Raw genomic sequence first — 112,508 nt, forward strand, 5'->3', positions numbered from 1 at the left:
GCCGCAGGCCGCGCACGCGGCGCCGAAGTCCCCGGCCCCCGCCACGAAGAAGGCCGAGCCGCCGAGCCCCACCAAGGTGCCGGGCCCCCGGCAGTCGTACACCGTCGTGCACGGCGACTCGCTGTCCACGATCGCCGAGCACGAGCGCGTCCAGGGCGGCTGGCCGAAGCTGTACGCCGACAACCGCACGGTCGTCGGCGCGAACCCGGATCTCATCCGGCCCGGGCAGCGGCTGACACTGCCCGGCGCCGCTCCGGCGAGACCCACGGCGCCGCCGAAGAGCGCGCCGAAGCCCCCGGCCGCCAAGCCGCCCGCGGCGAAGGTCGTCACGAGGTCCGCCGGGTTCACCGCCCCGGTCGATGCCCACCCCAGCACCCCGTACCACCGGGCCGGCTCGTCCTGGGCGAGCGGCTACCACACCGGCGTCGACTTCCCCGTGCCCACCGGCACCGCGGTGAAGGCGGTCACCACGGGCACCGTCGTGGAGGCGGGCTGGGGCGGAGCGTACGGATACCAGGTGGTGATCCGGCACCCCGACGGCAGGTACAGCCAGTACGCCCATCTCTCGGCGCTCAACGTGAAGGCGGGCCAGAAGGTCAACACCGGCCAGCGGATCGGCCGTTCGGGCGCCACCGGCAACGCGACGGGGCCGCATCTGCACTTCGAGATACGGACCGGACCGGCCTACGGATCCGACGTGGATCCCCTGGCCTACCTGAGAGCGGGCGGCGTCGCGGTCTGATCCGGGCTGTCCCCCTGGCGCCGGGCGGCGGTCAGGACCGGCTGGTCTTGGCGTGTCGCGCCCAGCCGTTCCGTGGTGAGCAGGATCAGGCCGCCCGCCGCCACGACGCCGCAGCCGAGCGCGATCGCGGTGCCCGCGGACCCGTACCGGAAGGACTCGCCGAACAGGGTCAGCCCGATGGCCGCGGCGACCACCGGATTGACGACGGTGACCGTCGCCAGCGGCGCCGCGAGGCCCGCTCCGCGGTAGGAGGCCTGCGAGAGCAGCAGCCCGGACACGGCGAACCCGGCTGTCGCGCAGAGGATCGGCACCTCGCCGAGCGCGAGGCCCGACTGCCAGTCCTCGGCCACGGACTTGGTGAACACCGACGCCAGGCCGAAGGCACCGCCCGCCGCCGCGGCGAGCAGGACGCTGCGGGTGGCCGCCCGGTGCAGCGCACGGGACGCCACGAACAGCGCGGTCACCGCGCCGAATCCGGCCGCGGCGAGCACGAGCCGCGAACCCATGGCGAGGGCGTCCGCGTCCGCCCCGTCGGTCAGCACGAGCAGGCCCGCCAGGCCCGCGGTCGCCATGACGGCTCCGCGCCAGGCGGCCGCCCCGGCCCGGCGGCGGACGAACACCGCCGCCATCGGCAGCGCGAACACGATGGTGAGCGCGCCCATCGGCTGCACCAGCGTGAGCGGACCGCAGGCCAGGGCCGCCACGTGCAGCGCCGCGCCGAGGCCGTTGAGGCTCACCGAGCCCCACCACGCCGGACGGCGCACGGGGGCGTACGCACTGCTCGGCGTGGACGCGGCGACGCGCTCCTGAACGATCGCCGCCGCCGCGTACGCGACGGCGGAGACCAACGACAGCAGCACGGCCAGGACAAGGGCGCTCATGGCTCCACGATGTCTCGTTGCGGACCCCGTGTCGTCGTCCCTGAGCACCGATTGCCACGTACTCCAGGAGGAGTAGGGACGTACGACCAAAGTCGTCCCAGATATCGGACTTTCAGTAAAACCGCAGCTCAAAAAGGGCGTCAAGGGAATCGGAGTATCACCTTCCGTAGCCGGGGCGCGGTCGGCCGGTGAGGGTCGTGCGCCCCTGGCCGCCGGGCCGGAACCGGCTACCGACCAGTCCGTGTCAGAGTGGCACGCACTGACACTCGGGCCCGCCCAGGGGTGGGGCCGTGCGACGGGATGTGACCTACGAAGACACAAGGGCAGGGGAGTGCGGGTTGAGTCCGGAGGAACTGGCGGAGGTCTCATCGGTCGGGGGCTTCTTCGCGCTCCGCGTCGGGCGCGGCGGTGCCTCGTACGTCCCGCTGGCCTCGCTGTACGCGGGAAGGACGGAGCCCCTGACCGCCCGCATCGACACGGTCACCGCGCGCCTGCGCGCCCCCGAGCGCCGGGCCGCCGCGTCCATCGCGCATCTGGGGCTCGCCGCCCGGCTCTGGTCGATCGCGCTCGGCCCGGCCGTGCTGCACGGCGCGGTGGCGGATCTCGCTCCGGAGCGGCTGCACTGGGATGGCGGCCGCACCTCGCCCGACGACCTGCTCCTCGCACCCGGCGGCACGCCCCGGCAAGCCACCGCCGACCACCTCCTGGCCGCCGTCCTGGACGCCCACCTCGTCCCGCTCGCCGAGGCGATCCGGCGCGACACCCCCGTGTCGGCCGGACTGCTGCGCGGCAACGCCGCCTCGGCCCTGGCCGGCGCGGTGCGTGAACTCCACGGCTGGGCAAGGAAGTCGGGCCGCCCCGAGGCGGCGGAGCGGGCCCTGGCCCTGGGCGCCGACCTGTTCGCGCACCCCGGCCTCGCGGGCACCGGCACCCTGCTGCCCGGCCCGGCGTTCCGCAGGCGCAGCTGCTGCCTCTACTACCGCTGCCCCGGCGGCGGGCTCTGCGGTGACTGCGTCTTCGAGCACCCGCCGCGGCCGTCAGCGCTCTGAACCGCGCGGCGACTACTTCTCCCTCCACCCTTGTCAGGATTCCTTGACAGCGCCCCAGCTGTCAGGGCAACCTGACATGCATGGGAGCTGAGGACACACCGGCCTCGCTGGCCGGACAGGTCACCAACAAGGACCCCGCCGTCGGACTGGCGGCCGTCGTCGCACTGCGCCGCCTCCTGGAGGAACTGGAGCGCGTCCACGTCGACAACGCCCGCGAGCAGGGCTGGTCCTGGCAGAGCATCGCGACCTCGCTGCAGGTCAGCAGGCAGTCGGTGCACGAGAAGCATGCGAGCAGGCGCAAAGCCACGGGCAAGGAGGACTGAAGGTGTTCGAGTTTTTCACCGAGCGTGCCAAGCAGGCGATCGTGGCGTCACAGGACGAAGCGCTCGCCCTGGGCCACGACTTCATCGGCACCGAGCACATCCTGCTGGGGCTCGCGGGAACCGAGGACAGCACGGCCCACGACGCGCTGACCGCGCGCGGCGTCGCGGTGGACCGGGTCCGCGCGGAGACCGTACGGATCCTGGAAGCGGCCGGGGTGCCGAGCAGTGGCGGCCAGCCCGCGAAGGACGCGCTGGCCTCGATCGGCATCGACGTGGAGGAGATCAAGCGGCAGGCCGACAGCGCGTTCGGGCCGGGAGCCTTCCAGTACCCGCGGCCCGCGTACACGCCGCGCGCGAAGCAGGTCCTGGAGGCCACGCTCCGCGAGGCCAAGGCCCTCGGGCACGAACGCTTCGGCACGGAGCACATGCTGCTCGGCCTGCTGTCGGCAGGTGACGGAGGCCGGGGTCTTGAAGTCCTCGCGGCGCTGGGCGCCGACCCGGCCGGGCTGCGCGCGGAGGTGCTGTCCCGCGTCGCACCGGAGGAGGCGTAGGGGCAGGAGCGGCAAGGGAGTCGGGGCCCGGCCGGAACTCCGGCCGGGCCCCGACCCGTGGGCCCGCCGCCGACCTCGACCCCCTGCCCGACCCTTGACGTGTACACGCACGAGGCCAATGAAAGATCGCGGCCTGACAACGCTGTCCACGCTGTCCAAGGAGGCGCTCCACCCTCCCAATCCAGCCCGGCACGGACACCTGGGGCCTGTCCACGCCCGTCTTCGACCGCGTCGACCCCTCGCTCGACCGCCACTCCTACCCGCGCGGGCGATTCACGGTGACGGCCCCGGGCACGTCCGGCAGCACCCGCTACATCCAGGGCGCGCGGCTGGACGGTCGCGCCCAGGACCGCACCTACCTCACCGGGGCCGATCTCCGGGCGGGCCGGAACCTGGCGTTCACCGTCGGGTCCGCCCCTTCCCCCTGGGGCACCGCGCCGTCGGCCGCGCCGCCCGTGGTGCGCTGACCCGCCCCTGGCCCCCCGTCCACCGCCCGCCCCCGCTTCCCCGGGGCGGGCGGTTTGGTGGGGACCGGTATCGCTCCGTACCATGGCGCTTTTGGATACTTGATTTTCACGACTGATCGAGGAACGCGACGGCGATGACGGTGACAGAGGACTTCCAGGACCGGGAGCAGGGCCTGGGTGTCGACGAGCGGGCCGACCAGGACTTCGGCCCCGGCATCGACCCCGAGCGGCTCGCGCTCTGCCTGAGCGTGCTGGCGGAACTCGACCAGATCGACGTCGACCACCCCGACGCCATCGCGGTGCGCCGGGCCACCGCCGGTGTCTACCGGACCGTGAAGCAGCGCCGCCGCCAGGAGCGCCGCGCCGCCAAGACCGCCCACGACCGGGCCGTCACCGAGGCGACCGCCACCGGCTCCGCCGAGCGCATCGATGACGAGACCGAGGGCCTGCTGCCCAGCTCGTCGGTCACCGGCGAGATCGCGGGCATACTCCGGCGCCCCCGGTCCTGCTACATCTGCAAGACCCGGTACGTCGAGGTGGACGCGTTCTACCACCAGCTGTGCCAGGAGTGCGCGGCCAAGAACCGGGCCCGCCGCGACGCCCGCACCGACCTCACCGGCAAGCGCGCCCTGCTCACCGGCGGCCGCGCCAAGATCGGCATGTACATCGCGCTGCGACTGCTGCGCGACGGCGCGCACACCACCGTGACCACCCGCTTCCCCAAGGACGCGATCCGCCGCTTCAAGGCGATGGAGGACTCCGCGGACTGGATGCACCGCCTCGAAGTCGTCGGCATCGACCTCCGCGACCCCGCGCAGGTGGTCGCCCTGGCCGAGCAGACGGCCGAGCAGGGCCCGCTGGACATCCTGATCAACAACGCCACGCAGACCGTGCGCCGGCTGCCCTCCGCCTACGCGGCCCTGGTCGACGGCGAGAGCGCGCCGCTGCCCGCCGGTGAGCTGCCCGCCCACCACGTCATCGGAGCCTTCAACTCCGGCGCGGTCGACGGCCTGGCCGCGCTCCCCGTCGGCACCTCGGGCCTCGACGCTCAGCGGGTCGCCGACCTCGCCCTGGTCGCGGGCAACGCCAGCGTCGCCAAGTACCAGGACGGCACCGCGCTCGACGCGGGCGGCCTGCTCCCGGACGTCGTCGACACCAACACCTGGGTGCAGTCCATCGACCAGATCTCGCCGGTCGAGCTCCTCGAAACCCAGCTGTGCAACTACACCGCGCCGTTCATCCTGATCAGCAGGCTGCGCCCGGTGATGGCCGAGGCCGCCCGCAAGGCGCCGAACGGCCGCGCGTACGTGGTGAACGTCTCCGCGATGGAGGGCGTCTTCAGCCGCGGCTACAAGGGCGCGGGACACCCCAACACCAACGCCGCCAAGGCCGCCATGAACATGGTCACCCGCACCAGCGGCCAGGAGATGTTCCAGACCGACAAGATCCTCATGACCTCGGTCGACACCGGCTGGATCACCGACGAGCGGCCGCACCACGACAAGCTGCGGCTCGCCGAGGAGGGCTTCCACGCCCCGCTCGACCTCGTCGACGGCGCCGCCCGCGTCTACGACCCGATCGTCCGCGGCGAGCTGGGCGAGGATCTGCACAGCGTCTTCCTCAAGGACTACGCGCCCGCCAACTGGTAGACCCTCGGGTCGCCGACGGCCGGGAGGGCGGCACGCGTGCGTGCCGCCCTCCGCCGTCAACAGGCGTACCGCCCCCTCAACAAGGGCCGCCCGACGGCTGCTTGGCGTACCGCGCGACCAGCTCCAGGACCGGCCGCCAGTCCTCCATGACGCCCGCGTCGAGCCCCACGGTCTTGCCCGCGTCGTCGGCCTGGCGCAGGATCACCGCGTCCTCGGCCCACGGATCCCGTGCGAAGGCCGCCGCCTCCTCGGGCCCCATCACCCCGCCCTGCGCCCGCAGGGTCAGCGCGCTCTGCGGCGAGAGCGTACGGTCCGGCTCGACCGCCGCCAGATAGCGCTTCGCGGGGACGTGCAGCTCCACGAGGCGGGCCACCCGGGCGCCGAGCAGCGGCCGCACCGCCCGGGCCGCGGTGTCCGCGTGCCCGGCGTCGTCACCGGGATGGAGCAGGTGCCCCAGATCGTGGACGAGCCCCGCCAACTGGAGTTCCTTGTCGGCCGGATGGGACCGTCGCAGCAGGTGGGCGGTCTGGAGGGCGTGGTCGTGCAGATCGACCGGATCACCGCTGCGGTCCGGGGTGTCCCAGGCGCCCCGGCAGGCGTGCAGCAGCTCCATCAGCTCCTCCACCGAGCGCACGGGACGGTCCGGAACGGGTCTGCTCGACAGCTCCATGTGGTCTCCTCCCCGCGAGCGGCAGCCGACAGGGTCAGCAGATCATGGCGGGATGAACACCGGGCTGAACGCCCGGCGAAGGAAAGTTGACGCAAAGGAAGTGGCCCTATCGAGCGCGACCGCGCTCATTTGGTTACTCTGGTGCGAACGGTAGCCACAGCGGGTCCACCAACCCTCGAGGCCCGTTCCGGATCCCTCCCACAACCTGTGGCCGTGATGCGGACAGAGTGCCGGCGCCACCGCGTCAGAACTGCCCCAACCCTGCCCTGTGGGCGGACGACCGGGTCGGAGACCGACGCGTGCCGGGACGCCCAGGGTTACGCGACACAGAGGAGTGCGCGGTGACACCAGAGATGACAGAGCGCGAACGTCGGACGCCCGAACGCGGCGGCGAGCGGACCGGGCGGCCCGAGAAGCTCCGCAACATCGAGGTCTGGGCCCGCTCGGCCCCGATCCGCCTCGCGGGGTACGAAGAGGACCTCGCGGAGCCGCACATCCTGCCCGGCGTCGACTGACGCGCGCCGCACCACCGGTCCGTGCCCCCGCCCGCCGGGGGCACGGACCGTGTGCCACCGCCGGTTCGCGCGGCCGAGCCCGGACACGGGTGCCGCCCGGGATGTGACGGTGCGTCAGGCTCTCGTACGGCTTCCCGGCGCCCTGTCGTCGCGGGGCCGGGCGGGGCAGGATGACCGGATGTCCGAGACACCCGGTGGCACGACCGCCTTCCACGACCTGTCCGCCTTCCTCGCGATCCCGCGCGTCAACGGCCTCGCGCTCTCACCCGACGGGAAGCGGCTGGTGGCCGCCGTGCAGAGCCTCAACGCCGAGGGGCACGGATACGTCAGCGCCCTGTGGGACATCGATCCCGCCGGGGTGCGCGAGCCGCGCCGGCTGACCCGTTCCCGTTCGGGGGAGTCCGCGCCCGCGTTCGCGTCGGACGGAACGCTGTACTTCCTCTCCCGGCGCGAGGACGGCGACCCCGGCACGGCCACGGACGCCGATGAGGGCGCCGCCGTGTGGGCGCTGCCCGAGCACGGCGAGGCCGCGCTCGTGGCCCGCCACCCCGGCGGCATAGCCGGGTTCACGCTCGCCCGCGACACCGCCACCCTCGCCTACACGGCGGGACTGCTGCCCGGCGCGGCCGACGCCGAGGCCCACGGCAAGCTGCGCAAGGACCGGGCCGACGCCAAGGTCGGCGCGATCCTGTACGAGTCCGGGCTCACCCGCTTCTGGGACCGCGACCTCGGCCCGGACGAGCCGCACACCTTCGTCCGCCGCTGCCACGACGAGCACGGCTCACCCGTCGACGCGGGCGGCCAGGGATACGTCAGCGAGGACGAGACCGCGCTCTCGCCGGACGGCACCCGCGTCGCCCACACCCGCTTCGTCCACGGCCCGGTGCCGGACCGCAACCGCACCGTCGTCGTGATCGCGGACGCCGCGACCGGCGACCGGCTGCGCGTGGTCGACCGGGACGGACACCAGTACTCCACCCCGCGGTTCACCTCCGACGGCACCGGCCTGATCTGCACCCGCCAGTGGATCGAGACGTACGAGACGCCCTACGCCTACACCCTCGTGCGCATCGACCTGGCGAGCGGGGCCGAGCGCGAACTCGTGCCCGGCTTCGGGAACTGGCCCATCGGCGCGGTGGTCTCGCCCCACCCCGGCGACGCGACCGTCTTCTTCGCCGCCGACGAACTCGGCCACTCACCCGTCTTCCGGCTCGACCCCGACGGCACCGTCACCCGGCTCACCGCCTCCGGCACGTACACCTCGCTCCGCGTCGCGCCGGACGGGCGCACCCTGTACGCGCTGCGCAGCGGCGTCGACCGCCCGGCGGCCCCCGTCCGCCTCGACGCCTCCCGGGCCGACCAGGAGCCCGTCGCGCTGGTGGCGCCCGGCGGCGTGGGCCGACTGCCGGGCACACTGACCGAAGTGCACGCGACGGGCGACGACGGCTTTCCGCTGCGCTCCTGGCTCGTCCTGCCCGAAGGCGCCTGTGCCGAGCGGCCCGCGCCGCTGCTGGTCTTCCCGCACGGCGGCCCCGAGACCTCCTGGAACGCCTGGACCTGGCGCTGGAACCCGTGGCCCTTCGCGGCGCGCGGCTACGCGGTCCTGCTGCCCGACCCGGCGCTCTCGGCCGGCTACGGCCCGCGGATGCACGAGCGCGGCTGGGGCCAGTGGGGCGGCCGGCCCTACCGGGACCTGATGGCCATGACCGACGCCGCCGAGGCCCGCCCCGACATCGACGCCACCCGCACCGGCCTCGCGGGCGCCTCGTACGGCGGCTACATGGCCAACCGCATCGCCACGCTGACGGACCGGTTCAAGGCGATCGTCTCGCACGCCTCGATCTGGGACCTGCGGTCCTTCCAGTCGGACACGGACGCCTCGGCCTACTTCCGGCGCATCTTCGGCGATCCGCTGACCCGGCCGGAACGCTACGACGAGAACTCGCCGTCCCTCGCCGTCGACCGCATCCGCACGCCCCTCCTGGTGGTCCACGGCGCGAAGGACTACCGGGTGCCCGTCGGCCAGGGCATCGCGCTGTTCCAGGAACTCCAGCGCTGCGAAGTGCCCACGAAGTTCCTGTACTTCCCCGACGAGAGCCACTGGATCCTCGCCCCGAACAACGCCCGCCTGTGGTACGCGACCCTGCTCAACTTCCTCGACCACCACGTCCTCGGCCAGGAGTGGCAGCGGCCCGAACTGGTCTGACGTGCGGGCGGATTGACGATCAGTCAGTGTCGTCGGGAACGAACAGGCTGAGCTGGTAGCCGGTGGGGGTGCGCAGGCGCCCGCACGCGATGTCCACGCGCATCATGGCGGGATCGGTCACCTCGCCCTCCAGGCGTAGCCGTTGGACATGGGCGCGCAGCTCCGCGGCGTCATGGGTGGAGAACACCGGCTCCCAGTGGCCCGCCTCCGGGGAGTACGCCCGGGTGGCGCGCTCCAGCTGCCGCTCCCGCTCTCGTCTTCGTCTCCGCTGGCCAGGCATGCCCACAGCATGACGGGCGGCCCATCGGGCGGCAAGGCGTCCGAGGAGGTCGGCGGGAGCCGGTGTGACTCGGGCGGACCCCGTCCGTTTGCGTGCGGCGTGGGCCTGCGGCACACAATGAGGGGCAACTCGGGGCGTACAGGTGGGAGATCCACGTGCCCTCGACCCTGCGCAGAATCGCCGCTGCCGCCGCCGTGCTGTCCGTCGGCGCCTTCGCCGCCGGATGCGGCGGCGGCGCCAACGGTGCCGACAGCCAGCAGGACCTCAACCTCCAGCCGATCGCGGCCGCGGGACCGGACCCGTTCACCGGGTCCACGGCCCGGTCCACGGCGACGCCCACCCCGGCCACGCCCCCCGGCAGCGACACCCCCACGCCGGGCTTCCGGTCGGCGCGTACCGTGTCGGGCTCCACACCGGGCCTGTACGGCGGTACGCAGTCGGTGGCCAGCTGCGACGTGGAGAAGCAGATCCGCTTCCTCGGCGGCGACCGGGCCAAGAACCGGGCCTTCGCCGACGCGGCCGGAATCGACCCGGGCTCCGTGGCCGGCTTCCTGCGCGGGCTCACGCCCGTCGTGCTGCGCGCGGACACCCGGGTCACCAACCACGGTTTCAGAAACGGCGCGGCGACCAGTTTCCAGTCGGTGCTCCAGGCGGGCACCGCGGTCCTGATCGACGATCACGGGGCGCCGCGGGTGCGGTGCGCCTGCGGGAACCCGCTGAAGCCGCCCAACACCCACCAGGGCGGCTGGAACGACAAGGGCAAGCCCTGGCCGGGCTTCCGGGGCGACCGCGTCGTCGAGGTACGGCCCACCACGGTGGTCGTCAACAACTTCATCATCGTCAACATCACCAACAACACCTGGATCGAGCGGAAGAGCGGGGACGACGGCCGGCACGACCGGGAGCGCCCCGACATCCACATCGACCCGGACAAGCCGCTGGTCACCGAGCCGCCCACCACCCCTCCGGCGAGCCCGAGCACCTCGCCGCCCATCAGCTCGCCCCCGCCGAGCTCTGCGTGCCCCACCCCCACGCCGACCGTGACGGTCACCGAGACGCCGACCGCGACGCCGCCGGAGTCCGCGCCATCGGCCCCGCCGACGGGCTCGCCCGCCCCGAGCGGCTGCCCGACGGCCACCACGACGGTGACGGCGACGCCGTCCGTGCCGGTTCCGGGGCCATCGACTCCCTCGCCGTCGACGCCGCCCGACACGAGCGTGCCCAGCACGCCCGCGTCGCCGCCGACGAGCCTGCCGAGCGGTTCGGAGTCCGATGTGTTCGGCCCGTCGCCGGAGTCGGAGAACGTCTGAGACGCGGCACCCCGCGGTCATCGGCAGGGTGCGCCGCTGACCGCGGGGTCCGACACGGGGGAGGGACGGAAAGACGGACCAAGAGGTGCATATAGGCTGCGTTCTTCGTTCCGTGCCCCCATCCGTTCCTCCCGCAGCCAGGAGAGCTCTCCGTGACCGTCGCGATCGACCTGCCGAACCCCACCCCCGCCGCCGACGTGCACGACAGCGTGGCGCGCGACGCCCGCGAGTTCGGGGCCTACGCCCGGACCGGCGGCTGGGCGTTCGCCCTGAAGGTGGCGCGCAGCGTACGCCCCGGCGGACAGGCGGCGGGTGAGACGCCGAAGGTCTCCGCGAAGGAGTTCGCCGAGCTCGCGGGCTGCTCGGCCGAGCGCGTCATGCGTTACTACAAGGCGTGGGACAAGGCCTCCGACGACGGTCTGGTCCCGCTCTTCGAGGCGCTCGTCCCGGGCGAGGACGTCGACCTGCCCGACGCCGACGTGTGGCTCACCTACTACGCCTCCCGCTCCAGCGCGACCTCCGAACGCGGCACCGCCATCACGGCCGCCGCCGAGGCCGAGGGCATCCGGCCGACCAAGGCCCTGGAGGTCGCCGAGAACCCCACCGCGCTGCGTGCCGCCATCCTCGCCGACCCCGGCACCGCCCAGGCGGCCCGTTCCGCCCTCCTGGACCGGCTCAAGGACGACCCTGCGCTCCAGACCGAGCTGGCCCGCGACATCGCCCGCACCGACGGGCTGAAGAAGGCGGTGGCCACCGAGACCCGGGCGGCCGACCGCATCGGCTACGTCCGCCAGATCGTCGAGAACGGCCAGATCCGCACGCCCGCGGGCCAGACCGTCGACGCCCCCGCCGAGCTGCGCGCGGAGGCCGAGCGACACCTCTCGCTGCTCGACGAGCTCGACGACGCCGAAGAGGCCGGCGAGTGGGCGTCCGAGGCGTACGACACCGTCAAGGGCCTGGTCGTCCAGGCCGTCGAGGCCGACCCCGAGCTGCGCGTGCAGGAACGCCGCACGAAGTTCTACAGCAGCCTGCAGAAGGCGACGAAGGTCTTCGAGGAGCTCACGCTCGACGACGCCGACGACATCTACGAGGACGACATGGTCCAGCGCCTCGAAGAGCTCCAGGCGGCCATCGGCACCTGCATCACCGCGCTGCGCAAGGCCTCCCCGGGCCACTGAGCCGCTCCGGGCCGGACGTCCGCCGCCTCCCTGATGCGCGTGCTGCGGGCTGCGCCTAGCGTGGCCCCATGGACGCGGGTGCAGGGGGCGGAGGGGCGGCCGAGCTGTGCCATTGCGGCGAGCCGGCCGGCGGTGCGGAGTGCCGCTTCCTCCACTCGTACGGCCGAGGCCTGCGGATGGGCAGTTTCGACTGGGACCTGGGCACCGGTCTGATGCACATGGACGAGCCCGCGCTCGACGTGTTCGACCTGCGGCCCGAGGAGTACGACAACCGGCCGGAGTCGCTGGCCGCCCGGGTGCCGCCCGCCGAGGCCCTCAGGCTCGACGCGCTCGTCTCGCAGGCGCTGAAGAACGGCAGCGTCAACTACGGCGTCTACTTCCGCATCCGCCGCCGTGACGGCCTGCTGCGCTGGACGCACACCCAGGGCTTTGTACGCCGCGACGAGACCGGCCGTCCGCTGCGCATCATCGGCATCGTCCGGGACGCCACCCAGGAGCTCGCCGAGTCCACCGCCCGGGTCGGCCTCGACGACGAGCGCCGCCGCACGACCAGCGTCGTGGAGGCGACCACCGCCGCCCTCGCGCACGCCAGGACGGTCAAGGACGTCATCGACGTCATGAAGGACTCGCGGGGGCCCGAGTACCTCGGCGCCACCAGCCTGGTGATGGGCCTGCTGGAAGCGGGCCGCATCCATCTGATCGCCGAGGGCCCCGAGGGCAGCTTCGTGCCCGGCACCCGGTGGACCCGGGTCGACGAGCAGTACCCGATGAGCGAGGTCGTCCGGACGCTCGCACCCCGCTTCATCGAGTCCCCGGAGGACTTCGCCGAGTCCTATCCGGTCCTGTGGCCGAACATCAGCGGCCTCGGCATCACCTCCGCCGCCTATCTGCCGCTGATCGCCCAGGCCCGCCCCATCGGCGCGATCGGCCTGCTCTACAGCGACAAGTGGGGCTTCACCAGCGACGAGCGCAACCTCCTTGTGGCGCTGGGCAGTTCGATCGCCCAGTCGCTCCAGCGCGCCATGCTGTACGAGCAGGAGCACGACCTCGCCGAGGGGCTCCAGCAGGCGATGCTGCCGCGCCGCATCCCCGAGGTGCCCGGCGCCCAGCTCGCCGTCCGCTACCGCTCGGCACGGTTCGGCCGGGACATCGGCGGCGACTGGTACGACGTGATCCCGCTGCCCGGTGGCCGCGTCGGGGTGGCCATCGGCGACGTACAGGGGCACGACACGCACGCCGCCGCGGTGATGGGGCAACTGCGCATCGTGCTGCGCGCGTACGCCGCCGAGGGCCACACACCGGCCACCGTGATGGCGCGGGCCTCGGTGTTCCTGCACGAGCTCGACACCGACCGGTTCGCCACCTGCACGTACGCGGAGGCCGACCTGAGCACCGGCGTCGTGCAGGTCGTGCGCGCCGGGCACGTCGACCCGCTGGTGCGGCTCCCCGACGGCAGCTGCCGCAGACTGCCCGTCGAGGGAGGCCTGCCGCTCGGCCTCTCCGCCGAGTTCGGGCGGCTCGAATACCCGGTGTCGACGGTCGAACTGGATCCCCTCCAGACCCTGTTGCTCTACACCGACGGCCTGGTGGAACAGCCCGGCGCCGACCTGGACGACGGCATGGAGCTCCTCGCGTCCCTGGTTCGATCGGGGCCCGAGGACCTCGAAGCGCTGGCCGACCGGCTCTGCGACGTGGTCGACGAGCGGGGCGGCGACGACGACGTGGCGCTGCTGCTCCTGCGCCGGCGCGCCATGGAGGTGCCGCAGGGCGGCGGGCGGCTGCGCCAGCACGTCGCGCAGAACGACCCGGAGGCGCTCAGCTCCTCGCGGCACATGATCCGTGCGGCGGTCCGGGCCTGGGGCGCGCGCGAGCGGTCGGACGAGATCGAGCTCGCGGCCGACGAGCTGATCACCAACGCGCTGATGCACACCGACGGCGGGGCGATCGTCACCATCCGGGTGCTCTCGGGGCCCGAACGCCGGCTGCGCATCGAGGTGGAGGACCGCTCCAGCGCCCTGCCGCGCCGCCGGGAGGCCGGCTCCTCCGGGGTGTCGGGGCGCGGTCTGATGCTGGTGGACCGGCTCGCGGACGTGTGGGGCGTGGAGTCGCGCGGCGGCGGAAAGTGCGTGTGGTGCGAGTTCGTCGTCCCCGAACGCGGGGCGCGCTGACCGCGACCGCCGCCCCAGGTGGTGGTCCGTCGGCCGATGACGGGCCGGAAAACGACGCTTGATCGAGATCTGATCAATACTTGACGGTAACTATACGTAACAGCTCATTACTTGACCGTAACCGTCCGTGCGGGTTTGACTGCTCACTCTGCCGGGCGGCGCCGTCGCCGCCCGGCCGGCCTCCGACTGACACGAGGACCCCCTTGAGCAGTGAGCTGCTGGCACCTCTTGATCTGGCGTTCTGGCACCTCGAATCGGCGGAGCACCCCATGCACCTGGGTGCGCTCGCACACTTCGAACCGCTCCCCGGCACCGACGGCGGCCAGATCCTCGAACTCCTCGCGCGGCGCGCCGCGGCCATCCCCCGGCTGCGGATGTGCGTACGCGGTGTGTGGCTGCCCGTCGGCGGCGCGGCCTGGGTCGCCGACAAGGACTTCGACGTCCGCCGCCACGTCCGCCGGGTGCGCCTGCCCGACGGGGACTTCCACGCCGAAGCCGCCCGGGCGGCGGGGGAGTTGATGGAACGGCCCCTGGAGCGGGGCCTGCCGCCCTGGCGGATGTACGTCCTGACGAGCGAGGACGACCGGGCGTTCGCCGTCCTGGTGAAGCTGCACCACGCGCTCGCCGACGGAATGCGCGCGGTCGCCATCGGCGCGGGCATCCTCGACCAGCTCGCCGGGCCGAGCACGAGGCGCCGCCGCCCCGTCCCGCCCCGCTCCTGGCTGCCGGGACCGCGCCAGGTCGCCGGATTCGCCCGCGACCGGGTCCACGAGCTCACCCGGGCCGTCGGCATCGGTGCCTCCGTGATGCGTGCCAGCCGACTGGAACTCGGCGCCGGATCCGCCCTGGCCGCCGACTCCAGCGGTACGCGCCGCCTGGCCACCGCCGTCCTCGACCTCGACGACGTCCAGCGGGTGCGCAGGGCCGAGGGGGGCACCGCCAACGACGTGCTCCTCGCCGTCGTCGCGGGCGGCCTGCGCCGCTGGCTCCTGGAGCGGGACTCGGCCCTGCCCGGCCTCCAGCCGCGCGCCCTGGTCCCCGTCTCGCGGCGCCGCCCGGGCGCCCCGCCCGGCTCCGGCAACAAGCTCTCGGCCTATCTGCTCGGCCTCCCGGTCGCCGAGCCCGACCCGCTGACCCGGCTCGCCCTGGTGCGTACCGCCATGGACCGCAACAAGGCGGCGGGGCCGGGGCGCGGCGCCGGAGCCGTCGCCCTGCTCGCCGATCAACTGCCGCCGCTGGCCCACCGGTTCGGGGCACCGCTGGCCGGGAACGCGGCCCGCCTCCTCTTCGATCTGCTCGTCACCAGCGTGCCGCTGCCCCGCTCCCAGCTCTCGCTCGGCGGCTGCCCGCTGCGCGCGATCTACCCGATGGCGCCGCTCGCCCGGGGCCAGTCCCTGGCGATCGCCCTGTCCCCCTACGGCGGGCGCGTGCACATCGGTCTGGTGGCCGACGGCAAGGCCGTCCCCGACCTGGACCGGCTCGCCGCGTGCTTCGGGCAGGACCTGGCGGAACTCCTGAAGGCGAGCGCGGCTCGCTGAGCCCGCCCGGGCGGGGCACCCTGGTACGTATGCCGGAACTGCCCGAAGTCGAGGCCCTGCGGGACTTCCTCTCCGACCACCTGGTCGGACAGGAGATCGCGGGTGCCCTGCCCGTCGCGATCAGCGTCCTGAAGACGTACGACCCGCCCTGGACCGCCCTGGCCGGGCGCACCGTCACCGGTGTCGCCCGGCACGGCAAGTTCCTCGACATCGACGCCGACGGGCTGCACCTGTGCGTCCACCTCGCCCGCGCGGGCTGGCTGCGCTGGTACGACACGCTGCCCGAGACGCCGCCGAAACCCGGCAAGGGCCCGCTCGCGCTGCGCGTGGCGCTGGCGGGCGGCGCGGGCTTCGACCTCACCGAGGCGGGCACCCGCAAGAGCCTCGCCGCCCACCTCGTCCACGACCCGTCCGAAGTCCCCGGCATCGCCCGGCTCGGCCCCGACCCGCTCGCCCCGGGCTTCGGCCGCGACGACCTGGCCGCCCTGCTCGCGGGCGAGCGGCGCCAACTCAAGGGCGCGCTGCGTGAACAGTCCCTCATCGCGGGCATCGGGAACGCCTACAGCGACGAGATCCTGCACGTGGCGCGCATGTCCCCGTTCAAGCCCGTCGCCCACCTCACCGACGACGAGATCACCGCCCTGTACGAGGCGATGCGCGGCACCCTCACCGAAGCGGTCGAGCGTTCGCGCGGCCTCGCGGCGGGCCGGCTGAAGGCCGAGAAGAAGAGCGGGCTCCGGGTGCACGGGCGCACCGGGCAGCCCTGCCCGGTCTGCGGCGACACCGTCCGCGAGGTCTCGTTCGCCGACTCCTCCCTCCAGTACTGCGCCACCTGCCAGACGGGTGGCAAGGTCCTCGCCGACCGGCGCCTGTCCAAGCTGCTCAAGTAGCGGGCCGGGCGGGGGTGAGGGTGGCGAGCCGGGTTCCGTCGGCGGCCCGCACCTCGAACCGGGCGATGGCGTCCTGCGCCAGCGCCGCCGCGCCCCGCATCCGCACCGGCCGCCCGCCCCGGTCCACCCAGGACGCCACCGTCTGCTCCGTGCCGTCCCGGCCCACCGCGACCAGGGTGCACGAGACGGGCGCCGCGCCCGCCAGGCCGAGTTCCACGTCCGTGCCCCACTCCATGGGCGCGGTCACCAGCGTCGCCGTCACGCCGGGCGCGTGCGAGGCCACCCGCCATCGCGGCGCCGCCGTGGGCTCCACGACGACACCGATCCCGCCCACCACCAGCACGCCGGACGCGGCCACCAGCGCGATCCGCAGCGTGCGGCCGTGCCGCCGCCGCCGAGCCACCGCGCCCAGCATCCGGTGCGGCACCTCGGGCGGGACGGGACCGGGCGGCACCGCACCGCCCGCGGCATACGCGGCGAGCAGCGCCGTGACGCTCCCGAATCCGGCCAACAGCCCTCTGCACGGGGCGCACCCGGTGAGGTGCTCCTCGTAGCGGAAGGCGTCGGCGGCATCGAGCACGCCGAGGGCATAGGCCCCGGCGTCCTCGTGGATCTGCGGCGAACTCATGCCGTCAGGTACGCAGAATCCGGCCCGAGCACTCAAGACACACCGCCACCGCGCGCCTAAACTCCGGCCCCATGCTGCGCGTACTGGCGGTCGACGACGAGGCCCCCGCCCTCGAAGAACTCCTCTACCTGCTGCGCTCCGACCCGCGGGTCCGCTCGGCCACCGGCGCCACCGGCGCCACCGAGGCGCTGCGGCTCATCGGCGCCGCCCTCGAAGCGGGCGAGGACCATGAGCGGGGCGTCGACGTGGTGTTCCTCGACATCCACATGGCCGGGCTCACCGGACTCGACATCGCGCGGCTGCTCGCCGGGTTCGCCCGGCCGCCGCTGATCGTCTTCGTCACCGCCCACGAGGGCTTCGCCGTCCAGGCCTTCGACCTGAAGGCCGTCGACTACGTCCTCAAGCCCGTCCGCGGGGAGCGGCTCGCCGAGGCGGTCCGCCGGGTCGCCGAGCTCGTCGGCGGCCGCGCCGCGAGCGTCCAGGAACCCGACCAGATACCCGTCGAACTGGGCGGCGTCACCCGCTTCCTGCCCGTCGGCGACATCGCGTACGCCGAGGCCCAGGGCGACTACGCCCGGCTGCACACCGCCCGCGGCAGCCACCTGGTCCGCATCCCGCTGTCCACCCTGGAGGAGCGCTGGCGCGCCCGCGGGTTCGTGCGGATCCACCGCAGCCACCTCGTCGCGCTGGACCGGATCGACGAACTCCGCCTCGACGCGGGCAGCATGAGCGTGCGGGTCGGCGACGCCGAACTCCCCGTGAGCCGACGCCACGCCCGCACGGTACGGGACCGCCTGCTGCGGCGCACCAGCCGCTGACCTGGCCTTCCCCGAGCCGGGATGTGCTGCGTACACTCCGCGCCATGTCCGCAGAGCAGGCCGCGCGGCGGGAGACGGTCACGGGGGAGCCGAGGAGGGTCCGCCCGCTGCCGCGCCACCGCGCCCAGTCCGAGATCGACGAGCAGACCGCGCTCGGCGGCGCCTACGTGCGCTCCCTGATGCGCGGCCAACTCCGGGCGGCGCTCAGCGGGTTCGCCGTCCTCGCCCTGACCGTGGCCACCCTGCCGCTGGCCTTCCGCGCCCTGGACGACGACGCCGTCACCTGGTGCGTGCTCGGCTTCGCCCTCTACCCGCCGCTCGGCCTCATCGCCTGGTGGTACGTGCGCACCGCCGAGCGCAACGAGCGCGACTTCGCCCGCCTGGTGGCCGACCGCCCCCCGGAAGGCCGCCGCGCCCTGTGAGCCAGACGTACGCCGTGGTGGCGGTGACCGCCGTCGTGCTCGCCACCGTCCTCGTCGGCGGGTTCGGCCTGCGCATCTCGCGCACGACCTCCGACTTCTACGTCGCCTCGCGCACGGTCGGCCCCGGCCTCAACGCGGCGGCCATCAGCGGCGAATACCTCTCCGCCGCCTCCTTCCTAGGCATCGCGGGACTCGTCCTGGTCCAGGGCCCCGACATGCTCTGGTATCCGGTCGGCTACACCGCGGGCTACCTCGTGCTGCTGCTGTTCGTCGCGGCCCCGCTGCGCCGCTCGGGCGCCTACACCCTGCCCGACTTCGCCGAGGGCAGGCTCGAATCGCGGGCCGTGCGCCGGCTGGTCAGCGTGTTCGTGGTCGGCGCGGGCTGGCTCTATCTGGTGCCCCAACTCCAGGGCGCCGGGCTGACGTTGAAGATCCTCACCGGGGCCCCGGGCTGGCTCGGGCCGGTGCTCGTCGCGGCCGTCGTGGTCCTCGCGGTCGCCGCCGGCGGCATGCGCTCCATCACCTTCGTGCAGGCCTTCCAGTACTGGCTCAAGCTGACCGCGCTGCTCATACCCGTCTTCTTCCTGGTCCTGGCCTGGCGGGGCGACGGGGCGCCGCGCCCCGTCTACGACGAACCGGCCGCGCTGCGCCACCAGCAGAGCGTCCGCTTCGCCGACACCCTGACCCTGCGCCTGACCGAGCCGCTGCCCGTCCGCGCCACCGGCATCCTCGACGGCCGCCGCCACGACGGCGACGAGCTGACGCTCCCGGCGGGCGAGCATCGCGTCGAGGCGGGCACCCGGCTCGCCCTCGCCGCCGGGACCCGCGTCCCCGGCAGCACCGCCCGCACCGAACACCCGCTGTACGCCACCTACGGGCTCATCGTGGCGACCTTCCTCGGCACCATGGGCCTGCCCCACGTCGTCGTGCGCTTCTACACCAGCCCGGGCGGCCGCGAGGCCCGCCGCGCCACCGTCGTCGTCCTCGCCCTGATCGGCGCGTTCTATCTCTTGCCGCCCGTCTACGGCGCACTGGGCCGCCTGTACGCCCCCGAACTCGCCCTCACCGGCGACGCGGACGCGGCCGTGCTGCTGCTCCCGGAGCGGCTGGTCGGCGGCGCCGGGGGCGACCTGCTGGGCGCGCTGGTCGCGGGCGGCGCGTTCGCCGCGTTCCTGTCCACCGCCTCCGGGCTCACCATGGCGGTGGCGGGCGTCCTCACCCAGGACGTGCTGCCCTCGCGCGGAGTGCGCCACTTCCGCCTCGCCACCCCGCTTGCCATCGCCGTACCGCTGCTCGGCGCGCTGCTTGTGAGCGGGGTGCCGGTGGCCGACGCGGTGGGGATGGCGTTCGCGGTGTCGGCCTCCTCCTTCTGCCCGCTGCTGGTCCTCGGCATCTGGTGGCGGGGGCTGACCCCGCCGGGCGCGGCCGCCGGGCTGCTGCTCGGGGGCGGCTCGGCGCTGCTCGCCGTCGGCGCCACCGTCCTCGGGGCGGTGCCGCCCGGCCTCGCGCACGCGCTGCTCGCCTGGCCCGCCCTCTGGTCGGTCCCGGTCGGCTTCCTCGCCATGATCGGGGTCTCGCTCGCGACGCCGGGCCGGATCCCGCCCGGCACCAACGCCGCGATGACCCGCTTCCACCTGCCCGAGGCCCTGGCCCGCGAGGGAGGCGCCCGCCGATGACCCTGGCCGCCCTGCTCTTCCTCGGCCCGCTGCTCGCGGCCGCCGGGTACCTGCTCGGCCGGCGCGCCGCGCGCCGCAAAGGCACCAGCGACGTCGGCACGCCCGTCGAGCACGCCACCTTCGAGACGCTGCACACCGCGTCGCTCGCCGCGCCCCCGCTGCGCGCCGGGCTCACCGCCGAGGCCGCCCGCCGCGCGGCCCGCGGGCTGCGCTCGCTGCTCGGCACCGACGCGCTCTGCCTCACCGACCGTGAGGCGATCCTGACCTGGGACGGCGCGGGGGAGCAGCACCACGGCGCCCAAGTGATGGACCTGCTGCGGGGGTTGCTCGACACCGGCCGCGACAAGGCTTTCGCGCTGTCCTGCGACGACCTGGACTGTCCGCTGCGCTGGGCGGTGGCCGTACCGCTCACCGTGGACCACCGGGTGCTCGGCGCGCTGGTCGCCTACGCGCCCCGCGAGTCCGCCGTCCTCGCGCGCGCGGCGGGGGAGGTCGGGCGCTGGGTCTCGGTCCAGCTGGAACTCGCCGAACTCGACCGCTCCCGCACCCGGTTGATCGAGGCCGAGATCAAGGCCCTGCGCGCCCAGATCTCCCCGCACTTCATCTTCAACTCCCTGGCCGCCATCGCCTCCTTCGTGCGGACCGACCCGGAGCGCGCCCGCGAACTCCTGCTGGAGTTCGCCGACTTCACGCGTTACTCGTTCCGCAGGCACGGCGACTTCACCACGCTCGCCGACGAACTCCACTCCATCGACCAGTACCTGGCGCTGGTGCGGGCACGCTTCGGCGACCGGCTCTCCGTCACCCTCCAGGTCGCCCCCGAGGTCCTGCCGGTCGCCCTGCCGTTCCTGTGCCTCCAGCCGCTCGTCGAGAACGCCGTCAAGCACGGCATCGAGGGCGCCGTCACCGCGGGGCGCATCACCATCAGCGCCCTGGACGCGGGCAGCGAGGCCGAGGTCGTCATCGAGGACGACGGCGCGGGCATGGACCCCGAGCGCCTGCGCCGCATCCTGCGCGGCGACGGCGGCCCCTCGGGCGGCATCGGCCTGCTCAACGTCGACGAACGGCTGCGGCAGGTGTACGGCGACGCGTACGGCCTGGTCATCGAGACGGGCCTCGGGGCGGGCATGAAGGTGACGGCGCGCATCCCCAAGTACCGGGCCTGTGTCCACAGCTGACGTAAAGTCAGAAGAGGTGGATCGCCAAGTGCCCGAGCGGCAGGCCGAGTTCCCAGGCCGGCGTCCACACCCGGGGTTCGTCCTCCTGGTCCTCGCGCAGGTCGATGCCGCCCGGCACCACCGCGTCCAGATCCGCCGCGAGCAGCTCGGTCTCCTCCAGCCACCGCCACGCGGCCCGCGCCATCTCCACGTCGGGGCCCGCGTCCTGATCGGCCAGTCGGCGCAGCCGCGAGCAGACCCAGCGCCGCCACGGCCGCCCGGCCGCGGTGAGCGAGCTCCACTCGTCGAGCCGGGCCACCACCCGGGCCCCGCCGACCGCCCCGTCGGACAGGAAGATCGTCAGGGCGAGGGCATTGCGCCCGGCCCGGAACTCCAGCGTCGTCGGCGGCATCAGATCGCCGGTACGCAGTAATTCATCCGCGATGTACTCCGCGTACATCCATGCCATCGGTACCACCAGCTCGCCACCACTGGTCCCGCTACTTCCCTCCGGACGCATCCTGTCTCGCCTCTTTCATCGACCGTCCCGGCGCTCCCGGGGAGCTCCAGGGAGCATTGAACCGGGGGCGCGTGCCCGCCGTGGCCAGAAGGGCAGGATCCGTCACAAGACACGAGGTGCTCATGCATGTGCGGCAGCTCCTGGGCGCGTACGTACTCGGCGCCCTCGCGCCGGACGAGGACCGCACCGTCGCCGCGCACCTGCGCCGGTGCGCGCCGTGCCGTACCGCCTACCTGGAGGTCGCCGACGCGCCCTCGCTGCTCGCCCTGCTCCGCGAGGCGGACCTGGCGCCCACCGAGGAGGGTCCTTCGGGGCCTGACGCAGAATAGCCGGGCAGCACCCGGGCCAGCGCACGCAGGGCGTAGTACGAACGGGACTTGACGGTCCCAGGAGGAACGCCGAGCACATCGGCCGCTTCCGCAACGCTCAGGCCGCGGAAGTACAACTGCACAAGGACCGCCCGGTGTTCGGGTGTGAGCGACCTCACGGCCGTGCGGACGTCGAGCGCGACGGCGCAGCGCTCGGTGTGGTCGCCGGATTCCGCGGTGGCGAGCAGGGCCTCGTCGCCGACCTCGGCGGGGCGGGCGAGGCGGCTGCGGCGGGCGTCGATGGCGAGGCGCCGCGCGACGGTGAACAGCCAGGGCCGCATCGAGCAGTACGGCGCCTCGAAGGCCTCGGGGTGCTGCCAGGCCCGCACCAGGGTCTCCTGCACGAGGTCCTCGGCGCGCTGGCGGTCGCCGTAGGTCAGCCCGAGCAGGAAGTGCAGCAGGGCCGGCCCGTGCGCGCGTTGCAGCTCGGCCAGATCCCGCTCCCGGGCGTACCGCCGGATGTCCGCGCCCGCCGTCGTCACGCTGCACGCCCTTTCCCCGGATCGCCTTGCTCGCAGCCGTATCCGAGCGCATCCGGGCGGGCGGGGACAGGCGCCGCACCGCTCGGTGCGACGAGCGGTCGAACCGAGCGGTGAATGGTGCGCCGAGCGCGCCCCGACCGGCGCCGACGCCGGTCGGGGCGGCTCGACTGCGTCCGTTTCAGCGATTTTGATGGAGATAAGCGGCTTTTCGTCTTGACTGACCGGTTCTTGGACGGTGGATTTCGGACAGACACCGGCACTCGATCAACGGAGCCCGATGCACCAGCCGACCCAGCGCACACGACGAAGGACGGCGGCCGTCGCGGCCCTCCTGCTCGCGGCCACCGCGGGATGCGGCAGCGGGCCTACTCCCGGCGCCCAGCCGCCGCACCACCAGGACACCCGGCGCTCCCCGGCCTCCGGAGCCGGCGCCGCCCAGCACCCCTTCACCCTGGTCGCCACCGGTGACGTGCTCCCGCACGACTCGACCATCGAGCGCGCCAACTCCGATGCCGGGGGCGTCGGTTACGACTTCCGGCCGATGCTCGCAGGCGTCAAGCCGATCATCTCCCGGGCCGATCTGGCGATCTGTCACATGGAGACGGTGTACGGCGGCGACGAGGGGCCCTTCACCGGCTACCCCGCCTTCACCTCGCCGCCGCAGGTGGCCGCCGCGCTCAAGGACGCCGGGTACGACTCCTGCTCCACCGCCTCCAACCACACCCTGGACGACGGCGCCGACGGGATCGCCCACACCCTGACGGCCTTCGACAAGGCGGGCCTGCGGCACACCGGGTCCGGCCGCACCGCGAAGGAGTCGGCGTCGCCCGCGCTGCTGACGGCGGGCGGTGCCAGGGTCGCCCAGCTCGCCTACACCTACGACACCAACGGCTACCCGATGCCGGACGGGCAGCCCTGGGCGGTCCACCTCATCGACCAGAAGAAGATCATCGCGGATGCCCGGGCGGCCCGCGCCGCGGGTGCCGACATCGTGGTCGTCAGCCTCCACTGGGGCACCGAGTGGCAGACCGAGCCCGACGAGCAGCAGCTCACCCTCGGCAAGGCGCTCACCGCCTCGAAGACGAACGGCCGCCCCGACATCGACCTGATCCTCGGCACCCACGCGCACATCCCGCAGGCGTACGAGAAGGTCAACGGGACCTGGATCGTCTACGGCGAGGGCGACCAGATCGCGGGCGAGATGTTCAACGAGACGGGCGCGCGCGACGACCGGGGCAACATGAGCTCCATCGCCCGCTTCACCTTCGCTCCGCCGGTCAGGGCCGGGGCGCGGTGGGAGGTCAGCAAGGCCGAGTTCGTCCCGCAGTGGATCGACGTGGAGCGCGGCCGCGTGCTGAGCCTGCCCGAGGCGCTCGCGAAGTCGCCCGGCCGCGAGGACTACACCGAGGCCCAGGACCACATTCGTGAGGCGGTCCTCGGCCGGGGCGCCGCGAAGGACGGGCTGACGATGTCGCGCTGAGCGGGACGGCGCCCGGGCCGCGCGGCCCGCGGCCGGAGCGGGCCGGGGGCTACGGCACCACGGTGACCGGCCAGCGGCCCGCCTTCACCAGCCGCACGGCCACCGAGCCCACGATCCGGTGGCCCGCGGACTCCGACGCGCCCACCACGACCGCGTCCGCCGTGAGCTCGTCGGCCGCGGTCACCAGTCCGGAGTAGGGGTCGCCGCGGAAGGTGTGGAACTCCCAGCGGACGTCCCAGATCCCCCGGACCCGCTCGGCGGCCGCTCTGATCTCCGCGACCAGGCCCTCGGCGATCTCCCCGGTGGTGTCGGCGACGGGCGCGCCGAGCGCGGCGCCGGCCGGCATCACGGGCTGGACGTACACGAGGGCGAGCAGGGCGTTCTGCCGCCGGGCCAGACCGCTGGCGTACGCCGCGGCCCGGAGCGAGGAGTCCGAGCCGTCGACGCCGGCGACGATCACCTTCGGACCGTCGGTACCGCGTTCGAATCGCTGGGACTCAGGGTGGGACTGGGGCTGCTGCTCTGTCACGTTCGAAGGCTAACCGGCCGGGTGCCGCCTCCGACAGGCGGCCCGGCGCCCGCCTCCCTAGAGTGCTGAGCATGACTGTCAGCGAGACGGCTCCGATACCGTCCCGGACCGGCTTCCTCGGGCGGGCGCCCGAAGCGTTCGCGATGTTCTTCGGCGTGCTCGGGCTGTTCTGCGGCGTCATCGCGCTCGTCCCGCCGCTGCGCAGGCTGCTCTACCCGGTCTCCTGGTTCCTCGACCGGGTCACGGTGCCGGTCAGCGCCAACCTCGCGTACGCCGTCTTCCTGCTGCTGCTCGCGGCCGCGATCGGCGCCCGCAAGAAGGTCGCCTGGTGGCTGGTCGTCGTCTACCTGGGGCTGCTGTTCCTCCTCGACGTGCTGCTGATCGTCGTCGCCGAGTGGGCGTGGATCCCCAACGGGGTGTTCTGCGGCGCCTCGTTGGTGGTGCTGATCCTGGCCCGCAAGCAGTTCTACGCTCAGACGCGCCGGGGCGCCTTCCGCCGCGCGGTCGGGGTGCTCTGCCTCGGGCTCGCGGCGGGCGTCCTGGTCGGCTGGGGGCTCGTCGAGCTGTTCCCGGACACCCTGCCGCGCGGCCAGCGCCTGCTGTGGGCCACCAACCGGGTCTTCGGCGGGCTGGTCTCCAACGGCCAGTTCGACGGGCGGCCGCCCAAGCCCCTCTACTTCTTCCTCGGCCTCTTCGGCGCGGTCGCCCTGCTGACCGCCGCCTCCACGCTGTTCCGCTCGCAGCGCATGGAGGCAGCCCTGCACGGCGACGAGGAGCCGCGCATCCGGGCCCTGCTCGGGGCGTACGGCCACCAGGACTCGCTGGGCTACTTCGCCACCCGCCGCGACAAGGCGGTGGTCTTCTCGCCGAACGGCAAGGCCGCCGTCACCTACCGCGTCGAGGCGGGCGTGGCGCTCGCCAGCGGCGACCCCGTGGGCGACAGCGGGGCGTGGGGCCCGGCCATCGACGCCTGGCTCGACATCGCGCGCCAGTACGCCTGGGCGCCCGCCGTGATGGGCGCCTCCGAAGAGGGCGCCACCGTGTACGCGCGGCACGGCCTCGGCGCCATCCAGCTCGGCGACGAGGCGATCCTGCACGTCGCCAGGTTCGACCTCGACGGGCGCGACATGCGCGTCACCCGCCAGGCCGTCCGCCGGGTCGCGCGCACCGGGGCCACCACCCGGATCCGGCGCCACTCGGCGCTGACCGACGAGGAGATGCAGCAGATCATCGACCGGGCCGACGCCTGGCGCGACACCGAGACCGAGCGCGGCTTCTCGATGGCGCTCGACCGGCTCGGCGACCCGGCCGACGGCGACTGCCTGCTGGTGGAGGCCTTCGACGCCGACGGCAAGCTGATCGCGCTGCTGTCCTTCGTGCCCTGGGGCCCGGACGGCATCTCGCTCGACCTGATGCGGCGCGACCGCAGCGCGCCCAACGGCGTGATGGAGTTCATGGTGGCCGAACTGTGCGCCACCGCGCCGAAGTTGGGGGTGCGCCGGATCTCCCTCAACTTCGCGGTGTTCCGTTCGGCCTTCGAGGAGGGCGCCCGCATCGGCGCGGGCCCGGTGCTGCGGCTGTGGCGCAAACTGCTGCTCTTCTTCTCCAAGTGGTGGCAGCTGGAAGCCCTCTACCGCTCCAACGTGAAGTACCAGCCGCAGTGGTACCCCCGCTTCCTCTGCTACGGCGACGCCGGCTCGCTGGCCCGGGTCGGCCTCGCGTCCGGCATCGCCGAGGGCTTCGTCTCCGTACCCAGCCTGCGCAAGCTCTGGGGCAAGGGCCGGTCCCCGAAGGGCGTGACCAAGCCCGTCACGACCGCCGGGCTGCCCTCCATCGAGGCCCTCGGCCTCAGCGGACCCGGCGCCACCGAGGCGACGGAGCGTCAACTCCCGGAGCAGGTAAGGGTCCGCCACCGGAAACTGGACCGGCTGCGCGCGGACGGCACCGAGCCCTACCCCGTCGTCATCCCGGCCCGCACGCACACCCTGGCGCAGCTCAGGGCGGCGGGCGAGGGGGCGGGGGCCACGGTGGCCGGCCGCGTCATGGCCGTGCGCGACTTCGGCGGCGTCGTCTTCGCCGTCCTGCGCGACTGGTCCGGAGACCTGCAACTGGCCCTCACGCGCGAGAACGCGGGCGAGGCCGTCCTCGACCGGTTCGCCCGCGACGTCGACCTCGGCGACCACGTCAGTGCCACCGGCACGACCGGCACCAGCGACAAGGGGGAGTTCTCGCTCTTCGCCACCGCGTGGCAGATGACCGCCAAGTGCCTGCGCCCGCTGCCCGACAAGCGGCGCGGACTCGCCGACCCCGAGGCCCGGGTCCGACGGCGCTACCTCGACCTGGTGGCGAGCCCCGAGGCCCGCGACGTCGTCCGGGCCCGCTCCACCGCCGTCCAGGCGCTGCGCCAGGGCCTCCTGGACCGGGGCTATCTGGAGGTCGAGACGCCGATGCTCCAGCAGATCCACGGCGGCGCCAACGCCCGCCCCTTCACCACCCACATCAACGCCTACGACCTCGACCTGTATCTGCGCATCGCCCCCGAGCTGTATCTGAAACGGCTCTGCGTCGGCGGCGTGGAGAAGGTCTTCGAGATGGGCCGCACCTTCCGCAACGAGGGCGTCTCCTACAAGCACAACCCCGAGTTCACGATGCTGGAGGCCTACCAGGCGTACGCCGACTACGACGTGATGCTCGACCTCACCCGCGAACTGATCCAGAGCGCGGCCACCGCCGCCTTCGGCGCCCCCGTCGCCCGCAAGGCCGGGCCGGACGGCAGGGTCGTGGAGCACGACATCTCCGGGCCCTGGCCGGTCAAGACGCTGTACGGAGCGGTGTCGGAGGCGCTCGGCGAGGAGATCGGCGCCGACACCGACGAGCAGCGGCTGCGCCGCCTCTGCGACCGCGCCGGGGTGCCGCACACCCCGGACAACACGCGGGGCGACGTGGTCCTCGAAATGTACGAGCGGCTCGTCGAGGAGCGGACGACGCTGCCCACCTTCTACAAGGACTTCCCGACCGAGGTCTCCCCGCTGACCCGCCAGCACCGCACCGACGCGCGGCTCGCCGAACGCTGGGACCTCGTCGCGTTCGGCACCGAACTGGGCACCGCCTACTCGGAGTTGACCGACCCCATCGAGCAGCGCCGCAGGCTCACCGCGCAGTCGCTGCTCGCGGCGGGCGGCGATCCGGAGGCGATGGAGATCGACGAGGACTTCCTCGACGCGCTCGAATACGCGATGCCGCCCACCGGCGGCCTCGGCATCGGCGTGGACCGGCTCGTCATGTTCCTCACCGGCCTCACCATCCGCGAGACCCTGCCCTTCCCGCTGGTCCGCCGCGGCTGAGGGCGCTCGGACCGGTTCCGCCGGGTGGCTCCATTCGTGCTCGTGTCGCGCGGGTGCTGACGTTTCGTCGGCCTCGTGGCGATCCGGGGTCCTAATCTTCCGCCATGACGAACAAAAGCCGCATGTCATGAAAAGGGATCAGATGGTCCCCAGTCGGCGGACGCTGCTGCGCGTCACCGCCTGCCTCGGCGCCGCCGCCGCGGTACGCATGCTCACCACCGAGGACAGTGTCGCCCCGGCGACCGCGCCCCGGGCGGCACCGGCCGCCGGACCCCGCGCCGCCGCGCCGCCGCTGAGGCCCAGCGCGTACCGGCTGGAACCCATGACCGCCTACACCCCGCCGCGCTATCACACCGCGCTGCCCCCGGTACGGACCAGACCGTTCCTGAGCATGCCGGAGCTGGGGGAGCGCTCCATGGTGCTCACCTTCGACGACGGGCCCGACCCGCGCTACACCCCGGGCATCCTGAAGACCCTGCGCGAGCACGACGTACGCGCCGTGTTCTTCCTGTGCGGCGAGATGGCCACCGACAACCGGGACCTGCTGCGCGAGATGCAGGACGACGGGCACGTCGTCGGCAACCACACCTGGACCCACCCGCAGCTCAACAAGACGGCCCCCGCCATGATCCGCTCGGAGATCGGCCGCACCAGCGAGGTCATCGAGCAGACCATCGGCGAGGCGCCGCAGTGGTTCCGGGCGCCGTACGGGGCGTGGAACCGCAATGTCTTCGAGATCCAGGCCGAGATGGGCATGGAGCCGCTCGCCTGGACCGTCGACACCCTCGACTGGACGACGCCCGGCACCCCGACCATCATCCGCCGGGTCCTGGACGGGGCCGCGCCCGGCGTCGTGGTGCTCTCGCACGACGCGGGCGGCGACCGCTCGCAGAGCGTCGCGGCCCTGCGCACCTATCTGCCCCAACTCCTAGCCGAGGGCTACCAGTTGAAGGTGCCGCCCCGGCGCAGATGAACCCCGGGGCGCTTCTTTTGGCGGCCGCGCGGCCGCCCCGGTCCTACTTGACGGACACGAGGCGCGCGAAGGCCACCACGTTCCCGTCGTAGCCGCGGCCCCTGGAGAAGCCTCCGCCGCACGTGATCACCCGGAGTTCCGGGTGCCCGGTGTCGCCGTACACCCGGGCACCCGGGAAGGTGGCCTTGTCGAAGACCTCGACGCCGTACACCTCGAACACCGCGGTGCGGCCGTCGAAGCGGTCCACCTCGATGTGGTTGCCCTTCTGGAGCGAGCCGAGCCCGTAGAAGACGGCCGGCCCCTTCATGTTGTCCACGTGGCCCACGACCACCGCCGTGCCGCGCATGCCCGGGGCCACGCCGTTCTGGTACCAGCCGGCCAGGTTCGGGTCCTGGGGCGGCGGCGCCTGCACCCAGCCCTGGGCATCGGTGCCGACGTCCATGATCGGCGCGTTCACGTTGATCGATTCGATCCGCACCCGGGAGGCCGGGGCGAAGGGCAGCGGCTCGACCTCGGCGGCGGGCGACGGCGCGGCCCCGGCCTGCGAGGTGCTGGCCGGCGCCGCCGCCGCGGCGGGCTGCGGCGGCCCCATCGTCGCGTCCGCGCCGTTGCGCATCAGCGCGACGCCGGTCAGCATCACCAGGGCCAGGGCCCCCCACGGGGAGCGCCTGCGCCGCCCCATGCCGCTCTCTTCGTGCGCCATGTCTCTTCGTCAACTCCTTCGCCGTCCACCCTCAGCGCGCCTTCGAGCACCGTACGGTCGGCGCGCCCGCCGGGCGATCGCAGAGCGGCGAACGGGTGCCGGGTCCAGCGGGCCTGGGCCATCCGGGTACCGCCGCGGCGGAAAAGATCTGACGGTCTGTGACCTGCGGGTCCGTCAGATTTCGGGCCGCGCCGGAGGCCCGCGGTTCACCAGGGTGGATGAGTACCGAAATGCGGCTTGTATGAGTGGCGGTGAGGGTTCGTGTGGGAGGCGTACTCGTCGATCATCCCGGGGCACGGCTCCGGGGCGTCCTCCCATGGAGGTTCAACGATGCGTGCTTCACGCGCTCTATCGGTGGCGCTGGCCGTCGGCGCCGCGGTCGGATTCGCCGCGCCGGCCGCCCTCGCGGGGGGTCCGCCGTCCGGCGGCGGGCCGACCAGCGTCGACGTCGACCCCTCCCGGGTCCACCAAGGCGCCACCCTGAGCATCACCGCCCGGGGCTGCCGCAGCGGCGGCAGAGTCAGCTCGAACGCCTTCGACGAGGTCCACCTGTCGTCGGGCGACATCAACTTCGCGACCGCGCGGATCCACGACCACGCGACGCCGGGCGAGTACAGCCTGGCGGTCAAGTGCAACGACAACGACCGCGTGGCGACGCGCAGCTTCCGGGTCCTCGAGGGCCTGGGCGCCGACGGCGGCCTCGGCGGCGCCGCGGGCCCGAGCGACACCGAGATGACGGTCGGCGGCGCCCTCGCCGGTACGGCCGCGATCGGCGGTGCGCTGTTCGTCGCCCGCCGCCGGCGCCAGAGCGTGCGGGTCTGACCGGACGAACCTCCCGGAACGACCCCATCGGCCTCTCGCCCCCGAGTCCCGGCCAGGACTCGGGGGCGACGGGTGCGGGCGCCACGGCCACGTCCCGGCCCCCGCGCGAAGCCCTGCGCTCGCGCAGGGTGATCAGCGCGGTCGGAGCCCCGCGTCCCGTCCCACGGGGTGCTCAGTGCCGGCCGTCGGCCCGGCGCCGCCACAGGAAGTAGATCGTGCCGCCGCCGGCCACCGCGACGAGCACTGCGCCCGCCGCGAGCTCGATCGGGTCCAGACCGTCGCTCACGCTGCCGCCGAGGCCGCCGCGGACGCCGAGCGGGGCGGTGGTCGGTGGGACGGTGGGGCGGACGGTGGGGCGCACGGTGGAACTGGTGGTCGGCACACCGCCGGTGATGGTCAGCTGCGAGGTGCCCCGCTCGCCGCCGCAGGCGAACGTCACGGTGTAGGAGGCGCCGCGTTTGGCGTCCAGGTCGACGGTGGCGTTCCGGGAGCTGTCGCGGGGGATCGTGACGGTGTCGAAGACACCGGAGGACGCCGTGGCATCGCGGTCGCAGCCCGTAACGTTCAGCGTGACCTGACCGCCGGGCGCGATCACCGAGGGAGTCACGCTGAAACCGAACGACGTGATGTTGCTTCCGTTGGCGCCGGCCTCGGCCGCCGTCGCAGCGGGCGCGGCGAGCGAGAGGGCGGCAGCGCCGAGCAGCGCGGTGGAGGCGATGCGTATCGCGCCCATGGTCAATCCTCCGGTCCCCGAGGGGCAGCTGCGGAACCGATTCCACATATGGGGGGAGATGCACCTCGATGCCCGAAACGCTAGGAGGTGACTCGGCGTGTCGCGATCGGTGTCCGGCGAATGGGGCATCGTGGTCCCCCGCCCGGACGAGCGAAGGCCCCGCCGGTGCGGACGGCGGGGCCTGGGGATGCGGCGCGCGGGGCCGGGAGGGCGTCAGCCGATGCTGGGGAACAGGTCCAGGAATGGGCCCGCCGTCGCGGAGATGCCCCGGCCGAAGGGGGCGTCGAAGTCCCAGATCAGGAAGAGCAGGAAGGCGATGAGGGCGCTGAAGAGCCCGGCGAGCAGCAACTCCCGCCAGGTGCGCCTGATCTGCAACGTGAAGATCAGGCCGACCGTGACCAGGGCGCCGATGATCAGCCCGAACCAGACCACCCCGGGCATGGTGGCGCCCGCTCCCTGCCCGCGGGCGGTCCGGGCGGCGTCGACGGCGCCCACCTGGTCGATCAGCGGCTGGTAGGCCTGCTGCTCGAAGTCGTTCGCCGGGTGGTAGTCCGTCACGTCGCGGCGGATCTTCTCCAGTTTCTGGGCGCTCTCGTCGGTGAGGTCGCCGTGCTTGGCCATGTGGCTCCACTCGGTGTGCACCACGTAGGAGGCGTACGCCTCGACGTCGGACCGGGTGCGGTCGCGGACCTCCGCCGGGTACACCTGGACGCGCTGGGAGATCTCGTGCAGGGCCTGCGCCTCCTGCTGGACGTCCGCCTGGGCGGCCCCGCGGCCCTCCCAGACGCCCGCGATGGCGAGGCCGAGCACGATGGCGTACACCACGCCGATCATCATCGTCATGTACTCGATGACGTCCGGGGTCCCCGAGGGATCGTCGTCGGGGGCGATCCGGCGGTTGCTGAACAAGGTGATGGTGAGGACGACGGCGCATGCGGCGGCCATCGCGATGAGCAGGACGAACCAGTCGGACAACGGGACCTCTCAGGGGAGCGGGGCTCAGCGGGAACGGGAGCCCGAGCGGGAGCGCAGCAGCGCCGCGCCGAGTACGGCGGGCGCGGTGATGAGCAGGGTGAGGGTGACGGGCGAGAGCTGCGGCGCGGGCTTCATGCGCGGCGGCATCCGGTAGGCGTGCAGGGTCATCGGCCGGGCGGCCGGAGGCCCGGGACGCGCGGGAACCCCGGGCGCCGGCGGCACGGCGGGGGGCGCGGGGGGCACGGCGGGCGCGGGCGGAGTGGCGGGCCGCTGCCCCGGCGGTGGCGGGAGCGGCGGCGAGGGCGGCGGAGCCGGGCGGGGCGGCGCCGGTCGGGGTGGCGGCATGGGCGGCGGCGCGGGACGCGACGGCGGCGGGGGAGGAGGCGCCGGCACGGTCGGCGGCGGGGGCGGTGGCATCCGGGTGGGCGGGGGCGTGGGGCTCGGCCGGGGCGGCCAGGGGCACCGGACGTGCCCCGTGCCCGCGACCGCCCAGAGCGAGCCGGTACTGCCCTGGGAGACGGAGGCGTACGCACAGGCGTCGGCCCGGGCGGGCGCCGGTACGGCCAGCAGCACGGTGAAGGCCGCGGCGGCGAGCAGTCGCCCGGCTAGGTGTCGTCCTTGCACGGAGTGATCATCGAGTGTGCGGGCCGCCGCCGCGGAGGGCGTCGAACCGATTCGCCTGAACGAAGGAGTTCCCGTGGGGTTTGCGTTCGACGCGTTGACCAGCTGTTCGGGGCCGTTCGGGAAAATTCCCCGGCTCGCGTTGAACGAACCACCGCTCCCCGCCCGTACATAGGGCCATCACCGGCGCATCCGGCGCCTCAACCACCTTACGGACAACAGGAGTTGACATGGGTACCTGGCGCAGCGCGGCGCTCGCGGCAGCGGCGGCAGCGGTACTGGCACTGACCGCGACGGGCTGCGGTCAGGACGAGGGCAGCGCGTACGCGGGCGGCAACGGGCAGCCGGTCGGCAACGCCGGCAGCGCCCAGCCCGCCGACAGCGGCTACGGGTCGAGCGGCGGCTACGGTCAGGCGGGCGGCGCCCAGGCGTCCGCCAAGCAGGCCGGGCAACTGGCGGTGAGCGACAGCAAGGACCTCGGCAAGGTCGTCACCGACAGCGCCGGGTTCACGCTCTACCGCTTCGACAAGGACACCGCGAGTCCGCCCAGGTCGACCTGCGAGGGCGACTGCGCGAAGGCGTGGCCCGCGGTGCCCGCCGACGGCGCCATGGCGGCCGCGGGCACCGAACAGTCGGCGCTCGGCTCGGTCACCCGCGCCGACGGCACCAAGCAGCTCACCATCGGCGGCTGGCCGATGTACCGCTACGCCAAGGACACCAACCCGGGCGACACCAACGGGCAGAACGTGGGCGGCACTTGGCACGCGGCCGCCCCCGACGGCAAGAAGGCCTCGGCCGCCTCCGCCCCCGCGCCGGCCATGCCGGGCCTGTCGGTCCGCAAGGACGCCAAGCTCGGCGACGTGATCGTGGACGCCCGCGGCATGACCGTCTACCGGTTCAAGAAGGACTCGGCCTGGCCCATGAAGTCCGCCTGCACCGGCGCCTGCCTCCAGAAGTGGCCGGTGGTGGCGCCGGTCGACAAGGCCAACACCCAGGGCATCGCCCTCAAGGGCTTCGTGACCTTCGACCGGCCCGACGGCGTGAAGCAGCAGTCCATCACCTGCTGGCCGGTCTACACGTTCTCCGGCGACACCAAGCCCGGCGACAGCAACGGCCAGGGCGTGGGCGGCACCTGGTACGCCGTGTCCCCCGAGGGGAAGCTCATCGGCGCACCCAAGTAGCCCAGGGCCCCACCCCGTCGGCCCGTCACCGCGACCCCCCGCGCGGCGACGGGCCGACGCGCGTGTCCAGCCACCGATACGATGGCGCGCGCTCCCGCTCGGGCCCGTACGATCCGGCGCACATGCCTTGGCGTGTGACCAATAACGGACGAGCATTTTCCGTTTTTACTCGCTCTCCCGGCGGACGATCAGTAGCCTCAGGCGCAAACAATGGTCATGGTCATGGCCGTCCTGCGGCGACTTGTTGGAGACATTGATGGAGCGTCCCGCCTGGGCCCCTCAGGGCATCGACATCTCGGTGCCGAGCGTGTCCCGCATCTACGACTACTACCTGGGCGGTTCGCACAATTTCGAGGTCGACCGGGAAGCGGCCCGCGAGGCCATGCGGTTCATGCCGGGGCTTCCCAAGATCATGCAGGCGAACCGGGCGTTCATGCGCCGCGCCGTGCGATTCGCCGTCTCCGAGGGCATCACGCAATTCCTGGACATCGGATCCGGGATTCCGACGTTCGGAAACGTGCACGAGGTCGCCCAGGCGGCGAGCCCCGAGGCCCGCGTCCTGTACGTCGACCACGACCCGGTCGCCGTCGCGCACAGCCGCGCCGTCCTGGAGGGCGACGCCCGCGCCGGGATAGCCGCGGCCGACCTGCGCAAGCCGCAGGACATCCTGGGCGCGCCCGAGGCCGCCCAACTCCTCGACCTGTCCCGCCCGGTGGCGCTCCTGCTCATCGCGGTGCTGCACTTCGTCGAGGACCAGGACGATCCGTACCGGGCGGTCGCCGAGCTGCGCGACGCCCTCGCCCCGGGCAGCCTCCTCGTCCTCACCCACGCCTCCTACGAAGGCATCCCGCTCAGCGAGGAAGAGGCAGGAGGCACCGTGGGCGTCTACCGCAACATCAGGAACCCGCTGGTCATGCGCTCCCGCGAGGAGATCGCCGGGTTCTTCGAGGGATTCACCCTGGTCGACCCCGGACTGGTCTCCATGCCGCTGTGGCGGCCGGAGAACGACGCCGACCAGGAGGATCCGTACGCCTTCTCCGGCTTCGCCGGTGTGGGGCGCACAGCGTGAGCAACCCGCCCCAGGCGCCCGCTCCGGACCTCGCGCCGGACAGCCCCGAGGACCGGCTCAGACGCTTCGCGACGATCTGGAGCCGGGCCATCTTCCCGGTGACGGCGACCTCGCTGACCCGTCCCGAGTTCGAGCAGCACCTCGTGCCCCTCGCCCGCCGTCTCATCGACGCCCTGCACGGACGCCACTTCGACCCGTCGCCCGCGCACGACGTCGGCGCCGCCCTGGTCGCCGTGCACTGCACCGACCCGGACGCCCTCAGCCGCACCCTCGGCGTGGTCGAGTCCTACCTCGTCCTGTACTGCGGCGCGGTCGACGAGCTGCCCGCCGACGAGGCGCGGGCCCGCTGCGCCCGGCTCCAGCACGCGCTCGCGGCCGGTTTCGCGACCGCCCTGCGCGAACGCACCCGCTCCGAGCAGGAGGCCATCGCCCGCTCCGCCATGTCGGCGCGCAGCGCGGCCCTGGACGCGCTGCACGCCACCGAGACCCGGTTCCGCGCGGTCTTCGAGGGCGCCGCCGTCGGCATCGGCATCGCCGACCTCGAAGGCCGGGTCCTGGAGGTCAACGAGACCCTCACCCGGATGTTCGGCGGCATAGAGGGCCAGATCCGCAGCCGCAACGTCAGCGAGTGGGTGCATCCCGAGGACGCCCCGCAGGTCTGGCGGCTGTACGAGGAGCTCGTCCGCGGCGAGCGCGACCACTACCGGGTCGAGAAGCCCTACTACCGCGGCGACGGCACCGTCCTGTGGACCAACCTCACCGTCTCGCTCCTGCGCGACGCCGAGGGCAGGCCGCAGTACCAGCTCGCGCTGATGGAGGACACCACCGAACGCCGGCTGCTCAACCTGCGGCTGCGCTACGAGGCCACCCACGACGCGCTCACCGGGCTGCCCAACCGGACCCTGTTCTTCGAGCGCCTGGAGAAGGCGCTCGCACCGGGCGACGGCAAGCGCTTCGGGCTCTGCTACCTGGACCTCGACGGCTTCAAGGCGGTCAACGACAGCCTGGGCCACTCGGCGGGCGACCGGCTCCTGGTGGAGGTCGCCGACCGGCTGCAGAGCTGCGCCACCGGACCGGGCGAGATGGTGGCCCGGCTCGGCGGCGACGAGTTCGTAGCGCTCACCACCGGACCGGACACCGAGTTCGAGGCGGACGAGCTCGCCTCCCGCATCCTGAGCACCCTCGCCACCCCGATCCGCATCGAGGGCCGCGAGCTGACCGTGCGCGGCTCGATCGGCGTCGTCGAGGGCCCGGCGGGCGAGCGCAGCCCCGCCGAGGTGCTGCGCAGCGCCGACATCACGATGTACCGGGCCAAGTCGGCGGGCGGCAACCGCTTCGAGTTCGCCGACGCCGAGGCCGACGCCCGGGCGATCACCCGGCACGGGCTCACCAACGCGCTGCCCGCCGCCCTGGAGCGGGGCGAGTTCTTCATCGAGTACCAGCCGCTCGTGCACCTCGGTGACGGCAGCGTGCACGGTGCCGAGGCCCTGGTCCGCTGGTCGCACCCGCAGCACGGGGTGCTCGGGCCCGACCGGTTCATCCCGCTCGCCGAGCACACCGGCCTCATCGTGCCGCTGGGCCGCTGGGTGATGCAGGAGTCGGTACGCCAGGCACGCGCCTGGCAGGAGGCCCACCCCGGCGCCACCGACGGCGGGCCGCTGCGCATCAACGTGAACCTGTCGCCGACCCAGCTGCACCACCCGGGTCTGGTCGCCGACACCGTCGAGATGCTGGAGCGCACCGGGCTCGCCCCGGGCGCGCTCTGCCTGGAGGTCACCGAGTCCGCGCTGATCGGCGCCGACGACGACCTCCTCAAGCCGCTGCGCCAGCTCGCCGAGATGGGCGTCGACATAGCCCTCGACGACTTCGGCACGGGCTACTCCAACCTCGCCAACCTCCGCAGGCTCCCGGTGAGCGTGCTCAAGCTGGACCGGTCCTTCACCCAGTCCATGCAGCAGCTGCCCGCCGACCCCGTGGACATCAAGATCGTCGAGGGGATCGTGTCGCTCGCGCACAGCCTGTCCCTCGCGGTCACGGTCGAGGGCGTGGAGACGGGCGCCCAGGCCGAGCAGCTGAAGGAACTGGGCTGCGACACGGCCCAGGGCTGGTACTACGCCCGCCCCGGCGCCCCGGACCGGATCCACACGCTGGCCCTCGTGGACGCGGTGTAGGGAGAGAGCGAGCCGCGCTGCCGCGCCCGGACGACGCCGGGCCAGGACAACCGCGCCATGCCTGCGAAAGCCCCGTCCGACGCCGTGAGAACGGCGGCGGGCGGGGCTTTCGGGCCGTCACCCCAGGCTGCCTGGATGCCCACGCGACGAATCGATGCGGCTGCGCCGGGAGTTGACGCGGCCGCCGTAGCTCACCCGCCCCAGCCCTGTCAGTCCGTAAGGTTCCGGGTACTCCGCGCCCGCGCGCCTCGCTACCTTCCGAAGCGCCTCGCCCGACGGTCGCACGAGCCGTCACCGCGCTTCCCAGGAGGTCACGTTGACCGCGCGCCAACCCGCCCACGACGCCGGGACACCGCACGAGCCGCCCGGCGGCACCAGTCGGGCGGGCGTCGACCACGAGTGCCGGACCGGCTTTTGGGCCTGGCCCGAACGGGCCCGGCCCAACATCCCGTCCGGCCCCCCTGTGAACCGAGGAGACAGCAGGTGAGAACGGTGCAACGCGCTCACAGAGCGACCCATCGCGTCATCCTGGCGGCGCTCGCCTCCCTGCTGCTCGCGGCAGGCATCCTGGCGTCCGCCTCTCCGGCGTCCGCCGCGCCCAGCGATCTGTGCGCCCAGGTCGGCTACAACGCGGGCTTCCGGGGCGACAGTCTGGTGACGGCCGTCGCCGTCGCCCTCGCCGAGTCCAGCTGCAACCCCACGGCGACCAACGTCCAGAACAACACCCCGCCCTCCACGGACCGCGGTCTGTGGCAGATCAACAACTACTGGCATCCCGAGATCGACGACAACTGCGCGTTCGACCCGCAGTGCAACGCGAACGGTGCCTTCACCATCTCCTCCGGCGGCACCAACTGGCAGCCGTGGTCGACCTACAACGTGGGCGCGCACCTGCGGCACATGGACGAGGCGCGGGCCGCGGTGGACCGGCTCGGGCACCACGAGCCCGGGCCCAAACCGCTGGTGTTCCCGTCCGAGTCGGGACGGGTGGTGTCGGCGCGGTCGGCGGACGGTCGTCTCGAAGTCTTCGCGGCCGGCGCCGACGGCGTCCATCACGCGTGGCAGGTGGGGGTGAACGGCGGCTGGTCGGAGTGGGAGCCACTGGGCGGCCCCGGCGGTGCGGAGCTGGCGATCAGTCCCAACGCGGACGGGCGTCTTGAGGTGTTCGCGATCAATGGGTCGGTGTTCCAGCACCGGTACCAGCTGTCGCCTTCGGGTGGCTGGTCGGGCTGGGAGGACTTCGGTGGCGGCGGCCGGGACATCGCGGTGGGTGCGAACGGTGACGGCCGCATGGAGGTCTTCGCCTCGGGCCCTGCCGGGGTCTTCCACCGCTATCAGTCGGCGGCGAACGGCGGTTGGTCGCAGTGGGAGTCGGCGGGCGGTGGTCCGGCGAACAGCCAGATCGAGATGGAGAAGTCGTCCGACGGCCGTCTTGAGGTGTTCGCGCTGAACGGTGACGTGTTCCAGCACCAGTACCAGACGGTTGTCAACGGGGGCTGGTCCGCGTGGGAGGACTTCGGCGGCGGGGGCCACGGCCTGACGGTGGATCACAACCAGGACGGTCGTCTTGAGGTCTTCGCCTCCGGGTCGTCCGGCGTCTTCCACAAGTACCAGACGAACGCGACCAGTTGGTCCGGATGGGAGCCCACCGGAGGCCCCGCCGACTCACAACTCGCGAGTGAGCGTTCGCCCGACGGCCGGGTGGAGGTGTTCGCGATCAACGGCACGGTGGCGCAGCACCTGTGGCAGACCGGTGTGAACGCTCCGTACGGCAAGTGGGAGACCTTCGGGGCCGGCGGGTCCGAGGTCACCGCCGCGACCAACGCCGACGGCCGCATCGAGGTCTTCGGCACCAGTCAGACGGGTGTCCACCACAGGTGGCAGACGGGCTTCTCGACCTGGTCCGAATGGGCCTGGCTCAACACCACCTCCGGTCCTCCCGTCAACTGACCCCGGCCGGTTCCGTCCAGAGAAGAGTCATGCAGCCGATCAGCAGGCGAGGCCTGCTGCGGGCGGCCGGAGCGGGAGCACTCGTGCTCCCGCTCCCGGCCCGTGCCGCGGCCGCGGCCACCCCCACCGACGTCCCGCCCCACCTCTGGGTGGACGCGGGCCCCTTCACCCCCGTCCACGACCCGTCCACCTCGGGCCGGCGCCGCTACTTCAACGACCACACCCTGGTGCGCGCGGACGCGCGCTGGCACCTGTTCAGCATCGTCGGCGACAGCGCCGCTCCCGGCGAGGCCCCGGACAGCGGGGCGGAGACCGCCTTCGCGCACGCCTCCGCCACCGATCCGCACGGCCCGTGGACCCCCCACGCCGACGCCCTGACCGTCGACCCCGCCTACTACGGCGAGCAGCACCTGTGGGCGCCGCACGTGATCGAGGCCGACGGCACGTTCTTCATGTTCTACGCGGCGGGCGGCGGCGACGGGGCCGCGATCAACCTGGCGACCTCCACCGACCTGTTCACCTGGACCCGGGTGCCGTCCGGCCCGCTGTTCAGGGGCACCGCGGCGCGTGACCCGATGGTCGTGCGGATCGGCGCCGAGTGGGTCATGTACTACACGGAGCTCGGCGCCGACGGGCACCACCTCGTGTGCTGGCGCCGCTCCGCCGACCTGCTGCACTGGAGCGCGCCCGGCACCGCGTTCGCCGACGACAGCACCGCCGCCATGGGCGTCTCGGTCACCGAGTCGCCGTACGTCGTCGAACGGGACGGCTGGTACTACCTGTTCATCGGGCCGCGCGGCGGTTATGAGGGCACCGATGTGCTCGCCTCGCGCGACCCCTTCCGCTTCACGCTCGACGGGTACGCGGGCCACGTCCCGGGCCACGCCGTCGAGGCGGTCGTCGACGGGCAGGACTGGTACGCGAGTGCGGCGGGCTGGTTCCGGCACGGGCTCTCCCTCGCGCCGCTGCGCTGGCAGGACACTCCGCCGGTGTGGCAGAGCCCGGACCGTGCCGTGGCGGCCCTGGACGTCCAGGGCCGCCTGACCGTGTTCGCCCTCGACGCCGCCGACCGCTCGATGCTGGTCCGCGTCCAGCTCGACGCGGACGGCGACACCTGGGCGCCCTGGGAGCCGTTCGGGGGACCGGCCGGTGCGGTCCCCACCCTCGGCCGCGACACCGACGGCCGTCTCGAGGTCTTCTCGCTCGCCCCCGGTGGCGCCCACCTGCACCACCGGGTGCAGCGGCCGGACGGCGGCTGGTACGACTGGGAGGTGTTCGGCGGCCCGGCCGGGGCCGCGCCCGCCGTCGCCCGCAACGCCGACGGCCGGCTTGAGGTATTCGCCCTGAGCCCCGGCGGCACCCTGGTCGCCCGCCGTCGTCAGCAGTCGCCCGGCGCGCTCGCCTGGGAGGCGTGGGACGCGGGGTTCGGCGGGGCGGCGGGGGCGCCGCCGGTCGTCGGGGTCAACGCGGACGGCCGGCTCGAGGTGTTCGTCCTGACGCGCGGCGGCACGGCGCTCCTGCACCGCTGGCAGCAGACGCCGGGCGGGGCCTGGTCGGCGTGGGACCGCTTCGGCACCGCGGCCGGCGCGGCCCCGCGGGTGGCCCGGGACGGGAGCGGCCGGCTCACCGTCGCGGCGATGGCCCCTTCCGGGGTCGCCGCCTTCCACCGGCGGCAGTCGGTGCCGAGCGGCGGATGGGCCGACTGGCAGCCGCTGTTCGGCTGGTCGACCGCGGCTCCGCTGCTGGTGCCGGGAGCCGACGGCCGCCTGGAGGGCTTCACGCTCGCGCCCGGCGGCGAACGGCTCACCCACCGCTGGCAGCTCTCCCCGGGCGGGTCCTGGGACCCGGGCGAGGACTTCACCGAGCCCGGCGTCGCACTGGCCGCCACCCCGTCGGCCGCGGCCGACGCCACCGGCCGCCTGCACCTCTTCGCGGTCACCGCCGACGGCCGGGTGCGCACCCGCGTCCAGGAACGGCCCAGTGGAGGCTGGCTCCCGTGGGCGCCCTTCGGCACCCGCGCCGTCGCCGTCTGATCCGGCCCGGGCGGGGCCGGATCAGACGGCGGTACGCTGCCCGGCCCCGATGCCGAGCAGGACCCGCTGCAACTCCCGTGCCGCGCGCGGCGGGTCCACGTCGCTGCGGTGCGCCATGGCGATGGTGCGGCGCAGCCCCGGGCGCGCCAGCGGGGTCACCCGCAGGTCCCTGGAGCGCGCCGCCACCATGCTCGGCACCACGGCCACCCCGAGCCCGGCCCGCACGAAGCCGAGCACCGCGTCCATCTCGCCGCCCTCCACCGTGAACGCGGGCTCGAACCCCTCGGCGCGGCACGCGGCCACGGTCAGCTCCCGCAGGTCGTAGCCGTGCCGGAACATCACCAGGGGCGCGTCCCGCAGATCGGCGACGCGGACCGAGGAGCCGGAGCCGGGTGCCTCCTCTGTGGCCGACGACACCACCACCAGGTCCTCCTGGAGCAGCTCGATCGTGGTGAGGGCGGGGGACCCGGCCGGCAGCGGCAGCACGATGAGCGCCAAGTCCAGCGCGCCGCGCGCCAGTTCGCGTACGAGATCGTGCGAGCCGCCCTCCTCGATGAGGAGCTGGATGCCCCGGTGGCGGTCGTGGAAGGCACGCAGCACGTCCGGCAGGAGCCCCGTGCACAGGCTCGGGGTGGCGCCCAGGCGCACCCGGCCGCGCCGCAGCTGGGCGAGCTCCTGGACCTCGATGCGCGCGGTGTCCGCGTCGGCCAGGATGCGCCGGGCCAGCGGATGCAGGGCCTCGCCCGCGTCGGTGAGCGCGATGTTGCCCCGGGCGCGGCTGAAGAGCTCGGCGCCGAGCTCGTTCTCCAGCGCCTTGATCTGCTGGGAGAGCGAGGGCTGCGAGACGTGGACACGCTCGGCGGCCCGGGTGAAGTGCCGGGTCTCGGCGACCGCCACGAAGTAGAGGAGCTGCTGGAACTGCATACCCCTACGATAGGCCATCTCTATGGAGATGAGCCCGATCATGTCTTGGACCTCTCGGGCCCTTCGCCTCTAGCGTCTATGACATGGCTCTGGCAACGCGGACGGACAAACGACCGTCCATGACGCGCACACTCTGGGACTCGACCGTCGGCAAGAAGACGGTCATGGCCGTGAGTGGTCTGATCATGCTGCTCTACCTGGTCGCGCACATGATGGGCAACCTGAAGATCTTCTTCGGGGCCGGCCAGTTCGACGCCTACGCGCACTGGCTGCGCACCATCGGCGAGCCCTTCCTGCACTACGAGTGGGCGCTGTGGCTCATCCGCGTCGTCCTCGTGGCCGCCGTGGTGGGCCACGCGGTCTCCGCGTACCAGCTCAGCCGCCGCGACCTCAGGGCCCGGCCGAGCAAGTACGTGCACAAGCGGGCCCGCGCCAGCTATGCGACCCGCACGATGCGCTGGGGCGGCATCATCCTCGCCCTGTTCATCGTCTGGCACATCCTGGACCTCACGACCGGCACCGTGCACTCCGGCTTCCGGCCGGGCCACCCCTACCAGAACGTGGTGGACACCTTCTCCACCTGGTACGGGAACGCCATCTACATCGTGGCCGTGGCCGCGCTCGCCCTGCACGTCCGGCACGGCTTCTGGAGCGCCGCCCAGACCCTCGGCGTGGGCAACGCCACCCGCGACCGGGTGCTCAAGACGCTCGCCAACGTCCTCGCCGTGCTGCTCTTCGCCGGATTCGTCTCCGTACCCGTCGCCGTCATGACCAAAGTGGTGAGCTGACATGACCTCGTACACCGACTACACGCTGGGGGAGCCGGTCGCCGACGGCCGTGCTCCGCAGGGGCCGATCGCCGAACGCTGGGACACCCGCCGCTTCGAGGCCAAGCTGGTCAACCCGGCCAACCGCCGCAAGCACACCGTCATCGTGGTCGGCACGGGCCTCGCGGGCGGATCGGCCGGGGCCACGCTCGCCGAACAGGGCTACCACGTCGTCCAGTTCTGCTTCCAGGACTCCCCGCGCCGCGCCCACTCCATCGCCGCCCAGGGCGGCATCAACGCGGCGAAGAACTACCGCAACGACGGCGACTCCATCCACCGGCTCTTCTACGACACCGTCAAGGGCGGCGACTTCCGCGCCCGCGAGTCCAACGTCCACCGGCTCGCCCAGATCTCCGTCGAGATCATCGACCAGTGCGTGGCGCAGGGCGTGCCGTTCGCCCGTGAGTACGGCGGGCTGCTCGACACCCGCTCCTTCGGCGGCGTCCAGGTCTCGCGCACGTTCTACGCCCGCGGCCAGACGGGCCAGCAGCTGCTGCTCGGCGCCTACCAGGCGCTGTCCCGCCAGATCGCGGCGGGCAACGTCGAGTTGCACGCCCGCACCGAGATGCTCGACCTGATCGTGGTGGACGGCAGGGCCCGCGGCATCGTGGCCCGCGACCTCGTCACCGGCAGGATCGACACGTACTTCGCGGACGCGGTGGTCCTCGCGAGCGGCGGTTACGGCAACGTCTTCTACCTGTCGACCAACGCCATGAACTCCAACGCCACCGCCATCTGGCGGGCGCACCGGCGCGGCGCGTACTTCGCCAACCCGTGCTTCACGCAGATCCACCCCACCTGCATCCCGCGCACCGGGGACCACCAGTCCAAGCTCACCCTGATGAGCGAGTCGCTGCGCAACGACGGACGCATCTGGGTGCCGAAGGCCAAGGGCGACACCCGCCCCGCGGCCGAGATCCCCGAGGACGAGCGCGACTACTACCTGGAGCGGATCTACCCCTCCTTCGGCAATCTGGTCCCGCGCGACATCGCCTCGCGCGCCGCCAAGAACGTGTGCGACGAAGGGCGCGGGGTGGGGCCCGGCGGGCAGGGCGTGTACCTCGACTTCGCCGACGCCATCGCACGGATGGGCCGGGCGGCCGTGGAGGCCAAGTACGGCAACCTCTTCGACATGTACGCGCGGATCACCGCCGAGGACCCGTACGAGACCCCGATGCGGATCTACCCGGCCGTGCATTACACGATGGGCGGGCTCTGGGTCGACTACGACCTCCAGACCACGGTGCCCGGCCTCTTCGCGATCGGCGAGGCCAACTTCTCCGACCACGGCGCCAACCGCCTCGGTGCCTCCGCGCTGATGCAGGGTCTCGCCGACGGCTACTTCGTGCTCCCCTCGACCATCAACGACTACCTGGCCCGCAACCCGCACCAGGAGCCGGTCACCGCCGCCCACCCGGCGGTCGCCGATGCGGTCGCCGAGACCGAGGACCGCATCAACCTCCTGCTTGCGGTCGACGGCGACCGCACCCCCGACTCCTTCCACCGGGAGATCGGCGAACTCATGTGGGAGTACTGCGGGATGGCCCGCACCGAGGAGGGCCTGCGCAAGGCCCTCGACCGGATTCCGCAGATCCGCGAGGAGTTCTGGCGGCGCATCAAGGTGCCGGGCAGCGGCGAGGAGTTCAACCAGTCCCTGGAGAAGGCCAACCGCGTCGTCGACTACCTGGAGCTCGCCGAGCTCATGTGCCTCGACGCGCTGCACCGCGCCGAATCCTGCGGCGGCCACTTCCGCGAGGAGTCCCAGACCCCGGAAGGCGAGGCCGAACGCCGCGACGAGGAGTTCTCCTACGCCGCCGCCTGGGAGTTCGCCGCCACCGGCGAGGCCCCCGTCCTGCACAAGGAACCCCTCGTCTTCGAGTACGTCCACCCCACTCAGCGGAGCTACGCATGAAGCTCACCCTGCGCGTCTGGCGCCAGAAGAACGCCGACTCGCCCGGCGCCATGGCCACGTACGACGTCGACAACATCTCGACGGACATGTCCTTCCTCGAAATGCTCGACACGCTCAACGAGGAGCTCATCCTCAGGGGCGAGGAGCCGGTCGCCTTCGACCACGACTGCCGCGAGGGCATCTGCGGCGCCTGTTCGCTCGTCATCAACGGCGATGCGCACGGCCCCGAGCGGACCACCACCTGCCAGCTCCACATGCGCTCGTTCAGCGACGGCGACACCATCGACGTCGAGCCCTGGCGCGCCTCGGCGTTCCCGGTGGTGAAGGATCTCGTGGTGGACCGCTCGGCCTTCGACCGGATCATCCAGGCGGGCGGCTACATCAGCGTGCCGACCGGCGCCGCCCCCGAGGCCCACGCCACGCCCGTGCCCAAGCCCGACGCGGACTTCGCCTTCGAGCACGCCGAGTGCATCGGCTGCGGTGCGTGCGTGGCCGCCTGCCCCAACGGCTCGGCGATGCTGTTCACCTCGGCGAAGATCAACCACCTGAACGTGCTGCCGCAGGGCGCGCCCGAGCGTGAGACGCGGGTCCTCGACATGGTCGGGCAGATGGACGACGAGGGCTTCGGCGGCTGCACCCTGACCGGCGAGTGCGCGACGGCCTGCCCCAAGGGCATCCCGCTCCCGTCGATCGCGGCCATGAACAAGGAGTGGCTGCGGGCCACGCGGAGGGCGAAGAAGGTGGGCCGCTGACGCCGGCCCCCGCCAGGTGTGCGCGCCCCCGGTGATCCGGGGGCGCGCACACGTGCTCAACCGGCCCTGTCCGTCAGCCGGTCACGGTGATCTGCTGGGCGGAGTCGGTCGTGTCGGTGACGCTGTAGGTGGCCGAGAAGGTGGCGCTCTGGTCGCCCGTGGGGCACAGGAACCCGCCGGTCACCGTGGCGGGCACGGGTGCGCCCGAGATGGCCAGCGTGGACGGCGCTCCGTTGGCCCAGGTACCGGAGACGGTGGTGGGGCCGGTCGGCGAGGCGGTGATGGTGCAGGTGGCAAGTCCGCTCGTCCTCAGGACGAAGCCGCCCTGGGGCATGGTCAGTCCGGCCGTGACGGCCGTGTCGTTCTGGGCTGAGAGGGACCACGCGCCGTTGGTGTCATTGGTGTCGGCGGTGACGCCCACTCCGAAGATGCTGGTCGAACAGCCGCTGAACGTGGGCGGGTTGATGGGCACCGAGACCGGGCCCGCGTCGTTGTGGTTGCCGGGCGCGGCCGGTATCTGGTTGTTGGCGCCCGTGGTGGGCAGGGACGCCGAGACCGTACAGGTCATGGTGGTGGACCCGGCCTGGAAGGTGGCCTGCCCGGTGAGCTGGGCCGCGAACGAGTGACCGGCCGGTGTCACGGTGGTCGACCCGGCCGCGGGCAGGGCGCTCGCCCCGGCCGCGTGGCCGAGTACCAGGGCCGTCGCCGCGGCAGGGGCGAGCAGAGCGAGCGTGCGGGAGCTGCGTGTCGCCATGGGGGGCTCCTCGGTTTCGAACGGATTCGACGGTGGGGGATGCGAGGAGGAACGGAGGTGACTTGAGGGTAGGGCGGGTGCGCGAGGGCGGAAAGAAGGCTCCGGGCCAGTAAGTTGACGAAGTTTCAGGTTGTCGACGCGGGCCCTCGTGCTACAGATCGTCAGCAAGGGCGCCGGGCATCGAGGACCCCCGGTGGGAGCTGCGATGGGGGCCCGCTCCTGCGGGCGTCCACGCCGGGACGGAGAAGGCCCGGCGGTGGTCCCCGGTGGCCGGCCGAACCCCCGCATCAAGCAACCCCCACGGGAGCCCGGGAGTGCCGACCGGTCCGGGTCCGGCGACGGCAGAAAAAGAAGGTGTCCCGCCCGCGACATTTTTGCCCCCCGCGTAGTCAAGAGGGGTATGCACCGCGATCACAGAACGACAGAACAGGCGGGGACCGCGTGAGATCAGCACAGGAGGATGAGTATCTGGAGTTCCTGGCCGCGAGGGCGAAGGCGCTCTACCGCTCGGCGTACGTGCTCGCCGCGGGCGACACGCATCTCGCCGAGGACCTGGTCCAGGAGACCCTCAGCCGGGTCTACGTGCACTGGAAGCGGGTGGCCAAGGCGGCGAGCCCCGCCGCCTACGCCCAGACCGTCCTGGTCCGCACCTTCCTCAGCCTGCGGCGCCGGCGGAGCACGGGAGAGCGCCCCGTCGGAGCCATACCCGACCGCGCGGCGCCCGGCCCCGACACCGCGCTGCGCCTCACCCTGCTGGACGCGCTCGGCCAACTGCCGCCCCGCGACCGGGCGGTGCTCCTGCTGCGCTACTGGGAGGACCGCAGCATCGAGGAGACCGCCCAGATGCTCAGGCTGAGCAGGAGCGCGGTCCGCTCCCAGGGCACCCGGGCGCTCGAGCGCGTGCGTGCGCTGCTCGGCGACAGCCTGGCCGACCTGGTCCCGCACTGAGCATCCGTGCACGCGGGCCACGCACCGCCCCACCACCCCCATCAGCGTCCGAAAGGCGACCCCAGCATGCCGTTCGAAGCAGACCTCGCCCATGCCCTGGACCGTACGACCGAGTCCCTCGCCCCCGATCTCACCGACCTCCTGAGCGGCGCCGTCGAGCGCGGAAGAAGCCGCCGGCGCCGGCGCAACGCCGCCCTCGCCGCCGGGGTCGGCGTCTGCGCCGTGGTCGCGGCGGCCGCCCTGGCGCTCCCCGGCGCGCTCGCCGGGCTCCACTCCACGGGTTCCGACATCGAGACGGTGGCCCTGGCGACGCCCCGCTCCGAGATCACCGGCACCCAGATGGTCCAGGCCCTGGAGAGAACGTTCCCCGGCGGCCGGTTCAGCCAGGCCACAGGGCAGAGCAACAACCCCTCGGACCCGTCCGGCGGTTACGTCGCCAACGGCGAACTGGTCGTCGACGACGGGCACGGCGCCGCGATGGTCGGCGTCTCGGCCGTGCGGCTCAAGCTGCCGCTCCAGGACGGCGGCGGACTGAGCTGCGACCGGACGCCCCAGCGGGCCGAGGGTGACACCTGTGCGCTGAGCGAACTGCCGCCCAGCGCCGCGCTCCCCGGCGGAGCCGTGGTGATGTCGGAGCGGAACGCGGCCCAGCACGCGGGCGGCGGCGCGTCCGCCCACCGCTGGACGGTGACGGTGACCTCGAAGTCGACCGGAGCGCAGCTCCAGATGGTGCAGTGGAACAGCACCGGGGGCGGCACCGGGGCCGACACCCCGAAGCCGACCCGGCCCGCCCCTCCGCTCTCCGAGCAGCAGGCGGTGGCCGCACTCACCGGTGCCACCTGGGCGCCGATCCTCGGCGCCGTCGCCTGACCCGTCGTACGCCGTGCTGCGAAACGGGGCCTCCCGCGGGCGCGTCACGGACGGCGCCGTCGGCCGAGCCGGACGCGCCGCGGGCCCCTGCCCCCGGCCACGCCCGGCCGTCTCATGACCGTCGCTCTCCCACGGGAGGGCGACCAAGGCGCCTAGCTGACCGAGAGGTCGTCCCCGTAGACCGAGCCCTGGCCGTACCAGCCGTGCAGATACACGGTCACGGTGCCGGAGGCGCCCGTGGTGAACGGCACGGTCAGCTTGGACCAGCCGCTGGAGCTGGTCCAGGTGCTGCCCGTCGCACCACCCCGCACGCCGAGGTAGGCGTAGCTGCCCTGCACCCAACCGCTCAGCGTGTACTGGGTGTTGGGGGCGAGGGTGAGCGTCTGGGCGCACTCGCCCGTCTGCGAGGAGGTGGGCGCGGTCTTGAGCGCGTACGAGCCGCCGTGCACCGGGCTCGACACCACGGCGGCGCCGCTGTCACAGGTCCACGGGGCGAGCGAGCCGCTCTCGAAGCCGCCGTTGACCAGCGCGCCGGGGTTGCCGCCGGAGCCCGACACGGTGAGCGTGAAGGTCGTCGAGTGGGCGAGCGTGCCCGCCGTGCCGGTGACGGTGATCGGGTACGTTCCGGGCGCGGCGGAGGCGGACGCGCTGAGGGTGAGCTGGGCCGAGGCGCCCGCGGTGACGGACGTCGGGCTGAGGGTCGCCGTCACTCCGGCCGGGGCGCCACTGGCCGTGAGCGCGAGCGTCTTGGCGTTGCCGGAGGTCACGGCCGTGCTCACGGTGGCGGTGGTGGAGCCGCCGGGTGCCACGGAGGCCGAACCGGGCGTGACCGCCACCGAGAAGTCGTCCTGGACGGGGCCGCCGCCCCCGGTGAACGGCTCGAAGGTGTGGCTGAAGTACCACGGGTCCTGGGCGATGCCGGAGCAGGTGTCCTTGCCGCCGGTGCCGGGGCAGCCGCCGTTGTCCCGCTGGAGCGCCCAGAAGGACAGGGTGTTGATGCCCTTGGCGGTGGCCCAGTTGTAGACGGCGGTGGCGTCGGCGGTGGTGAAGGTCTCGGCGGCGCCGTAGTCGTCGATGCCGGGCATCTCGGTGACGCCGACCATGCCCCACAGCTGGCTGGAGGACTTGCCGGGGTACAGGGAGGCGAGCTGGTTGTAGAGGCCGGTGGCCGCGGTCTGGGTGTCGTTCGCCATGTTGTGCGTGGCGCCGTCGTAGTAGTCGAAGGTCATGATGTTGACGACGTCGACCTTCGCGCCGTACTGCACCGCGCTGCGCAGCACCGCGAGACCGCTGTCGGCGAGCCCGCCCGTGGTGGTGGGCAGGGTGTAGGAGAACTGCACGGAGCGCCCGTTGGCGGCCGCCCAGTCCTGGACCTTCTTGATCGCCTGGTTGCGGCGGTCGATGCCCGCCTTGTTGGTCAGCGAGTTGTCCTCGATGTCCATGTCGAGCCGGGAGAGGTCGTAGGTGGTGATGACCTTCTCGTACGCGGCCGCGATCGAGTCCACGCTGGTGCAGCTGTCGGCCAGCTCGGTGCCGCCGTTGTCGGCCGCGTACCCGCCGAAGGACGGGATGACGTCGCCGCCGCGCGAGCGGATGGTGGAGATGTCGGCGCCGAAGACGGAGGACGAGATCGGCTGCGAGGTGGAGCCGTTCCAGTACGGGGTGCACGAGCCCTTCGCGTCGGCCTGCACGAACGCCATGGTGAGGTACTTCGCACCCGACTTCTGCGCCAGGTCGGCCGGGCTGTCGGAGGAGTACGCCTCGAAGTACGGGGCGAAGACGTGGGCGGGGAGCGGGGTGGCGGCGTGCGCGGCGCCACCGGCCCCGATGACCAGGCCGGCGGACGCGGCGACGGTACTGAGCGTGGCGAGCAGGGCGCGGACGGATCTCGGACGTCTCATCGGGGCTCTCCGACGGGGTGAGAGAAGGGTGCGGACGCCCCATGATTGGTCTGGACCAACACCCGGTCAAGGGTCTAGGCCACTTCATTCCCCGCTGTTTGCCCGCCCCCTCAACCGACCTGCGGTGATGGCGAGTTGTGCTGTATCCGGCCGGTCAGATCCCGGCCAGCGCCTTCGCCAGGTACGGGGCCGTGCGGCCCGCTCCGGCGTCGGCGACCTCGTCCGGCGGGCCCGCGGCCACGACGCGGCCGCCCTCGTCGCCCCCGCCGGGGCCGAGGTCGAGCATCCAGTCGGCGCCCGCGACCACCGTCATGTCGTGCTCGACGACGACCACCGAGTGCCCCGCGTCCACCAGGCCGTGCAACTGCCGCAGGAGGATCTCCACATCGGCCGGGTGCAGACCCGTCGTCGGCTCGTCCAGGACGTACAGCGTGTGATCGCGGCGCACCCGCTGCAACTCCGTGGCCAGCTTGATGCGTTGGGCCTCGCCGCCCGACAGCTCGGTGGCGGGCTGGCCCAGGCGCAGATAGCCGAGGCCGACGTCGAGCAGGGTGCCCAGGCTGCGGGCGGCCGACGGGTGGTCCGCGAAGACCTCGGCCGCGGCCTCCACGGTGAGGTCGAGCACCTCGGCGATGGTGCGCCCCCGGTGGGTGACTTCGAGCGTCTCGGGGTTGTAGCGCGCGCCGCGGCAGTCCGGACAGGGCGCGTACGTGCTCGGCAGGAAGAGCAGCTCCACCGAGACGAAGCCCTCGCCCTGGCAGGTCTCGCACCGGCCGCCCGCCACGTTGAAGGAGAACCGGCCCGCCTTGTAGCCGCGCGCCTTCGCCTCCTCGGTCGCGGCGAAGAGCGCGCGTACGACGTCGAAGAGGCCCGTGTACGTCGCCAGATTGGAGCGCGGTGTGCGGCCGATCGGCTTCTGATCCACCCTCACCACCCGCCCCACACCGGGCAGTTGGTCGGTCAGCTCGTCGACGAGGGTGGACTTGCCGGAGCCCGAGACGCCGGTCACCGCCGTGAACACGCCGAGCGGGAACGCCGCGTCCACGCCGCGCAGGTTGTGCCGGGTGACGCCGGTCAGCTCCAGCCACCCGCGCGGTTCGCGGACCGCGCGGCGCGGCGCGGGGGAGCGGTCGAAGAGGAAGCGCCGCGTGGCCGACTCCTCGACACCGGCGAGCTCGGCCGGCGGCCCGCAGTGCAGCACCCGGCCGCCGTGCACACCGGCCAGTGGGCCCACGTCGACGAGCCAGTCCGCGTGCCGCACCACGTCGAGGTGGTGCTCGACCACGAACACCGAATTGCCCGCGGCCTTCAGCCGGTCAAGCACCGTGAGCAGCGCCTCGGTGTCGGCGGGGTGCAGGCCCGCCGACGGCTCGTCCAGGACGTACACGACCCCGAACAGCCCGGAGCGCAGCTGGGTGGCGAGCCGCAACCGCTGCAACTCACCCGCCGAGAGGGTGGGCGCGGTCCGGTCCAGGCTCAGATAGCCGAGGCCCAGCTCCCGCACGGGTTCGATGCGCGAGAGCAGGTCGGCGGTGAGGGTCCGGGCCGTCGGGCCGCCGTCGGCCCCGGCGAGCAGCGAGGCGAGGGCCGTGAGGGGCAGGGCGACGAGTTCGGCGATCGTGCGGCCCGCGAACGTGACGGCGAGCGCCTCGGCCCGCAGGCGGCGGCCGTCGCAGACGGGGCAGGCGGCCGCGGTCAGGAAGCGCTCCGCCTTGGTCCGCAGGGTCTGGCTCTTGCTCTCCGCGAACGTTTTCATCACATAGCGCCGAGCGCTGAAGTACGTTCCCTGGTAAGGGCGTTGGATGCGGCCCGCCTCGCGCACCGGGTGCACCGTGACCACCGGCTGCTCGTCGGTGAACAGGATCCAGTCCCGGTCCTTCTGGTCGAGTTCGGCCCAGGGCCGGTCCACGTCGTAGCCCAGTGTGTCGAGCACGTCGCGGAGGTTCTTGCCCTGCCAGGCACCCGGCCAGGCGGCGATCGCGCCCTCGCGGATGGACAGCGAGGGATCGGGGACGAGCAGTTCCTCGCTGGTGCGGTGGACCAGGCCGAGCCCCTGGCACCCGGGGCAGGCACCGGCGGCCGTGTTGGGCGAGAAGGCGTCCGAGTCGAGGCGTTCGGCGCCCGCCGGGTAGTCGCCCGCGCGCGAGAACAGCATCCGCAGCGAGTTGGAGAGCGTGGTCACCGTGCCGACCGAGGAGCGCGACGAGGGCGCCGAGCGGCGCTGCTCCAGGGAGACGGCGGGCGGCAGCCCCGAGATGTCGCCGACCGCGGGCGCGCCCACCTGGTGGATCAGCCGGCGGGCGTACGGCGCCACCGATTCGAAGTAGCGCCGCTGTGCCTCGGCGTAGATGGTGCCGAACGCGAGCGAGGACTTTCCCGACCCGGAGACGCCGGTGAACACCGCGAGACAGTCGCGCGGGATGTCGACGTCCACGCCGCGCAGATTGTGCTCACGGGCTCCGCGGACACGGACGAACGGGTCAGAGGGGCTTTGCATACCAAAATTCTACGGGCGCCTTCCGGCTGGTCCGCGATCTTCGGTCCGGCCCGCGGCCTCTCGCACGAGGGCCCCGTCAGCCCGCCGGAGCGGTGGCCAGGCCCGCGAGACCGGCGATCCGCCGGTAGGAGTCCAGCAGCGCCGTGCGGTCGTACGTGCTCGTCGTGACCAGGAACTCGTCGGCGCCGCTGTGTGCCAGCAGCTTCTCCAGCGCGTCGGCGACCTCGTCCTCGGTGCCGTGGATCTGGCCGCGCAGGGCGTCCAGGAACAGGGTCCGCTCGCCGTCGGTCATGGCGCGCGACAGGACGTCGTCGACGGGGGACAGCGGCGGGAACGCGCCGTGGGTGCGGGAGTACGCCATCGACCAGGCCTCGGGAAGCAGGATCCGGCGGGCGGCCTCGGTGGTGTCGGCGACGGCGACCGCGCCGGACACGACGACGTACGGCCGGTCGAAGAGCGCGGAGGGCCGGAAGGTGTCGCGGTAGACGTCGATGGCCCGCAGCATCGCGTCCTCGCCGCGCACGTTCGCGATGACCAGCGCGAGCCCGGCCTCCGCCGCCACCCGGGCGCCCTGTCCGGTGGCCAGCACGAAGGCGGGGAGGGAGAGGCCCTCGGCGGGGTGGGCGTGGACCTGGGGGTGCGCGGTCTGGGTGCCGTCGAAGTAGCCGAGCAGCTCGGCGAGGCGCGCCCCGAAGTCTTCGGCGTCCTGCTTGCCGTGGCCCAGCGCCTTGCGGATGCCGTCGGTGAACCCCACCGAACGGCCGAGCCCCATGTCGATCCGCCCCGGGAAGAGCGACTCCAGCACCCCGAACTGCTCGGCCACGACCAGCGGTTGGTGATTGGGCAGCATGACCCCGCCGGTGCCGACGCGGATCGTGGAGGTGGCCGAGGCAACCGCCGCGGCGAGGACCGTGGGCGCGGAGCCGGCGACGCCGGGCACGGAGTGGTGCTCGGAGACCCAGAAGCGGTGGTACCCGAGCCGCTCGACCTCCCGGGCCAGCGCCACGGTGTCCCGCAGGGACTGCTGTTCGTCGTGCCCGGCGCGGATGCGCGAGCGGTCGAGTACGGAGAAGCGGGTCTTCGCGATCACTGAGGTCACACCTGGTCCAACGCACGGGCCGCGCCAGGATTCCCGTGACCCGCCCGACGCCGGCGCACCGCGCGGTTCTAGCCTGGCAGCGTGATCGACAACACCCGGCCGCTGGCCGTCTTCGACCTGGACGGCACCCTCGCCGACAGCTCCCACCGCCAGCGCTTCCTGGACCGCAAGCCGCGCGACTGGGACGCGTTCTTCGCCGCCGCCCCCGCCGATCCGCCCCTCGCCGAGGGCGTGGCGCTGTGCCTGGAGGCCGCCGAGGAGTGCGAGGTCGTCTACCTCACCGGGCGGCCCGAGCGGTGCCGCGCGGACACCGTGGACTGGCTCGCCGCCCAGGGACTTCCGGCCGGCGCGCTGCACATGCGGCGCAACGACGACCGGCGGCCCGCCCGCGTCACCAAGCTGCAGATCCTGCGCGGGCTCGGCCGGGGCCGCGAGATCCGGATGCTGGTCGACGACGACGCGCTCGTGTGCGACGCCGCCGAGCAGGCCGGTTTCCGTGTGGTACGCGCCCGGTGGACCGGTGCGAGCGAGGCCCTGAAGGACGCCCAGGAACGGGAGGGCCGCACCTGAGGGCGGCGCCCCCCCCGGCGGGCCGGACGTGGCGTACCGGAGCCGGGCCCACCGGCCCGTGCGGACGCCGCCGGTCCTCGGCAGCGCGCCGGGGCCGGACCCCGTCGGCCCTGAAGCTGAGGTCCAGGGTCAGACTTCCGCGTCGTCGTCCAGCCGGAAACCGACCTTGAGGCCGACCTGGTAGTGCTCGATCACGCCGTTCTCGATGTGGCCGCGGACCTGCGTCACCTCGAACCAGTCCAGGTTCCTCAGGGTCTGTGACGCGCGGGCCACCCCGTTGCGGATGGCCTGGTCCACGCCCTCGTGCGAGGTGCCGACGATCTCGCTGACGCGGTAGGTGTGGTGGGACATGAGGGTGCTCTCCTCTCGTCGCGTTACTCCACCGTGCCCCACCCGGCCCGACTCCGCGAGACAGCGGGCCCGGGCCGCCCTGCCCCGGGTGGTGGCGAGTGGGTTTCCCCGGGTAACCCGGACGCGGCCAAACGGCCGCCCCCGCCGCTTTCGGGGTGGCCGGAAAAGTTCGGACCCTCCGGGACTTGACCGCCCCATTGGTCCATACCAAACTCACGAGCCACACCCGAACAAGCCACGTCGCGCTTGCCCCCACGTCGGGTCATGACTGCTTGCCCACACGCAGAAGGTGACCTTTCGTGATGATCCGCCGTACTCTCGCCTGCTCCGTAGCGCTGGTCTCGGTCTGCGCCCTGAGCGGTTGCGGCGCGCTGCCCGGCTTCGGGGACGACACCACCAAGGTCACCGTCTGGCTGATGAAGGACAGTGCCTCCGACGACTTCGTGCAGCGCTTCAAGCGCGGCTTCGAGCAGGAGCACAAGGGCGTCGAACTCGACGTCCGGATCCAGGAGTGGACCGGAATAGGCCAGAAGATCACGACCGCCCTCAAGGGCGGCGACGCGCCGGACGTCATCGAGGTCGGCAACACCCAGGTGCCCCAGTACGCGACCAGCGGCGGCCTCCTCGACATGACGCTGGAGTCGCTGCGCGACTGGGGCAGCGGCGACTGGCTGCCCGGGCTCGCCCAGCCCGGCAACGTGGACGGCATGCAGTACGGCATCCCGTGGTACGCCGCCAACCGCGTGGTGCTCTACGACAAGGACCTCTTCGCGGCCGCCGGGATCACCAAGCCGCCCAAGAACCGCGCGGAGTGGCTCGCCGACACGGCGAAGCTCAACTCGGGCTCCACGCAGGGCATCTACCTCGCCGGGCAGGACTGGTACACGCTGGCGGGCTTCGTCTGGGACGAGGGCGGGGAGCTCGCCCAGCAGGACACCGGCGACTGGAAGGGCACGCTCGACACCCCGGCCGCGCTGCGCGGCATGGAGTTCTACAAGCAGCTCCAGGCGCTCGGCCGGGGCCCCAGGAACGCCGACGAGGCGACCCCGCCCCAGGCCGACGTCTTCGCCAAGGGAAAGGTCGCCCAGATGATCGCGGTACCGGGCGCCGCCAAGGCCATCCAGAAGGCCAACCCGCGCCTCGCCGACAAGCTGGGCTACTTCCCGATTCCGGGGCCCACCGACGCCAAGCCCGGCGCGGTCTTCACCGGCGGCTCGGACCTGATCATCCCGCGCAAGACCGCCCACCGGGCCGAGGCCGTCCAGGTCGTCGCGGCACTGGCCGGCGAGAAGTGGCAGACCGACCTGGCCACGACGATGAACTACGTACCCAACAAGTCCACGCTGGCCCGCGCGGTGGAGGGCCAGGCGGGCACCGCCGCGATGGCCAGGGGCGCGGCGCAGGGGCGGGCCACCCCCAACTCGCCCCAGTGGGCCGCCGTCGAGGCCGACAACCCCATCAAGCCGTACATGACGGCCGTCCTGAACGGAGCCGACCCGAAGAAGGCCGCCAAGACCGCCTCCGACCGGCTCACCACCCTGCTGTTCCCGTGAGCGGGGGCCGTTTCGCCGCCCGGCGGGGCTGAGAGGGTGAGCCGGGATTGGGTCACGGGACAGCTGATGTCAGGATGGGGTCCATGCAGAACGTTTACTTCGACATCACCATTGACGGCAAGGACGCCGGCCGCATCGTCTTCCGGCTCTTCGACGACGTCGTCCCCGAGACGGCCCGCAACTTCCGCGAGCTCGCCACCGGCCAGAACGGCTACGGCTACGCCGGTTCCGCCTTCCACCGCGTCATCCCGCAGTTCATGCTCCAGGGCGGTGACTTCACGCACGGCAACGGCACCGGCGGCAAGAGCATCTTCGGCGCCACCTTCGCCGACGAGAACTTCCAGCTCAAGCACGACCGGCCGTTCCTGCTGTCGATGGCCAACCGCGGCCCCAACACCAACGGCTCCCAGTTCTTCGTGACGACCGTCGTCACCGACTGGCTGGACGGCAAGCACGTCGTCTTCGGCGAGGTCGTCGAGGGCCAGGACCTCGTCCAGCAGATCGAGGCGCTCGGCAGCCGCAGCGGCGCCCTGGGCTCGGACGTCGTCATCAAGGCGAGCGGCACCGTCGCCTGACGCCGTCCCCCCTACAGCGCCGCCCTCCCCGAAACCGGGGAGGGCGGCTCCGTTTCAGGTCACCGAGGCGCGCACACGGTGGTGCCGGCGCGCTCCGTTGATCAGTATGGAGGTGTTGACGAACGCCGGTCAGGGGCACTCGGGCAGTGGACGGCCCAGTTCTCGTCCCCCGTTCTCAGGTCCCAGGGAAAGGACGCACACCGTGGCACGACCGAGGATTCTCGTCGTAGGCGCCGGCTTCGCAGGGGTTGAATGCGTGCGACGCCTGGAACGCCGCCTCCAACCGGGAGAAGCGGAGATCTCCCTGGTCACCCCGTTCTCGTACCAGCTGTATCTGCCCCTGCTCCCGCAGGTCGCGGCCGGGGTCCTGACCCCGCAGTCGGTGGCCGTCTCGCTGCGCCGCAGCGCCAAGCACCGCACCCGCATCATTCCCGGCGGCGCCATCGGCGTGGACCCCAAAGCCAAGATCTGCGTCATCCGCAAGATCACCGGCGAGACACTCGACCAGCCGTACGACCACATCGTTCTCGCTCCCGGCAGTGTGACCCGCACCTTCGACATCCCCGGGCTGCTCGACCACGCCCGCGGCATGAAGACCCTCGCGGAAGCCGCGTACATCCGCGACCACGTGATCTCCCAGCTCGACCTGGCCGACGCCAGCGAGGACGAGGACGAGCGGGCCTCCCGGCTCCGCTTCGTCGTCGTGGGCGGCGGCTACGCGGGCACCGAGACCGCGGCCTGCCTCCAGCGGATCACCCAGCACGCGGTCAAGAAGTATCCGCGCCTGGACCCCCGGCAGATCAAGTGGCACCTCATCGACATCGCGCCCAAGCTCATGCCCGAACTCGGCGACAGGCTCGGCAAGGCCGCCCTGGAGATCCTCCAGAAGCGCGGCATCGAGGTGTCGCTCGGCGTCTCCGTCGCGGAGGCCGGCGCGGACAAGGTCACGTTCACCGACGGCCGGGTCCTGCCCTGCCGCACCCTGATCTGGACGGCGGGCGTCGCCGCGAGCCCGCTGGTGGGCACCCTGGACGCCGAGACGGAACGCGGCCGGCTCCTGGTCACCCCGGAGATGACCGTGCCGGGCCTGGACGGGGTGTACGCGCTCGGCGACGCCGCGGCCGTCCCCGACCTCGCGAAGGGCGAGGGCGCCTTCTGCCCGCCCACCGCGCAGCACGCCATGCGCCAGGGCCCCAAGCTCGCCGACAACATCGTCGCCGCGCTGCGCAACGAGCCGCTTCGGCCCTATGTCCACAAGGACCTCGGTCTTGTCGTCGACCTCGGCGGTCGCGACGCCGTCTCCAAGCCGCTGGGCATCGAACTGCGCGGCATGCCCGCCCAGGCGGTCGCGCGCGGCTACCACTGGTCGGCGCTGCGCACCAACGTCGCCAAGACCCGGGTGCTGACCAACTGGATGCTGAACGCGATCGCGGGCGACGACTTCGTGCGCACCGGCTTCCAGGCCCAAAAGCCCGCCACGCTCAAGGACTTCGAGTACACCGACGCCTACCTCAGCCCGGAGGAGGTCCGTGCCCACACGGCCTCACTGACCGTACGAGGCTGAGGTGGGCGGGCTCCCCGCCCCTGCCCGGCGGCGCTCTTCGCGCGCACGGCGGCGGCCACCGGCCGCGTACCACTGGAGCCCGACCGCGACCGCGAGGGCGATCTCGACGAGGTCGCCGCCGTAGTACATGAGCTCGGCGGCGGCCGAGAGGTCGCCCGGCGCGAATCCGGTGCCGGGCGGACCCGTCACGTACAGGGTCTTGGCGAGGACGGCGTGCGCGCCGCCCGCGCCGACCAGCGCGGCCGACCGCGGGACGACGCCGTGGCGGCGCGGCAGCGGATCGAGGGAGCAGAGAGCGACCGAGAACAGCAGTCCCGCCGCGAAGACGTGGACGTGGACCAGGGCCGCGAGCCAGGCCCGTTCGTGTGCGGCGGCGAACAGCGGGGTGCGGTACAGCAGCCACAGCCCGCCCACGTCGAGCACGGCGGCCACCCCGGGGTGCGCGAGCACCCGGGCCGGCCGTGAGCGCAGGACGCCCAGGAGCCGGCGCCGGCCGCCCGGCGGCAGGGCGCGCAGGGTGAGGGTGACCGGGCGGGCCAGGGCCAGCAGCAGGGGCGCTGCCATGCCCGTGGCCAGGTGCTGGGCCATGTGGCCGGTGAACGGGCCGCCGGGCGGCGTCGCCAGGGCCACCACCACGAGGAGGGCCGCGCCCGACCCGAAGCAGAGGTCTCGCGCGGGCGGCCACCGGTCGCCGCGCCGCCGCAGCCGGGCCGCCGCGAGCAGATGGGCCACCCCGGCGCCGAGCGCGAGCCCGGCCGCCACGAGCGCCGCCCCGCCGGGCTGAACACCGTGCTGATGCGCCATCAACTGACTGGCCATCAGCGGTGGTTGGCGTCACGGGCGGCCCGCAGCAGCAGGGCCCCGGCGACGAGGAACAGCACGGCGAGGACGTTCCACGTCAGGTCGTACGGGGTGAGGTCCACGTGGTACCTGATCTGGTGCAGCCCCATCAGCTTGTGCTGGACCGTGCCGTCGTACAGCTGGAACGCCCCGGTGCCCGTCAGGATGCCACCGGCCAGCGCGCGCCCCGCCAGAGCCGCCCGACGGCGCAGCTCGGCGACCATGAACAGGCCGATGACGACGGCGAACCAGCCGAAGGCGTGGAAGAGCCCGTCGGACACCAGGCCGATGTCCGGCGTCGAGCGGTCGTAGAAGTGGTGCCAGTGCAGCAGCTGGTGGAAGACCGTCTCGTCGACGAAGGCGGCGACGCCGACGCCGATGAGCACGCCCGCCCAGGCCGAACGGGCGCGGAGCGGAGCGGACTTCGGTTCCTCGGGGGTGGTCCGGGGGGCGGATGGGGTCGCCATGGTGGCACGTCCTCGGTGGGATGCGGCGGGAGATCGTCCGGAGCGCGGCAGCGCACTCGGGTCGGGCTGCCCGCGCCCGGCGCGAACAAGCGTCCGGATCCGGCCGTTCTGCCCCGTACGTTCCGATCCGGCCCGTCCCGTCCGTACGGCGCCGTGCTGCGCGGAATCCGGGCGCCGCGGGGAAGATGGGTGCGGTCAACGGTGTTGTGCCGGGGACGGCCGAAGCACCGGTCCGCAGGTTCACTGACGAAAGGACCCAGCATGCCTCTCGACGGCGAGTACGAGCCGAGCCCCACCCAGTGGGTACGTGAGCAGGTCGAACTGATCGAGCGATCCGGCGGCACCGAGGGCATGACGATGCACGGGATGGCCGTGATCCTGCTGACGACGCGCGGCGCCAAGAGCGGCAAGCTGCGCAAGTCGCCCCTGATGCGGGTCGAGCACGAGGGCCGGTACGCGGTGGTCGCCTCGCTGGGCGGGGCGCCCAAGAACCCCGTCTGGTACTACAACGTGGTGGCCGACCCCAGGGTCGAGCTCCAGGACGGCACGGTCCGCCAGGACATGGTCGCCCGCGAGGTGACCGGCGAGGAGAAGGCGCAGTGGTGGGAGCGGGCCGTCGCCGCCTTCCCCAACTACGCGGACTACCAGAAGAAGACGGACCGGGAGATCCCCGTCTTCGTCCTGGACGCCGTCCCCGGCGGTCACTGACCGCCCGCGTCGGTCCGGCCCGCGGCGGGGCTGCCGCGGGCCGGACCGGCCGCTCAGCCCGCTGTCGCCAGGGAGAGCGCGAAGCGTCCGGCGGCGTCCGTCCACCAGTGGGCCGGTACGAACCCGGCCGCGCCCAGCTCGGCCCGCACGCCCTCCTCGCGGAACTTCGCCGACACCTCGGTGCGCATCTCCTCGCCCGCCGTGAAGGCGACCGCCAGGTCCAGTTCGGGGATCTTGACGGTCACGTCGCGGCGGGCCCGCAGCCGCATCTCGATCCACTCCTCCTCGCGGTTCCACAGCGCGACGTGGCTGAAGTCGTCCGGATCGAAGTCCCCGCCCAGCTCGCGGTCGATGACGCTGAGCACGTTCTTGTTGAAGGCGGCGGTCACCCCCGTCGGATCGTCGTAGGCGCGGACCAGGACCTCCTCCTCCTTCACGAGGTCGGTCCCGATCAGGAGCGAGTCGCCCGGTGCCATCAACTTCCGCACGGAGGCGAGGAATTCGGCGCGCTCGGCGGGCAGCAGATTGCCGATCGTGCCGCCGAGGAACGCCACGAGCCGCGGGCCCGGCGCCTCGGGCAGTTCGAGGACCTGGGTGAAGTCCGCGATCAGCGCGTGGACCCGCAGGTCCGGGCGGTCGGCGAGCAGCCCCTCGGCCGCCCCGGCCAGCGCGCTCTCGCTGACGTCGACCGGAAGGTAGGTGAGGGGCGCGGGCAGCGCGTCCAGGAGCAGCCGGGTCTTCTCGGAGGATCCGGAGCCGAGTTCGACCAGGGTGTGCGCGCCGGTCGCGGCGGCTATCTCGGCGGCACGGTCGGTGAGGATCTCCCGCTCGGCCCGGGTCGGGTAGTAGTCGGGAAGCCGGGTGATCTCCTCGAACAGCTCGCTGCCGCGCGCGTCGTAGAACCACTTGGGCGGCAGCGTCTTGGGGGAGCGGGTGAGCCCGTGCAGCACATCGGCGCGCAGTGCGGCCCCGGTGGCGTCCTCGGGCAGGGTGCGGGTCAGCTGGAACGGGCGCACTACTGGGGCTCCTTGAGGGGGGTGAGCAGGACGTCGGTGTGGTTGGCGGCGAGCAGGGTGCGGTCGGGCACCTCGCGCCAGTAGGGATCGTCGTCGTACGGCTCGGAGGCCACGACGGTGGAGCGGCCGGGCGCGTGCAGGTACCAGAGGGTGTCGCCCCAGGCGGTCGCGGTGATCGTGTCGCCGTCGGTGAGCAGCAGGTTGAGGCGGGAACCGGGGGCCGCGGCGGCGAGTTCGGTGACCGTGTCGGCCATCGCCTGGCCCGCCTCGTCGCCGCTGGTCAGCCGGTGCAGGACCAGCGCCCAGACGAACGCCGCGTCGCAGCGCGCCGCCAGGCCGAGCAGGGCCTCGGCGGGCAGCGCGGCGGCGAGCGGTGCCGCGCTGCGCGGCCAGCCCCGCACGGCGCCGTTGTGGCTGAACAGCCAGCGCCCGGCGGCGAACGGCGCGGCCGCCGCCTCTCCGTCCGCGCCCGCCTCGGTGGCGTCCCTGACCGCCGCCAGCAGCGTTCCGGTGCGCACCACCCGGGCCAGGTCCGTGAAGGTGGGGTCGGCCCAGATCGGCCCGGCGCGCCGGTAGCGGGCGGGCACGGGATCGCCGTCCGCGTACCAGCCGACGCCGAACCCGTCGGCGTTGACCGTGCCGTGGCGCTGCCGGCGCGGCGCCCAGGACTGCCGGTACAGCCCGTGCGGCGGCTGCACGAGGAGCTGTCCGAGGGGCAACGCGGGCCCGCAGTAGGCGATATGACGGCACATCAGTGCGCGTCCCGTGCCGTGCGGAAGCCCGCGAAGATCTGGCGGCGTACCGGCAGGTCCCAGTTGCGGAAGGTGCCCCGGCAGGCCACCTCGTCCACCGAGAAGGCGCCGCCGCGCAGCACCTTGTGGCCCGGCCCGAAGAAGACCTCCGAGTACTCCCGGTAGGGGAAGGCCACGAAGCCCGGGTAGGGCAGGAAGTCGCTCGACGTCCACTCCCACACGTCACCGATCAACTGGCGCACGCCCAGCGGCGACTGGCCCGCCTCGTAGGCTCCGGCGGGCGCCGGCCGCAGGTGTCGCTGGCCGAGGTTGGCGTGGGCCGGGGTGGGCTCGGCGTCCCCCCAGGGGTAGCGGCGCGAGCGGCCCGAGACCGGGTCGTGCCGGGCCGCCTTCTCCCATTCGGCCTCGGTCGGCAGCCGCCGCCCGGCCCAGCGGGCATATGCGTCGGCCTCGTACCAACTGACGTGCAGGACCGGCTCGTCGGCCAGTACGGGCTCGGTCACGCCGAATCGCCGGCGCAGCCACTGGTCGCCCTCGCGCCGCCAGAACAGCGGCGCGGTCAGGTCGTGCTCGCGGACCATGGCCCAGCCCGCGGGCTCCCACCAGCGCTCCTCGCGGTATCCGCCGTCCTCGATGAAGCGGAGGTAGGCCCCGCACGTCACCGGCGTCGTGTCCAGGTGGAACGCGGGCACGATGCGGTGGTGGGCGGGGCGTTCGTTGTCCAGCGCCCACGGCTCGGTGGAGGTGCCCATGGTGAACGGACCGCTGGGGACGAGGACTTCGGCCGGCAGCCGGTCCGTGCCGCCGGGCGGCGGCTCGGGCGCGGTGAGCGCGGCGGGCCCGCTGCGCAGCTGATGGGTGATCAGCATCGTCTCGTCGTGCTGCTGTTCGTGCTGGGCGATCATGCCGAAGGCGAACGCGGCGTCGGTCAGCGGGCCGCCGCGCAACGGGGTGCGCTCCAGGACGTCGAGGGCCCGGCCTCGCACGTCGGCGGCGTACCGGCGCGCCTCGGCGGGGGCGAGCAGCGGAAGGGTGGGGCGCGTGGCGCGGGGGTGCTCGAAGGCGTCGTAGAGCGAGTCGATCTCGGGCCGGATCGCGTCCTGCCCGGCGACCGCCCGCAGCAGCCACTGCTCCTCCTGGTTGCCGATGTGAGCGAGGTCCCACACGAGCGGGGACATCAACGGCGAGTGCTGGGCGGTCAGTTCGTGGTCGTCGACGCTGGAGGTCAGCACGCCGGTGCGGGCGCGCGCAGCGGTGAGCGCTGTCAGGGCGCGGGCCCTGAGCAGCTCCGGGTCGGTCATGTGCGGATGTCCTTCGGTGTGGCGAGTGAGGGGGTGTCGTCGGCCGGACATCGGCCCCGTACGACATAGCGGTCGGTGAAGGCGGCGACCCTGTTCCGGAGCTCCGGGGCGGCGCCGAGCCGGGGGAGCGCGTCGAGCGCCGCCGCGAAGCACACCGCGGCCGCCTCGCGCAGCTCGGGGTCGGCGAGCCCGTCGTGGGCCGCCGCACGCCAGAGCGGGTTGCGCGGGGCGGGCGACGAACCGGCGCGCTCGGCGAGGGGCTTGACGGTCCGGTAGGCGATCTCGGCGGCCTCCGGGTCGTCGAAGAGCGCGCTGGTCACGGCGAGCGGCACGGTCCACCCGTCGTCCCCGGGCTGCGCGTCGATCATGCGCAGCTCCAGGTGCCCGCGCGGCCGCACGGGCGGGAACAGGGTGGTCAGGTGGTAGTCGAGGTCGGTGCGGGTCGGCGGCCGCGGCGCCCCGGTGCGCAGCCACTGGCGGAAGGTGAGTCCCGGCGGCGCCGACCAGGGCCCCTCGTCGGCCCGTACGCACATGACCGGGGCGTCCAGGACGTGCGCGGCCCAGGCGGTGCGCGGCGGGACGTCGAGCGGCGGGGCCAGCGCGCACACCGGGTCGATGGCGCTCCAGTTGGCCTGCCGCGTCGACCGCCAGCCGGTCGCTCTTCCTTCCAGCGCGGGCGAGTTGGCGAACGCGGCGACCAGGACGGCGCCCAGCAGGTGCGCCATCAGCCAGCGTCTTCCGAAGCCGAGCGGGCCGGGCTCCTCGTACCCGGCGTCGAGGCAGACCTGCACGGAGGCCGAGGAGCACATCATGGCCCGGCCGGCCGGGCCGGTCCGGTCGAGGTGGGCCTCCATGGCGTCGTACCGCGCCTGGCGCAGCATGCGGCGCGGCGGATGCCAGGGGTCCTGACCGAGGCCGACGAGGGCGAGGCCGCGCTCCCCGAGGGCGGCACGGACCGCCGTCAGATCGGCGGAGACGGTGGAGACGCACTCCATGAGGGATGCGGCGGGCAGCGAGCTGAGCTCAAGCTGGCCGCCGGGTTCGACGGTGAGCGGCGACCGCAGCGGCAGGGTGCGTAAGGCGGCGTAGGCGGCTTCCAGACGTTCGTGCCGGACGGGAAGCCGGGGGTGGTGCAGATCGTGGACGAGCCATTCCAGCTCCACGCCGACGGTGCGTGGCGGGCCCGTCTTGAAGCAGATACATCGAAGCAGGTCCTCGGCCTCTGCTTCGGTCAACTCACGTGCGGTCATGGACGGATGCTCGCCTTCCCGGGGGACGGATACACATGCCGTCCTACCTAAGTCTCCGCCGCGGCTTCGCACAAGACCGCCCACCCGGACGGATATTCGATTGCGACAATCTTCCGCGGACGTTCACGATGCCCGTCATGAGTGCACGTCTGCGCGGCATCGCCCGCCACACGGTGGAGATCACCGACACCGGCCGCTACACAAGCGAGAACGACCGCGCCGTGTCGATCGCCGCACCGCTGGCCGCCGCCCTCGCGGGCACCACCCTGCACGGCCCGGAGCCCCTCGCCGTCACCCCGGACCGGGACCGCGCGACCCGCGTCGAGGTCACCGGGGAGAGCAGCCTGGACGCGGCCCGGCGAATGGTGGGGGAGGCGGCGGAGCGGGTCGCCGTCCTCACCTTCGCCTCCGCCCGCAACCCCGGCGGCGGCTTCCTCAACGGCGCCCAGGCCCAGGAGGAGGCGCTCTGCCGCGCCTCCGCGCTGTACGCGACGCTGCTGCGCGCCCCGGACTTCTACGCCCGGCACCGCGCGGACCGGGACGTCTTCTACACCGACCGGGTCATCCACTCGCCCGGGGTCCCGGTCTTCCGCGACGACCGCGGCCGCCTCCTGGACACGCCCTGCCTGGTGGGCTTCCTCACCTCGCCCGCCCCGAACGCCGGGGTGATCGCGAGCCGCACGCCCGAAGCGGCGCACCGCGTCGGGCCCGCGCTCGACGCCCGCGCCGGGCGCGTCCTGGAGACGGCGGTCCTGCACGGCTACCGGCGCCTGGTCCTCGGGGCCTGGGGCTGCGGCGTGTTCCGCAACGACCCGGCGCGGGTGGCCGCGGCCTTCCGCGGCCACCTCACGGGGCAGGGCCGGTTCGCGGGCCACTTCGACGAGGTGGTCTTCGCGGTCCTGGACCGCACCCGCGAACAGGGCACCCTGCGCGCCTTCCAGGCGGCGTTCCCGCGGTAGCCCCGCGGCGGTCTCCGGCTGCGCGGCTGACGGTGGAGCGTTGCCCGTCGGCGACGGCTCAGCGCCAGCCGTACCGCTCGCGCAGCCGGTCCGCGACCAGGGCGAACCGGGGCAGGTCCAGGGCGCAGGCCTCGCGTCGCATGCCCCGCTCGTGCAGCCGCAGCACCCGGTCGAGGTCGACCCAGGACTCGCGTCCCTCCCGGTCCCAGGGGCCGACACCGATCGGCACCCATTCGCGATCGTGGTCGTGCCGCTTGCTGGACAGCTGCACCGCGAGGAGCGTGCCGCTCGCCTCCCGGGCCACCACGAGCACCGGCCGGTCCTTGCCGCGCCCGTCGTTCTCCTCGAACGGCACCCAGGTCCAGACGATTTCACCGGGGTCGGGATCGCCGTCGCGGTCCGGCGCGTAGTCCATGCGGACCGCCCCCACGTCGTGCGGATCGGCCTCGGTGGTGGCGGTCGGGCCGCTCTGGCCGGGCAGCGGGGGACGATCGGTGTGGTCGTCGAGGTACGCAGTCATCCGGACACCGTAGGGCCTGTACGGCCCAATCCGCTGAGCGGGTGGGCCGGGCGGCCCGCAGGCTCGGGTCCATGGCCCTTCGCTCCGGCGCACGCCCGCGCCTCGCCCTGCTGTGCGCCGTCGCCGCGCTGTTCGCCGTCCTCGTACCGGTCCGGGCATCGGCCGACGAGCCGCCGCCGCGCACGGTGTCCGGCTGGCTCCCGTACTGGGACCAGGACGGCGGATACGCCGACGCGCTGCGGCACGCCGCCCAACTCCACACCGTCAGCCCGTTCTGGTACCAGGCGATCGCGGCCGACCGCGTCGACGGCCACCCGGGCGCGGGCGAGACCCGCATCATCGACGGCCTGCACCAGGCGGGCATCAAGGTCGTGCCGACCGTCATGGAGACGATGAAGTCGGGCGGCCTCGCCGCGATCCTCACGGACCCCGCGCTGCGCACCACCCACGTCGAGACCCTGCTCTCCGTCGTACGCAGCCGCTCGTACGACGGGATCGACATCGACTACGAGTCCATCGCTCCGACCGGCGACGCCGACTACCCCACGGTGCGCGCCGCCTACGCCACCTTCGCCGGGGAACTGTGCGGACGGCTGCACGCCCTGGGCAAGCAGTGCGTGCTCACCGTGTCCCCGCAGACCGCGACCACCGGCCGGATCTGGGACTACGCCGCGCTCGGCCGGGCCGCCGACCGGGTCCGCATCATGGGGTACGACCTCCACTGGCAGGGCGGCAGTCCCGGCCCACTGGCCAGCCCGCAGTGGTACGACGACATCCTCAGCCGGGCCACCGCCCTCGTCCCCGCCGACAAGCTGGAGATGGGGCTGCCCGCCTACGGCTGGGACTGGGTGCCCGGCGGCAGGACCCGCCACGTCACCTGGCGCGAGGCCGAGGCGCTGCGCGCCGCGAAAGGCATCCCCTACCACCTCGACGCGGATTCCCAGACACCCCACTTCTCGTACGCGGAGGACGACGACGTCCGCGAGGTCTGGTACCAGGACGCGACCGGCGTCACCGCCGACCTGCCGGTCCTGCGCCGCTACGGCATCCGCAACACCGGCATCTGGGCGCTCGGCTTCGAGGACCCGGCTCTCTGGCCGGTGCTCGGGCGGGTCTGAAAAATGGCAGGAAAGCGACGATGGGCGCCACCCCGGAGCGGCGCGGGGTCCGCTCGGCCCCGCCCTGCGTCCAGTCGTGCCGCCGACGCGATCGTCCTCATGGCCCCCTCCGCGGGGAAAGGTCTCCGTCCGGGAGGTCCCGGACGGCACGCTGACGGCATGAGGAGCGGACCTCTCGCGCGCGGCCGACCGAGGGTGTGGGTTCGCGTCGAGCCCCGTTCGGGCTCGCATCCTGGGGATCGCGCCCGCCGTCCGGCGGCATCGGGTGCCGGGCGCCAACTCCGCCCGACGGGCACGTACCTGTTCGCGCGGCACGCCGCGGGCTCGGAGGCGAGTTCTTCCCGTGGAAGCCGGAGCTTGAGACGCGGATCATCGGGTGGGACCGTAGTCCTCGCCTCCCTCCGGTGCGGGAAGGCGGTGCTCGAAGGCCGATGGATCAAGCGAAGGGTGAACGCGCGTGTCCAGTGACAGCATGTTCAGCGTGTATGGGCGAATGACCGCACTGCCCGGTCGCCGTGACGACCTGATCGCCCTGCTGCTCGGCGGATTCCGCGCCGCGGGCGACGGCGGCGGCCTGCTCGCGTACACCGTCAACGCCGCTCTCGACGAACCCGACACGGTGTGGCTGACCCAGCTCTGGGCCGACAAGGAGGCCCACGACACAACCACCCGTTCCGAGGCGGTGGTTGAGGTGACGCGGCAGGTCCCACCGCTCCTGGCTCGGCAACCCGAGGGCTGCTACGGCCGTGTCGTCCACCTCGGAGGCCACGTCGCCACGGGCTGAACCGCGACCCGCGCAAGGACGACCGGTATCTCGCCTCCGTCGCCGATGACCGTCGAACTCCCCTGAGGAGCTGGCCAGTTCGCGATGGTTCAGCCGAAGGCCCGATTTCCGTAGGCTCTGCACCGTAAAAGCGACCGCACCTTCCGCTGAGCCCCCAGGAGGTTGTCGTGTTGTACGCGTTTGGCTTCGAGCGGGTGGGCGTGGTGGTCGGCGACCTCTACTTCGTCGACCCGGACCCGCTGCCGGGACAGGCGACTCCCGAGCACGGGGTGCGTCTTGAGCTGCGGATCTTCGAGAGCGGCGAGTTGACCGGATCCATCTACGCCGCGCGGCCCGTCTCCATCGGCCGCCCGCTGTGGCGAGTGGATCTGCTCCAGGACGTGAACGCCGCCCCGAACGCCCTGGACCGGGCCCACCACCACCCGGGCTTCAGCGGCTGGGACCCCGGCCCGCGGGTCTTCGTCGAGGAGCTGTCCAGGGACCCGCTCGCCTGGCTGGCGCGCCAACTGGCGGATGTACCAACCCTGTTGAAGGAATCGAGCATCCCCGCGGCCGAGATCCCGGCAGCGGACGTGCGCGCTCTGCGCGACGCGGCGCCCGAGATCGTGGACACCGTCCGACGGCTGCTGGAGCGCGTGTGGTCCGGGGAGCTCGGCCGCGCGCCGGGGGCCGAGGGCTCGGATGCGGCCGCCGGTGTGCGCGCGAGCTGGCTGTAGGGCGGCGATGCGGTTCCGTACGCGCGGGCGCGTCCACGAGGGCGGCGCCCGCCGAGCCGAGCATGGGTGACGTGCATCACACGGACTGTCGAGGGTGGTGCGAACCCCCTTTGCGCAAACGGTAGTTGACCGTTCCTCTTTCTCAGGGGCCGCGCAGGTCGTCGACGGCGGCGGGGGCCCTGCCGGGGTGCTGTGTGCGGGTGTTCGGGCGGTGCGAACGCGTACGCACCTTTGCGGTAAGCGGAAAGTTACCTTCCGTTACAAACTGGTGGTCAGGCGCTCTGCACGTTTCGTGGGCCCCACCCGCTTATCTGTTCTCAGGAGCAACGGCGCTCCAGGCACAGCTGGTTCTGCGGGGATGGCACTACAGCTCCGTGCTGATCGACTGCAAAGGATTTCGGATCATCGTGAACTACGACGTTGCCGGCTTTCTGCTGGCCTCGGCGGCCGCGGTGCGTGCGTACGCGCCGGACGCGCGGTCGCTGCTACGGCGTCTGCTCGGAGCAGGCGTCCGCGTCGGAGCAGCAACTCTGATCGAACGGCAGGCGCCTGCAGGCCGCCCCGACACGACCTCCCTCGACGAGGGGGGCCGATGACCGAGCCGCCCAGCGATCCCGCCGAGCACGCGACGCGCGAGCCGAGCGACACCATGCCTCCCGCGTTCTGGGCCTTCCACCGCCAGTACCACCCGCCCTACCTCGAATACGCCCGCATTCAGCTGGGAGACGACGAGGCCGCTCGCGACCTGGTGGACGGGACGTTCATCTACCTCGCCGTCGTCTGGGGCACGGTCACCGAACAGGCCAACGTCGGCTCCTACGCCTGGGCGCTGCTGAAGGAGCGGGTCTGGGCCGAGCTGGCGATCAAGGGCCGCGATCCGGCCGCGGCGGAGACCATGGCCTTCGCCCGCGCGGTCCGTGCGGCCACCGATCCGATTCTGGACAGCTTCCGCGCGCGGTTCCGTGAGCAGATCACGGAACTGGAGGAAACCATGGGCCTGTTCGGTGCGATGGCGCGGCTGCCGGAGCGGCAGTTCGATGTCATCGTCCTGCGGTTCGCCCTGGGCTTCGACACCAGGACCACCGCTCTGGTCATGGGCATCCGCGAGGCGACGGTCCGTTCCACCCGCCGCACGGCCAAGCGCCGGCTCGCCGCCGAGCTCGGTCTTGACGTCGACGAGGACAGCGACGATGAGGAGTGATGGACAGATGCGCGCACCGCGCGGCATCGAGGACGTCCTGGCCCGGGCACGGGTCTTCGAAGGCGAGTACACCAGCGACGAACTGGAGGAGTCCCGGCGCCGGATCACCCTGGAGCTGGGGGAGTTCCGCTGGCTGCGGCTGGTGGCCGGGCCGGGCGGGGGCCAGGCCCGCGCCGGATGCGGGCCGACGGCTCTGCACGAACGCGCCGCCCGCGACCTTCGTACCCTCAGCCAGAGCATCATCCACGCCGAGGACGCGGCCCAGCGCATCGCCCGCTTCGACACCGTCCGCGATCCGGGGGGCGCGCTGGCCTTCGCCTGCCTGCTGGTCCTGGCCGACAGGGAGGAAGGCGCCCAGTTCTGGTGGCAGTTCGCCGCGGGGGCGGGCAACGCCACCAGCGCCCTGTGCCTCTATTTGCTGCACCTGCGCCGCGGCGAACTCCGGGACGCCCAGTACTGGGCCCGCCAACTGGCCGAACTGGAAAGGGAACCGTGCCAGTACATGCCCGTACCGCACGAGGTCGTCGCGGGCACGGAGGTCCCGATGGCCGTCACGGTGCAGTACGAGCTGCCCAGCGACGGCCATGCGGTACGGGAGACCGCGGTCAAGGGCGCCGTCGAGGACCTCGACATCGGCCAGCTCGACGACTTCGGCCCCATCCCCCAGCCCGGCCCCGACCTCGCCGGGCAGTGGGCCGATCTCGTCTCCTCCTGACGGCCTGATCGGGCCGTGAGGGGAACGGCGGGGGCGGGCCGTGAGAGGCCCGCCCCCGGCGGCCTTGGCGCGGCTCAGGTCTGAGCGGGAGCCTGCTTCTTGAGGGAGGCGAAGTCGACCGTGTCCGAGGCGGCCGGGGCCTTCACGTCGACGGGCAGGCCGTAGCCGAAGAAGTACGCGGTGCCCGTCCTCTCGCCTCGCGCGGTGCGGGTGTGCTCGGTCTTCTTGACGGGCAACCCGTCCTTGCCGACCCAGAGGTCGATGGACTCGGTCGTGACGCCGCTCTTCTCGAGCTGGGCCTTGAGGCCGTCCAGGGTCTTCCGGTCCAAGTGGTTCGTCCCGGCCGCCAACTTGGCGATGTCGACGGTGCCGCTGTAGTGCGTGGCCGCCACGCCGCGCACGGTCTCCTCGCCCACCCGGTGCACATCGGGGGAGGCCAGCAGGGCCTGCACGGACTTCTCGGGCGTGGAGGTCTGCATCTGGTCCGACATGAACGCGCCGTACGGGCTCTGCTTGGCCAGGGCCGCGTAGCCGTACCAGATCCAGTGCTTGCCGCCCATGTGCGCGGCGAACTGCGGGCCCATGTTCATGGCGAACCCGTCCGGGAGATACCGGGCCTGGATCGCGCCGATGCCCAGCTTTCCCATCTGCTGGGCCGTGACGCCGCGGGTGAACTTCAGGGTGACCTCCCCCGAGGTGGCGCTGTCCCAGGTCAGCTGCCCCGAACCGGCCACCTCCTCCGCACCGGAGGTCATGGACAGCTCGACCCGTGCCGAGTGAGCGGTGGCCGTCTTCTTCCACGACGCCTGCAAGGCCTCCACTGCACCCCCCGAAGAGGCGTCGGGCCGAGCGGCAGCCTGCGAAGGCGCGGCGGACGAAGCGACCTTGCCGCCGCCACCACAACCCCCGCCCCCCATGACCACGGCCACCACCGACACCGCGATCCCCACCCGGCGTATCGAACCCACCCGCATCAAATCCCCCTCAACGCACCACGGCACACCGCCGTCCACTGCGGAGGGAGAACCTACCGCAGCCCTCCGACACCGGGTGGGGGAGGGCGGGTGGTGCCATGCAGTCCGTCCACCTCATGCAGTGACGAGCTCTGCTCCAGAGGCGCCGGGGTTGTCGGGGAGCGCGTCCGGGATGAGGCCCTCGCCATGGGTGGGGGCCTGGTAGCGGAGGTGGGCGAGGCGGGCCTGCTCCTGGCGCATGTGCATGAATGATTCCAGGATGTACCCGACCAGAAGTACCAGCACGGCGATGGTCATGATGGTGGCGGCCAGCAGTGCGGTAGGGAGGCGCGGCACGGTGCCGCTCTCCACGAACTCGGCGAGGACCGGTGCGCCCAGTGCCAGGGATATGACGGCCAGAAGACCCGCAATGATGGAGTGGAACAGCGCGGGGCGCTGGCGGCGGGCGAGGCCGAGGATGAGCTTGAGGATGCGCCAGCCGTCGCGGTAGGTGCGCAGCTTGCTGACGCTGCCGGCCGGGCGGTCCTTGAAGTCGACCTCCATCTCGGCGGTGGGCAGCCGCAGGCTCAGGGCGTGCACCGTCATCTCGGTCTCGGTCTCGAACTCCCGCGACAGGGCGGGGAAGGACTTGAAGTAGCGGCGCGAGAAGACGCGGTAGCCGCTGAGCATGTCGCTGACGTCGTTGCCGAACAGCGAGCGCACCGCCCCGGTGAGCATCTTGTTGCCGACGGCGTGCCCGGCCCGGTATGCGGTGTCGACGATCTCCCGGCGGGCGCCGACCGCCGCGCGTGGAGCCAGCACTGCCGTACGCAACTCGGCGCCCCGGACGTCTCTTCCGCCCAGCCGAGGGTGACCGATCCGTCCGGAGCCGCCAGCAGAGAGCCGTCGATCCGCGCACCCACCTCGGAGGGCGAGGTGAACAGGGTCTGCGGTGCTCCCCAGGCCGACTTGCCCGCGGGACGGACCGTGACCAGGAGGGACCGGCTCGATCTGTCCTTCGCCGTGCGGTACCAAAGAGCCACCGCGGCCCCGTCCTTGGCGGTCTTGACGTCGACCACGCTCTCCGTTGCCGACCCGTCGCTCAGCCCGGTGGCCGCCCGCCGGCGGCTGCGCCTCGGCCGTCGCGGCGAAGGCCGGCGGAGCCACCAGGATGCAGGGCCCCACCACCCCGAGTGCCGGCGTGGGCGCGAGCGCCGTTCCCAGGAAGCTGCGCAGCACATGCCTCTTCGGCATCGTCACGCGTACCGCGACTCGCAGATGAAGGCATGGCGAGGCAGCGTAAGTGAAGAAGCCCTCCGGCTTCGCCCCCCAGGCACGGCCCCCCATGCGAAGTACCGGGAGGTTAGCAGCAGCCTCTGAGATTCCAAGAGTCCGATGATGCCCGCCTGTTGAGCCGCCCATGGCGTTGGGCATCCCCTCCGACGGTGCGGTGACGTGACGCACGTCACCAGAGGGGCGTGTGAGGCCCTACAACCAATCCCCTGCACCACGGGTCATCCGTACGTAACCTCCAGCCCAGGTTGTGCACGCGCCCACCAACTCCGTATGGCGGACACCGCAGTACGCCAGATTCCCTGAGGTCGTAATGAAACTCCGTTTAGCCATCGCTGCCACTGCCGTGACGTCCGCAATGGCCCCGGCGATGCTTCTGTGCGCGCCAGGCGCCTTCGCCGTCGAGGCCCCGTCCGCCTCGCCATCGGCAGCGTCATCGCAGGAGTCGCCACTGGCACCCCACGCCGCGGACAAGCCCTCGCCTTCCGGTAGCAAGGCCGTCCCTGCTACCGGAACGAAGCCGTCCGCGGCTCCAACCCGAACCACGTGCACGGGTGACGAACCGGACAGGAAGACCGACGAGAACCTCCAGACCACTCTCTCCGGCATTCCGGCCAAGATCGTCGCGGGGGGTGGCGCCCACGCTCTCAAGGTGAACGTCTCCAATCACGGGAAAACCGCATACAAGCGGGTGGACTTCAGCTTCATCACCGGAGTTCTCGACTCCAAGGGCCGCGCCGACCTCAAGTACGTCGCCGTGGAACTCAAGGACCCCGAGACCGGCGCATGGAAGGGCATCCCTGAGGGCGATTTCGTCACCGACGGCGGATATCTGGGGTGGAGGGGCATCAAGCCAGGCGAATCCTTCTCGTTCGACCTGCGCCTGACCGTGGCCAAGAACGCCCCCGCGGGTCGCGGTTTCGCCTTCAGCACCGGCGACTTCAGCGACGACGCGGGTAAGTGCGCGGTCACTGGCGGCCACAAGAATGCCGAGTTCGAGATCCTCGCAGCAGGCAGCGCGGAACCGGGCCAGGGCAACGAGGCAAAGCCGAAGGAAGGCGGCAGCAAGCCGATTCCAACCCCCACGACGAAGCCGACCGGTGGCACCCAGCTCAACCCTCAGGGGAACCTCGCCGAGACGGGCTCCTCAACCGCCCTTCCGGCATTTGCCATCGCGGGCGCTGCGGCTGTCGCCGCCGGGGCCGGCGCGGTCTTCCTCGTACGGCGGCCCAGGAGCGACCGGCCTTCCTGAGTCCCGCCATCCAGGTCGGAGGCGTTGTGGCCGGGCCGCGCAGCGCTTCCGGGCTGGGGGCGAGCGGCAGGCGAGGAGATTCATTCCCCCGCGGGTCAGGGGTCTGCCGTCGGCGAGTGGCCCGGGACTCGTCCTGCTCCCGTTGCAAAAGACCTCCCCCCTGGGTCACTCCTCCACCGGGATGTGGAGCCCCTCAGCCACCGTGGTGAGGGCCGCGCCCAGGGGGAGGGCGACTCGGGTGGTGGCGTGTTCGTCGCCTCGGGTCGGGGTCTGGTTGACGATCAGTACGGGCTTGTCGGCCCGGGCCGCCTCTCGGACGAAGCGGAGTCCGGACATCACGGTCAGCGAGGAGCCCAGGACCAGCAGGGAGGTCGCCTCGGCGACCAGTTCCCGGCAGTGTGCGACCCGCTGCGGCGGAACGGCCTCACCGAAGAAGACCACGTCGGGCTTGAGGATGCCGCCGCAGCGCGTGCAGGGCGCGACGCGGAAGTCCTTCGCCTGTTCGTCGGTGAGGTCGGCGTCGCCGTCCGGGTTGAGTCCGGCGGCCACCGGTTCGAAGCCCGGGTTCGCCTCTTCGAGCCGTCGCGCGAGTTCGCGGCGCTCGCTGAGGGCGCCGCAGGAAAGGCAGACGACCCGGTGGAGGCTTCCGTGGAGTTCCACCACGCCCTCGCTGCCCGCCGCCTGGTGCAGCCCGTCGACGTTCTGGGTGATCACACCCGCGAGCAGACCGTGCCGCTCGAACGCCGCCACCGCCCGGTGCCCCGCGTTGGGGCGCGCGCGGCCGAACGTACGCCAGCCCAGGTGGCTGCGCGCCCAGTACCGGCGCCGGGCCGGGGCGTCGGCGGTGAACTCCTGGTAGGTCATGGGGGTGTGCCGACTGAGGCTCCCGCCCTCGCCCCGGTAGTCGGGGATGCCCGACTCCGTGGAGATGCCCGCCCCGCTGAGCACCAGCACCCCGCCGGCCCGCAACGCTTCGGCGACCGGCGCCGGATTCTTGGTGCCGGGGCGTAGGTCCTCGGGGGGCGTCCAGCTCAGGGTGGGGCGCATGCGCATGCCGCCAGCCTACGAAACCGGGTGCGGCATCGGTACCGGGCATGATCCACGGCTCGGCAGCGTACGTACGGAGGGTGCGCCGCCTCCGACCGACTCCGGCCGTTCTGTGCGGCGCACCACTCCATGGCAGGGAAAACACGACTCCACGGCAGGGAAAATTCGTTGTCGTGCCCTCACCGCGCTCGGCATGCTGCACAGCGTGACCACGCAAGAGGACCACCCCCGCGCCGTTGTCAGCCTGCCCGTCCACGTACGCGATCTCCGGCCCGAGGACCTGCCCTCGTGCACCTGGTCCGGCTCGCCCACCCATCTGCGGCAAGTGGGGCGCGAGCTCGCGCGTGCCGCGGCGGGAGAGGTCGACTACCTGGCCGTATGCACGCCCGTGGACCTGCCGGTGGCGATCGGCGGCGTCGACTACCAGGTGTCCCGAGGAGCCGGAGTCCTGTGGCAGCTCGCCGTGCTCCCGGCCCTTCAGTCCCGTGGTCTCGGAACACTGCTGGTCGGCGCCGTCGAGCAGCGGATCCGGCGGCGTGGTCTGCACCGGGCCGAACTCGCCGTCGAGGACGACAACCCCCGGGCTCAAGCGCTGTACCAGCGCCTGGGCTATGTCCCCTACGGCCGTGAGCCGGACTCGTGGGAGGTCGAGGATCCCGACGGGACCGTCCGTCGCCACGAGACGATGTGCGTGCTCCTGCGCAAGGCCCTCTGAGCCCCGCCCAGCGCCGCCCCCCGACGCGGTGGGCCCGTTCCATCGGCACGCCCCTCCCACCCCGCTCGGCTGGGCGGCGCGCGCCCGCAGAGGCCGGAGCTCAGGTGCTGATGGTGGCGACGGGCTCGACGCCGTAAGTGCGCGCGTAGCCGTTCTCTGTGCCGACGAGGAGATCGACCACCTCGAAGTAGCGGTCCCAGAAAGGGGTTTCGCGCAGTGCGTCGATCAGGAGCTGATAGGCGCCATGGTCGTCCGCCTCCCAGACCCAGACATCGGTGACACGCGCCGAGTAGAACTCCGTGTCGTAGAAGCGGGACCGGACGCCGGTCGTCCTGGACTTGATCGCGGGCAGGACCTGCGTGGTGAAGGCCTCGATCCGCTCCTCGACGGTCAGGGCGAGCCATTCCGGCGTGGTCTTGACGAGCATGAACGCCGTGACCGGTGTCTTGGTTGTCTCAACAGGCATGAGGGTGCCTTTCATGAAGGTGGGGAGGTGGAAAGGTGAGGAGGGGCGCCCGGTCGTGTGGTGCCGGTCAGTAGGGCGTCGGTGTGGAGGTCCGCCTTGTAGCCCGTGCTGTACGTCCGGCTTCGGTGCCGGTCGGAGTGCCGCTCCCGGGTCCGGGAGGCTGCCCGGATCACGGTCTGACGCTGCGTCAGGCGAGCACGGCAGGCTTGAGCACCTGGTCACACCACTGCTCGAAGGACGTGAGGGAGGAGGAGTCGGCGGTGCGGGGCACCCCCGCGTCCAGGCCCTCGTCCTTCGCCCGCTTCATGTCCACGACGCCCTGGACGAACGCTGCGTTCAGGCCGTAGCCGGTGAGGGCGGTGTGCAGGTCGGCGTAGGACTCGCGCTCGTAGCGGACGGGCAGTCCGAGCCGCTCGGTCATGATGCGGGCCAGGTCGGTGGGGGAGAGGTCCTGGGGTCCGAGGACGGGGACGCTGTCGACGCCGGTCCAGGTGCGGTCCAGGAGCAGCGCCGCAGCAGTCGCGGCGATGTCGGCGACGGCCACCAGGGGAGCCTTGCGGTGCGCGTCGACGGTGTCGGTGAAGACGCCCTTCTGTCGGATGGAGTCGGCCTCCTCCAGGAGGTTCTCGAAGAACGACGCGTTCGCCAACGCGCGGTAGGCAACGCCGCTGGAGGCGATGAGGTCGTCCATGGCGAGGGAGGCGGTCACGAGTCCGGCCCGGTCGGCGACCGGGGTGCCGCGGCCGAGGGCGGAGACACCGACGACGTGGCCGACGCCGTGCGACGCGAGTGCTTGCACGGCGGGTCGGGTGAAGCCGCTGTAGCCCGCCTCCGGGGTCAGCGACGAGTCCGGGGGGACGAGCCAGAAGACGGCGTCCGCGCCCTCGAAGGCACGGTCGACGACCCGCGGGTCGCCGTGGGAGCCGGTGACCACCTCGACGCGATCGCGTACGCCGGCGGGGAGCCGTGCGGGATCGCGCACGATCACGCGCAGGCGCTCTTCGGCCGGAGCGGATGCGAGGAGGAGGGAGAGCAGGCGGCTGCCGATGTTCCCGGTGGGTGCGGTAATGACGATCATGAAAACTTCCCTGGATGGTGCGGGTTCGGAACACCCTCATCCTGCGGAGCCACCGTGTATTGCCGCAAGAGAAACTTTGGCAAGCAATCATTGCGCGAAATGGAATTGTGCTGGTCAGATGGGTTGAGGTCGTCGGCGCGCTCGTCGTTTTCGGCTCGCCGAGGGAGAAGCCGGAAAAAAGTTCCGCGCCCGTGTCGAAATCGCGTCTCCGGCTCCGTCCCAGGGGTGCAGGCGGCCACAATGGGCCGCACCAGGACCGCACCGAGGAGAGACATCATGGCCAAGTACCTGCTGCTCAAGCACTACCGAGGCGCTCCGGCCTGTGCCAATGACGTGCCCATGAGCGAGTGGACGCCCGAGGAGATCTCGACCCACGTGAAGTACATGCAGGACTTCGCGGACCGGCTGGAGAAGACCGGCGAGTTCGTCGACGCCCAGGGCCTCGCCCCCGAGGGCACCTGGGTGCGCTACGACGGTGAGGGGCGGCCGCCGGTCACCGACGGGCCCTTCGCCGAGACCAAGGACCTCATCGCGGGCTGGATGGTGATCGACGTCGACACGTACGACCGTGCCCTGGAGCTGGCCGGGGAACTGTCGGCCGCCCCCGGCGCGGGCGGAAGGCCGCTCCACGAGTGGCTGGAGCTGCGCCCGCTCATGGCGGCCCCGCCCACCATCACGGAGTGACTCAGCCGATGAACGAGGCCCTGCTGCGCAGCCTCACCCCGGGCGTGCTCGCCGTCCTCGTCCGCCGCGGAGCCGACTTCGCGGCGGCCGAGGACGCCGTCCAGGACGCCCTGGTCGAGGCCGTCCGCGGGTGGCCCACCGACCCGCCGCGGGACGCGAAGGGCTGGCTCGTCACCGTGGCCTGGCGCAAGTTCCTCGACGCGACCCGCGCGGACACCGCCCGGCGCAGGCGTGAGGACCTCCTCGACGAGGAACCCGCGCCCGGGCCGGCGTCCGCGGTGGACGACACGCTCCAGCTCTACTTCCTGTGCGCCCATCCCGCCCTGACACCGTCGTCCGCCGTCGCGCTCACCCTGCGCGCGGTGGGCGGCCTGACCACTCGTCAGATCGCCCAGGCCTATCTGGTGCCCGAAGCGACCATGGCGCAGCGCATCAGCCGGGCCAAGCGCACCGTCTCCGGCGTACGTCTCGATCAGGCGGGGGACGTCGCGACCGTGCTGCGCGTCCTCTATCTGGTCTTCAACGAGGGCTACTCCGGCGACATCGACCTCGCCGCCGAGGCCATCCGGCTCACCCGGCAGCTCGCGGCCGCCATCGACCACCCCGAGGTCGCGGGACTGCTCGCCCTCATGCTGCTGCACCACGCCCGCCGCGCCTCGCGGACCGCGCCGGACGGCGCTCTGGTGCCGCTGGCCGAGCAGGACCGCGCCCGGTGGGACACCGCGCTGATCGCCGAGGGGGTCGACATCCTCCAGGCGGCGCTCGCCCGCGACCAACTCGGCGAGTTCCAGGCCCAGGCCGCCATCGCGGCCCTCCACGCGGACGCGCCCAGGGCCGAGGAGACCGACTGGGTGCAGATCGTCGAGTGGTACGACGAGCTCGCGCGCCTCACCGACAGCCCGGTCGTCCGGCTCAACCGCGCCGTCGCCCTCGGCGAGGCCGACGGCCCCCGCGCGGGCCTCGCCGAACTCGCGACCCTGGACGACACCCTGCCCCGCCACACCGCGGTCGCCGCCTACCTCCACGAACGCGCCGGTGACCTGACCACGGCGGCCCGTCTGTACGCCGAGGCCTCGCACAAGGCGCCCAACCTCGCCGAACGCGACTACCTGACCCGCCAGGCCGCCCGCCTCAACACGCGACTCCGTCACTGACCCGGGCCCCCTCGGGGGCGGCGCGGCATCACTGCGAGGCGAGGGGCTCGCCCGTCTCGAGCAGGGTCTTGAGGCTGGACAGGATCGGGGGCCAGCCCTGGCTGCACATGCCGTGCAGGACACCCGCCGGGTCGAAGTCGTGAGTGACCGTCAGCTTGACCTGGTCGCCGTGCGGTTCGAGGTCGAACGTGACGCTCGACCGGCGCTCGACCGCGAGCTCGGCACGCACGTCCTCGGCGATGCCCACGCCCTTGGCCCAGTCCTCGGTGAACGAGTGCCAGGTGTAGGCGAGTTGGCGGTACGGGTCGCAGACCAGGACGACCTGTTCCGGGTCCGACATCGTCGCACCGCCCTGTTTCCACACCAGTGGCGCGCCCTTGGCCCACTCGCTCTCCAGGCTCACGCCCCAGTACCGCTCGGTGAACGCGGGCTCGGTCAGGGCCTGCCACAGCCAGTCGGGGGTGGTGCGGATGTACGTCGTGTACACGAACGTCTTGCTGTCCATGGGGGTCTGCTCCAATGCTCTCTTCAGGTCCGCGAGGGCGTTGACCCGGCCGCGGTCGAACCGGCTGATCCACCGCTCGGCGATCGCGTTGATCGGCACGGCGTTGAGGTAGTGCAGCTTCTTCCGCCCCTGCCGCACGGGCGTCACCAGTCCGGCACCCTCCAGCACCGCGAGGTGCTTGCTCACCGACTGGCGGGCCATGTCCAGCCCCGCGCACAACTCCCGCAGGGTCTGGCCGTCGCGGTCCCGCAGCCGGTCCAGCAGCCGGCGCCGACTCGGGTCCGCCAACGCCCTGAACACCGTGTCCATGACCCATCACTTCCTGTCATGCAGCCAGATGGCTACCTCTCCATGGTGGGCAGCCTCTCGGCTGCATGTCAATCCGAAGGGAGCCATCGCCTCCCTGGCAGGCGATGGCCTCCGCTCAGCTGGTCGGCACGGTGGCCGTCGCCGTGTTCCACCCCGAGATCCGCAGCCGGGGCGCCGAACCGTGCAGGTCCGCCGTGCGGTACGTCGCCGTCAGAGTCGTCGACTCGCCGGGCCACAGGCTCACCTGGTTGTCCGACCAGTGCACCGGCAGGACGGGTGCGTCGGTCCGGTCGACCAGGTGCACATCGGTGAGGAGCGCCGGTACCGCCCCCGGGCCCGTGTTCCGTACCGTCACCGTCGTCGTCGACGTGCCGTCCGTGCCGGTCGTGGTCGTCCCGGTCGCGGACACCGCCGCCTTCGGCATCGAGGCGAGCCCCCTCAGGTCGGCGTACGCCGTGGTCGGGGTGTAGTACCAGTCGGTGTTCGCGTAGTCGAGGACGTCCGGCTGGGTGGAGAGCCAGTACACGTTCCGGCTCACCTCCTTGCCGGAGCCGTCGGTGAGGAGCAGCCGGGCCAGATACGTGGTCGACAGGCCGCTCACCGACGCGGGGACCGTCAGCGCGGTGGTGCTCGCGCCGTCGCCCGCGACGCCGAGCCCGCTCACCGTCCGGTCGTACTTCTCGGTGCCGTCCGTGTTGAAGAGTGTCACCCGCGCGGTGAGCCCGGAGGCCGCGGCGGGGCGGCTGTTCACGACCGACACCGCGCGGTTGTCGTAGGAGTACTGGATGTGCAGCGGCTCGTTCGCCTTCTTCGCGCCGAAGTAGGCGCCGCCCTGATCGAGGTAGCGGTCCGTCAACTGCCAGTGCAGCGAGGTCCATCCGCTGTTGAACATCCAGTAGACGACGCCGGTCGCCGGCTTGGCCGCGTCCCTGGCGTTGCGGCCGTACGCCTCGTACTGGGCCCGCACGTTCTCGTACTGCGCGAGCTGTGCCTTGCGTACGTAGTCGTCGAGGCCGGTCGGGGTGCCGTAGCGGCCGGCCAGGGCGTCGTCGTACAGCTTGAGCGTGGCGAAGGTCGAGGAGGGGGAGCGGTGGTACTGCTTCGCCGACGGGGACTTCCACAGGGTGTCGAGCTCCGCCGGTGACATCATGCGGCGCAGGGTGTCGAGCGTGGGGATGTCGGGGCCCGCGCTGGTCTCGGAGTTGAAGCCGGTGGCTCCGCCCTCCTGCTTGTTGTACCAGTAGTTCGGCGGGACCCAGTCGTAGGGACCCGTCATCTTCATGCCCGAACTCCCGCTGATCGGGGCCGAGTTGTCCGACGCCGCCGCCACCACCGGGGCGGGCCAGTCGGCCGCCTCCAGCGCGTCCGCGTAGGTCTTCTCGATCGTCGCGTCGGGGGCGAAGTCGCTGCCGATCAGGAACGAGATCACGCTCGGATGGTCGCGCAGACGAGCGGCTTCGGCGGCCATGGACGCCTTCGCCACCGGGTAGTCGGCGGGAGTCCACTTGTCGCCCGGCTCGCCGCCGTTGACCTGGCCCTCCCACTTGTCGCAGCACTCCCAGCCCGGCATGGTGAGGATGCCGAGGCGGTCGGCCACATCGAAGAACTCGTCCGGCTCGATGTGCCCTTCCAGGCGGATGGTGTTGAGCCCGAGGTCGCGTGCGTAGGCGAGCCGGTCCTCCACGTACGTGTGGTCCCAGCGCAGATACTCGTCGGGGGACCAGCCGCCGCCCTTGATCAGCAGCGGGCGGCCGTTGATCGAGTACTGGCGGGCTCCGTCAGTGTTCAGCGGGGCCTTCACGTCCCGGACGCCGAACGACTCGTGGGCGGTGTCGGAGGTGCTGGACGCGACCGACGCCGTCAGGTTCAGCTCGTACAGCGGCTGCCCGCCCATGCCCGCCGGCCACCACACCCGCGGTGCGGTCAGGCGTAGTTGGGGATAGGCGGACGGGGCGAAGGTGACCGGCTTCGTCTCGTGCGGCGCGAGGGTGACGCTCTGGCTGAAGGCCACCTGTCCGATCGTGCCGGACACGGTCGCGGTGGCCGGGGCCGACGAGTCGTTGCGGGCCTGCGCCTTCACGGTGAGCTCCGCCGAAGCGAGCGAAGGCACCGCGAGCGCGGTCACCACATGCGCGTCGCGCAGAGCGACGGGTCCGCCCCGCCTGACCAGCACGTCGCGGACGATGCCCATGTTCTGGTCGGGCGGGGGCTGCAGCCAGTCGATCCAGCCCGTCGTCAGGTTCTTCTTCGGATTGTTGGGCTGGATCCGGAAGGCGACCGTGTTCGTGCCGCGGCGCACCAACTCCGTGACGTCCAGCTCGTGTCGGGTGTACGCGCCCGCGACCGCGCTCTTGTCGGCGACCTGGGTGCCGTTGACGTACACGTCGGCGGCCGAGATCACTCCGCTGAAGTCGAGGTAGGTGCGGGAGGAGGTGTCGGCGACGGTGAAGTCCGACCGGTACCACCAGGGGACGGTGAAGTCCGCCTTGGGGATCTTCTCCTGGTTGGTCGAGTAGAAGGGGTCGGCGTACGCGCCGGACGCCAGCAGCGCGGCGAGCACCGTGGAGCGGGGCCCCGCCGGGGTCCAGCCGGTGGCGGGGTAGCCGGGGCTCGACACGGCGGCGGGGGAGTCGGTGACCTCGACCGTCGACCGGATCGCGTAGCCGGTGAGGGCGGTCGCGCTGCCCGGCGCCGAGGCGACCGGCGTGACCGGGCCGCGGGCGACAGGCGCGCCGGGGGCCGCCGACGAGGTGCCGGCGGTGAGGGTGAGGAGCAGGCCGAGTACCGCGACGGCGGCGGTCCTTCGGCGCGCGGGGGCGGGGCGGTGGAACACGGTCGTCTCCCAGAGGGCTGGTCGGAACATCCGCGCATCGCTAGGGCGACTCGGCTGGAGAACAGTGCGAGCCGCCATCGGGTCACGCCGGGAACAGCTCGGGTCCGGGGAGCGGCTCCATACGGAGCCAAGCAAGTAAAGAAACCTTACTAACCCGTACCTGCAAGCTAGAGGCGTGAGTGGGGCATGTCAATCAGCGGGCCGCCGCTGTGGTGACGGGGCCTCATCAGTGCGCCGAGCGCCGCTCGAAGGCCACGTCCCGAGCCGTGCCGAGGGCCGTCGCCACCGCGCCGAGCAGCACCGCGTCCTCGCCCAGCGAGCTCGGCGCCACCTTCGGCCGCAGCGGGGTGAGCGTCCGCAGCGTCTCGTGCACCGGGCGGAGCAGCAGGTCCGCGCTGTGTCCGACGCCTCCGCCGAGCACCACGAGATCGGGGTCGAGCACGGCGGCGACCACCGCGACGGTGTGCGCGATCCGCTCGCCCTCCAGCTGAACCGCCTTGACGGCGGGGGTGGTTCCGGCCCGGGCCGCGTCGAAGACGTCCTTCGCGGTGAGCGGACCCGCCATGCCGAGCGAGCGCGCGGCCGCGACCACCGCGTCCCCGGAGACCGCGTCCTCCAGCGTGTCCGGCTTCTGGTGGCCGGGCCACGGCAGGAAGCCGATCTCCCCGGCACCCCCGTGCGCCCCGGTGAAGAGCTGGCCCTCGCTGACCACGCCCATGCCGAGACCGGTGCCGATCATGACGTACACGAAGAGCCTGCTGCCCGCGCCGACGCCGAAGGTGTACTCGCCGAGTGCCGCCAGGTTGGCGTCGTTCTGCACCGCCAGCGGGATGCCGAGCCGTTCCGTCATCTGGTCGAAGAGCCCCGGCCGGCCCCAGCCGGGAAGGTGCTGCGCGTAGCGGACGCGCCGTTTGCCGGCGTCGTACACGCCGGGCGTCCCGACCACCGCCTGGGCGACCTTGTCCGCGTCCACGCCCGAGTCGTCCACGAGCCGGTGCGCGCTGGTGACGACCAGCTCGGCCAGGGTTGCCGAGGTGCGGGCGTGGTTGCGGACGTCGGAGCGGGCCACGACCGTGCCGTCGAGGTCGGCGAGGGCGATCCGCAGCCAGGCCCGTCCGATGTCGATGCCCAGGGCGTAGCCGGCGGTGGGATCAGGCGCGTAGAGCACGGCGGCCCGGCCGCGTTCGGGGATCATGGTGCCCGCCTCGCGGACCAGGCCCGCCAGTTCGAGCGAGGCGAGCGCGCTGGACACGGTGGGCTTGGACAGACCGGTGTCGCGCGCGAGCTGGGCCCGGGACGCGGGGCCCTCGGCGCGCAGCCGGTCGAGCAGCAGCCGCTCGTTCGAACTGCGCTGCCGCTGCGGGGTCCAGGGCAGGTCGCCACCCTCGTCGCTGCTGGTCATCGCATCATTCTCACGCATCGGTCCGAGCTGCTCACTGACGACCCCTTGACGGTGAAAGTAAAGGTACTTAACTTAAGCACGCCCAACGCCGGGAGAATCCCCGCACTGGCGAATCGGCAGTAGCTCCCTCTTCTCGTCATCAGCCCAGGGAGGACCCCAGTGTCCGGAACCCCTCCGCCGGCCGGCGGCTTCGTCCGCAGGATCGGACTCTTCCAGGCCACCGCCATCAACATGAGCCAGATGTGCGGGATCGGCCCCTTCGTGACCATCCCGCTGATGGTCGCCGCCTTCGGCGGCCCGCAGGCCGTCATAGGCTTCGTCGCCGGCGCGATACTCGCGCTGGCCGACGGTCTGATCTGGGCCGAACTCGGCGCCTCGCTGCCCGGATCCGGCGGCAGTTACGTCTACCTGCGCCAGGCCTTCCAGTACCGCACCGGCCGCCTCATGCCGTTCCTCTTCGTGTGGACGGCCATGCTGTTCATACCGCTGGCCATGTCCACCGGCGTGGTCGGCTTCGTGCAGTACCTCGGCTACCTCGCCCCGCACCTCGGGCGGACGGCCGGTGACCTGATCGGGCTCGGGGTCATCGTCCTCGTGGTCCTGCTGCTCTGGCGCGGCATCGAGAACATCGCCCGGCTCGCCGCCGTGATGTGGGCCGTGATGATCGCCTCGGTTGCCCTGGTGATCGTCGCCGCCGCCACCGACTTCAGCCCGCACCTGGCCTTCAGCTATCCGTCCGGCGCCTTCGATCTGACGGGCAGTCACTTCTGGATCGGATTCGCCGCGGGCCTCACCATCGGCATCTACGACTACCTCGGCTACAACACCACCGCCTACATGGGGGCCGAGATCAAGGACCCCGGGCGCACCCTGCCGCGCTCCATCATCTACTCGGTCCTCGGCATCATGGTGATCTACCTGCTGCTCCAGATCGGCACCCTCGGCGTCATCGACTGGAACCGGATGCAGGACCCGAACGACATCGCGTCGAGTTCGGTGGCCTCCGCGGTCCTGGAGAAGGCCTGGGGCAAGGGCGCCGCCGACGTCGTCACGGTCCTCATCCTGGTCACCGCGTTCGCCTCGGTCTTCACCGGACTGCTCGGCGGCTCCCGGGTCCCCTACGACGCCGCCCGCGACAAGGTGTTCTTCCGCCCGTACGCCAAGCTGCACCCCAGGCACCGCTTCCCGATGCTGGGCCTGGTCACCATGGGTGTCGTCACCGCCGTCGGCTTCATGATCGGTCGGCACACCGATCTCACCACCCTCATCCAGCTGCTCACCACCGTGATGGTCATCGTGCAGGCGCTCGCGCAGATCCTCGCCGTGACGGTGCTGCGCGCACGACAGCCCGGGCTGCGGCGCCCGTACCGGATGTGGCTCTACCCGCTGCCCAGCCTGATCGCCCTGGTCGGCTGGCTCACCATCTACGGCTACGCCGACAAGAACTCGCCCGGCCGTCACCCCATCGAATGGTCCCTGGCCTGGGTGGCGCTCGGCTGCGTCGCCTTCCTGCTGTGGGCGCGCTTCGAGAAGGTGTGGCCGTTCGGGCCGCGCGAGATCACCGAGGAGTACGCGGACGGGCCGCCCGTGGAGACGCTCCCCGTCTGAGCCGCACCCCCCGTACGCGACGGCCCCCGCCCGGATGCCCGGGCGGGGGCCAACTCGCCTATCGCGGAGCTCACTTGTCCCCGCGCCGCGCCTCCTCGGTGATCGGTATCGAGGTCGACAGCGGCGAACCCGTCACCGGGGAATGCCCGTTGGGGGACTCGCCGTTCTGGTTCATCGACGCCAGCAGCTGGCGGGCCAGGCCGAGGCCCGTGCCACCCATCGTGAGGGCCTTCGCGAACATCTCCGACATGCCCTCGGCGCCGTTGAGCAGCACCATGTGCTCCACGTTGCCGAACGCGGACGCGCCCGCCTGCACGATCTGCGGCCAGTTCTCGGCGAGTTGCTGGGCGACCACGGCCTCCTGGTTCTCCGCGAGCGCCGCCGCGCGGGCCTTGATGGCCTCCGCCTCGGCGAGGCCTTGCGCCTTCGCCGACTCGGCCTGGGCGAGACCCCTGGCCTGCGTCGCCGCCGCCTCGGCCTCACCCGTCGCGCGGGTCGCCTTGGCGGCCGCGATCCCGCGCGCCTCGGTGGCCTGGGCCTCGGCGGCCGCGGCCGCCTTCACCCGGGTCGCCTCGGCGGCCGCCGCGAGCTCGGTCTCCTTCGCCTTGGCCTGGGCGGCCGAGATGCGGGCGTCACGCTCGGCCTCGGCCAGCGTCCGCTTCTCGTAGGCCTGGGCGTCGGCGGGCTTGCGCACGTCCGCCTGGAGCTGCTGCTCGCGCCGGTGGGCCTCCAGCTCGGCCACCCGGGTCTCCTGGACCACGACCTCCTGGCGGGCGGCGGCGTCCGCGAGCGGGCCCGCCTGGCGGGAGCTGGCCGCGGCCTTGTCGCGCTCGGCCTGGTAGCCCGCCTGGAGGATCTCGCTGTCCCGGGTCGCCTCCGACATCCGCGCGAACGCTGCCTGTTCGGCCTCGGTGGCCCGCAGGTTCGCCTCTGCCTGCGCGATCCGCGCGTCCCGCTGCACCGCGGCCGCGTGCGGCATCGCCAGGTTCTTGATGTAACCGGTCGGGTCCTCGATCTCGTGGATCTGCAACGAGTCGACGATCAGACCGAGCTTCTCCATCTCCGTGCCGCACGCGGCCCGGGTCTGCCCGGTGAGCTTCTCCCGGTCCCGGATCATGTCCTCGACCGTCAACCCGCCCACGATGGACCGGAGATGACCCGCGAAGACGTTGTGCACACGGTCCGACATCATCTTCTGCTGGTCGAGGAAGCGACGGGCCGCGTTGGCGATCGACACGAAGTCGTCGCCCACCTTGAAGATGACCACGCCGCGCACCCGCAGCGGAATGCCCTGCTGCGTCACGCAGTCCACCGAGAGCTCCGTCTCGTTGAGATCGAGCGACAGCTTCCGGACCGCCTGCACACCCGGCAGTACGAGGGTTCCCCGGCCCGTGACGATCCGGAACCCCATGCCCTCGCCGAGCCCCTCGGTCCTGTGCTTGGAACCGGAGATGACGAGTGCTTCGTTCGGTTCGGCCACCCGCCACATGAGCTTGAACAGGCCGACCAGAAAGATGATGGCGGCGAGAACGAGTCCCGCCGCGACGCCGATGACCATCGGCATACGCCCCCTTCACGCAGTGCCGTTCGGCACTGACGGGGGGAGTTTGCTCCTGGCCCGAGGTGGCGTGAAGACGCTGACGGATCCTTGTCGCAATCTTGATACGCACCGGTGAAAGCGCTGGTCAACCTGAGCGTGGGGATGCTCAGTTGTCGTACGCGGCCATGACGTACACGGTGCGCGGAGGCAGGTATTCCACCACCGTGACGACCGTCCCGGTCTCCAGCCGCTGCGTGCCGGCGGCCGGGTGCGCCAGGAAGTGCTCGGCCCCGCCCCGGATCCTGACGATGACCTCGCCCACGAGCCCGGGCCCGACCGTTCCGGTCACCCGCCCGAGCAGCCCCACCATGTCCTCGCTCATCGGGGGAGCGTAGCCGACCACCGCCGTCACCGACCTGTCCGGCGCCGGCGACCTGGCCGAGGGAGGACCTCACCCCGGGCGGCAGGGGGCACGAGGGTGGCCTGCCGCCCGGGTCGTTTGATGGATCGTCAGATCCAGCCGTCCAGGGAGGCCATGAATCCCTCGAAGTCGTCGCGGTGGATGGTGTGTCCCGCGTCCTTGACCGTACGGACCTCGAAACCGCGCGCTTCGAGGCGGGCCACCTCGGCCGCGTCGAACAGGAAGCTCGCGTCGGCGAACTGGACGAGCGAGGGCACGACGGCCTTCGCCGGAACCCGGTCCGTGCCGAACACCGGCGCGAGACCTATCGCGGAGTTCTCGTCCCAGAGCCTCAGCGTCTCCACCTCGATGTCGACGTCCTCGGCCTCCCAGCGCGGGTTGAGATCCGCGATCATCTGGCGGCTCACCGACTTGAACTGGGCGAAGAGCTCCGGACTGACCCCCGATTCCTGGGTGTTGACGTTCCAGGCGGGGTCCGAGTACACCACGCGGGCCGGCCGCAGCCGCTCGACGGCGAGCGAGAGCGAGAGCCCGCCGAGGGAGTGCCCGATGGCCAACTCGGCCTCGGCGGGGAGGTTTTCGACGAGGTCGTCGGCGAAGAGCTCGGCGGTGTACTCGCCGCGCCCGCTCGCGCCGTGGCCGCGCAGGTCCACCGCGATGACGCGGTAGCCCCGCTCGGCGAGCGCGGGGCCGACCTTCCGCCAGGTGCGGTGGTCGGCCATGATCCCGTGGATCAGGAGCGCGACACGGTCGCCCTCTCCCCAGGTACGGGTGTTGAGCTGCACGGTGATGCCTTTCGGTAGGGTGGTGCTGTCGGGCGGTTGGGGTACGGACCGGGGCGGGCGGCGCGGTCAGGTGCGGGCCCGCCCCGGAACCGTACAAACACGGGTCCCGGACCGGCGCGGCCGTCAGGTACGCGCCCGCCCCGGCGACCCGTGCGGATACGGGCCCCGGCCCTCGCGCCCGTCAGGTGGGCGCGGGCCCGGGATCCGTACGTCTCAGCGCACGGACCTGATCGGGCGCACGGCGAGCGCGCCCAGGACCGAGAGCGCGGCTCCGGCCAGGAACAGCGCGGTGTAGCCGCCGCTGACCGAGACGATCAGCGAGGCCGCGAAGGGGGCGACGATCTGGGGGCCCGCGTTGGCGACGTTGAGTACGCCCAGGTCGCGGGCGGCGTCCTCGGCCTTCGGCAGGACCAGGGTGACCAGCGCGGTGTCGACCGCCATGTAGCAGCCGAAGCCGAGGCCGTTGACGACCGAGAAGGCGATCATCGCGGGCCAACTCGGCGAGAGCGCCGGGATGACCAGAGCCGCCGCGGAGAGAGCGGCCGAGGCCCCGACGAACAGCTTGCGGCGGTCGTGCCGGTCCGAGAGCCAGCCACCGAGCACGGTCGAGACGACCATGGCGAGCGCGTTGACCGGCATGAGGATCGCCACCGCCCGCTCGGGGGCGAGTCCGGCGGGCAGTCGGGTGTGGTCCTGGAGGATGTAGAGCTGATATCCAGCCACCGCGAAGTAGCCGAGGACCAACAGCGCGCGGCCGATGAACGCCCAGCGGAAGTCGTGGTCGCGCAGCGCCCCCGTGAACGCGGCGACCTGCCGGGCGAGCGGCAGCGGCGCTCTCGCGGGCCGCCGCTCCTCGTGCGCGCCCGCCGTGAAGATCACCGCGGCGGCCGCCACCAGCGCGCCGAGGACGAGGTAGCCGGTGCGGTAGTGGTCCGAGAAGGCGGCGCCGAGCAGCGCGCCGATCGTCGAGCCGAACGGCAGCCCGAGCCCCACGGCGGCCGACGCCCTGCCGCGTGCGGCGAGCGGCACCCGGTCGGGGACGACGGAGGTGAGGGCGGCCTGGTAGACGTTGAGCACCGCCTGACCCAGGCACCACACGATGGTGACCAGCAGGATCGTGTGGACCGTGCCGAGGAGGAACATCACGGGCAGGGCGAGCAGCCCGCCGCCGAGTATCCAGGGATTGCGGCGCCCCGAGCGGTCGGAGAGCGCGCCCGCCACCGGATTGAACACGGTCGCGAAGATCGCGGAGACACCCGAGACGAGACCGAGGTCGGCGACCTTGTGCGCCGCGTCGAGGTGCTCGATCTGGAGCGCGAGCAGCACGCCGGGCACGCCGATGTAGAGGGCGTACAGAGCGGTGTTGCCGAGCAGGAGCAGCGGCAGCAGCCCGCGCGCGGGCCGGGGAGCGGGGGCGGGGAGGACCGCCGGGATGCCGGTGCCGGGGGAGGAAAGGGCCACGCTGCCCTCCGAGGAGTGGGAAGAGGCGGACGGGGATCACGAGCCGGCCCGGGACGGCGTCCTGACCGGCCGGAATTGACGGGTCCCGACAGGAACGCGAGCCGCGTGACACCGGTGGCCGCAAGGGTCGAGGTCACCTGCCTGTCATGCTTACACGTGTCAATTGCTCGTGTAAGCACTGTGTAGCATCGAATTCAGGCCATCCGCTAGACCCCGGGCAGGAGGCGTCTGGAAAGATGCCGATCGCGATGAGCCAGACACCCGAGCAGCCTGCCGACCGTCCCGTCCCGACCAGCGCCGATGTGGCCCGCCTGGCCGGGGTCTCCCGGGCGACCGTGAGCTACGTGCTCAACAACACCTCGGCCGTGCGGATCAGCGAGCCCACCCGGGTCCGGGTCCGGGCCGCGGCCGAGGAGCTGGGGTACGTGCCGCACGCCGCGGCCCGCAGCCTGCGCGCAGGCCACACCCGGATCGTGCTGCTGCCGACGGCCCACATCCCGGTCGGCCCGCTCTACAACCGGTTCTTCAACGAGCTCCAGTGGGAGTTGCGCCGGCTCGACTACACGGTCGTCCAGTACGGCAGCCTCGGGCTCGGCGCCGACGAGGCGGCCCGCGCGTGGGCCGAGCTGCGGCCGGTCGCCGTGCTCACGCTGGGCGAGATCGAACTCACCGCGCAGGGGGTCCGGCTCCTCAAGCGCTCCGGGGCCCGGGCGGTCATCACGCTGGGCCCGCAGCGCGTGGAGGGCGCCCACGCGCTCGTGATGGACCAGCGCGAGATCGGCGAGAGCGCGGTCGCCCACCTCCGCGAGCGGGGCCGCCGCAGGATCGGCGTGCTGATGCCGGACGAGCCGGGCCTCGAACTCTTCTCCAAGCCGCGCCTGGCGGGCGCCCGCAAGGCCGTGCACGGCACCGACGCGGTGATCGAGCCGGTGTCCATGGCGTACACGGAGGAATCCGCGGCCGAACTCGCGGGCCGGTGGCGCGCGTTGGGGCTCGACGCGGTGTTCGCCTACAACGACGAGTACGCGATGCTCCTGATGCGCGCGCTCCAGGACGCTGACATCGATGTCCCGGGCGAGGCCGCCGTGATCGGCGCCGACGACCTTCTGCTCGGCAGGCTGCTGCGGCCGCGCCTCAGCACCGTCCACGTGGAGATGGTGACCGGGCGCCACCTGGCCGAGCTGGTGGACCGCGTGGTGCGCGACCCGGACGGCACCCCGGAGCGCCACGACCTGATGGGCGCCCGGGCCCTGCCGCGTGAGTCGAGCTGAGCGGCGGCTCCGGTGGCGGCGGCTCTCCCGGTGGTGTCTCTGTGCCGGGTGAGGCTTGGCAGGTTCATGGGGCGGAAGGACGTGCGTCCGGAGCCCCGGGTGTCTAGCGTCGGAGCATGAGCAACCAACCGCAGCGCCCGAGCCGGCACCCCCGGCGTTTCGAGATCCTGCTCGTTCCCGAACACGTCGAGGACCGGGGGAACGCCTCGGTCGCGGACAGCGCCGTGCGGTCCGCCGTCGTCGAGGCGACCGGGGAGGCGGGGGTCTCGGGTTACCCGCGCTACGCCGGGCACGGCATCGTGGCCGAGATCGACTGCGCCACGCGCGCCGTCGAGGCGCTCCTGGTCGACGGAGCCGAGCTCGACCTCGGGCTGAGCGTGGTGGTCAGGGAGGTCCCGGAGCGGCCGTGATCATGTTTCGGCCGGGGCCCGTTGACAGCGGGCGGCGGTGGGCAGAGACTCGGGCGCAGCCATTCATGAACATCACTTCACTGGGCGAACAGGCTGCCGTGGTGGCCGCCGAGCGGTGAAGCGATCCGTGGGAGAGACCCGATGAGCATCCGCGACGTGTACATCGTCGACGCCGTCCGCACCCCCATCGGCAAGTTCGGGGGCGCGCTCGCCGCGGTGCGGCCCGACGACCTCGCCGCGCACGTGGTCAGGTCGCTGGTGGACCGCACCCCGGAGCTCGACCCGGCCCGGATCGACGACGTGTACTTCGGCGACGCCAACGGCGCGGGCGAGGACAACCGCGACGTGGCCCGCATGGCCGTGCTGCTCGCGGGGCTGCCCGTCTCGGTGCCCGGCGTCACCGTCAACCGCCTCTGCGGCTCCGGTCTGGAAGCCGTGATCCAGGCGGCCCGCGCCATCGCCGTCGGGGACGCCTCGATCGCCGTCGCGGGAGGCGTCGAGTCGATGTCCCGCGCCCCCTGGGTGGTGCAGAAGCCCGAACGGGCCTTCCCCGCGGGCCACCAGCAGATGTACTCGACCACCCTCGGCTGGCGCATGACCAACCCCAAGATGCCCGCCGAGTGGACGGTCGCCCTCGGCGAGGGCGCCGAACTCATCGCCGAGCGGCACGGCATCACCCGCGAACAGCAGGACGCCTTCGCCCTCGACAGCCACCGCAAGGCCGCCGAGGCCTGGGCCAAGGGCCTCTACGACGGCGAGGTCGTCCCCTACGAAGGCGTCGATCTGGCCCGTGACGAATGCATCCGGGAGTCCTCGACGCCCCAGGCGCTCGCCCGGCTCAAGCCCGCCTTCCGCAAGGACGGTTCGGTGACCGCGGGTAATGCGTCCCCGCTCAACGACGGCGCCGCGGCCCTGCTCCTCGTCGACGAGGAAGGACTGCGCGCCACCGGGCGCGAGCCGCTCGCCTGCGTCCGCAGCTCCGCCGTGACCGGCATCGAGCCCCAGCTCTTCGGGCTCGGCCCCGTCGAGGCCGTCCGCAAGGCGCTCGCCAAGGCGGGCAAGGACTTCGGCGACCTCACCACCTTCGAACTGAACGAGGCGTTCGCCGCGCAGTCGCTCGGCTGCCTCGCCGCCTGGCCCGGCCTCGACCCCGCCGTGGTCAACCCGCGCGGCGGCGCCATCGCCATCGGCCACCCGCTCGGCGCCTCCGGAGCCCGGCTCGCCGGAGCCGTCGCCCACCAGCTGGCCGCCGCCGGCTCCGGCACGGGCCTGGCCGCCCTCTGCATCGGCGTGGGCCAGGGCCTGGCCCTCGTCCTGGAACGCTGACCCCACGACGGTGTACGGGAGTTGAAGCCTCGGGGCATGCGCGGTGCGGCCCCGGTGCCCCGCCGAGTGGACGGCGCCGCCAGACCCCCCAAGGTTTCGTTGAGCGGTGAAGCATCTTACGATGGGCCCGCGCGGCGCCCCGATCGGTCTGTTGCCTGCGCCCAACTGCCGTGCCCCGTAAGGAACTTCACCTCGCCCGACCGTGTGACGGGAGATCCTCCATGACCCTGCTCGACCCCAAGACGTGGCAGCCCGCACCGCTCGCCGGGGGTGAGTACGAGGTCGTCGAACCCGCCACGGGCGAGGCGCTCGGCGCCGTCTTCCTCGCCACGGGCGAGGACGTCGACGCGGCCGCCAAAGCCGCCGCCGCGGCGCAGGCCGCCTGGGCGCGCACCCCGCACTTCGCACGCGCGGCGGTCCTGCGCCGGGCGGGCGATCTCTTCACCCACCACGCCGACGAGCTGCGCGAATGGCTGATCCGCGAGTCCGGGTCGGTCGCGGGCAAGGCGGACTTCGAGCTGCACGTCGCCGCGCAGGAGTGCTACGAGGCCGCCGCCCTGGCCTCCCGGCCGCTCGGCGAGGTGCTGCCGAGCGAACAGCCCCGGCTCTCCTACACCCGCCGGGTCCCGGTCGGCGTGACCGCGGTGATCGCCCCGTTCAACGCCCCGCTCATCCTCTCCATCCGCTCGGTGGCGCCCGCACTGGCCCTGGGCAACGCGGTCCTGCTCAAGCCCGACCCGCGCACCGCCGTCTGCGGCGGCCTCGCCCTCGCGGCCGTGTTCGCGGAGGCCGGGCTGCCCGAGGGGCTGCTGCACATCCTGCCCGGCGGTGCCGAGACCGGTCAGGCCCTCGTCGCCCACCCGCTGACACCCGTCATCTCCTTCACCGGATCGACCGCCGCCGGGCGCCGCGTCGGCGAGGCCGCCGGACGCCACCTCAAGCGCGCACACCTGGAGTTGGGCGGCAACTCCGCCCTCGTCGTGCTCGCTGACGCGGACATCGAGGGCGCGGTCGCCCAGGCGACCTGGGGCTCCTTCTTCCACCAGGGCCAGATCTGCATGACCACCGGCCGCCACCTCGTGCACGCCTCGCTGTACGAGGAGTACGTCGAGCGGCTCGCCGACCGGGCCGACGCGCTCGCCGTCGGCGACCCGTACCGCGAACAGGTCCACCTCGGCCCGGTCATCGACCGCCACCAACTCGCCAAGATCCAGGCCCTGGTGGCGGCCAGTACCGGCGGCGGCGCGCGGCTCGCGGCGGGCGGCACGCACCGGGACCTCTTCCACCGCCCCACCGTGCTCGCCGACGTGGACGACCACACGCCCGCCTACGCCGAAGAGGTCTTCGGCCCGGTGGCGCCCGTCCGCTCCTTCACCACCCTCGACGAGGCCGCCGCCCTGGCCGCCGCGGGTCCCTACGGGCTCTCGCTCGGCATCGTCACCCGGGACACCGCGCTCGGCCTGGAGCTCGCGGAACGCGTCCCGACCGGGATCGCGCACATCAACGACCAGACGGTCAACGACGAGGCGGTCGCGCCCTTCGGCGGGATCGCGGCGTCCGGTACCGGCGCCCGGTTCGGCGGCTCGGCCAACCTGGAGGCCTTCACCGAACTGCGCTGGACCACCGTGCGCCGCGAACCGGCGGACCACCCCTTCTGAGCGCGGCCGCCCACGGGGAGGCGTTCGCTCAGCGCGACCCCGGCGGCGCCCGGCGGACACCGGTCGGGCATCCTTGGCCGGTGCATTCGGTTCTCTCCGGCTTCCTGCCCATCTGGACCATCACCGCGTTCGGCTGGGCCGCCGGGCGGTTCAACCTCCTCGGCGACCAGGCCCAACAGGTCCTCGGTCGCTTCGCGTTCACCTTCGCCATGCCCTCGCTGCTGTTCCTGACGATGGCGAAGTCCCGGCCCGGCGAGCTCGCGCAGCCGGGTGTCGCGGTGTTCGCGCTCAGCCTGCTCGCCGTCTTCGCCGCCGGGCTGATCGCGAGCCGGCGGCTCTTCCGGCGCAAGAAGGCCGAGCAGGCGATCGGCGCGATGGCCGCCTCCTATGTGAACTCGGCGAACCTCGGCATCCCCGTCGCCGTGCACGTCCTGCACGACACGTCCTTCATCGTGGCCGCCGCCCTCTTCCAGATGCTGTTCATCACGCCCCTGATCCTGGTGCTCATAGAGCTCGACGTGCGCCGGGACGCGGCCAGGCGATGGCTGCGCATGCTCCAACTCCCCGTACGCAACCCGGTGGTCGGAGCCTCGGCGGCCGGGGTGGCCGTCGCCGCGCTCGGCCTGCGGCTGCCCGCCGAGGTGACCTCCCCGCTCACCATCCTCGGCGGCGGCGCCGTCCCCGCGGCCCTGTTCGCCCTCGGCATGTCGCTCACCGCGCGGGCGGCGGCCGACCCGGGGGCGCGGGCCGAGCGCGCCCTGCTTGTCGCCCTGAAGACCGCGGGGCAGCCGCTGCTCGCCTACGCGCTGGGCCGGTGGGCCTTCGGGCTCGACGGGCACGACCTGTTCGCGGTGGTGCTCTGCGCCGGACTGCCCACCGCGCAGAACGCCTTCATCTTCGCCTCCGAGTACCGGCTCGACACCGCGCTCCCCAGGGACACCGTGCTGCTCTCGACCCTCCTGTCGATGGCGTCCCTCTCCCTGATCGCCGTCCTCCTCGGCTGACGCGACCCGCTCAGCAGGGCTGGCGCCAGACGTCCAGCTTGAGGTTCTTGCGCATGGAGGAGAGGCCGAGCTTGTCGGACTCGGCGCAGAAGTCCTTGGTGGGCAGCTCGTACTCGACGTGGAACACCGCCTTGTCCGCCTTCACGAACGGCGTGAGCAGCGCGCACTCGTCGTACTGGGCGCACTGCTCGTTGACCGCGAATTCGAAGGACCCCACCAGGTCGGGAATTTGCTGGAGATCGTTCTTGAGCCCCACCGCCAGCCCCCGCGCGTGCGCGATCTCGGAGAGCATGCGGTTGTACGCCAGCTGGTCGGCGGCCTTGAGCGGGAAGCCTGTCTTGTTGAGGTAGCCGTCCATGAGATCCGGCTCGACCGCGTCGAAGCCCTTCTCCTTGCACATGTCGAACCGGCGCTCCATCAGCGGCCGCAGCACGTCGACGCGCCGGATGTCGAGCCAGCGCTCGCCCTCCCAGCCGTTGTTCTCGCCCTGCACCGCGCGCGGGAAGGCGTCCTTGTCGGGCCGGAAGTTCTCCCACGCGCCCGCGTTGACGTAGCAGATCGCCTTGCGGCCCTGGCCGTGCAGCTTGGCGACGTCGGCCGCGGTGTTCTCGAAGCCGTCGATGTCGTACACCGGCACGTCGGGCCCGTTCTCCACCCGGCCGTTGAGCTGCCACTGCCAGGCGGTGCCCGGCTTCGGCTGCCACACCTTCGCCGGGGCCGAACCACTGGGCGAGGGGGGCGCGGACCGGCTGGGCGACGGCGTGCCGGGGGAGGAGTGGGAGGGGGCGGGGGTGGTCGTGGGCCGCGGGGTGTCCGGGCCGTCCGCGTCGTCGTCCGAGGTGTCGGAGGAACAGGCGGAGGCGAGCAGCAGCAGGGCGGTGGCGGTGCACAGCAGCGCCGTCCGATTGCGGGCCAGGGTGCGGTTCATGGCGTCTTTCCGGGAAGCACGGGCGGCAGCTCCGCCCACGGATTGGGTAACTCGCGCTCTACCACGCAGCACACGCCCGCGCCGCGTTCCCCCGCCGTGCGCAGGGCGAGCGCGAGGAGCGCCCCGGGCACGCCGTACACCAGGTGGCACAGGCGCTCCGGCGGCTGGCGGTCGGCCCAGCCGGGCCGGGTGAAGGCGGACACGTACGTCGTCCAGTGGCCTTCGAAGGTGACGATCAGGTCGGCGATCCGCAGATAGCCGGGCGCGGGATGGACGCCCGGGTTGAGCACCACGGTGGTCGCGCCCGCCTGCCGCGCGGCCCGGGCGGCCCGCCGCACGAACGGCAGGCCGCTGCGGTCGGCGGGCGCCCGGTCCAGGAAGAGGCCGTCCGCCCCGTACCACGCGCGGTGTCTCTCCACGTCGCGCACCACGGCGGCGGACGGCCGCGCGCCGTAGTCCAGGTCGACGTAGCCGAGCACCCGCACCCCGGCCGATCGCAGCGCGGCGACCGGCTCGAGGAACGCCGGGTCCGGGGCGGACCCGGGCCCGTCCGCCGTGTTGAGCACCACCCCGTAGAGGCCGGCCGCCTCCTCGGCGAGCCGCTGCCAGGCGGCCGGGTCCTCGGCGGGGTGGACGTAGAGCGGAACGAGCAGCATCAGTGCACCGGCTCCCGACGCGGCTCGGCGCGCACGGCCGCCCACAGCGCGGAGACGGAATCGGCGAGGGCGTGCCGGGGCGACCAGCCGAGGGTGGTGCGTGCCGCGGCCGGGTCGGAGCACTGCCAGGGCACGTCCGCCGAGCGGGCCGAACCCTCGGCGTCCTCCTCGATCCGGCCCTTGAAACCGGCGGCGCGGACCAGTTCGTGCACCAACTCCCTGACCGGGACGGCCTGTCCGCTGCCGATGTTGAGCACGGGGGGCAGCGGGGTGCCGCCGGTCGCCGCGAGGACCGCGGCGTGGGCGACGTCGCGGACGTCCACGAAGTCCCGGTGCGCCGAGAGGTCGCCGAGCCGCACCGTCGCCCCGGGCTCCAGATCGCGCAGCTGGCGCGCGAGCCGGCCCGGCAGCCCGGCGGCGGGCGCGCCGGGTCCGACCGGGTTGGTGATCCGCAGGACCACGGCGTCCAGACCCGAGGAGGTGACGGCCAGGGTGCCCGCCAGCTTGGTGGCGCCGTACAAGGTGCTCGGGCGGGCCGCGGACTGCTCGGTGACGCGTTCGCCGATCCCGCTCGGCCCGTACTCCGCGGCCGAGCCGAAGTGGACGAGCCGGGCGGTCGGCGCGGCCTCCCGCAGGGCCGCGCACAGCACGGCCGGACCCCGGACGTTGACCTCGGCAAGCGCCATGGACTGCGGGCCGACCGCCCCCGCGCAGTTGACGACGGCGTCGGGGGCGAACGAGAAGAGCCGCTCGGTCAGCGGGCCGGGGCCGACGGTGGCGAGGTCCACGTCGAGGTCCGCGGACGGACCGCGTCCCCCGCCGAAGAACCGCACGCCGGGCAGGGCGCGCAGCTCCCGGGCGACATGACCGCCCAGGTAGCCGCTGTGGCCCAGTACGAGAATGCGCATGGGCGGCTCAGGCCCCCTTGAGCAGCAGGGAGCGGTGCGAGGTGAACTCGGCGTTCGCCCGGTCGTAGTCGTCCGGGCGGCCGATGTCGAGCCAGTAGCCGTCGAACGCGTAGGCGTGCGGCGGGGTCTCGGCCTTGAGCAGGTCGAGCACCAGCTCGTCGAAGCCGAGCGGAAGGCCCGGGGTGTAGGCGGCCAGGGTGCTCAGCGACAGTCCGTACACGCCCATCGAGACCCGGTAGTCCATGCTGGGCTTCTCGGTGAAGGCCACCACCTTGGTGTCGTCGGTGGTGAGCACCCCGAAGTCGATGTGCACCTTGCGGGCGTAGGTCGCGATCGTCAGCGGCGCGCCGCTGGTGCGGTGCTGGGTGAGCACGTCCGCGTAGTCGAGGTCAGTGAGGATGTCCCCGTTCATGACGAGGAAGGACTCGGGCAGCCGGTCCCGCATCGTCAGGAGCGGGCCGATGGTGCCGAGCGGGCTCTCCTCGGTGCTGTAGTCGATGTTCAGACCCCAGCGTTCGCCGTCGCCCACGTAGGCGCGGATGATCTGGCCCAGGTGGCCGATGGCGATGGTGCATCCGGTGAACCCGGCGGCCGCGAGCTGGCGCAGCACGATCTCCAGGATCGCGTGCTGGTCGCCGATCGGGACGAGCGGCTTGGGCAGCGCCGTGGTGTAGGGCCGCAACCGTACGCCCTTGCCTCCGGCGAGTATCACTGCGTGCATGGAAGCCTCCCTGAGAATGGGCCTTGCGGACTCAGATGTTGTAGATGCCGGTCTTGTAGCGGGCGAGGTTGGCCGGGTCGCGGAAGAACTCCGCGGTCCGCTCAAGTCCCGCCTCCAGGCCGTGCCCCGGCTGCCAGCCGGTGGCCTCGGTGAGCCGGCTCGCGTCCGCGACCAGGCGCATCACCTCGGAGTTGGCCGGCCTGATGCGCTGCCCGTCCTCCTGTACGTCGAGTTCGGCGCCCATCACCTTGCCGATGAGCCGCACGAGGTCGCCGACCGAGATCTCGGTGCCGGTCCCCGCGTTGAACGTCCGCCCCACGACCCGCTCGGCGGGAGCGGTGCCGACGGCCAGGAAGGCCTGCGCGGTGTCGGCGGCGAACGTGAAGTCCCGGGTCGGGCGCAGGTCGCCGAGCGTGATGGTGCGCGAGCCCGCCGCGACCTGGCCGATGACGGTGGGGATCACGGCCCGCATCGACTGGCGCGGCCCGTAGGTGTTGAAGGGGCGCAGCGTCACCACGGGCGTGGCGAAGCTCGCGTAGTAGCTGTCCGCGAGCCGGTCCCCGCCGGCCTTCGAAGCGGCGTACGGGGACTGGGTGTTGATCGGGTGGTCCTCGGTGATCGGCACGGTCTGGGCGGTGCCGTAGGTCTCGCTGGTCGAGGTGTGTACCAGGCGCGGGGTCTCCAGGGCACGGACGGCTTCGAGCACGTTGAGCGTGCCGGTGACGTTGGTGTCCACGTAGCTGTGCGGTGCCTGGTAGGAGTACGGGATCGCGATCAGGGCCGCCAGGTGGTAGACGGCCTCGGCTCCTTCGGCGAGAGCGCGCACGGAGCCCGGGTCGCGGACGTCGCCCAGGACGATCTCCACCTGGTCCAGGACGTCGGCCGGGAGGGTCTCCAGCCAGCCGTAGGAGGAGAACGAGTTGTACTGGGCCATCGCGCGGACGCGGTGCCCGGAGGCGACGAGGGCCTCGGTGAGGTGGGAGCCGATGAAGCCTTCGGCTCCGGTGACGGCGACAAGCGGTGCGGAGGTCAACTGCCGCTCCTTTCAGGGCTGTTCACAGCATTGGGTGATCATTCGGGTGCGGTGGGTGAGGCTGGTGTCCCGGCCGGGGCCGGGCGGGGTGCGGGTGCGGAGGTCAGGCGTGCGCGGTCGGCCGCCCGAGCAGATGCCAGGTGCTGCCCGTCAGGGCGATGGCGGCGGCCGTACAGCAGAGCAGTTCGGTGAGCGGCCCCGAGGCCGGTGCCAGCAGGGCGGTCGAGGCGACGCCGGCCGCGGCGGCCAGGCTGACGGCGGCCGGCAGCCAGGCGATGCCGAAGGCCTGGAGCAGCAGCGCGGTCCACAGCAGCGCCGCGAGCGCGAGCAGGGGCGCGGGCTCGGCCCCGGTGAGCAGCGCCGCGGGGAACAGCGGGAGCAGATAGACCAGGAGGCAGCCCGCGAGGACCGCGGCCGAGCGCCACCGGAAGGCGGCCGGGGTGGCCGTGGCCCGCAGCGCCGCGACCGACAGGCCCCGGTAGCGGTAGAGCAGCCATTCGGCGGGCCCCATGCTGAGCGTCAGCGCGATCACCGCGAGTGGATGGCGCTGCCCGGCGAACGCCACGAGCACACCGGCGGCGAGTCCGAACAGGCCGTACGGCAGCGACGCGGTGAGCCGGGGCGTCGCCGCGGCGGCCGCGGCCGGTTCCTTCAGCGTCTCCCGCAGGCAGTGGGCGACGGCCGCGAGCACCAGGACCAGCGTGAGCGTGCTGAGGCCCACGCGCGGCACCGGGCCCGGCTCCCGGAACGGCAGCGCCGCGGCCCCCGCCATCAGCGGGGTCAGCGCGCCGAGCAGGAGCCGCTCGCGGGCGAGGACCAGCAGGATCCCGGCGGCGGCCAGATAGCAGGACTGGCCCGCCACGAAGAACGCGGCACGGCTCGGCCCGACGATCGCGAAGCCCGTGACGCAGGCGAGCACCGCGCCGAGCGGGGCGCCCGCCAGCAGGGTGCGGGCCGCCTCGGCCCGGCCGGACGCCATCCGCAGATAGGCGCGGTGGCCGAGCCCCTGCCCCCACGCCCACGACACGAGGCCCGCCACGACCAGGGCGAGCACCGCGCGGTCGCTCTGCCACAGCTGCGCGGTCAGCGGATAGGCGAGGCCGGGCAGCGCGAACAGGGCGCCGCGCAGGGCGCACCGCACCGGGTCCGGTGCCCAGGGATCGGCGGCGACGGGCGGCTCGGGAAAGCTGCGCGGCACCCTGCGGTAGAGGTCCTCGGCGAGCGCGAACAGGTTGCGGTGGCCGTACTCGTCGGCGATCTGCTGGGCCGTCAGGCCCTCGGACTCCAGCAGGGCGGCGACCTCGTAGGCGTGCACCGCGGGCCCGATCTGCTCGGCGAGTTCGGCGGCGAGCCGGTCCACCGCCGCGTCCTTGTCCGACCGGCGCGGCCCGCGCCCCGGCAGGCGCAGCGTCATCGTGGACTCGGTGGCGAGCCGGAGCGTCAGCGTGTCCTCGCGGCCGTCGGGCGGCTCCAGACGCAGGGGCCCGCTCACCCGGCCACCCGGCTCAGTTCGGCGGCCGGGGGACCGGCCGGCACCAGGCGCAGGGCCATCGTGGTGGCGTTGGCGTCGTCTCTTCGCCGCACCGGCACGGCCCCGCCGCGTACGGAGAGTTCGAGGTATATGGCCCGGAAGGTGTCGACGGTCTGGCGCAGGGTGAACTGCTCGACCACGCGAAGGCGCGCCGCTTCCCCCATCGCCGCCCGGCGCGCCGGATCGCCGAGGAGGTCGAGGGCGGCCGCGGCCATCGCATTCGGATCGCGCGGCGGCACCACGAGACCGGCCGGACCGACCGCCTCGCGCACCCCGCCCACGTCGGTGGAGACGGTGGCCCGCCCGCAGCTCATGGCCTCGATCAGGGTGAAGGGGAAGCCTTCGCTGATGCTGGACAGCATGACCACGTTGCCCGCGGCGTAGGCGTCCCTGATGTCGTCGACCCGGCCCTCGAAGGTGACCGCGCCGCCCTGGTCGAGCGAGTCGGCCAGCGCCTCACAGCGCTCGCGGTAGGCCTCGCCGCCCCGGGGTGTGCCGCCGAACAGCCGCAGGCTCGCCCCGGGGAGCTCGCCGCGTACCTTCGCGAAGGCGCGGATGAGGGTCTCCAGGTCCTTGATCGGGTCGACTCGCCCCGCCCAGCTGAGGGTTGGCGCGGTGGGCTCGGGTCCGGCGGGCGGGAACGCCGCCGGATCGACTCCGTTGTAGACGGTGCGTATGAGCTGCGGATCGGCGCCGCCCTGCTCCTCCCACAGCCGGTTGTACTGGTTGCCCGGGGTGATCAGCGCGGCCTGCCGGTACGTTTCCTCGGCGAGCAGCCGGAAGAACCCGAGCAGCACCGCCTTGACGGGCCAGCGGTAGGGGGCGGTCCGGTAGCCGAGGTAGCGCTCGCGCAGATAGACGCCGTGCTCGGTCAACAGCAGCGGTACGCCGTGGAGTTCGGACCCGACGAGCCCGGGCAGGACGGCCACTCCGCCGCTGACGGCGTGCGAGACGCCCTGGCTGGGCGGTGTCGCGGCGAGCGGCCGCAGCGCGTGCTCCAGGAGCGCGGTCGCGGTGACCGCGTCGTGCAGGGTCGGCCGGGCCTCGCGCACGGCGAGACCGGGCCGGTTCCACACCTCGGTCAGGACGCGTATCGCCCGGTCGCCGCGGAGCGCGGGACTGAGCAGACCGTCCCGCGCGGCCCGGGCCATCTCGTACAGGGCGGGCGCGAACCCGCTCTCCGCCGAGGGGTCGAGCAGGGCGGTCAGGAAGCGTTCGTACGCCGTCATCAGGCGGCGCTCCTGGCGGCCGCGCGGGGCCGGACCGCCGGGGGCGGGGCCCCACATGGGGACCGAGACGGCCTCCGAGGCGTGCGGCGGAAGCTCCCACACGGTGGGCTCCCGGCCGGTGCCGGTCACCGCGATGATGTCGAAGTCGATGTCGGGCATTCCGGTGACGAGTTGGTCGCACCAGACGCTCACCCCGCCGTGACTGTGCGGATAGGTGCCCTCGGTGAGCAGAGTGACCCGCGCCGCGCCGGAACGCGGCGCGCGGTGTCGTACGTGCATGCAAGCGCTCCGCGGCTGAAGAGAGCGGTGGGTGGTGAAGGCGGCCCGGCGGCCCGCCGCCGCGGCGACGGCGGGCGTTCGGAGCCTTGAGGGACCGGGGTCAGCGCCGCTCGGCGGCGTACGGGACCGGCTTGGTGACACCGTCGGGGACCGGTGTGCGCGGTGTGCGCTGCGGCGTGCCGTGAGCGGCGGACGCCGCGGGGCGGGACTGCGGTGCCAGAGCTCGGGCAGGGGCCGGGGCGAGGGTCAGCGTGAGGCCGCTCTGCCCGGACTGCGGGGACACCCAGCCGGACACGCTCCCGGCGTAGGCCTGGCCGAACGCCACGGCGGCGCCGCCGGTGACCTGAGCGGTGCCGTTGGGCATCGTCGCGGTGACGGCCACGCCCGCCGGGGCCTGTACGGTCACGCGGTCGCCGACCCGGTACGCGGTGACCCGGCCGGACTTGACCGCGGTGTTCCAGGCACCGCGCTCGCGCAGCTCGGCGCCGATGTCCTTCATCCGCAGGTTCACCAGCGGGGCGCTGGCCGCGTACAGGGCCTGGTACTGGTCGAGCACCCCGTCGAGCACGGGGTAGGCGATCCGGTCCTCGGCGAGATTGGACTGGTGGATGAAGTGCGGCCGGGGGTCGTTGCCCAGCACGTGGCCGAGGGCGACCTGGGTCTCCAGGGGCACGATGTGGCCGGTGTAGCCGGTGGCCGTGCTGAGCGGCGCCGGAAGACAGGTGGTGTTGGGCAGGTCGTCGCACAGCCCGCTGCCGCCCTGGGAGCGGCTGGTGTAGATCCAGTTGTACTCGTCGACCTGCTCGGAGACGTGGCCCGCGTTGTAGAAGATGTTGATCGGGTAGCGCGCCACGGTGGAGGCGGAGCCGACCTGGCGCTGCTCGGGGTCGCGCGACATGTCGGCGCCGAGCCAGTCGATCTTGTTGGCGGCGAGCGCCGGGGCCAGGTACGGGTTGTCCTGCGGCTGCTGCGGCAGGAGCTTCATCCCCGAGTGCTCCCCGGTGATGAGCTCGCCCGGTTCGGTGGGCAGTGCGACGCCCCGCGCCCACTGCTGGTTGTCGGATATCTCCTTGGATATCTCGGACTGGCTCACCCAGCGGGTCGAACCGTCCGGGTTGGTCGCGCACTTCCAGGGGACGACCGAGACGTCCTGCACACAGCCCAGGAAGGCGTGGTCGTAGGTGTGGTTGACCCAGCGGAAGTCGGCCTTGTCCTTGACGAGTTCGTCGGCGAGTTCGTCGGTCCCGTTGTGGTTCTCGCGGTACTCCACGCTGCCGCCGCCGTTGTAGGCGAGGTCGAGCGTGAAGCCCCGGGACTTCTCCCAGGCGACGGCGTTGCGCACATCGGCCGGAGTCATCCGGATCGAGTCCTCGACCCCTTGTCCGGGCGGGCAGTCCACGTCGCCGGGGGTGCAGTTGAGGGTGGAGTCCCAGCGGTCGTCACCGGCGAACACGTCGTCCACGTGGACCGCGAAGTAGTTCCGCGAGGCACCGAGCCGCACGTTCTGCGTCATCCAGTCGACCATGCCTCGGGCGAGCAGCTTGAACTGCTCCTGGTACTGGTTGTACGCGAACGTGACGACCAGTTCCCGGCGCCCGTCGTGGCGGTACTCGCCGACGAGGCTGCCGTTGCCGGTCCGGCCGGGCAGGGGCGCCTCGACGTAGCTGGTGAAGTCCGCGCCCGCGGCCGGCTGGGCGAGGAAGGCGTAACTCTCGCTCACCGACGGCGAGTTGTCCTCGAACGGCACGCTCCCGTTGAGGTAGCCGAACGGCCCGGAGCTCCGGCCCGCCGTGGTCACCTGGGCCTTGACGCCGTCCACCGGGCCGCTGTAGCCGGAGCTCGCGGCCGGTTGCAGGCCGACCTGCGGACGCGCGTAGGTGTAGGCGTCGACCTGCGGGATCGCGTACGTCTTCTCGTACGCGGCGAGCGCGGCCATTTCGGCGGAGCCGGTCGGGAAGGGGTTGTCGTTGGGCAGCACCACGGCCTGGAATCTGGCCCGCGGGGCGCCGTCGACGGTGTCGGCGAGGAACGCCGAGTCGATCACGGGGCGGCCCGACTGGCCCAGATCGACCAGGGTGTACGGCGTGCCCTCGCCGTCCAGTTCCGCGGTGATGGCCTCGGTGGCGGGGCCGCCGTCCGAGACGACGAGGACCCTCAGGTCGATGCGCGGCGCGGACGTCGCCGCATACGCCGGCGCCGCCGGTAAGCCCATGGCGAGCAGAACGCCGCCGACCGCCAGGCCGGTGATGTTTCTGCCGCGGTGTGTGTTCCGCTTCACGCGGTGAAGTCCCCTCCCCTGGAGGCCCGTTGAGACTCCCCTGCCTGCCCGGGCCCCACGTACGACGCAACGGGCGCGCCCCGATGAGAAGGGTCCGCCGTTCCGCTCTGACGCGTCACATAGTGCGGGTCCCCGAGGAGTTTTCGAGTGGCTACTGTGAAACATGACGAAAAACGGTGGCCGTCGTGATGGGGCGCAGACCGGTGCACAGGTTGGTGGGGCGCCTTCCGGCCGCCCGCCGCGGGATGCGCCGGGGCGGAGAAATCTGAGCGGCCCGGCGGAGTAAACGCTTTCGGGACAGGGGGCGCACGCGGGCGCGAACCACCAATGGTCCAGACAACTTTCCTGTGAGAGCCGTGTCCCGTTTTCGGCCATGCGAGCGAAACGGCCACACGAACGAGGAGGGCGAAGGCCGCCTGCCGGACACACGAAACCGGCCGACCCGGGGGGTGGGGCCGGCCGGCGGACGTGGACCGCCCCTACGGGCGGTCGGCCGGGAGCTACCGAGTGCCGGCCGGGGCGGGTGTGGCGCAGTTGACCCGTGTCGTCGGGGAGTTGAAGACGCCGTCCTTGTGGCTCTGGCTGTCGTTGTACTCGTAGTAGACGTACGAGTAGAACGCGATGTTTCCGTTGCACCCCGAGTTCGCGGCCACCTGCACGGGGATGGTGACGGTGCGGCTGGTGCCGGGGGCGACCGGGACGGAGTAGTTCACACCGATCGAGGTGGTGCCGGTCCCGGTGCAGGTCACGCCCTCGCCGGAACAGGAGGCGAGCGCGTACTTGAGGTCCGGACGCTGCGTGGTCGCCCAGGTCGGCTGCACCGACTGGTAGACGAACCAGACGTCGGTGGTCTGGTTGTTGGTGAAGGTCATCTTCAGATTGACCGTGCCGCCGGGCGTCGTCGATGCCTGGTCGGCGCTGAAGCTGACATCGGCGACGGTGTCCGCGCTCGCCGACTGGCTCACGCCGAACAGGGCGAGGGAGGAGGCGAGGGCCGCGGCGAGGCCGAAACGCCTCAGGTGTGTGATTCGCATGAGGACGGAGAGTAGGAGGAAGCACACGCTACGTCCGCCGAATCCTCACACCCCGGACCCTTGCCTGGCTCGAACCCTGTGGACGTGAACGGGCCGCGGATTGGCGCCGGTTGACCTCTTGACCCCGCATCAGCCACAGCGTGCGCACGGGGCCCGCGCGCCCGCGCGCGGGCGGCTGACCGGTAACCGACGCCCCCGCCGCGCCCAGCAATGGCGCATTCCGCCCCGGACGGCACGGTGGCCCCCTCCCCGCCGGGGGAGGAGGCCACGCGCGAAGACTCGGCAGGGGGCGGGGCTACTTCTGCTGCGCCGCCTCGACCGACTTGCGGACCTCGTCCATGTCCAGGCCGCGGGCCTGTCCGATGACGTCCTCCAGGGCGGCCTCGGGCAGCGCGCCGGGCTGGGAGAAGACCGCCACGTTGTCCCGGACGATCATCAGCGTCGGGATCGAGCGGATGTCGAAGGCCGCCGCCAGCTCCTGCTGGGCCTCGGTGTCCACCTTCGCGAAGACCAGGTCCTCGTGGCGCTCGGACGCGGCCTCGTACACCGGGGCGAACTGCCGGCACGGGCCGCACCAGGAGGCCCAGAAGTCGATCAGCACGAATCCGTTGTCGGACACGACCGAGTCGAAGTTCTCTTTGGTCAGCTCGACAGTCGCCATCACTTACACCTCTTCCCGGCCCCGGGGGGTGGGGCCGCCTCGCACAACCGCGTACGCCGACGCGGTATTCCGTCCTGGGCGGGTGCCCCCTGTGGCCTCCGCGTACACCGCACACCAGACTGGGCCCATGACGGAAGCCGAGGAATACGACGTGGTGGTGCTGGGCGCGGGGCCGGTGGGCGAGAACGTCGCCGACCGGGTGCGGGCGGCCGGCCTGAGCTGTGCGGTGGTGGAGAGCGAGCTGGTCGGGGGCGAGTGCTCGTACTGGGCCTGCATGCCCAGCAAGGCGCTGCTGCGCCCGGTCGTCGCCCGTGCGGAGGCCCGCAGGGTGCCGGGACTGCGCCAGTCGGTGCAGGGCCCGCTCGACGCGCAGGCGGTCCTGGCCCACCGCGACGCCTACACCTCCCACTGGAAGGACGACGGCCAGGTCGCCTGGCTCGACGGCATCGGCGCCCACCTCTACCGCGGCCACGGGCGCCTGTACGGCACCCGCAAGGTCAGCGTCACCAGCCCCGAGGGCGAGCACCACGTCCTCACCGCCCGGCACGCGGTCGCCGTGTGCACGGGCAGCCGCGCCCAGCTCCCCGACCTCGACGGACTGGCCGACGTGAACCCCTGGACCAGCCGCGAGGCCACCAGCGCCCAGCAGGTGCCGGGCCGGCTCGTGGTGGTCGGCGGGGGAGTGGTGGCCGTCGAGATGGCCACCGCATGGCAGGCCCTCGGCGCCAGGGTGACCCTGCTGGTGCGCGGCGACGGGCTGCTGCCGAGGATGGAGCCCTTCGCCGGCGAGCTGGTCGCCGACGCGCTGCGCGAGGCGGGCGCCGAGCTGCGCACCCGCACCTCGGTCACCGATGTCGTACGCAACGTGTCGACCGGCGCGGTGACGGTGTCGGTGCGCGGCCCCGAGGGCGACGAGCGCCTGGAGGCCGACGAGATCCTCTTCGCCACCGGCCGCGCGCCCCGCACCGACGACATCGGCCTGGACACCATCGGCATCGACCCCGGCTCCTGGCTGCCCGTCGACGACTCCTGCCGCGTCGAGGGAAGCGACTGGCTGTACGCGGTCGGCGACGTGAACAACCGCGCGCTCCTCACCCACCAGGGCAAGTACCAGGCCCGGATCGCCGGCGCGGCCATCGCGGCCCGCGCCGCCGGGTCCCCGGTCCTGGAGAGCGACCGCTGGGGCGCGCACGCCGCGACCGCCGACCACGCGGCCGTCCCGCAGGTCGTCTTCACCGACCCCGAGGCCGCCTCGGCCGGGCTGACCCTGGCCGAGGCGGAGGCCGCGGGCCACCGGGTGCGCTGTGTCGACTACGACATGAGCGGCGTGGCGGGCGCCGGTCTGTACGCCGACGACTACCGCGGCCGGGCCCGCATGATCGTCGACGAGGACCGGGGCGTCGTGCTCGGCGTCACCTTCGTCGGCCCCGGCGTCGGGGAGCTGATCCACTCGGCGACGGTCGCCATCGCGGGCGAGGTCCCGGTGGAGCGCCTGTGGCACGCGGTCCCGTCGTATCCGACGATCAGCGAGGTGTGGCTGCGCCTTCTGGAGACGTACCGCGGCTGAGCCCTCCGGCCCTCAGGCCGCGAACGCGTCGACGCCGGTGAGCTCGGCCGAGAGCGCCCACAGCCGGGCGGCCTGCTCGGGGTCGGTGGCGTGCGGGCGGACGCCGGGGGTGAGCGCGTCGTGGTCGAGCTCGCCCCCGACGACCCCGCTCGTGCCCGGCGCCGCGGGCTGTGCGACGTCGCAGTCCTCGCAGTAGACGCCGCCCAGGCCCGCGAGGAGCGGGGAGGTCGCCGCCCACACCTGGGTGGCGGCGCCCTGTTCGGGGGTCTTGAAGTCGAGCGACCAGTTGCCCTGCTCGTCGACCCAGCCCGCGGCGACGCGCTCCTCGTCGGACACATGGCGGACGAGCGGCGTGTTGATCTCGCCGGGGTGCAGCGAGAACGCCCGCACGCCCGCGTCCCGGCCCAGGGTGTCGAGGTGGACGGCGAACAGCACGTTGGCCGTCTTCGCCTGCCCGTACGCCTGCCACTTGTCGTAGCCCCGGGTGAAGTGCGGGTCGTCCCAGCGGATGGCGGACAGCTGGTGGCCGCGGGAGGAGACCGACACGACCCGGGCCCCGCCCGCGGCGAGCGCCGGCCACAGCCGGTTGACGAGCGCGTAGTGCCCGAGGTGGTTGGTGGCGAACTGGGCCTCCCAGCCCGGCCCCACCCGCCTCTCGGGGCAGGCCATCACCCCGGCGCCGGCGACCAGGATGTCGAGGGCGCGGCCGGTGGCGAGGAAGGGGTCGGCGAAGGCGCGCACGCCGTCGAGGTCGGCGAGGTCCAGCGCGTCGACCTCGACGCCGGGCAGGCCCGCCACCGCGGCCCGCGCCACCTCGGGCCGACGGGCGGGAACCACGACGTGCGCGCCCGCCCCGGCGAGCGCACGCGTCGTCTCCAGGCCGAGCCCCGAGTAGCCGCCCGTGACGAGCGCGAGCCGCCCCGTGAGGTCGGCCCCGGCCAGGACGTCCGTGGTGGTGCTCCGGGCCCCGAATCCGGATCCGATGGCGTGCTGGGGGGTGTGCTGTTCGGAGTGGGTCATGCCGACGAAGCTACGAGTTGGAGTGCGCTCTCAGTCAACCTCCGCCGTGCGCAAGGATGTTGGACTCAGGAGCCCTCCAGGTCGCGCTCCGGTTCCGGGGCGTCGTCGGGGTCGCGCTCGCCGGGTCGCACCGCTGCCGGGTCGGCCGCGACCGGCTTCCACACGCGCGGCCAGTGGCGCTGCACGAGGGCCGCGAGCAGACCCGCGACGATGCCGGTGATCATGGGCTCGCCGTGGCCGTCGCCGAGCAGCAGCACGACCGCGCCGTCGACGACGATGGCCGCGGCGAGCAGGTAGTGGCGGCGCCCCGGGCGGGTCAGCAGGGCGAGTCCGGCGATGCTGGTGGCGAGCCGGAAGGTCAGGCCCGAGTTGCCGCCCCCGGGCGGGCCGTGGACCAGGAAGGTGTCCACGCTGAACACGAGCATGAGCGCCGGCACGAACGCCAGCAGCATGCGGGTGCCCCACACGCGCTCGGCGGCGTAGCCGATCAGGGCCAGGACGAAGAGGTTGAACGCGGTTCCGCCGACCCCGCCGTCCTGCACCATGAAGGAGGTGTACGCCCGCCACCACTGGCCGTGGTCGATGATCTTGTCGGAGTCGCGGTGCAGGGCGTCGTAGATCCCCGGGAACGCGAACTGGAGCAGCGAGGGGACCGCCACGATCAGCCAGAGACCGATCGCCACCTTCGGCGGCCTGCGCGGACTGAACGTGAGCTGGGGCAACCCGTCCATGACCTTCATGACCAGGACGATCATTAAGACGTAGAGGGCGGGCGACAGAAGATGGTCGGTCATGCCCTCTCTCTACCCCGTGCCCCCCGCGTCCTGCCGACACCACGCGGTATCGGCCACGCCCTCCTCACGCCTCGGACACGGGCCGCGGTGCGGCAGTCCGGGCCTCAACGGGTCGGCGGGGAGCGCGAATTCGGCCTGATCCCGCCGCGAGCAGCAGCGTCACGGCGATCGAGGCCGCCGCCATCACCGCCATGGCCGTCCCGGGCGAGGTGCGCTGGGCGGCCGTGCCCGCGAGGGCGGCGCCCACGCCCTGGAACGTGAGCATGCCACTGGTGTGCAGCCCCAGGGCCTGGCCCGTCATGCCGTCCGGGACCAGGGCCATCAGCCGCTCCTGGTTGAGCAGGCTCGCCGCGTAGCCGACGGAGGCAAGTGACACGGCCGCGACGGCCAGCGGCAGGGACGGGTGCGCGGCCAGCGCCGGATAGGGGGCGGCGAGCAGCAGCAGGAACGGGGTGGGGAGCCGGGTGCGCCAACCCGGGGGCAGGAAGCGGCCGGTGACGGTGTCCCCGGTGAGCATGCCGAGCGCCGCCGAGGCGAAGAGCAGCCCCGCGTGGTCGGGTGCGTACGGCACGAAGAGCGATTCGCAGCCGACGACCAGGCCGTTCGGCACCCACAGGGCGAGATAGAGGCGGCGGCGTGAACCGGACGCCCACAGGCGGGAGTTGACGCGCCACGTCTCGCGGACCGAGGGCCGCCCCGAGGCCCGCGGCGGGCGCCGGGTGAGGCGCAGCCGGGCGACGGCCGCGGCGACCGCGTGCAGGGCGGCGCCCGCGAGCAGGGTGCCGCGCGGGGAGAGGGCGGCCACGAGGGCGCCGCCGAGGGCGAAGCCGCAGATCTGCGTGAGGCCCGTGCCCATGTTGAGCACCGAGCGGCCCAGGAGGTAGCGCGCCCTCGGCAGGATCTCGTCGAGCAGCCCGTATCGGACGCCGCCGCCCACCGAGGTCACCAGGCCCTGGCAGAGCAGCACGCCGAACACCGCGCCGACGGGCAGGCCCGGGACGGCGAGCACGGCGGTGCTCGCCGCGCAGGTCAGCGCGATCGCGGTGGTCGCGGCGCGCGGTGCGACGCGGTCGGCCGCCGACATCAGCAGGCTCGCCCCGATCACCTGGGTGAAGGAGGTGCCGAACATGCTCAGCGCCGAGAGCAGGGGCGAGGCGGTCGCCGCGTAGACGAGGATGGCCAGCGCCAGGCCGCTGACCGTCGCCGCGGCGATCTGGAGGGAGCAGACGAGGAAGAACGCGGTGAACTCCGGGGTGCGCAGGAGGTCGCGGTAGGTGGGCATGACGGGGAGTCTCGGGGTGCGTGCCGCGCGGGCGTTACTGTTTCGCGGGGAGGCGAAACAATGGGGTGGTGGCAGGTCGGCGCGGACACGCTCGCGGGCAGCCGCTTCCTGGTCTCGCCGCTGGCCGAGACCACGGCCACCCTCTTCGCGCTCCTCGACCCGACGGCCCGCCACCCCGGCGAGCGGGCCTGGCTCGATGCCCAACTGCCCGCGTTCCGGGCGCGGTTGACGGGCGATCCGGTCACCGCGCGGCTCGTGCGCGCCGTGCGCGGCGCCCACTGGACGGCGGACTATCTCGTGCCGACGCCCACCGGCGACGGCGAGCGGTCGTTCCACGAGGAGCTGGCGGAGATCCGGGACACCCCGGCGGCGGTCGTCCACGCCGACCTCGCCGAGACGATCGGCGGCGCGCTGCCCGCCGACCTGCGCCGCCCCGATCTCCAGCACCGCACCGCGGACCTGCTCGACTGGCTGTGGACGCGGGTGGTGTGCCCGGACTGGCCCCGGCGGCGCCGGATCATGGAGGCCGACATCATCGCGCGCACCGGGCAGCTGAGCCGGGGCGGCTGGGCGGCGGTGCTCGGCGACATGCGGCCCGGGATGCGCTGGCTCGGCGACAGCCGGCTCCAGATCAACGTGCACGACCGCCCGCCGCAGGACATCTCGGCGGCCCACCTGCTGTTCCTGCCGGTCACCCCGCGCCCCTGCTGGGTCACCTGGGACGACCGGGGGCACTACGGCATCGTCTACTCCTGCGCGGGAGCGCTCGCCGAGCCCGCCCGGGCGGTGCCCGAGGCCCTGGGCGCGCTGCTCGGACCGGCTCGCGCGGGCGTGCTCGTGCTGCTCGACGCCCCGAAGAGCACGAGCCACCTGGTGGCGCTCACCGGCCAGGGCCT

At 72.6% G+C, this 112,508-nt stretch carries 104 protein-coding genes and 1 pseudogene (2 of these 105 cut by a window edge); 56 read left to right on the forward strand and 49 right to left on the reverse strand.

What is annotated here, in order from left to right:
• A protein-coding gene (locus AC07F3_RS03445; protein WP_479109983.1) for a transglycosylase family protein crosses the window boundary here: on the forward strand, positions 1-742 show its 3' portion. Its footprint begins 428 nt before the window's first position; only the last 742 of its 1,170 coding nucleotides appear in the window; the start codon falls outside the window, past its left edge; the stop codon is at positions 740-742.
• Here the strand turns inward: AC07F3_RS03445 and AC07F3_RS03450 are convergent.
• The gene (locus AC07F3_RS03450; protein ID WP_479109984.1) at positions 712-1,623 is read right to left on the reverse strand and encodes a DMT family transporter; all 912 of its coding nucleotides are present in this window, start codon (positions 1,621-1,623) and stop codon (positions 712-714) included. The two genes, AC07F3_RS03445 and AC07F3_RS03450, sit on opposite strands and share 31 nt — an antisense overlap.
• A gap of 338 nt (positions 1,624-1,961) precedes the next feature.
• Between AC07F3_RS03450 and AC07F3_RS03455 the strand changes: the two genes are divergently transcribed.
• The 5 genes and pseudogenes from AC07F3_RS03455 (at position 1,962) to AC07F3_RS03475 (ending at position 5,662) form a co-directional block, all read left to right on the forward strand.
• Positions 1,962-2,672, forward strand: a complete 711-nt coding sequence (locus AC07F3_RS03455; RefSeq protein ID WP_479109986.1) for a (2Fe-2S)-binding protein — start codon at positions 1,962-1,964, stop codon at positions 2,670-2,672.
• A gap of 80 nt (positions 2,673-2,752) precedes the next feature.
• Positions 2,753-2,995: a hypothetical protein gene (locus AC07F3_RS03460; RefSeq protein ID WP_114039424.1), complete on the forward strand. Its 243-nt coding sequence runs from the start codon at positions 2,753-2,755 to the stop codon at positions 2,993-2,995.
• 2 nt (positions 2,996-2,997) lie between these two features.
• Complete coding sequence (locus tag AC07F3_RS03465; protein WP_479109988.1) at positions 2,998-3,546, forward strand: Clp protease N-terminal domain-containing protein; 549 nt, start codon at positions 2,998-3,000, stop codon at positions 3,544-3,546.
• Between the two features lie 176 nt (positions 3,547-3,722).
• Positions 3,723-4,013 (forward strand): annotated as a pseudogene (locus tag AC07F3_RS03470) (glycoside hydrolase domain-containing protein); the annotation flags it as partial.
• 134 nt (positions 4,014-4,147) lie between these two features.
• Complete coding sequence (locus AC07F3_RS03475) at positions 4,148-5,662, forward strand: SDR family NAD(P)-dependent oxidoreductase (protein WP_479109990.1); 1,515 nt, start codon at positions 4,148-4,150, stop codon at positions 5,660-5,662.
• A gap of 76 nt (positions 5,663-5,738) precedes the next feature.
• Here AC07F3_RS03475 and AC07F3_RS03480 read toward each other — a convergent pair whose 3' ends face one another.
• Positions 5,739-6,332, reverse strand: a complete 594-nt coding sequence (locus tag AC07F3_RS03480) for an inositol oxygenase family protein (RefSeq protein WP_479109992.1) — start codon at positions 6,330-6,332, stop codon at positions 5,739-5,741.
• Between the two features lie 341 nt (positions 6,333-6,673).
• Here AC07F3_RS03480 and AC07F3_RS03485 point away from each other — a divergent pair, with 341 nt between their 5' ends.
• A complete protein-coding gene (locus AC07F3_RS03485) occupies positions 6,674-6,847 on the forward strand; it encodes a hypothetical protein (RefSeq protein ID WP_479110628.1) in 174 nt (57 codons plus the stop codon).
• A 178-nt stretch (positions 6,848-7,025) separates the two neighbouring features.
• A complete protein-coding gene (locus AC07F3_RS03490) occupies positions 7,026-9,053 on the forward strand; it encodes a prolyl oligopeptidase family serine peptidase (protein WP_479109994.1) in 2,028 nt (675 codons plus the stop codon).
• Between the two features lie 19 nt (positions 9,054-9,072).
• Here AC07F3_RS03490 and AC07F3_RS03495 read toward each other — a convergent pair whose 3' ends face one another.
• On the reverse strand, positions 9,073-9,333 hold the full coding sequence (locus AC07F3_RS03495) for a hypothetical protein (protein WP_479109996.1): 261 nt from the start codon (positions 9,331-9,333) through the stop codon (positions 9,073-9,075).
• A gap of 155 nt (positions 9,334-9,488) precedes the next feature.
• On the opposite strand from AC07F3_RS03495, the gene AC07F3_RS03500 reads away from it, so the two are divergent.
• From AC07F3_RS03500 to AC07F3_RS03520, 5 genes are all read left to right on the forward strand, one after another.
• Entirely contained in the window at positions 9,489-10,643 is a 1,155-nt protein-coding gene (locus tag AC07F3_RS03500; protein ID WP_479109998.1) for a DUF6777 domain-containing protein, read from the forward strand.
• A gap of 152 nt (positions 10,644-10,795) precedes the next feature.
• Complete coding sequence (locus AC07F3_RS03505; RefSeq protein WP_479110000.1) at positions 10,796-11,821, forward strand: hypothetical protein; 1,026 nt, start codon at positions 10,796-10,798, stop codon at positions 11,819-11,821.
• 176 nt (positions 11,822-11,997) lie between these two features.
• Complete coding sequence (locus tag AC07F3_RS03510) at positions 11,998-13,989, forward strand: SpoIIE family protein phosphatase (protein WP_479110601.1); 1,992 nt, start codon at positions 11,998-12,000, stop codon at positions 13,987-13,989.
• A 203-nt stretch (positions 13,990-14,192) separates the two neighbouring features.
• Positions 14,193-15,527: a wax ester/triacylglycerol synthase family O-acyltransferase gene (locus tag AC07F3_RS03515; protein ID WP_479110002.1), complete on the forward strand. Its 1,335-nt coding sequence runs from the start codon at positions 14,193-14,195 to the stop codon at positions 15,525-15,527.
• Between the two features lie 29 nt (positions 15,528-15,556).
• Entirely contained in the window at positions 15,557-16,417 is an 861-nt protein-coding gene (locus tag AC07F3_RS03520) for an Fpg/Nei family DNA glycosylase (RefSeq protein ID WP_479110004.1), read from the forward strand.
• Here AC07F3_RS03520 and AC07F3_RS03525 read toward each other — a convergent pair.
• Positions 16,410-17,045 carry a zf-HC2 domain-containing protein gene (locus AC07F3_RS03525; protein ID WP_479110006.1) on the reverse strand — a complete coding sequence of 212 codons (636 nt, stop codon included), beginning with the start codon at positions 17,043-17,045 and terminating at the stop codon, positions 16,410-16,412. The two genes, AC07F3_RS03520 and AC07F3_RS03525, sit on opposite strands and share 8 nt — an antisense overlap.
• 71 nt (positions 17,046-17,116) lie before the next feature.
• On the opposite strand from AC07F3_RS03525, the gene AC07F3_RS03530 reads away from it, so the two are divergent.
• Genes AC07F3_RS03530 through AC07F3_RS03545 form a run of 4 tightly spaced genes read left to right on the forward strand, consistent with a single transcriptional unit; the run spans position 17,117 to position 21,139 of the window.
• Complete coding sequence (locus tag AC07F3_RS03530; RefSeq protein ID WP_479110008.1) at positions 17,117-17,863, forward strand: LytR/AlgR family response regulator transcription factor; 747 nt, start codon at positions 17,117-17,119, stop codon at positions 17,861-17,863.
• A 44-nt stretch (positions 17,864-17,907) separates the two neighbouring features.
• Entirely contained in the window at positions 17,908-18,285 is a 378-nt protein-coding gene (locus AC07F3_RS03535; protein ID WP_479110010.1) for a hypothetical protein, read from the forward strand.
• Positions 18,282-19,961, forward strand: coding sequence for a sodium/solute symporter (locus AC07F3_RS03540; RefSeq protein WP_479110012.1), 1,680 nt, complete (start codon positions 18,282-18,284; stop codon positions 19,959-19,961). The genes AC07F3_RS03535 and AC07F3_RS03540 overlap by 4 nt, the downstream gene beginning before the upstream one ends.
• Complete coding sequence (locus AC07F3_RS03545) at positions 19,958-21,139, forward strand: histidine kinase (protein ID WP_479110014.1); 1,182 nt, start codon at positions 19,958-19,960, stop codon at positions 21,137-21,139. Before AC07F3_RS03540 ends, AC07F3_RS03545 begins: the two co-directional genes overlap by 4 nt.
• Before the next feature lie 7 nt (positions 21,140-21,146).
• Here AC07F3_RS03545 and AC07F3_RS03550 read toward each other — a convergent pair whose 3' ends face one another.
• On the reverse strand, positions 21,147-21,638 hold the full coding sequence (locus AC07F3_RS03550) for a hypothetical protein (protein WP_479110016.1): 492 nt from the start codon (positions 21,636-21,638) through the stop codon (positions 21,147-21,149).
• A gap of 122 nt (positions 21,639-21,760) precedes the next feature.
• On the opposite strand from AC07F3_RS03550, the gene AC07F3_RS03555 reads away from it, so the two are divergent.
• Positions 21,761-21,967, forward strand: a complete 207-nt coding sequence (locus tag AC07F3_RS03555) for a zf-HC2 domain-containing protein (protein ID WP_479110603.1) — start codon at positions 21,761-21,763, stop codon at positions 21,965-21,967.
• Here the strand turns inward: AC07F3_RS03555 and AC07F3_RS03560 are convergent.
• Positions 21,868-22,488 (reverse strand): sigma-70 family RNA polymerase sigma factor, encoded by a 621-nt coding sequence (locus AC07F3_RS03560; protein ID WP_479110018.1) that lies wholly within the window; start codon positions 22,486-22,488, stop codon positions 21,868-21,870. The two genes, AC07F3_RS03555 and AC07F3_RS03560, sit on opposite strands and share 100 nt — an antisense overlap.
• Positions 22,489-22,765: 277 nt before the next feature.
• Here AC07F3_RS03560 and AC07F3_RS03565 point away from each other — a divergent pair, with 277 nt between their 5' ends.
• Entirely contained in the window at positions 22,766-23,968 is a 1,203-nt protein-coding gene (locus tag AC07F3_RS03565) for a CapA family protein (protein WP_479110020.1), read from the forward strand.
• Between the two features lie 49 nt (positions 23,969-24,017).
• On the opposite strand, the gene AC07F3_RS03570 is transcribed toward AC07F3_RS03565, so the two are convergent.
• Positions 24,018-24,497, reverse strand: a complete 480-nt coding sequence (locus tag AC07F3_RS03570; RefSeq protein WP_479110022.1) for a universal stress protein — start codon at positions 24,495-24,497, stop codon at positions 24,018-24,020.
• A 71-nt stretch (positions 24,498-24,568) separates the two neighbouring features.
• On the opposite strand from AC07F3_RS03570, the gene lysX reads away from it, so the two are divergent.
• On the forward strand, positions 24,569-27,841 hold the full coding sequence (gene lysX, locus AC07F3_RS03575) for a bifunctional lysylphosphatidylglycerol synthetase/lysine--tRNA ligase LysX (RefSeq protein ID WP_479110024.1): 3,273 nt from the start codon (positions 24,569-24,571) through the stop codon (positions 27,839-27,841).
• 127 nt (positions 27,842-27,968) lie between these two features.
• Positions 27,969-28,814, forward strand: coding sequence for a polysaccharide deacetylase family protein (locus AC07F3_RS03580; RefSeq protein ID WP_479110026.1), 846 nt, complete (start codon positions 27,969-27,971; stop codon positions 28,812-28,814).
• A gap of 43 nt (positions 28,815-28,857) precedes the next feature.
• Here the strand turns inward: AC07F3_RS03580 and AC07F3_RS03585 are convergent, their stop codons facing one another.
• Positions 28,858-29,517: a class F sortase gene (locus AC07F3_RS03585; RefSeq protein WP_479110028.1), complete on the reverse strand. Its 660-nt coding sequence runs from the start codon at positions 29,515-29,517 to the stop codon at positions 28,858-28,860.
• Positions 29,518-29,847: 330 nt separating this feature from the next.
• On the opposite strand from AC07F3_RS03585, the gene AC07F3_RS03590 reads away from it, so the two are divergent.
• Positions 29,848-30,339 (forward strand): hypothetical protein, encoded by a 492-nt coding sequence (locus AC07F3_RS03590; protein ID WP_479110030.1) that lies wholly within the window; start codon positions 29,848-29,850, stop codon positions 30,337-30,339.
• A 172-nt stretch (positions 30,340-30,511) separates the two neighbouring features.
• On the opposite strand, the gene AC07F3_RS03595 is transcribed toward AC07F3_RS03590, so the two are convergent.
• The 3 genes from AC07F3_RS03595 to AC07F3_RS03605 form a co-directional block, all read right to left on the reverse strand.
• A complete protein-coding gene (locus AC07F3_RS03595; protein WP_479110032.1) occupies positions 30,512-31,072 on the reverse strand; it encodes a hypothetical protein in 561 nt (186 codons plus the stop codon).
• 213 nt (positions 31,073-31,285) lie between these two features.
• Positions 31,286-32,047 carry a bestrophin-like domain gene (locus AC07F3_RS03600; RefSeq protein WP_479110034.1) on the reverse strand — a complete coding sequence of 254 codons (762 nt, stop codon included), beginning with the start codon at positions 32,045-32,047 and terminating at the stop codon, positions 31,286-31,288.
• Between the two features lie 24 nt (positions 32,048-32,071).
• Entirely contained in the window at positions 32,072-32,215 is a 144-nt protein-coding gene (locus AC07F3_RS03605) for a hypothetical protein (RefSeq protein WP_479110036.1), read from the reverse strand.
• A 683-nt stretch (positions 32,216-32,898) separates the two neighbouring features.
• On the opposite strand from AC07F3_RS03605, the gene AC07F3_RS03610 reads away from it, so the two are divergent.
• From AC07F3_RS03610 to AC07F3_RS03630, 5 genes are all read left to right on the forward strand, one after another.
• On the forward strand, positions 32,899-33,849 hold the full coding sequence (locus AC07F3_RS03610) for an SCO0930 family lipoprotein (protein WP_479110038.1): 951 nt from the start codon (positions 32,899-32,901) through the stop codon (positions 33,847-33,849).
• Between the two features lie 256 nt (positions 33,850-34,105).
• Positions 34,106-34,918, forward strand: a complete 813-nt coding sequence (locus tag AC07F3_RS03615) for an SAM-dependent methyltransferase (RefSeq protein ID WP_479110040.1) — start codon at positions 34,106-34,108, stop codon at positions 34,916-34,918.
• Entirely contained in the window at positions 34,915-37,089 is a 2,175-nt protein-coding gene (locus tag AC07F3_RS03620; protein ID WP_479110042.1) for a putative bifunctional diguanylate cyclase/phosphodiesterase, read from the forward strand. Before AC07F3_RS03615 ends, AC07F3_RS03620 begins: the two co-directional genes overlap by 4 nt.
• Before the next feature lie 492 nt (positions 37,090-37,581).
• The gene (locus AC07F3_RS03625) at positions 37,582-39,039 is read left to right on the forward strand and encodes a DUF8189 domain-containing protein (protein ID WP_479110044.1); all 1,458 of its coding nucleotides are present in this window, start codon (positions 37,582-37,584) and stop codon (positions 39,037-39,039) included.
• Positions 39,040-39,068: 29 nt separating this feature from the next.
• The gene (locus tag AC07F3_RS03630; protein ID WP_479110046.1) at positions 39,069-41,072 is read left to right on the forward strand and encodes a DUF8189 domain-containing protein; all 2,004 of its coding nucleotides are present in this window, start codon (positions 39,069-39,071) and stop codon (positions 41,070-41,072) included.
• 21 nt (positions 41,073-41,093) lie between these two features.
• Here AC07F3_RS03630 and AC07F3_RS03635 read toward each other — a convergent pair whose 3' ends face one another.
• Positions 41,094-41,996 (reverse strand): LysR family transcriptional regulator, encoded by a 903-nt coding sequence (locus AC07F3_RS03635; protein ID WP_479110048.1) that lies wholly within the window; start codon positions 41,994-41,996, stop codon positions 41,094-41,096.
• 83 nt (positions 41,997-42,079) lie between these two features.
• Here AC07F3_RS03635 and AC07F3_RS03640 point away from each other — a divergent pair, with 83 nt between their 5' ends.
• From AC07F3_RS03640 to AC07F3_RS03650, 3 genes are read left to right on the forward strand one after another with little or no spacing between them, the layout of a single operon-like run.
• Positions 42,080-42,784 carry a succinate dehydrogenase gene (locus AC07F3_RS03640; protein WP_479110050.1) on the forward strand — a complete coding sequence of 235 codons (705 nt, stop codon included), beginning with the start codon at positions 42,080-42,082 and terminating at the stop codon, positions 42,782-42,784.
• A gap of 1 nt (position 42,785) precedes the next feature.
• Positions 42,786-44,735 (forward strand): fumarate reductase/succinate dehydrogenase flavoprotein subunit, encoded by a 1,950-nt coding sequence (locus AC07F3_RS03645; protein WP_479110052.1) that lies wholly within the window; start codon positions 42,786-42,788, stop codon positions 44,733-44,735.
• Complete coding sequence (locus AC07F3_RS03650) at positions 44,732-45,487, forward strand: succinate dehydrogenase/fumarate reductase iron-sulfur subunit (RefSeq protein WP_479110054.1); 756 nt, start codon at positions 44,732-44,734, stop codon at positions 45,485-45,487. Before AC07F3_RS03645 ends, AC07F3_RS03650 begins: the two co-directional genes overlap by 4 nt.
• Before the next feature lie 73 nt (positions 45,488-45,560).
• On the opposite strand, the gene AC07F3_RS03655 is transcribed toward AC07F3_RS03650, so the two are convergent.
• A complete protein-coding gene (locus AC07F3_RS03655) occupies positions 45,561-46,241 on the reverse strand; it encodes a hypothetical protein (protein ID WP_479110055.1) in 681 nt (226 codons plus the stop codon).
• A gap of 441 nt (positions 46,242-46,682) precedes the next feature.
• Between AC07F3_RS03655 and AC07F3_RS03660 the strand changes: the two genes are divergently transcribed.
• On the forward strand, positions 46,683-47,189 hold the full coding sequence (locus AC07F3_RS03660) for a SigE family RNA polymerase sigma factor (RefSeq protein WP_479110057.1): 507 nt from the start codon (positions 46,683-46,685) through the stop codon (positions 47,187-47,189).
• 66 nt (positions 47,190-47,255) lie between these two features.
• Positions 47,256-48,059, forward strand: a complete 804-nt coding sequence (locus AC07F3_RS03665; RefSeq protein WP_479110059.1) for a hypothetical protein — start codon at positions 47,256-47,258, stop codon at positions 48,057-48,059.
• Positions 48,060-48,211: 152 nt separating this feature from the next.
• On the opposite strand, the gene AC07F3_RS03670 is transcribed toward AC07F3_RS03665, so the two are convergent.
• The 3 genes from AC07F3_RS03670 to AC07F3_RS03680 form a co-directional block, all read right to left on the reverse strand.
• Positions 48,212-49,960, reverse strand: a complete 1,749-nt coding sequence (locus tag AC07F3_RS03670) for a carbohydrate binding domain-containing protein (RefSeq protein ID WP_479110061.1) — start codon at positions 49,958-49,960, stop codon at positions 48,212-48,214.
• A gap of 154 nt (positions 49,961-50,114) precedes the next feature.
• Positions 50,115-52,457: an ATP-binding cassette domain-containing protein gene (locus AC07F3_RS03675; RefSeq protein WP_479110063.1), complete on the reverse strand. Its 2,343-nt coding sequence runs from the start codon at positions 52,455-52,457 to the stop codon at positions 50,115-50,117.
• A gap of 76 nt (positions 52,458-52,533) precedes the next feature.
• A complete protein-coding gene (locus AC07F3_RS03680) occupies positions 52,534-53,556 on the reverse strand; it encodes an MsnO8 family LLM class oxidoreductase (protein WP_479110065.1) in 1,023 nt (340 codons plus the stop codon).
• Between the two features lie 81 nt (positions 53,557-53,637).
• On the opposite strand from AC07F3_RS03680, the gene AC07F3_RS03685 reads away from it, so the two are divergent.
• Positions 53,638-54,126 carry a phosphatase domain-containing protein gene (locus AC07F3_RS03685; RefSeq protein ID WP_479110067.1) on the forward strand — a complete coding sequence of 163 codons (489 nt, stop codon included), beginning with the start codon at positions 53,638-53,640 and terminating at the stop codon, positions 54,124-54,126.
• Between the two features lie 129 nt (positions 54,127-54,255).
• Here the strand turns inward: AC07F3_RS03685 and AC07F3_RS03690 are convergent, their stop codons facing one another.
• On the reverse strand, positions 54,256-54,477 hold the full coding sequence (locus AC07F3_RS03690; RefSeq protein ID WP_479110069.1) for a dodecin: 222 nt from the start codon (positions 54,475-54,477) through the stop codon (positions 54,256-54,258).
• A gap of 302 nt (positions 54,478-54,779) precedes the next feature.
• On the opposite strand from AC07F3_RS03690, the gene AC07F3_RS03695 reads away from it, so the two are divergent.
• The 3 genes from AC07F3_RS03695 (at position 54,780) to AC07F3_RS03705 (ending at position 58,169) form a co-directional block, all read left to right on the forward strand.
• Positions 54,780-56,030: an extracellular solute-binding protein gene (locus AC07F3_RS03695; protein WP_479110071.1), complete on the forward strand. Its 1,251-nt coding sequence runs from the start codon at positions 54,780-54,782 to the stop codon at positions 56,028-56,030.
• An 83-nt stretch (positions 56,031-56,113) separates the two neighbouring features.
• Positions 56,114-56,605: a peptidylprolyl isomerase gene (locus AC07F3_RS03700; RefSeq protein WP_479110073.1), complete on the forward strand. Its 492-nt coding sequence runs from the start codon at positions 56,114-56,116 to the stop codon at positions 56,603-56,605.
• Positions 56,606-56,807: 202 nt separating this feature from the next.
• Positions 56,808-58,169: an NAD(P)/FAD-dependent oxidoreductase gene (locus tag AC07F3_RS03705; RefSeq protein ID WP_479110075.1), complete on the forward strand. Its 1,362-nt coding sequence runs from the start codon at positions 56,808-56,810 to the stop codon at positions 58,167-58,169.
• Here the strand turns inward: AC07F3_RS03705 and AC07F3_RS03710 are convergent.
• Together AC07F3_RS03710 and AC07F3_RS03715 are read right to left on the reverse strand one after the other, a co-directional pair.
• Positions 58,149-58,988 (reverse strand): cytochrome c oxidase assembly protein, encoded by an 840-nt coding sequence (locus tag AC07F3_RS03710; RefSeq protein ID WP_479110077.1) that lies wholly within the window; start codon positions 58,986-58,988, stop codon positions 58,149-58,151. The two genes, AC07F3_RS03705 and AC07F3_RS03710, sit on opposite strands and share 21 nt — an antisense overlap.
• Positions 58,988-59,476: a DUF2243 domain-containing protein gene (locus AC07F3_RS03715; RefSeq protein ID WP_479110079.1), complete on the reverse strand. Its 489-nt coding sequence runs from the start codon at positions 59,474-59,476 to the stop codon at positions 58,988-58,990. Before AC07F3_RS03715 ends, AC07F3_RS03710 begins: the two co-directional genes overlap by 1 nt.
• Before the next feature lie 261 nt (positions 59,477-59,737).
• On the opposite strand from AC07F3_RS03715, the gene AC07F3_RS03720 reads away from it, so the two are divergent.
• Positions 59,738-60,184, forward strand: a complete 447-nt coding sequence (locus AC07F3_RS03720) for a nitroreductase family deazaflavin-dependent oxidoreductase (RefSeq protein ID WP_479110081.1) — start codon at positions 59,738-59,740, stop codon at positions 60,182-60,184.
• 53 nt (positions 60,185-60,237) lie between these two features.
• On the opposite strand, the gene egtD is transcribed toward AC07F3_RS03720, so the two are convergent.
• From egtD to egtA, 4 genes are read right to left on the reverse strand one after another with little or no spacing between them, the layout of a single operon-like run.
• Positions 60,238-61,200 (reverse strand): L-histidine N(alpha)-methyltransferase, encoded by a 963-nt coding sequence (gene egtD / locus AC07F3_RS03725; protein WP_479110083.1) that lies wholly within the window; start codon positions 61,198-61,200, stop codon positions 60,238-60,240.
• The gene (egtC, locus tag AC07F3_RS03730) at positions 61,200-61,952 is read right to left on the reverse strand and encodes an ergothioneine biosynthesis protein EgtC (RefSeq protein ID WP_479110085.1); all 753 of its coding nucleotides are present in this window, start codon (positions 61,950-61,952) and stop codon (positions 61,200-61,202) included. Before egtC ends, egtD begins: the two co-directional genes overlap by 1 nt.
• Complete coding sequence (egtB, locus tag AC07F3_RS03735) at positions 61,952-63,253, reverse strand: ergothioneine biosynthesis protein EgtB (RefSeq protein WP_479110087.1); 1,302 nt, start codon at positions 63,251-63,253, stop codon at positions 61,952-61,954. The genes egtC and egtB overlap by 1 nt, the downstream gene beginning before the upstream one ends.
• Entirely contained in the window at positions 63,250-64,503 is a 1,254-nt protein-coding gene (egtA, locus tag AC07F3_RS03740) for an ergothioneine biosynthesis glutamate--cysteine ligase EgtA (protein ID WP_479110089.1), read from the reverse strand. Before egtA ends, egtB begins: the two co-directional genes overlap by 4 nt.
• A 137-nt stretch (positions 64,504-64,640) precedes the next feature.
• Here egtA and AC07F3_RS03745 point away from each other — a divergent pair, with 137 nt between their 5' ends.
• Positions 64,641-65,462: a TIGR02452 family protein gene (locus AC07F3_RS03745; protein WP_479110091.1), complete on the forward strand. Its 822-nt coding sequence runs from the start codon at positions 64,641-64,643 to the stop codon at positions 65,460-65,462.
• Positions 65,463-65,520: 58 nt separating this feature from the next.
• On the opposite strand, the gene AC07F3_RS03750 is transcribed toward AC07F3_RS03745, so the two are convergent.
• Positions 65,521-65,982, reverse strand: a complete 462-nt coding sequence (locus AC07F3_RS03750; RefSeq protein WP_479110093.1) for a type II toxin-antitoxin system PemK/MazF family toxin — start codon at positions 65,980-65,982, stop codon at positions 65,521-65,523.
• 71 nt (positions 65,983-66,053) lie between these two features.
• Here AC07F3_RS03750 and AC07F3_RS03755 point away from each other — a divergent pair, with 71 nt between their 5' ends.
• The 6 genes from AC07F3_RS03755 to AC07F3_RS03780 all read left to right on the forward strand — a co-directional run bounded on the left by AC07F3_RS03755 (position 66,054) and on the right by AC07F3_RS03780 (position 70,516).
• The gene (locus AC07F3_RS03755; protein WP_479110095.1) at positions 66,054-67,100 is read left to right on the forward strand and encodes a glycosyl hydrolase family 18 protein; all 1,047 of its coding nucleotides are present in this window, start codon (positions 66,054-66,056) and stop codon (positions 67,098-67,100) included.
• 472 nt (positions 67,101-67,572) lie between these two features.
• On the forward strand, positions 67,573-67,884 hold the full coding sequence (locus AC07F3_RS03760; protein ID WP_479110605.1) for a putative quinol monooxygenase: 312 nt from the start codon (positions 67,573-67,575) through the stop codon (positions 67,882-67,884).
• A gap of 167 nt (positions 67,885-68,051) precedes the next feature.
• The gene (locus AC07F3_RS03765; RefSeq protein ID WP_479110097.1) at positions 68,052-68,600 is read left to right on the forward strand and encodes a hypothetical protein; all 549 of its coding nucleotides are present in this window, start codon (positions 68,052-68,054) and stop codon (positions 68,598-68,600) included.
• A 374-nt stretch (positions 68,601-68,974) separates the two neighbouring features.
• Complete coding sequence (locus tag AC07F3_RS03770) at positions 68,975-69,196, forward strand: hypothetical protein (RefSeq protein ID WP_479110099.1); 222 nt, start codon at positions 68,975-68,977, stop codon at positions 69,194-69,196.
• Positions 69,193-69,801: an RNA polymerase sigma factor gene (locus tag AC07F3_RS03775; RefSeq protein WP_479110101.1), complete on the forward strand. Its 609-nt coding sequence runs from the start codon at positions 69,193-69,195 to the stop codon at positions 69,799-69,801. The genes AC07F3_RS03770 and AC07F3_RS03775 overlap by 4 nt, the downstream gene beginning before the upstream one ends.
• 7 nt (positions 69,802-69,808) lie before the next feature.
• Positions 69,809-70,516 carry a hypothetical protein gene (locus AC07F3_RS03780; RefSeq protein ID WP_479110103.1) on the forward strand — a complete coding sequence of 236 codons (708 nt, stop codon included), beginning with the start codon at positions 69,809-69,811 and terminating at the stop codon, positions 70,514-70,516.
• Between the two features lie 74 nt (positions 70,517-70,590).
• Here AC07F3_RS03780 and AC07F3_RS03785 read toward each other — a convergent pair whose 3' ends face one another.
• Entirely contained in the window at positions 70,591-71,490 is a 900-nt protein-coding gene (locus AC07F3_RS03785; RefSeq protein WP_479110105.1) for an SCO4651 family lipoprotein, read from the reverse strand.
• A 114-nt stretch (positions 71,491-71,604) separates the two neighbouring features.
• Positions 71,605-72,291: a hypothetical protein gene (locus tag AC07F3_RS03790; protein ID WP_479110107.1), complete on the reverse strand. Its 687-nt coding sequence runs from the start codon at positions 72,289-72,291 to the stop codon at positions 71,605-71,607.
• Between the two features lie 1,123 nt (positions 72,292-73,414).
• On the opposite strand from AC07F3_RS03790, the gene AC07F3_RS03795 reads away from it, so the two are divergent.
• Positions 73,415-74,014, forward strand: coding sequence for an LAETG motif-containing sortase-dependent surface protein (locus AC07F3_RS03795; RefSeq protein ID WP_479110109.1), 600 nt, complete (start codon positions 73,415-73,417; stop codon positions 74,012-74,014).
• Positions 74,015-74,179: 165 nt separating this feature from the next.
• Here AC07F3_RS03795 and AC07F3_RS03800 read toward each other — a convergent pair whose 3' ends face one another.
• Positions 74,180-75,067, reverse strand: coding sequence for an NAD-dependent protein deacetylase (locus AC07F3_RS03800; protein ID WP_479110111.1), 888 nt, complete (start codon positions 75,065-75,067; stop codon positions 74,180-74,182).
• Positions 75,068-75,254: 187 nt separating this feature from the next.
• On the opposite strand from AC07F3_RS03800, the gene AC07F3_RS03805 reads away from it, so the two are divergent.
• A complete protein-coding gene (locus tag AC07F3_RS03805; RefSeq protein ID WP_479110113.1) occupies positions 75,255-75,776 on the forward strand; it encodes a GNAT family N-acetyltransferase in 522 nt (173 codons plus the stop codon).
• A gap of 100 nt (positions 75,777-75,876) precedes the next feature.
• On the opposite strand, the gene AC07F3_RS03810 is transcribed toward AC07F3_RS03805, so the two are convergent.
• Positions 75,877-76,242 carry a darcynin family protein gene (locus tag AC07F3_RS03810; RefSeq protein ID WP_479110115.1) on the reverse strand — a complete coding sequence of 122 codons (366 nt, stop codon included), beginning with the start codon at positions 76,240-76,242 and terminating at the stop codon, positions 75,877-75,879.
• 187 nt (positions 76,243-76,429) lie between these two features.
• Positions 76,430-77,320 (reverse strand): NAD(P)H-binding protein, encoded by an 891-nt coding sequence (locus tag AC07F3_RS03815; RefSeq protein ID WP_479110117.1) that lies wholly within the window; start codon positions 77,318-77,320, stop codon positions 76,430-76,432.
• 276 nt (positions 77,321-77,596) lie between these two features.
• Between AC07F3_RS03815 and AC07F3_RS03820 the strand changes: the two genes are divergently transcribed.
• Together AC07F3_RS03820 and AC07F3_RS03825 are read left to right on the forward strand one after the other, a co-directional pair.
• Entirely contained in the window at positions 77,597-78,004 is a 408-nt protein-coding gene (locus AC07F3_RS03820) for a YciI family protein (RefSeq protein ID WP_479110119.1), read from the forward strand.
• An 8-nt stretch (positions 78,005-78,012) separates the two neighbouring features.
• Entirely contained in the window at positions 78,013-79,158 is a 1,146-nt protein-coding gene (locus AC07F3_RS03825) for an RNA polymerase sigma factor (RefSeq protein ID WP_479110607.1), read from the forward strand.
• 28 nt (positions 79,159-79,186) lie between these two features.
• On the opposite strand, the gene AC07F3_RS03830 is transcribed toward AC07F3_RS03825, so the two are convergent.
• From AC07F3_RS03830 to AC07F3_RS03840, 3 genes are all read right to left on the reverse strand, one after another.
• Positions 79,187-79,972, reverse strand: coding sequence for an ArsR/SmtB family transcription factor (locus tag AC07F3_RS03830; protein WP_479110121.1), 786 nt, complete (start codon positions 79,970-79,972; stop codon positions 79,187-79,189).
• A gap of 115 nt (positions 79,973-80,087) precedes the next feature.
• Positions 80,088-82,835 (reverse strand): glycoside hydrolase family 2 protein, encoded by a 2,748-nt coding sequence (locus AC07F3_RS03835; protein ID WP_479110123.1) that lies wholly within the window; start codon positions 82,833-82,835, stop codon positions 80,088-80,090.
• Positions 82,836-83,031: 196 nt separating this feature from the next.
• Positions 83,032-84,207 carry an ROK family transcriptional regulator gene (locus AC07F3_RS03840; RefSeq protein ID WP_479110125.1) on the reverse strand — a complete coding sequence of 392 codons (1,176 nt, stop codon included), beginning with the start codon at positions 84,205-84,207 and terminating at the stop codon, positions 83,032-83,034.
• A gap of 159 nt (positions 84,208-84,366) precedes the next feature.
• Between AC07F3_RS03840 and AC07F3_RS03845 the strand changes: the two genes are divergently transcribed.
• The gene (locus AC07F3_RS03845; RefSeq protein WP_479110127.1) at positions 84,367-85,815 is read left to right on the forward strand and encodes an APC family permease; all 1,449 of its coding nucleotides are present in this window, start codon (positions 84,367-84,369) and stop codon (positions 85,813-85,815) included.
• A gap of 70 nt (positions 85,816-85,885) precedes the next feature.
• Here AC07F3_RS03845 and AC07F3_RS03850 read toward each other — a convergent pair whose 3' ends face one another.
• The 4 genes from AC07F3_RS03850 to AC07F3_RS03865 form a co-directional block, all read right to left on the reverse strand.
• On the reverse strand, positions 85,886-87,379 hold the full coding sequence (locus AC07F3_RS03850) for a flotillin family protein (protein ID WP_479110129.1): 1,494 nt from the start codon (positions 87,377-87,379) through the stop codon (positions 85,886-85,888).
• 142 nt (positions 87,380-87,521) lie between these two features.
• Positions 87,522-87,725: a hypothetical protein gene (locus tag AC07F3_RS03855; RefSeq protein ID WP_479110609.1), complete on the reverse strand. Its 204-nt coding sequence runs from the start codon at positions 87,723-87,725 to the stop codon at positions 87,522-87,524.
• A gap of 140 nt (positions 87,726-87,865) precedes the next feature.
• Complete coding sequence (locus tag AC07F3_RS03860; RefSeq protein ID WP_479110131.1) at positions 87,866-88,561, reverse strand: alpha/beta fold hydrolase; 696 nt, start codon at positions 88,559-88,561, stop codon at positions 87,866-87,868.
• Positions 88,562-88,774: 213 nt separating this feature from the next.
• Positions 88,775-90,022, reverse strand: coding sequence for an MFS transporter (locus AC07F3_RS03865; protein ID WP_479110133.1), 1,248 nt, complete (start codon positions 90,020-90,022; stop codon positions 88,775-88,777).
• A gap of 248 nt (positions 90,023-90,270) precedes the next feature.
• On the opposite strand from AC07F3_RS03865, the gene AC07F3_RS03870 reads away from it, so the two are divergent.
• From AC07F3_RS03870 to AC07F3_RS03890, 5 genes are all read left to right on the forward strand, one after another.
• Positions 90,271-91,293, forward strand: a complete 1,023-nt coding sequence (locus AC07F3_RS03870) for a LacI family DNA-binding transcriptional regulator (protein ID WP_479110135.1) — start codon at positions 90,271-90,273, stop codon at positions 91,291-91,293.
• 116 nt (positions 91,294-91,409) lie between these two features.
• On the forward strand, positions 91,410-91,703 hold the full coding sequence (locus tag AC07F3_RS03875) for a hypothetical protein (RefSeq protein WP_479110137.1): 294 nt from the start codon (positions 91,410-91,412) through the stop codon (positions 91,701-91,703).
• Between the two features lie 141 nt (positions 91,704-91,844).
• Entirely contained in the window at positions 91,845-93,029 is a 1,185-nt protein-coding gene (locus tag AC07F3_RS03880; RefSeq protein WP_479110139.1) for a thiolase family protein, read from the forward strand.
• 221 nt (positions 93,030-93,250) lie between these two features.
• Positions 93,251-94,687 (forward strand): aldehyde dehydrogenase family protein, encoded by a 1,437-nt coding sequence (locus tag AC07F3_RS03885; protein ID WP_479110141.1) that lies wholly within the window; start codon positions 93,251-93,253, stop codon positions 94,685-94,687.
• Positions 94,688-94,767: 80 nt separating this feature from the next.
• Complete coding sequence (locus AC07F3_RS03890) at positions 94,768-95,691, forward strand: AEC family transporter (RefSeq protein ID WP_479110143.1); 924 nt, start codon at positions 94,768-94,770, stop codon at positions 95,689-95,691.
• Between the two features lie 10 nt (positions 95,692-95,701).
• Here AC07F3_RS03890 and AC07F3_RS03895 read toward each other — a convergent pair whose 3' ends face one another.
• The 10 genes from AC07F3_RS03895 to trxA form a co-directional block, all read right to left on the reverse strand.
• Entirely contained in the window at positions 95,702-96,619 is a 918-nt protein-coding gene (locus AC07F3_RS03895) for an endo alpha-1,4 polygalactosaminidase (protein ID WP_479110145.1), read from the reverse strand.
• Complete coding sequence (locus tag AC07F3_RS03900; RefSeq protein WP_479110610.1) at positions 96,616-97,278, reverse strand: spherulation-specific family 4 protein; 663 nt, start codon at positions 97,276-97,278, stop codon at positions 96,616-96,618. Before AC07F3_RS03900 ends, AC07F3_RS03895 begins: the two co-directional genes overlap by 4 nt.
• The gene (locus AC07F3_RS03905) at positions 97,275-98,183 is read right to left on the reverse strand and encodes an NAD-dependent epimerase/dehydratase family protein (RefSeq protein ID WP_479110147.1); all 909 of its coding nucleotides are present in this window, start codon (positions 98,181-98,183) and stop codon (positions 97,275-97,277) included. The genes AC07F3_RS03900 and AC07F3_RS03905 overlap by 4 nt, the downstream gene beginning before the upstream one ends.
• 7 nt (positions 98,184-98,190) lie before the next feature.
• Entirely contained in the window at positions 98,191-98,904 is a 714-nt protein-coding gene (locus AC07F3_RS03910; RefSeq protein WP_479110149.1) for a nucleotidyltransferase family protein, read from the reverse strand.
• Between the two features lie 31 nt (positions 98,905-98,935).
• Positions 98,936-99,937, reverse strand: a complete 1,002-nt coding sequence (locus AC07F3_RS03915) for an SDR family NAD(P)-dependent oxidoreductase (RefSeq protein ID WP_479110151.1) — start codon at positions 99,935-99,937, stop codon at positions 98,936-98,938.
• 103 nt (positions 99,938-100,040) lie between these two features.
• The gene (locus AC07F3_RS03920; protein ID WP_479110153.1) at positions 100,041-101,429 is read right to left on the reverse strand and encodes a hypothetical protein; all 1,389 of its coding nucleotides are present in this window, start codon (positions 101,427-101,429) and stop codon (positions 100,041-100,043) included.
• The gene (gene pelF / locus AC07F3_RS03925; RefSeq protein WP_479110154.1) at positions 101,426-102,976 is read right to left on the reverse strand and encodes a GT4 family glycosyltransferase PelF; all 1,551 of its coding nucleotides are present in this window, start codon (positions 102,974-102,976) and stop codon (positions 101,426-101,428) included. The genes AC07F3_RS03920 and pelF overlap by 4 nt, the downstream gene beginning before the upstream one ends.
• Positions 102,977-103,076: 100 nt before the next feature.
• Positions 103,077-105,254, reverse strand: a complete 2,178-nt coding sequence (locus tag AC07F3_RS03930) for a hypothetical protein (protein WP_479110156.1) — start codon at positions 105,252-105,254, stop codon at positions 103,077-103,079.
• Positions 105,255-105,754: 500 nt separating this feature from the next.
• On the reverse strand, positions 105,755-106,288 hold the full coding sequence (locus tag AC07F3_RS03935; protein WP_479110158.1) for a hypothetical protein: 534 nt from the start codon (positions 106,286-106,288) through the stop codon (positions 105,755-105,757).
• A 295-nt stretch (positions 106,289-106,583) separates the two neighbouring features.
• Positions 106,584-106,949, reverse strand: a complete 366-nt coding sequence (gene trxA / locus AC07F3_RS03940) for a thioredoxin (protein WP_479110160.1) — start codon at positions 106,947-106,949, stop codon at positions 106,584-106,586.
• Between the two features lie 127 nt (positions 106,950-107,076).
• Between trxA and AC07F3_RS03945 the strand changes: the two genes are divergently transcribed.
• Positions 107,077-108,516: a dihydrolipoyl dehydrogenase family protein gene (locus AC07F3_RS03945; RefSeq protein ID WP_479110162.1), complete on the forward strand. Its 1,440-nt coding sequence runs from the start codon at positions 107,077-107,079 to the stop codon at positions 108,514-108,516.
• Between the two features lie 12 nt (positions 108,517-108,528).
• Here AC07F3_RS03945 and AC07F3_RS03950 read toward each other — a convergent pair whose 3' ends face one another.
• From AC07F3_RS03950 to AC07F3_RS03960, 3 genes are all read right to left on the reverse strand, one after another.
• Positions 108,529-109,536, reverse strand: a complete 1,008-nt coding sequence (locus AC07F3_RS03950; RefSeq protein ID WP_479110164.1) for an SDR family NAD(P)-dependent oxidoreductase — start codon at positions 109,534-109,536, stop codon at positions 108,529-108,531.
• A gap of 65 nt (positions 109,537-109,601) precedes the next feature.
• Positions 109,602-110,330, reverse strand: a complete 729-nt coding sequence (locus tag AC07F3_RS03955) for a hypothetical protein (protein ID WP_479110166.1) — start codon at positions 110,328-110,330, stop codon at positions 109,602-109,604.
• Between the two features lie 64 nt (positions 110,331-110,394).
• Complete coding sequence (locus tag AC07F3_RS03960; RefSeq protein ID WP_479110168.1) at positions 110,395-111,612, reverse strand: MFS transporter; 1,218 nt, start codon at positions 111,610-111,612, stop codon at positions 110,395-110,397.
• A gap of 60 nt (positions 111,613-111,672) precedes the next feature.
• Here AC07F3_RS03960 and AC07F3_RS03965 point away from each other — a divergent pair, with 60 nt between their 5' ends.
• A protein-coding gene (locus AC07F3_RS03965) for an ArsR/SmtB family transcription factor (protein WP_479110170.1) crosses the window boundary here: on the forward strand, positions 111,673-112,508 show its 5' portion. Its footprint extends 175 nt past the window's final position; 836 of the gene's 1,011 nt are visible here — the first part of the coding sequence; its start codon is at positions 111,673-111,675; the stop codon falls past the right edge of the window.

Source organism: Streptomyces sp. NPDC045846 (genome assembly GCF_056431605.1).

Coding starts and splice junctions, on each gene's coding strand:
- AC07F3_RS03450 (WP_479109984.1), bottom strand. CDS start 1,623: ATGAGCGCCCTTGTCCTGGCCGTGCTGCTGTCGTTGGTCTCCGCCGTC.
- AC07F3_RS03460 (WP_114039424.1), top strand. CDS start 2,753: ATGGGAGCTGAGGACACACCGGCCTCGCTGGCCGGACAGGTCACCAAC.
- AC07F3_RS03475 (WP_479109990.1), top strand. CDS start 4,148: ATGACGGTGACAGAGGACTTCCAGGACCGGGAGCAGGGCCTGGGTGTC.
- AC07F3_RS03480 (WP_479109992.1), bottom strand. CDS start 6,332: ATGGAGCTGTCGAGCAGACCCGTTCCGGACCGTCCCGTGCGCTCGGTG.
- AC07F3_RS03490 (WP_479109994.1), top strand. CDS start 7,026: ATGTCCGAGACACCCGGTGGCACGACCGCCTTCCACGACCTGTCCGCC.
- AC07F3_RS03495 (WP_479109996.1), bottom strand. CDS start 9,333: ATGCCTGGCCAGCGGAGACGAAGACGAGAGCGGGAGCGGCAGCTGGAG.
- AC07F3_RS03510 (WP_479110601.1), top strand. CDS start 11,998: ATGGGCAGTTTCGACTGGGACCTGGGCACCGGTCTGATGCACATGGAC.
- AC07F3_RS03520 (WP_479110004.1), top strand. CDS start 15,557: ATGCCGGAACTGCCCGAAGTCGAGGCCCTGCGGGACTTCCTCTCCGAC.
- AC07F3_RS03525 (WP_479110006.1), bottom strand. CDS start 17,045: ATGAGTTCGCCGCAGATCCACGAGGACGCCGGGGCCTATGCCCTCGGC.
- AC07F3_RS03530 (WP_479110008.1), top strand. CDS start 17,117: ATGCTGCGCGTACTGGCGGTCGACGACGAGGCCCCCGCCCTCGAAGAA.
- AC07F3_RS03535 (WP_479110010.1), top strand. CDS start 17,908: ATGTCCGCAGAGCAGGCCGCGCGGCGGGAGACGGTCACGGGGGAGCCG.
- AC07F3_RS03545 (WP_479110014.1), top strand. CDS start 19,958: ATGACCCTGGCCGCCCTGCTCTTCCTCGGCCCGCTGCTCGCGGCCGCC.
- AC07F3_RS03550 (WP_479110016.1), bottom strand. CDS start 21,638: ATGCGTCCGGAGGGAAGTAGCGGGACCAGTGGTGGCGAGCTGGTGGTA.
- AC07F3_RS03555 (WP_479110603.1), top strand. CDS start 21,761: ATGCATGTGCGGCAGCTCCTGGGCGCGTACGTACTCGGCGCCCTCGCG.
- AC07F3_RS03565 (WP_479110020.1), top strand. CDS start 22,766: ATGCACCAGCCGACCCAGCGCACACGACGAAGGACGGCGGCCGTCGCG.
- lysX (WP_479110024.1), top strand. CDS start 24,569: ATGACTGTCAGCGAGACGGCTCCGATACCGTCCCGGACCGGCTTCCTC.
- AC07F3_RS03580 (WP_479110026.1), top strand. CDS start 27,969: ATGAAAAGGGATCAGATGGTCCCCAGTCGGCGGACGCTGCTGCGCGTC.
- AC07F3_RS03585 (WP_479110028.1), bottom strand. CDS start 29,517: ATGGCGCACGAAGAGAGCGGCATGGGGCGGCGCAGGCGCTCCCCGTGG.
- AC07F3_RS03590 (WP_479110030.1), top strand. CDS start 29,848: ATGCGTGCTTCACGCGCTCTATCGGTGGCGCTGGCCGTCGGCGCCGCG.
- AC07F3_RS03595 (WP_479110032.1), bottom strand. CDS start 31,072: ATGGGCGCGATACGCATCGCCTCCACCGCGCTGCTCGGCGCTGCCGCC.
- AC07F3_RS03605 (WP_479110036.1), bottom strand. CDS start 32,215: ATGACCCTGCACGCCTACCGGATGCCGCCGCGCATGAAGCCCGCGCCG.
- AC07F3_RS03610 (WP_479110038.1), top strand. CDS start 32,899: ATGGGTACCTGGCGCAGCGCGGCGCTCGCGGCAGCGGCGGCAGCGGTA.
- AC07F3_RS03615 (WP_479110040.1), top strand. CDS start 34,106: ATGGAGCGTCCCGCCTGGGCCCCTCAGGGCATCGACATCTCGGTGCCG.
- AC07F3_RS03630 (WP_479110046.1), top strand. CDS start 39,069: ATGCAGCCGATCAGCAGGCGAGGCCTGCTGCGGGCGGCCGGAGCGGGA.
- AC07F3_RS03635 (WP_479110048.1), bottom strand. CDS start 41,996: ATGCAGTTCCAGCAGCTCCTCTACTTCGTGGCGGTCGCCGAGACCCGG.
- AC07F3_RS03640 (WP_479110050.1), top strand. CDS start 42,080: ATGGCTCTGGCAACGCGGACGGACAAACGACCGTCCATGACGCGCACA.
- AC07F3_RS03645 (WP_479110052.1), top strand. CDS start 42,786: ATGACCTCGTACACCGACTACACGCTGGGGGAGCCGGTCGCCGACGGC.
- AC07F3_RS03650 (WP_479110054.1), top strand. CDS start 44,732: ATGAAGCTCACCCTGCGCGTCTGGCGCCAGAAGAACGCCGACTCGCCC.
- AC07F3_RS03655 (WP_479110055.1), bottom strand. CDS start 46,241: ATGGCGACACGCAGCTCCCGCACGCTCGCTCTGCTCGCCCCTGCCGCG.
- AC07F3_RS03665 (WP_479110059.1), top strand. CDS start 47,256: ATGCCGTTCGAAGCAGACCTCGCCCATGCCCTGGACCGTACGACCGAG.
- AC07F3_RS03670 (WP_479110061.1), bottom strand. CDS start 49,960: ATGAGACGTCCGAGATCCGTCCGCGCCCTGCTCGCCACGCTCAGTACC.
- AC07F3_RS03675 (WP_479110063.1), bottom strand. CDS start 52,457: ATGCAAAGCCCCTCTGACCCGTTCGTCCGTGTCCGCGGAGCCCGTGAG.
- AC07F3_RS03690 (WP_479110069.1), bottom strand. CDS start 54,477: ATGTCCCACCACACCTACCGCGTCAGCGAGATCGTCGGCACCTCGCAC.
- AC07F3_RS03695 (WP_479110071.1), top strand. CDS start 54,780: ATGATCCGCCGTACTCTCGCCTGCTCCGTAGCGCTGGTCTCGGTCTGC.
- AC07F3_RS03700 (WP_479110073.1), top strand. CDS start 56,114: ATGCAGAACGTTTACTTCGACATCACCATTGACGGCAAGGACGCCGGC.
- AC07F3_RS03710 (WP_479110077.1), bottom strand. CDS start 58,988: ATGGCCAGTCAGTTGATGGCGCATCAGCACGGTGTTCAGCCCGGCGGG.
- AC07F3_RS03715 (WP_479110079.1), bottom strand. CDS start 59,476: ATGGCGACCCCATCCGCCCCCCGGACCACCCCCGAGGAACCGAAGTCC.
- AC07F3_RS03720 (WP_479110081.1), top strand. CDS start 59,738: ATGCCTCTCGACGGCGAGTACGAGCCGAGCCCCACCCAGTGGGTACGT.
- egtC (WP_479110085.1), bottom strand. CDS start 61,952: ATGTGCCGTCATATCGCCTACTGCGGGCCCGCGTTGCCCCTCGGACAG.
- egtB (WP_479110087.1), bottom strand. CDS start 63,253: ATGACCGACCCGGAGCTGCTCAGGGCCCGCGCCCTGACAGCGCTCACC.
- egtA (WP_479110089.1), bottom strand. CDS start 64,503: ATGACCGCACGTGAGTTGACCGAAGCAGAGGCCGAGGACCTGCTTCGA.
- AC07F3_RS03745 (WP_479110091.1), top strand. CDS start 64,641: ATGAGTGCACGTCTGCGCGGCATCGCCCGCCACACGGTGGAGATCACC.
- AC07F3_RS03750 (WP_479110093.1), bottom strand. CDS start 65,982: ATGACTGCGTACCTCGACGACCACACCGATCGTCCCCCGCTGCCCGGC.
- AC07F3_RS03755 (WP_479110095.1), top strand. CDS start 66,054: ATGGCCCTTCGCTCCGGCGCACGCCCGCGCCTCGCCCTGCTGTGCGCC.
- AC07F3_RS03760 (WP_479110605.1), top strand. CDS start 67,573: ATGTTCAGCGTGTATGGGCGAATGACCGCACTGCCCGGTCGCCGTGAC.
- AC07F3_RS03775 (WP_479110101.1), top strand. CDS start 69,193: ATGACCGAGCCGCCCAGCGATCCCGCCGAGCACGCGACGCGCGAGCCG.
- AC07F3_RS03780 (WP_479110103.1), top strand. CDS start 69,809: ATGCGCGCACCGCGCGGCATCGAGGACGTCCTGGCCCGGGCACGGGTC.
- AC07F3_RS03785 (WP_479110105.1), bottom strand. CDS start 71,490: ATGCGGGTGGGTTCGATACGCCGGGTGGGGATCGCGGTGTCGGTGGTG.
- AC07F3_RS03800 (WP_479110111.1), bottom strand. CDS start 75,067: ATGCGCATGCGCCCCACCCTGAGCTGGACGCCCCCCGAGGACCTACGC.
- AC07F3_RS03805 (WP_479110113.1), top strand. CDS start 75,255: ATGCTGCACAGCGTGACCACGCAAGAGGACCACCCCCGCGCCGTTGTC.
- AC07F3_RS03810 (WP_479110115.1), bottom strand. CDS start 76,242: ATGCCTGTTGAGACAACCAAGACACCGGTCACGGCGTTCATGCTCGTC.
- AC07F3_RS03815 (WP_479110117.1), bottom strand. CDS start 77,320: ATGATCGTCATTACCGCACCCACCGGGAACATCGGCAGCCGCCTGCTC.
- AC07F3_RS03820 (WP_479110119.1), top strand. CDS start 77,597: ATGGCCAAGTACCTGCTGCTCAAGCACTACCGAGGCGCTCCGGCCTGT.
- AC07F3_RS03825 (WP_479110607.1), top strand. CDS start 78,013: ATGAACGAGGCCCTGCTGCGCAGCCTCACCCCGGGCGTGCTCGCCGTC.
- AC07F3_RS03830 (WP_479110121.1), bottom strand. CDS start 79,972: ATGGACACGGTGTTCAGGGCGTTGGCGGACCCGAGTCGGCGCCGGCTG.
- AC07F3_RS03835 (WP_479110123.1), bottom strand. CDS start 82,835: ATGTTCCGACCAGCCCTCTGGGAGACGACCGTGTTCCACCGCCCCGCC.
- AC07F3_RS03840 (WP_479110125.1), bottom strand. CDS start 84,207: ATGACCAGCAGCGACGAGGGTGGCGACCTGCCCTGGACCCCGCAGCGG.
- AC07F3_RS03850 (WP_479110129.1), bottom strand. CDS start 87,379: ATGCCGATGGTCATCGGCGTCGCGGCGGGACTCGTTCTCGCCGCCATC.
- AC07F3_RS03855 (WP_479110609.1), bottom strand. CDS start 87,725: ATGGTGGGGCTGCTCGGGCGGGTGACCGGAACGGTCGGGCCCGGGCTC.
- AC07F3_RS03870 (WP_479110135.1), top strand. CDS start 90,271: ATGAGCCAGACACCCGAGCAGCCTGCCGACCGTCCCGTCCCGACCAGC.
- AC07F3_RS03875 (WP_479110137.1), top strand. CDS start 91,410: ATGAGCAACCAACCGCAGCGCCCGAGCCGGCACCCCCGGCGTTTCGAG.
- AC07F3_RS03880 (WP_479110139.1), top strand. CDS start 91,845: ATGAGCATCCGCGACGTGTACATCGTCGACGCCGTCCGCACCCCCATC.
- AC07F3_RS03885 (WP_479110141.1), top strand. CDS start 93,251: ATGACCCTGCTCGACCCCAAGACGTGGCAGCCCGCACCGCTCGCCGGG.
- AC07F3_RS03895 (WP_479110145.1), bottom strand. CDS start 96,619: ATGAACCGCACCCTGGCCCGCAATCGGACGGCGCTGCTGTGCACCGCC.
- AC07F3_RS03905 (WP_479110147.1), bottom strand. CDS start 98,183: ATGCGCATTCTCGTACTGGGCCACAGCGGCTACCTGGGCGGTCATGTC.
- AC07F3_RS03910 (WP_479110149.1), bottom strand. CDS start 98,904: ATGCACGCAGTGATACTCGCCGGAGGCAAGGGCGTACGGTTGCGGCCC.
- pelF (WP_479110154.1), bottom strand. CDS start 102,976: ATGCACGTACGACACCGCGCGCCGCGTTCCGGCGCGGCGCGGGTCACT.
- AC07F3_RS03935 (WP_479110158.1), bottom strand. CDS start 106,288: ATGCGAATCACACACCTGAGGCGTTTCGGCCTCGCCGCGGCCCTCGCC.
- trxA (WP_479110160.1), bottom strand. CDS start 106,949: ATGGCGACTGTCGAGCTGACCAAAGAGAACTTCGACTCGGTCGTGTCC.
- AC07F3_RS03945 (WP_479110162.1), top strand. CDS start 107,077: ATGACGGAAGCCGAGGAATACGACGTGGTGGTGCTGGGCGCGGGGCCG.
- AC07F3_RS03950 (WP_479110164.1), bottom strand. CDS start 109,536: ATGACCCACTCCGAACAGCACACCCCCCAGCACGCCATCGGATCCGGA.
- AC07F3_RS03955 (WP_479110166.1), bottom strand. CDS start 110,330: ATGACCGACCATCTTCTGTCGCCCGCCCTCTACGTCTTAATGATCGTC.
- AC07F3_RS03960 (WP_479110168.1), bottom strand. CDS start 111,612: ATGCCCACCTACCGCGACCTCCTGCGCACCCCGGAGTTCACCGCGTTC.